109 protein-coding genes, 1 tRNA gene and 5 pseudogenes (2 of these 115 only partly in view) are annotated in these 115,343 nt (G+C 27.9%); 75 read left to right on the forward strand and 40 right to left on the reverse strand.

All coding sequences use genetic code 11. The annotated features are described in order from the left end of the window. The 7 genes from ACD570_RS03035 to ACD570_RS03065 form a co-directional block, all read left to right on the forward strand. Positions 1-393 carry the final stretch of a M99 family carboxypeptidase catalytic domain-containing protein gene (locus tag ACD570_RS03035; protein WP_239819953.1) on the forward strand. 996 nt of this gene lie to the left of the window's left edge, so 393 of the gene's 1,389 nt are visible here — the last part of the coding sequence; the start codon falls outside the window, past its left edge; it ends in the stop codon at positions 391-393. Further along, positions 390-1,397 (forward strand): tRNA (adenosine(37)-N6)-threonylcarbamoyltransferase complex transferase subunit TsaD, encoded by a 1,008-nt coding sequence (gene tsaD, locus ACD570_RS03040; RefSeq protein ID WP_200280635.1) that lies wholly within the window; start codon positions 390-392, stop codon positions 1,395-1,397. The genes ACD570_RS03035 and tsaD overlap by 4 nt, the downstream gene beginning before the upstream one ends. Positions 1,398-1,400: 3 nt before the next feature. Then, complete coding sequence (locus ACD570_RS03045; RefSeq protein ID WP_239819951.1) at positions 1,401-1,916, forward strand: prepilin-type N-terminal cleavage/methylation domain-containing protein; 516 nt, start codon at positions 1,401-1,403, stop codon at positions 1,914-1,916. Further along, on the forward strand, positions 1,906-3,159 hold the full coding sequence (locus ACD570_RS03050; protein WP_417904377.1) for a DUF2920 family protein: 1,254 nt from the start codon (positions 1,906-1,908) through the stop codon (positions 3,157-3,159). The genes ACD570_RS03045 and ACD570_RS03050 overlap by 11 nt, the downstream gene beginning before the upstream one ends. Then, the gene (locus tag ACD570_RS03055) at positions 3,156-4,976 is read left to right on the forward strand and encodes a motility associated factor glycosyltransferase family protein (RefSeq protein WP_417904378.1); all 1,821 of its coding nucleotides are present in this window, start codon (positions 3,156-3,158) and stop codon (positions 4,974-4,976) included. The genes ACD570_RS03050 and ACD570_RS03055 overlap by 4 nt, the downstream gene beginning before the upstream one ends. Before the next feature lie 106 nt (positions 4,977-5,082). Further along, entirely contained in the window at positions 5,083-6,819 is a 1,737-nt protein-coding gene (locus tag ACD570_RS03060) for a flagellin A (protein WP_417904379.1), read from the forward strand. A 128-nt stretch (positions 6,820-6,947) separates the two neighbouring features. After that, a complete protein-coding gene (locus tag ACD570_RS03065) occupies positions 6,948-8,684 on the forward strand; it encodes a flagellin A (RefSeq protein WP_417904380.1) in 1,737 nt (578 codons plus the stop codon). 21 nt (positions 8,685-8,705) lie between these two features. Here ACD570_RS03065 and ACD570_RS03070 read toward each other — a convergent pair whose 3' ends face one another. From ACD570_RS03070 to pseI, 5 genes are read right to left on the reverse strand one after another with little or no spacing between them, the layout of a single operon-like run. Continuing rightward, positions 8,706-10,607 (reverse strand): motility associated factor glycosyltransferase family protein, encoded by a 1,902-nt coding sequence (locus tag ACD570_RS03070; protein WP_337207801.1) that lies wholly within the window; start codon positions 10,605-10,607, stop codon positions 8,706-8,708. Continuing rightward, positions 10,597-12,558, reverse strand: coding sequence for a motility associated factor glycosyltransferase family protein (locus tag ACD570_RS03075; protein ID WP_417904381.1), 1,962 nt, complete (start codon positions 12,556-12,558; stop codon positions 10,597-10,599). The genes ACD570_RS03070 and ACD570_RS03075 overlap by 11 nt, the downstream gene beginning before the upstream one ends. Before the next feature lie 12 nt (positions 12,559-12,570). Further along, positions 12,571-14,436 carry a motility associated factor glycosyltransferase family protein gene (locus ACD570_RS03080; protein ID WP_417904382.1) on the reverse strand — a complete coding sequence of 622 codons (1,866 nt, stop codon included), beginning with the start codon at positions 14,434-14,436 and terminating at the stop codon, positions 12,571-12,573. Beyond that, positions 14,429-16,393, reverse strand: coding sequence for a motility associated factor glycosyltransferase family protein (locus tag ACD570_RS03085; protein ID WP_417904383.1), 1,965 nt, complete (start codon positions 16,391-16,393; stop codon positions 14,429-14,431). The genes ACD570_RS03080 and ACD570_RS03085 overlap by 8 nt, the downstream gene beginning before the upstream one ends. A 14-nt stretch (positions 16,394-16,407) precedes the next feature. Beyond that, entirely contained in the window at positions 16,408-17,439 is a 1,032-nt protein-coding gene (gene pseI, locus ACD570_RS03090; RefSeq protein WP_417904384.1) for a pseudaminic acid synthase, read from the reverse strand. 147 nt (positions 17,440-17,586) lie between these two features. On the opposite strand from pseI, the gene ACD570_RS03095 reads away from it, so the two are divergent. Genes ACD570_RS03095 through ACD570_RS03105 form a run of 3 tightly spaced genes read left to right on the forward strand, consistent with a single transcriptional unit; the run spans position 17,587 to position 20,070 of the window. After that, entirely contained in the window at positions 17,587-18,723 is a 1,137-nt protein-coding gene (locus ACD570_RS03095) for an N-acetyl sugar amidotransferase (protein WP_337218569.1), read from the forward strand. Continuing rightward, on the forward strand, positions 18,720-19,322 hold the full coding sequence (hisH, locus tag ACD570_RS03100; RefSeq protein WP_337197565.1) for an imidazole glycerol phosphate synthase subunit HisH: 603 nt from the start codon (positions 18,720-18,722) through the stop codon (positions 19,320-19,322). Before ACD570_RS03095 ends, hisH begins: the two co-directional genes overlap by 4 nt. Before the next feature lies 1 nt (position 19,323). Continuing rightward, a complete protein-coding gene (locus tag ACD570_RS03105) occupies positions 19,324-20,070 on the forward strand; it encodes a HisA/HisF-related TIM barrel protein (protein WP_417904385.1) in 747 nt (248 codons plus the stop codon). Here the strand turns inward: ACD570_RS03105 and pseH are convergent. Genes pseH through pseF form a run of 6 tightly spaced genes read right to left on the reverse strand, consistent with a single transcriptional unit; the run spans position 20,067 to position 24,091 of the window. Next, a complete protein-coding gene (gene pseH, locus ACD570_RS03110; protein WP_417904386.1) occupies positions 20,067-20,522 on the reverse strand; it encodes a UDP-4-amino-4,6-dideoxy-N-acetyl-beta-L-altrosamine N-acetyltransferase in 456 nt (151 codons plus the stop codon). The genes ACD570_RS03105 and pseH overlap by 4 nt on opposite strands. Continuing rightward, positions 20,519-21,343: a UDP-2,4-diacetamido-2,4,6-trideoxy-beta-L-altropyranose hydrolase gene (gene pseG, locus ACD570_RS03115; protein WP_417904387.1), complete on the reverse strand. Its 825-nt coding sequence runs from the start codon at positions 21,341-21,343 to the stop codon at positions 20,519-20,521. The genes pseH and pseG overlap by 4 nt, the downstream gene beginning before the upstream one ends. Continuing rightward, on the reverse strand, positions 21,327-22,034 hold the full coding sequence (locus tag ACD570_RS03120) for a WbqC family protein (RefSeq protein ID WP_417904388.1): 708 nt from the start codon (positions 22,032-22,034) through the stop codon (positions 21,327-21,329). The genes pseG and ACD570_RS03120 overlap by 17 nt, the downstream gene beginning before the upstream one ends. Then, on the reverse strand, positions 22,031-22,702 hold the full coding sequence (locus tag ACD570_RS03125) for a methyltransferase domain-containing protein (RefSeq protein WP_337197555.1): 672 nt from the start codon (positions 22,700-22,702) through the stop codon (positions 22,031-22,033). The genes ACD570_RS03120 and ACD570_RS03125 overlap by 4 nt, the downstream gene beginning before the upstream one ends. A 10-nt stretch (positions 22,703-22,712) precedes the next feature. Further along, positions 22,713-23,396 carry a class I SAM-dependent methyltransferase gene (locus ACD570_RS03130; protein ID WP_417904389.1) on the reverse strand — a complete coding sequence of 228 codons (684 nt, stop codon included), beginning with the start codon at positions 23,394-23,396 and terminating at the stop codon, positions 22,713-22,715. Then, on the reverse strand, positions 23,387-24,091 hold the full coding sequence (gene pseF, locus ACD570_RS03135; RefSeq protein ID WP_417904390.1) for a pseudaminic acid cytidylyltransferase: 705 nt from the start codon (positions 24,089-24,091) through the stop codon (positions 23,387-23,389). The genes ACD570_RS03130 and pseF overlap by 10 nt, the downstream gene beginning before the upstream one ends. A 131-nt stretch (positions 24,092-24,222) precedes the next feature. On the opposite strand from pseF, the pseudogene ACD570_RS03140 reads away from it, so the two are divergent. After that, a pseudogene (locus ACD570_RS03140) lies at positions 24,223-25,386 on the forward strand (DUF2920 family protein); the annotation flags it as partial. Positions 25,387-25,435: 49 nt separating this feature from the next. After that, positions 25,436-26,479, forward strand: coding sequence for an acyl carrier protein (locus tag ACD570_RS03145; RefSeq protein WP_417904391.1), 1,044 nt, complete (start codon positions 25,436-25,438; stop codon positions 26,477-26,479). A 19-nt stretch (positions 26,480-26,498) separates the two neighbouring features. On the opposite strand, the gene ACD570_RS03150 is transcribed toward ACD570_RS03145, so the two are convergent. From ACD570_RS03150 to ACD570_RS03180, 7 genes and pseudogenes are all read right to left on the reverse strand, one after another. After that, positions 26,499-26,726 carry an acyl carrier protein gene (locus tag ACD570_RS03150; RefSeq protein WP_337197453.1) on the reverse strand — a complete coding sequence of 76 codons (228 nt, stop codon included), beginning with the start codon at positions 26,724-26,726 and terminating at the stop codon, positions 26,499-26,501. After that, positions 26,713-27,456: a formyltransferase family protein gene (locus tag ACD570_RS03155; protein ID WP_417904392.1), complete on the reverse strand. Its 744-nt coding sequence runs from the start codon at positions 27,454-27,456 to the stop codon at positions 26,713-26,715. The genes ACD570_RS03150 and ACD570_RS03155 overlap by 14 nt, the downstream gene beginning before the upstream one ends. Further along, a pseudogene (locus ACD570_RS03160) lies at positions 27,446-28,954 on the reverse strand (AMP-binding protein). The gene ACD570_RS03155 and the pseudogene ACD570_RS03160 overlap by 11 nt, the downstream one beginning before the upstream one ends. A gap of 9 nt (positions 28,955-28,963) precedes the next feature. After that, a pseudogene (locus ACD570_RS03165) lies at positions 28,964-29,756 on the reverse strand (AAC(3) family N-acetyltransferase). Between the two features lie 69 nt (positions 29,757-29,825). After that, the gene (locus ACD570_RS03170; protein WP_417904393.1) at positions 29,826-31,397 is read right to left on the reverse strand and encodes an HAD-IIIC family phosphatase; all 1,572 of its coding nucleotides are present in this window, start codon (positions 31,395-31,397) and stop codon (positions 29,826-29,828) included. Then, positions 31,394-32,749 (reverse strand): MaoC/PaaZ C-terminal domain-containing protein, encoded by a 1,356-nt coding sequence (locus ACD570_RS03175; RefSeq protein WP_374263238.1) that lies wholly within the window; start codon positions 32,747-32,749, stop codon positions 31,394-31,396. The genes ACD570_RS03170 and ACD570_RS03175 overlap by 4 nt, the downstream gene beginning before the upstream one ends. Then, positions 32,746-32,967, reverse strand: a complete 222-nt coding sequence (locus ACD570_RS03180) for an acyl carrier protein (protein WP_337196439.1) — start codon at positions 32,965-32,967, stop codon at positions 32,746-32,748. Before ACD570_RS03180 ends, ACD570_RS03175 begins: the two co-directional genes overlap by 4 nt. Positions 32,968-33,127: 160 nt before the next feature. Here ACD570_RS03180 and ACD570_RS03185 point away from each other — a divergent pair, with 160 nt between their 5' ends. The 7 genes from ACD570_RS03185 to ACD570_RS03215 are packed head-to-tail and all read left to right on the forward strand — an operon-like array spanning position 33,128 to position 37,419. Continuing rightward, complete coding sequence (locus ACD570_RS03185; RefSeq protein ID WP_374263242.1) at positions 33,128-33,352, forward strand: acyl carrier protein; 225 nt, start codon at positions 33,128-33,130, stop codon at positions 33,350-33,352. After that, positions 33,349-34,392 carry a ketoacyl-ACP synthase III gene (locus tag ACD570_RS03190; protein ID WP_417904394.1) on the forward strand — a complete coding sequence of 348 codons (1,044 nt, stop codon included), beginning with the start codon at positions 33,349-33,351 and terminating at the stop codon, positions 34,390-34,392. The genes ACD570_RS03185 and ACD570_RS03190 overlap by 4 nt, the downstream gene beginning before the upstream one ends. A gap of 2 nt (positions 34,393-34,394) precedes the next feature. Beyond that, on the forward strand, positions 34,395-34,619 hold the full coding sequence (locus tag ACD570_RS03195) for an acyl carrier protein (protein ID WP_337196436.1): 225 nt from the start codon (positions 34,395-34,397) through the stop codon (positions 34,617-34,619). Positions 34,620-34,629: 10 nt separating this feature from the next. Further along, complete coding sequence (locus ACD570_RS03200) at positions 34,630-35,241, forward strand: hypothetical protein (RefSeq protein WP_417904395.1); 612 nt, start codon at positions 34,630-34,632, stop codon at positions 35,239-35,241. Further along, on the forward strand, positions 35,202-35,591 hold the full coding sequence (locus ACD570_RS03205) for a 3-oxoacyl-[acyl-carrier-protein] synthase III C-terminal domain-containing protein (RefSeq protein ID WP_417904396.1): 390 nt from the start codon (positions 35,202-35,204) through the stop codon (positions 35,589-35,591). The genes ACD570_RS03200 and ACD570_RS03205 overlap by 40 nt, the downstream gene beginning before the upstream one ends. A gap of 20 nt (positions 35,592-35,611) precedes the next feature. Then, the gene (locus ACD570_RS03210; RefSeq protein WP_337196434.1) at positions 35,612-36,670 is read left to right on the forward strand and encodes an aromatic ring-hydroxylating oxygenase subunit alpha; all 1,059 of its coding nucleotides are present in this window, start codon (positions 35,612-35,614) and stop codon (positions 36,668-36,670) included. Further along, positions 36,667-37,419, forward strand: coding sequence for an SDR family NAD(P)-dependent oxidoreductase (locus ACD570_RS03215; RefSeq protein WP_337196433.1), 753 nt, complete (start codon positions 36,667-36,669; stop codon positions 37,417-37,419). Before ACD570_RS03210 ends, ACD570_RS03215 begins: the two co-directional genes overlap by 4 nt. Here ACD570_RS03215 and ACD570_RS03220 read toward each other — a convergent pair. From ACD570_RS03220 to dcd, 5 genes are all read right to left on the reverse strand, one after another. Next, complete coding sequence (locus ACD570_RS03220; RefSeq protein WP_417904397.1) at positions 37,416-38,195, reverse strand: AAC(3) family N-acetyltransferase; 780 nt, start codon at positions 38,193-38,195, stop codon at positions 37,416-37,418. The two genes, ACD570_RS03215 and ACD570_RS03220, sit on opposite strands and share 4 nt — an antisense overlap. Before the next feature lie 25 nt (positions 38,196-38,220). Continuing rightward, positions 38,221-39,534, reverse strand: coding sequence for a DUF4910 domain-containing protein (locus ACD570_RS03225; RefSeq protein ID WP_337198626.1), 1,314 nt, complete (start codon positions 39,532-39,534; stop codon positions 38,221-38,223). Continuing rightward, the gene (pseC, locus tag ACD570_RS03230) at positions 39,527-40,657 is read right to left on the reverse strand and encodes a UDP-4-amino-4,6-dideoxy-N-acetyl-beta-L-altrosamine transaminase (protein ID WP_417904398.1); all 1,131 of its coding nucleotides are present in this window, start codon (positions 40,655-40,657) and stop codon (positions 39,527-39,529) included. The genes ACD570_RS03225 and pseC overlap by 8 nt, the downstream gene beginning before the upstream one ends. Next, the gene (gene pseB / locus ACD570_RS03235; protein WP_200281778.1) at positions 40,657-41,661 is read right to left on the reverse strand and encodes a UDP-N-acetylglucosamine 4,6-dehydratase (inverting); all 1,005 of its coding nucleotides are present in this window, start codon (positions 41,659-41,661) and stop codon (positions 40,657-40,659) included. The genes pseC and pseB overlap by 1 nt, the downstream gene beginning before the upstream one ends. Before the next feature lie 76 nt (positions 41,662-41,737). Continuing rightward, positions 41,738-42,298, reverse strand: coding sequence for a dCTP deaminase (gene dcd / locus ACD570_RS03240; RefSeq protein WP_200281780.1), 561 nt, complete (start codon positions 42,296-42,298; stop codon positions 41,738-41,740). A 142-nt stretch (positions 42,299-42,440) separates the two neighbouring features. Between dcd and accB the strand changes: the two genes are divergently transcribed. Both accB and ACD570_RS03250 read left to right on the forward strand, forming a co-directional pair. Further along, positions 42,441-42,893: an acetyl-CoA carboxylase biotin carboxyl carrier protein gene (gene accB, locus ACD570_RS03245; protein ID WP_200281782.1), complete on the forward strand. Its 453-nt coding sequence runs from the start codon at positions 42,441-42,443 to the stop codon at positions 42,891-42,893. Between the two features lie 2 nt (positions 42,894-42,895). Next, complete coding sequence (locus tag ACD570_RS03250) at positions 42,896-44,227, forward strand: acetyl-CoA carboxylase biotin carboxylase subunit (protein WP_200281784.1); 1,332 nt, start codon at positions 42,896-42,898, stop codon at positions 44,225-44,227. Positions 44,228-44,255: 28 nt separating this feature from the next. On the opposite strand, the gene ACD570_RS03255 is transcribed toward ACD570_RS03250, so the two are convergent. Continuing rightward, positions 44,256-45,071, reverse strand: coding sequence for a hypothetical protein (locus ACD570_RS03255; RefSeq protein WP_337202771.1), 816 nt, complete (start codon positions 45,069-45,071; stop codon positions 44,256-44,258). Positions 45,072-45,135: 64 nt separating this feature from the next. On the opposite strand from ACD570_RS03255, the gene gltX reads away from it, so the two are divergent. Genes gltX through ACD570_RS03275 form a run of 4 tightly spaced genes read left to right on the forward strand, consistent with a single transcriptional unit; the run spans position 45,136 to position 49,059 of the window. Continuing rightward, complete coding sequence (gene gltX / locus ACD570_RS03260) at positions 45,136-46,527, forward strand: glutamate--tRNA ligase (protein WP_337207191.1); 1,392 nt, start codon at positions 45,136-45,138, stop codon at positions 46,525-46,527. Beyond that, positions 46,524-47,759, forward strand: coding sequence for a malic enzyme-like NAD(P)-binding protein (locus ACD570_RS03265; RefSeq protein WP_337207193.1), 1,236 nt, complete (start codon positions 46,524-46,526; stop codon positions 47,757-47,759). The genes gltX and ACD570_RS03265 overlap by 4 nt, the downstream gene beginning before the upstream one ends. Then, positions 47,756-48,385 carry a uracil phosphoribosyltransferase gene (upp, locus tag ACD570_RS03270; protein ID WP_239819926.1) on the forward strand — a complete coding sequence of 210 codons (630 nt, stop codon included), beginning with the start codon at positions 47,756-47,758 and terminating at the stop codon, positions 48,383-48,385. Before ACD570_RS03265 ends, upp begins: the two co-directional genes overlap by 4 nt. Positions 48,386-48,387: 2 nt before the next feature. Continuing rightward, positions 48,388-49,059 (forward strand): MqnA/MqnD/SBP family protein, encoded by a 672-nt coding sequence (locus ACD570_RS03275; RefSeq protein ID WP_337199919.1) that lies wholly within the window; start codon positions 48,388-48,390, stop codon positions 49,057-49,059. Here the strand turns inward: ACD570_RS03275 and ACD570_RS03280 are convergent. Together ACD570_RS03280 and ACD570_RS03285 are read right to left on the reverse strand one after the other, a co-directional pair. Further along, positions 49,056-49,706 (reverse strand): potassium channel family protein, encoded by a 651-nt coding sequence (locus tag ACD570_RS03280; protein WP_200281792.1) that lies wholly within the window; start codon positions 49,704-49,706, stop codon positions 49,056-49,058. The genes ACD570_RS03275 and ACD570_RS03280 overlap by 4 nt on opposite strands. Before the next feature lie 11 nt (positions 49,707-49,717). Continuing rightward, positions 49,718-51,061 carry a TrkH family potassium uptake protein gene (locus ACD570_RS03285; protein WP_337196424.1) on the reverse strand — a complete coding sequence of 448 codons (1,344 nt, stop codon included), beginning with the start codon at positions 51,059-51,061 and terminating at the stop codon, positions 49,718-49,720. A gap of 160 nt (positions 51,062-51,221) precedes the next feature. Between ACD570_RS03285 and ACD570_RS03290 the strand changes: the two genes are divergently transcribed. The 8 genes and pseudogenes from ACD570_RS03290 (at position 51,222) to mnmH (ending at position 56,037) form a co-directional block, all read left to right on the forward strand. After that, positions 51,222-51,297, forward strand: a tRNA-Phe gene (locus tag ACD570_RS03290). Positions 51,298-51,388: 91 nt separating this feature from the next. After that, on the forward strand, positions 51,389-51,532 hold the full coding sequence (locus ACD570_RS03295; protein WP_200281797.1) for a hypothetical protein: 144 nt from the start codon (positions 51,389-51,391) through the stop codon (positions 51,530-51,532). A 2-nt stretch (positions 51,533-51,534) separates the two neighbouring features. Next, positions 51,535-52,239: a tRNA1(Val) (adenine(37)-N6)-methyltransferase gene (locus tag ACD570_RS03300; RefSeq protein ID WP_337199097.1), complete on the forward strand. Its 705-nt coding sequence runs from the start codon at positions 51,535-51,537 to the stop codon at positions 52,237-52,239. Then, entirely contained in the window at positions 52,229-52,603 is a 375-nt protein-coding gene (locus ACD570_RS03305; protein WP_200281801.1) for a YkgJ family cysteine cluster protein, read from the forward strand. The genes ACD570_RS03300 and ACD570_RS03305 overlap by 11 nt, the downstream gene beginning before the upstream one ends. Further along, on the forward strand, positions 52,576-53,853 hold the full coding sequence (locus tag ACD570_RS03310) for a tetratricopeptide repeat protein (protein ID WP_417904399.1): 1,278 nt from the start codon (positions 52,576-52,578) through the stop codon (positions 53,851-53,853). Before ACD570_RS03305 ends, ACD570_RS03310 begins: the two co-directional genes overlap by 28 nt. Next, positions 53,838-54,547, forward strand: a pseudogene (locus tag ACD570_RS03315) (indole-3-glycerol phosphate synthase TrpC). The gene ACD570_RS03310 and the pseudogene ACD570_RS03315 overlap by 16 nt, the downstream one beginning before the upstream one ends. A gap of 10 nt (positions 54,548-54,557) precedes the next feature. Further along, positions 54,558-55,043 carry an HIT family protein gene (locus tag ACD570_RS03320; protein WP_337207199.1) on the forward strand — a complete coding sequence of 162 codons (486 nt, stop codon included), beginning with the start codon at positions 54,558-54,560 and terminating at the stop codon, positions 55,041-55,043. Then, on the forward strand, positions 55,033-56,037 hold the full coding sequence (gene mnmH / locus ACD570_RS03325; protein ID WP_200281809.1) for a tRNA 2-selenouridine(34) synthase MnmH: 1,005 nt from the start codon (positions 55,033-55,035) through the stop codon (positions 56,035-56,037). Before ACD570_RS03320 ends, mnmH begins: the two co-directional genes overlap by 11 nt. Here the strand turns inward: mnmH and hemH are convergent. The 3 genes from hemH to ACD570_RS03340 are packed head-to-tail and all read right to left on the reverse strand — an operon-like array spanning position 56,027 to position 58,867. Beyond that, positions 56,027-56,932, reverse strand: a complete 906-nt coding sequence (gene hemH / locus ACD570_RS03330) for a ferrochelatase (protein WP_374263267.1) — start codon at positions 56,930-56,932, stop codon at positions 56,027-56,029. The genes mnmH and hemH overlap by 11 nt on opposite strands. Continuing rightward, the gene (locus ACD570_RS03335; RefSeq protein ID WP_337207109.1) at positions 56,929-57,789 is read right to left on the reverse strand and encodes a Gfo/Idh/MocA family oxidoreductase; all 861 of its coding nucleotides are present in this window, start codon (positions 57,787-57,789) and stop codon (positions 56,929-56,931) included. Before ACD570_RS03335 ends, hemH begins: the two co-directional genes overlap by 4 nt. Before the next feature lie 4 nt (positions 57,790-57,793). Next, positions 57,794-58,867 carry a DegT/DnrJ/EryC1/StrS aminotransferase family protein gene (locus ACD570_RS03340; RefSeq protein ID WP_337196418.1) on the reverse strand — a complete coding sequence of 358 codons (1,074 nt, stop codon included), beginning with the start codon at positions 58,865-58,867 and terminating at the stop codon, positions 57,794-57,796. 114 nt (positions 58,868-58,981) lie between these two features. Between ACD570_RS03340 and alaS the strand changes: the two genes are divergently transcribed. Genes alaS through ACD570_RS03355 form a run of 3 tightly spaced genes read left to right on the forward strand, consistent with a single transcriptional unit; the run spans position 58,982 to position 63,980 of the window. Next, the gene (gene alaS, locus ACD570_RS03345) at positions 58,982-61,516 is read left to right on the forward strand and encodes an alanine--tRNA ligase (protein WP_337196417.1); all 2,535 of its coding nucleotides are present in this window, start codon (positions 58,982-58,984) and stop codon (positions 61,514-61,516) included. Continuing rightward, a complete protein-coding gene (gene maf, locus ACD570_RS03350; RefSeq protein ID WP_239819917.1) occupies positions 61,510-62,061 on the forward strand; it encodes a septum formation inhibitor Maf in 552 nt (183 codons plus the stop codon). Before alaS ends, maf begins: the two co-directional genes overlap by 7 nt. Further along, positions 62,058-63,980 carry a penicillin-binding protein 1A gene (locus tag ACD570_RS03355; protein WP_337196416.1) on the forward strand — a complete coding sequence of 641 codons (1,923 nt, stop codon included), beginning with the start codon at positions 62,058-62,060 and terminating at the stop codon, positions 63,978-63,980. The genes maf and ACD570_RS03355 overlap by 4 nt, the downstream gene beginning before the upstream one ends. Positions 63,981-63,998: 18 nt before the next feature. On the opposite strand, the gene ACD570_RS03360 is transcribed toward ACD570_RS03355, so the two are convergent. From ACD570_RS03360 to ACD570_RS03375, 4 genes are all read right to left on the reverse strand, one after another. Beyond that, positions 63,999-66,548: a DEAD/DEAH box helicase family protein gene (locus ACD570_RS03360; RefSeq protein ID WP_417904400.1), complete on the reverse strand. Its 2,550-nt coding sequence runs from the start codon at positions 66,546-66,548 to the stop codon at positions 63,999-64,001. Further along, positions 66,541-68,430 carry a site-specific DNA-methyltransferase gene (locus ACD570_RS03365; protein WP_417904401.1) on the reverse strand — a complete coding sequence of 630 codons (1,890 nt, stop codon included), beginning with the start codon at positions 68,428-68,430 and terminating at the stop codon, positions 66,541-66,543. Before ACD570_RS03365 ends, ACD570_RS03360 begins: the two co-directional genes overlap by 8 nt. 117 nt (positions 68,431-68,547) lie before the next feature. Continuing rightward, entirely contained in the window at positions 68,548-71,127 is a 2,580-nt protein-coding gene (locus ACD570_RS03370) for an ATP-dependent Clp protease ATP-binding subunit (RefSeq protein ID WP_200281835.1), read from the reverse strand. Positions 71,128-71,252: 125 nt separating this feature from the next. Beyond that, the gene (locus ACD570_RS03375; RefSeq protein ID WP_200281844.1) at positions 71,253-71,540 is read right to left on the reverse strand and encodes a metal-sensing transcriptional repressor; all 288 of its coding nucleotides are present in this window, start codon (positions 71,538-71,540) and stop codon (positions 71,253-71,255) included. 220 nt (positions 71,541-71,760) lie between these two features. Here ACD570_RS03375 and ACD570_RS03380 point away from each other — a divergent pair, with 220 nt between their 5' ends. From ACD570_RS03380 to ACD570_RS03425, 10 genes are all read left to right on the forward strand, one after another. Beyond that, positions 71,761-73,017: a S41 family peptidase gene (locus ACD570_RS03380; protein ID WP_415858885.1), complete on the forward strand. Its 1,257-nt coding sequence runs from the start codon at positions 71,761-71,763 to the stop codon at positions 73,015-73,017. Further along, positions 73,014-73,724 (forward strand): phosphoribosylaminoimidazolesuccinocarboxamide synthase, encoded by a 711-nt coding sequence (purC, locus tag ACD570_RS03385; RefSeq protein ID WP_417904402.1) that lies wholly within the window; start codon positions 73,014-73,016, stop codon positions 73,722-73,724. The genes ACD570_RS03380 and purC overlap by 4 nt, the downstream gene beginning before the upstream one ends. Positions 73,725-73,733: 9 nt before the next feature. After that, entirely contained in the window at positions 73,734-73,982 is a 249-nt protein-coding gene (gene purS, locus ACD570_RS03390; RefSeq protein WP_200281852.1) for a phosphoribosylformylglycinamidine synthase subunit PurS, read from the forward strand. Continuing rightward, positions 73,979-74,623, forward strand: coding sequence for a phosphoribosylformylglycinamidine synthase I (gene purQ, locus ACD570_RS03395; RefSeq protein WP_417904403.1), 645 nt, complete (start codon positions 73,979-73,981; stop codon positions 74,621-74,623). The genes purS and purQ overlap by 4 nt, the downstream gene beginning before the upstream one ends. After that, a complete protein-coding gene (locus ACD570_RS03400) occupies positions 74,620-75,816 on the forward strand; it encodes a hypothetical protein (RefSeq protein ID WP_417904404.1) in 1,197 nt (398 codons plus the stop codon). The genes purQ and ACD570_RS03400 overlap by 4 nt, the downstream gene beginning before the upstream one ends. Beyond that, the gene (locus ACD570_RS03405; protein ID WP_417904405.1) at positions 75,794-76,495 is read left to right on the forward strand and encodes a lysophospholipid acyltransferase family protein; all 702 of its coding nucleotides are present in this window, start codon (positions 75,794-75,796) and stop codon (positions 76,493-76,495) included. Before ACD570_RS03400 ends, ACD570_RS03405 begins: the two co-directional genes overlap by 23 nt. Next, on the forward strand, positions 76,483-76,851 hold the full coding sequence (gene crcB, locus ACD570_RS03410; protein WP_337196414.1) for a fluoride efflux transporter CrcB: 369 nt from the start codon (positions 76,483-76,485) through the stop codon (positions 76,849-76,851). Before ACD570_RS03405 ends, crcB begins: the two co-directional genes overlap by 13 nt. Before the next feature lie 62 nt (positions 76,852-76,913). After that, complete coding sequence (gene htpG / locus ACD570_RS03415; protein ID WP_200281860.1) at positions 76,914-78,743, forward strand: molecular chaperone HtpG; 1,830 nt, start codon at positions 76,914-76,916, stop codon at positions 78,741-78,743. Then, positions 78,740-79,048, forward strand: coding sequence for a rhodanese-like domain-containing protein (locus ACD570_RS03420; RefSeq protein ID WP_200281862.1), 309 nt, complete (start codon positions 78,740-78,742; stop codon positions 79,046-79,048). The genes htpG and ACD570_RS03420 overlap by 4 nt, the downstream gene beginning before the upstream one ends. An 8-nt stretch (positions 79,049-79,056) precedes the next feature. Further along, entirely contained in the window at positions 79,057-79,485 is a 429-nt protein-coding gene (locus ACD570_RS03425; RefSeq protein ID WP_200281865.1) for a hypothetical protein, read from the forward strand. Here ACD570_RS03425 and ACD570_RS03430 read toward each other — a convergent pair. The 5 genes from ACD570_RS03430 to mltG all read right to left on the reverse strand — a co-directional run bounded on the left by ACD570_RS03430 (position 79,482) and on the right by mltG (position 83,598). Next, positions 79,482-81,287, reverse strand: coding sequence for a peptidoglycan D,D-transpeptidase FtsI family protein (locus ACD570_RS03430; RefSeq protein ID WP_200281867.1), 1,806 nt, complete (start codon positions 81,285-81,287; stop codon positions 79,482-79,484). The genes ACD570_RS03425 and ACD570_RS03430 overlap by 4 nt on opposite strands. 6 nt (positions 81,288-81,293) lie before the next feature. Then, positions 81,294-81,593, reverse strand: a complete 300-nt coding sequence (gene fliE / locus ACD570_RS03435; protein ID WP_200281870.1) for a flagellar hook-basal body complex protein FliE — start codon at positions 81,591-81,593, stop codon at positions 81,294-81,296. A 6-nt stretch (positions 81,594-81,599) separates the two neighbouring features. Next, entirely contained in the window at positions 81,600-82,094 is a 495-nt protein-coding gene (gene flgC / locus ACD570_RS03440; RefSeq protein WP_137623555.1) for a flagellar basal body rod protein FlgC, read from the reverse strand. A gap of 9 nt (positions 82,095-82,103) precedes the next feature. Continuing rightward, positions 82,104-82,535, reverse strand: a complete 432-nt coding sequence (flgB, locus tag ACD570_RS03445) for a flagellar basal body rod protein FlgB (protein WP_200281873.1) — start codon at positions 82,533-82,535, stop codon at positions 82,104-82,106. A 64-nt stretch (positions 82,536-82,599) separates the two neighbouring features. Beyond that, positions 82,600-83,598: an endolytic transglycosylase MltG gene (gene mltG, locus ACD570_RS03450; protein WP_374260414.1), complete on the reverse strand. Its 999-nt coding sequence runs from the start codon at positions 83,596-83,598 to the stop codon at positions 82,600-82,602. Here mltG and ACD570_RS03455 point away from each other — a divergent pair. The 22 genes from ACD570_RS03455 (at position 83,513) to ACD570_RS03560 (ending at position 105,193) form a co-directional block, all read left to right on the forward strand. Then, positions 83,513-86,059, forward strand: a complete 2,547-nt coding sequence (locus tag ACD570_RS03455; protein WP_417904406.1) for an AsmA-like C-terminal domain-containing protein — start codon at positions 83,513-83,515, stop codon at positions 86,057-86,059. The two genes, mltG and ACD570_RS03455, sit on opposite strands and share 86 nt — an antisense overlap. A 678-nt stretch (positions 86,060-86,737) precedes the next feature. Further along, positions 86,738-87,049, forward strand: a complete 312-nt coding sequence (locus ACD570_RS03460) for a 4Fe-4S binding protein (RefSeq protein ID WP_200280883.1) — start codon at positions 86,738-86,740, stop codon at positions 87,047-87,049. 10 nt (positions 87,050-87,059) lie between these two features. After that, the gene (locus tag ACD570_RS03465) at positions 87,060-88,184 is read left to right on the forward strand and encodes a 2-oxoglutarate synthase subunit alpha (RefSeq protein WP_337210476.1); all 1,125 of its coding nucleotides are present in this window, start codon (positions 87,060-87,062) and stop codon (positions 88,182-88,184) included. Between the two features lies 1 nt (position 88,185). After that, positions 88,186-89,031, forward strand: coding sequence for a 2-oxoglutarate ferredoxin oxidoreductase subunit beta (locus ACD570_RS03470; protein ID WP_200280890.1), 846 nt, complete (start codon positions 88,186-88,188; stop codon positions 89,029-89,031). Next, the gene (locus ACD570_RS03475) at positions 89,028-89,582 is read left to right on the forward strand and encodes a 2-oxoacid:acceptor oxidoreductase family protein (RefSeq protein WP_200280893.1); all 555 of its coding nucleotides are present in this window, start codon (positions 89,028-89,030) and stop codon (positions 89,580-89,582) included. Before ACD570_RS03470 ends, ACD570_RS03475 begins: the two co-directional genes overlap by 4 nt. A 112-nt stretch (positions 89,583-89,694) precedes the next feature. Then, positions 89,695-89,958, forward strand: coding sequence for a DUF2018 family protein (locus tag ACD570_RS03480; protein WP_417904407.1), 264 nt, complete (start codon positions 89,695-89,697; stop codon positions 89,956-89,958). Next, complete coding sequence (locus ACD570_RS03485) at positions 89,958-90,488, forward strand: exporting protein (RefSeq protein ID WP_337210477.1); 531 nt, start codon at positions 89,958-89,960, stop codon at positions 90,486-90,488. The genes ACD570_RS03480 and ACD570_RS03485 overlap by 1 nt, the downstream gene beginning before the upstream one ends. Before the next feature lie 18 nt (positions 90,489-90,506). After that, the gene (locus tag ACD570_RS03490; protein WP_417904408.1) at positions 90,507-91,400 is read left to right on the forward strand and encodes a polyprenyl synthetase family protein; all 894 of its coding nucleotides are present in this window, start codon (positions 90,507-90,509) and stop codon (positions 91,398-91,400) included. Continuing rightward, a complete protein-coding gene (gene hemA / locus ACD570_RS03495) occupies positions 91,400-92,695 on the forward strand; it encodes a glutamyl-tRNA reductase (protein ID WP_337202787.1) in 1,296 nt (431 codons plus the stop codon). Before ACD570_RS03490 ends, hemA begins: the two co-directional genes overlap by 1 nt. Beyond that, entirely contained in the window at positions 92,682-94,391 is a 1,710-nt protein-coding gene (locus tag ACD570_RS03500; RefSeq protein ID WP_417904409.1) for a proline--tRNA ligase, read from the forward strand. Before hemA ends, ACD570_RS03500 begins: the two co-directional genes overlap by 14 nt. Further along, entirely contained in the window at positions 94,388-94,771 is a 384-nt protein-coding gene (locus ACD570_RS03505) for an integral memnbrane protein (protein ID WP_200280911.1), read from the forward strand. The genes ACD570_RS03500 and ACD570_RS03505 overlap by 4 nt, the downstream gene beginning before the upstream one ends. Continuing rightward, complete coding sequence (hemC, locus tag ACD570_RS03510) at positions 94,768-95,694, forward strand: hydroxymethylbilane synthase (protein ID WP_200280914.1); 927 nt, start codon at positions 94,768-94,770, stop codon at positions 95,692-95,694. The genes ACD570_RS03505 and hemC overlap by 4 nt, the downstream gene beginning before the upstream one ends. Next, the gene (locus ACD570_RS03515; protein ID WP_337210480.1) at positions 95,691-97,496 is read left to right on the forward strand and encodes a menaquinone biosynthesis decarboxylase; all 1,806 of its coding nucleotides are present in this window, start codon (positions 95,691-95,693) and stop codon (positions 97,494-97,496) included. Before hemC ends, ACD570_RS03515 begins: the two co-directional genes overlap by 4 nt. Positions 97,497-97,647: 151 nt before the next feature. Next, on the forward strand, positions 97,648-98,010 hold the full coding sequence (locus tag ACD570_RS03520) for a FlaG family protein (RefSeq protein WP_417904410.1): 363 nt from the start codon (positions 97,648-97,650) through the stop codon (positions 98,008-98,010). 2 nt (positions 98,011-98,012) lie between these two features. Beyond that, on the forward strand, positions 98,013-99,980 hold the full coding sequence (gene fliD, locus ACD570_RS03525; RefSeq protein WP_337210482.1) for a flagellar filament capping protein FliD: 1,968 nt from the start codon (positions 98,013-98,015) through the stop codon (positions 99,978-99,980). Positions 99,981-99,991: 11 nt separating this feature from the next. After that, positions 99,992-100,375, forward strand: coding sequence for a flagellar export chaperone FliS (fliS, locus tag ACD570_RS03530; RefSeq protein WP_200280926.1), 384 nt, complete (start codon positions 99,992-99,994; stop codon positions 100,373-100,375). Next, on the forward strand, positions 100,359-100,634 hold the full coding sequence (locus ACD570_RS03535) for a hypothetical protein (RefSeq protein ID WP_337199117.1): 276 nt from the start codon (positions 100,359-100,361) through the stop codon (positions 100,632-100,634). The genes fliS and ACD570_RS03535 overlap by 17 nt, the downstream gene beginning before the upstream one ends. A gap of 89 nt (positions 100,635-100,723) precedes the next feature. Beyond that, positions 100,724-101,404 carry a F0F1 ATP synthase subunit A gene (locus ACD570_RS03540; RefSeq protein ID WP_200280932.1) on the forward strand — a complete coding sequence of 227 codons (681 nt, stop codon included), beginning with the start codon at positions 100,724-100,726 and terminating at the stop codon, positions 101,402-101,404. Next, a complete protein-coding gene (locus ACD570_RS03545; protein ID WP_200280936.1) occupies positions 101,401-101,598 on the forward strand; it encodes a hypothetical protein in 198 nt (65 codons plus the stop codon). Before ACD570_RS03540 ends, ACD570_RS03545 begins: the two co-directional genes overlap by 4 nt. Before the next feature lie 102 nt (positions 101,599-101,700). Continuing rightward, positions 101,701-103,119 (forward strand): Asp-tRNA(Asn)/Glu-tRNA(Gln) amidotransferase subunit GatB, encoded by a 1,419-nt coding sequence (gene gatB, locus ACD570_RS03550; RefSeq protein ID WP_417904411.1) that lies wholly within the window; start codon positions 101,701-101,703, stop codon positions 103,117-103,119. Then, positions 103,119-104,015, forward strand: coding sequence for an NAD(P)H-dependent glycerol-3-phosphate dehydrogenase (locus ACD570_RS03555; protein WP_200280942.1), 897 nt, complete (start codon positions 103,119-103,121; stop codon positions 104,013-104,015). Before gatB ends, ACD570_RS03555 begins: the two co-directional genes overlap by 1 nt. A gap of 8 nt (positions 104,016-104,023) precedes the next feature. After that, entirely contained in the window at positions 104,024-105,193 is a 1,170-nt protein-coding gene (locus ACD570_RS03560; RefSeq protein ID WP_417904412.1) for a metal-dependent hydrolase, read from the forward strand. A 56-nt stretch (positions 105,194-105,249) separates the two neighbouring features. Here the strand turns inward: ACD570_RS03560 and ACD570_RS03565 are convergent, their stop codons facing one another. Further along, the gene (locus tag ACD570_RS03565; RefSeq protein ID WP_337207258.1) at positions 105,250-106,776 is read right to left on the reverse strand and encodes an inorganic phosphate transporter; all 1,527 of its coding nucleotides are present in this window, start codon (positions 106,774-106,776) and stop codon (positions 105,250-105,252) included. A 151-nt stretch (positions 106,777-106,927) separates the two neighbouring features. Between ACD570_RS03565 and ACD570_RS03570 the strand changes: the two genes are divergently transcribed. Then, positions 106,928-107,707, forward strand: coding sequence for an inverse autotransporter beta domain-containing protein (locus tag ACD570_RS03570; protein WP_337196400.1), 780 nt, complete (start codon positions 106,928-106,930; stop codon positions 107,705-107,707). Here ACD570_RS03570 and ACD570_RS03575 read toward each other — a convergent pair. Next, the gene (locus ACD570_RS03575; RefSeq protein WP_417904413.1) at positions 107,704-109,080 is read right to left on the reverse strand and encodes a cation:dicarboxylate symporter family transporter; all 1,377 of its coding nucleotides are present in this window, start codon (positions 109,078-109,080) and stop codon (positions 107,704-107,706) included. The genes ACD570_RS03570 and ACD570_RS03575 overlap by 4 nt on opposite strands. A gap of 262 nt (positions 109,081-109,342) precedes the next feature. Between ACD570_RS03575 and ACD570_RS03580 the strand changes: the two genes are divergently transcribed. The 6 genes and pseudogenes from ACD570_RS03580 to petA all read left to right on the forward strand — a co-directional run. Then, positions 109,343-109,849, forward strand: coding sequence for a PAS domain-containing protein (locus tag ACD570_RS03580; protein ID WP_337204821.1), 507 nt, complete (start codon positions 109,343-109,345; stop codon positions 109,847-109,849). A gap of 121 nt (positions 109,850-109,970) precedes the next feature. Next, positions 109,971-111,347, forward strand: a complete 1,377-nt coding sequence (locus tag ACD570_RS03585) for a methyl-accepting chemotaxis protein (protein ID WP_337204820.1) — start codon at positions 109,971-109,973, stop codon at positions 111,345-111,347. Between the two features lie 10 nt (positions 111,348-111,357). Further along, complete coding sequence (locus ACD570_RS03590; protein WP_417904414.1) at positions 111,358-111,852, forward strand: PAS domain-containing protein; 495 nt, start codon at positions 111,358-111,360, stop codon at positions 111,850-111,852. Positions 111,853-111,943: 91 nt separating this feature from the next. Continuing rightward, positions 111,944-113,803: a tRNA uridine-5-carboxymethylaminomethyl(34) synthesis enzyme MnmG gene (mnmG, locus tag ACD570_RS03595; RefSeq protein WP_417904415.1), complete on the forward strand. Its 1,860-nt coding sequence runs from the start codon at positions 111,944-111,946 to the stop codon at positions 113,801-113,803. 3 nt (positions 113,804-113,806) lie between these two features. Then, positions 113,807-114,769, forward strand: a pseudogene (locus ACD570_RS03600) (ArsB/NhaD family transporter); the annotation flags it as partial. Between the two features lie 88 nt (positions 114,770-114,857). Further along, on the forward strand, positions 114,858-115,343 hold the 5' portion of the coding sequence (petA, locus tag ACD570_RS03605) for a ubiquinol-cytochrome c reductase iron-sulfur subunit (protein ID WP_200280963.1). The gene runs 18 nt beyond the window's last position; 486 of the gene's 504 nt are visible here — the first part of the coding sequence; the start codon lies at positions 114,858-114,860; the stop codon falls past the right edge of the window.

The following is a 115,343-nucleotide window of genomic DNA, read 5'->3' on the forward strand; positions in this document are numbered from 1 at the left end:
GAATTTAGTGATCCTTTTGATGAGGTAGCTATAAAAGTAGATCAAAAAGATCTTATCGTGCATTTTGGTACCAAGGTAAAGGTTAAAGAAAATTTTTTAATTCCTAGTATCAAAGGAGTACGCGTTAATATTATAGGTTTTGATCATGGTAAAGATGAGAGTAATATTTTTATACATAAAAAAGATATGCAGCAAGCTTATTCTTTGGATATGGCGGGTAAAATTTATCGTGTAGAATTTTATGAATTAAGATGGGCGAATTTACAACAACTTTTAGAAAATACCATTGATGCAAAATTGATTAAAAAAACAAAAAATTTAGATCCAAGTATCTTAAAGTCTGCAAAAACTAAAGATAAATTTATCGGCTCTATTTTAGTGGAATTTGAATGAAAAATTTAATTTTAGCGATAGAAAGTTCATGTGATGATAGTTCTATTGCTATTATTAATAAAGATAATTTAAAATGTATTTTTTATAAGAAAATATCTCAAGAGCTTGAGCATAGTGTTTATGGGGGAGTAGTTCCAGAACTTGCGGCTAGGCTTCATAGCGCAGCATTACCGAGTATTTTAGAACAATGTAAATCTTATTTTAATCAGCTTTGTGCCATAGCGGTAACAAACGAACCTGGACTAAGTGTATCTTTACTTGGAGGTATAACAATGGCAAAAACTTTAGCTTTGAGTCTAAATTTACCTCTAATTGCAATCAATCATCTTAAAGGTCATATTTATAGTCTTTTTTTGGAGGAAAAAGCTATTTTTGATATAGGAATTTTGCTTGTCAGCGGTGGGCATACTATGGTGCTTTATATCAATAATAAAAAAGAAATTCAAATTTTAGCCAATACAAGTGATGATAGCTTTGGAGAGAGTTTTGATAAAGTGGCTAAAATGATGAATTTGCCTTATCCAGGAGGGGTAATTATAGAAAATTTAGCCAAAAATGCTAAAAATAAAAATATAAAATTTAGCATTCCTCTAAAACATTCTAAAGAGTTAGTTTATAGTTTTTCAGGGCTTAAAAATGCAGTGCGTTTAGAAATTTTAAAGTATGAAAATTTGGATGAAAATATAAAAGCAGAAATTGCTTATGGGTTTGAAGAGGCTGCTTGCGAACATATCATAGATAAATTAGAGAAGATTTTTAAACAATATTCTTTTAAAGAATTTGGTATTGTTGGGGGTGCTAGTGCGAATTTAAATTTACGTTCTCGTTTGCAGAGCTTGTGTGAAAAATATCATATAAAATTAAAACTAGCTCCTTTAAATTATTGTTCTGATAATGCTTTAATGATAGCTAGAGCTGCAGTGGATGCTTATGAAAGATCTGAATTTGTGAAAATAGATCAAGAAATTCTTAGCCCTAGGAGTCAAAATTTTTTAAGGATGTAGATAATGAAAAAAGCTTTTACGATTTTAGAACTTGTTTTTGTGATTATTATTTTAGGAATTTTAGCAGCTATTGCCTTGCCTAAATTAAGCTCAAGCAAAGATGAAGCAGAAATAAGTAAATCTTTGAATAATTTAAAAACTTTGATTAATGATATCAGTATTTATGCTTTAAAAAATGATGCCTTAAGTACTATAAAATCCATGAGTAATGTTAGCGGGGTTGAAAATATTGATTTAAAAGATTTTAGCGGAATAAAAGAAGCAAATTTTCGCGTAGGTGATGATGAACAGTGTTTAAAACTTGTATTTGTTAATAAATCAGATTTTATTTTGATGGGAATTTCAAGTAATGAAACTAGCAAAAAAGTTATAGAAAATGGCTCTAGTTCTGATTTGGAAAACATTGATTTTACAAGTACCTCTAAAAGTAAAGCTTGTGTATCTTTGAGTAAAAATGAACATTTTAAAAACCTTGCCTCAAAAACTTATACTTTAATAGGGGTCAATGATGCAAATTAATAGAATTTACGAGATTGATTCTTGTGATGATGTTGAACTTGATATAAAAAGAGAATCTAAACTTGAGTTTAAACTTTGTTTTGATGATGAAAAAAAGTTAGAAGCTTTAGTTTTTATTACCCCAGGGCTAGGTGGCGATGCTGATGATAATTATCGTGAGCATTTGGCACAAACAATAGCAAGTGATTTAAATGTAGCTGTGGTTAGTGTAAATTATCATTGTATAGGAAATCGTCCTCAAACTGGATCAACTTTTTATTTAGATGAGATTGATAAACTTATTTTAGATGCTACTACTCAAGCTGCAGGCATAAAACTTCCCTATAGTGTAGATAAAATTCAAAATTATGATCAAATGAGTGAAATTTTTCATTTTATTAATCAAACTTTGATAAAAGGAAAAAAAGAGGGTAAATTTAGATTGGATTATTTTTTGAATCTTCATGTTAGTTTACAACCTGCAAAAAATGAATATCAAAATTTTGGCATTATGCAAGCCCAAGATCTTATAAATGTAGCCCTTTATTTAAAGAAAAATGCTCCTTTTGATACCATGGGGGGGGGTATTCCTGTGATTATGATCGGTAGTTCTCATGGAGGATATTTATCTCATTTGGCTGCAAAAATTGCTCCATGGCTTATAAATGGTGTGATCGATAATTCTAGTTATGCTAAATTTCTTTGGAAATTAGTTGGATTTGGAAAAGAGATTGATTTTATGCAGTATTCTGAATTTGATACATTTAAATTCTTTGATCATATATGCGTACGTTGTTCTAGTAAAACTTTTTGGACGAGCAATAGCTCTTCGCCTTATTTTTTTTCTCCAGCAAGACGCATGATTCGCAATATATTAGAACCAAGTCATCTTCAAATCCAATCAACTTATCCAAAACCTTATTATGTGAGTTATCATTCTTTTTATGATAGAAGGATAGCTCCACCAGAAGATAAAATAGAGCTTTATGGTATTTTTCAAAAATATTATTTTGATGCAAAACTTTATATGATTAAAGACCAAATTCAAATTGATGGAAAATTTATAAAAAGTTTGGATCATGGTATGGGAATGTCTATAAAAACACTTATAAAAAAAGAACTTCCTATTATGCTTGAAAAGATTAAAAATAATCCTAAAAAAGAGTATAAAGATAAAAGCATAAGTTATCCTTGTGAAGATTTACTTTATAGCTTTACTCAAAAAGAGGATAAGATATTTTTGGAGATTAAAGGAAATAAATGAATATATTAGAAAAAAATATCCAAGCTTTAGCTAGCGGAACAAATGAACCTTTAGCCTTAAAACTCAATGATTTTTTAAAAAATCAAAAATGCACCCGTTTTTCTTTAGATGAAAATTTAAATATTTTTGATTTAAAAAATCAAGTTTTTATGTATAATGATGTAAACCAAGAAATTGACTATTTTAAAAATGCAATTTTGGAAAAAACTTTAAGATATCCTTTTGTTTGTATTTATGGTATAGGAAATGCTTTATTGCTTAAAAGTTTAATTTCTTTTTATAAATATATTTTTATTTTTGAAAGCGAAATAGAGCTTTTTATTTTAGCTTTAAGCGTGATTGATCTTAGCAAAGAACTAAGTAATGGTAAAATTTATCTTGTGGATATCAATGAGGAAAAAGTAAATATGCAACTAAGCATACTTTTTGGTCAAAGGGATATGTTTGAATATTTAAGTCTTTATGAAATATTTATGAACTCTTATTATCAAAAATATTTTATAGATGAAATTTCTCAAATAAATGATAAGATCTACGAAACCATTAATTTTATTATTAGAAATTTAGATCCTAGTTCTAAAATACCTTTAATATGTTATGATAATTTTATACAAAATATCCCCTTAATGTTAAAAAGTATTCCTTTTCAAAGAATTATCCAAGAAAGAAAAAATCAATTTGAAAATTGTATAGTGGTTTGTGCTGGACCTAGTCTTGAAAAACAAATTCCACTTTTAAAAAAATACCAAGAAAATTTTGTGATTTTTTGTGCTGATGGAGCTTTTCCTTTGCTTTATAAAAATGATATAATTCCTGATTATATTTTAAATTTAGATTTAGAAGAATATCCAATTGAATTTTTCAAAGATATTGATATCAATAAATTAGAGAAAACTTTATTTATATTGGCTCAAAGCACTCATCCAAGTGTTGTTAATTTTTTAAAAAATATCAATTTTGCTATAGTTTTAAATGGAGATATAACTTATGAAAAATTAAATCTTTTTGATTTTGGTTATTTAGAAGTTGGAACACATGTGGGTCATATGTGCTATACTTTAGCTTTAGCTTTAGGATTTAAAAATATTATTATAATAGGTCAAGATTTAGCTTACAATGATAAAGGTAATTCTCATTTTAGTGATTTTATCTTAGGAAAAGATGCTGATCTTGCATTAAATATTCCCAGTTTAAAAACTTTAGCTTATGGCGGAGTTAAAGAAGTTTTTACTCATATCGGATGGGATGATTATAGAAAAAAATTAGAATTTTTATTTGCTAATAACACCCAAGCTAATTTTTGTAATGCTACTGAAGGCGGAGCTAGGATAGCCTTTACAAAAGAGCTTAGTTTTAAAGAATGTTGTTTAAAATTTGCTAATCAAAAGAAAAAAATATTAGAAATTCCAAAAAAATTAACTTCAAATAGAAGTGACAAATTTTTGAAAAAAGTTATAGAAATTTTAAAAAAAGATTTGCATATTATTAATCAAACTTTAGAAGATGCTAAGATTTTATATAATGCTTTGGAAAAAATTTTATTAAATGAAGATAAATTGCCTTTGAATTTTTTATCAAATATTTATAAAAATATAGAAAATTTTAATTTTGTTTTAGAAAAAAATGAAATTTTTAAAGAGGGAATTTTTAGAGGAATTTTTTTTAAAAGAGGTTTTGAATTAAGTCAAATTATTACTTTAAAAATTCAAGAAGAAGAAAAATATTTGCTATTAATGATCAAAGTTTATAAAAATTGGCTTATTTTGTTAATTGAAAAATTAATTACAATAAAAGGAAGTTTGGAAAAAATCATTTAATTTTATATCAAAATTTTAAAAAATAGTATAAAGTTTTTTTTTGCATAAACGATATAGCATTTAACAAGTTCATGGATGAGCTTGAATTTATTTAAAAGGATTTAAAATGGGATTTCGTATAAATACAAACGTAGCAGCACTTAATGCTAAAGCAAACTCTGATCTTAACGCTAAAAGTTTAGATCAATCATTGGCAAGACTTAGTTCAGGTCTTAGAATCAACTCAGCAGCAGATGATGCTTCAGGGATGGCGATCGCAGATTCACTTCGCTCTCAAGCTAATACTTTAGGTCAAGCTATATCTAATGGTAATGATGCTTTAGGTATCTTACAAACTGCAGATAAAGCGATGGATGAGCAGCTTAAAATTTTAGATACTATTAAAACTAAAGCAACTCAAGCAGCTCAAGATGGTCAAAGTGCTAAAACAAGAACTATGCTTCAAGCAGATATTAACCGCTTGATGGAAGAACTTGATAATATCGCTAATACTACTTCATTTAATGGTAAACAACTTTTAAGTGGTAGCTTTACCAATCAAGAATTTCAAATTGGTTCAAGCTCAAATCAAACTGTAAAAGCTAGTATAGGAGCAACTCAGTCTTCAAAAATCGGTGTAACTAGATTTGAAACTGGTTCTCAAAGTGTAAGTTCTGGTGTAGTTGGACTTACTATAAAAAATTACAATGGTATTGAAGATTTTAAATTTCAAGATGTTGTGATTTCAACTTCAGTAGGAACTGGTCTTGGGGCTTTGGCTGAAGAGATCAATAAAAGCGCTGATAAAACAGGTGTTAGAGCAAGTTTTGATGTGAAAACTACAGGAGCTTTTGCTATCAAAGCGGGTGAAACTGGAACTGATTTTACTATTAATGGTGTTAATATTGGTAAAGTAACTTATCAAGATGGAGATAAAAATGGTTCTTTAGTTTCTGCTATCAATGCAGTTAAAGATACTACCGGAGTTCAAGCTTCTCAAGATGAAAATGGACGTTTAGTATTAACTTCTGCTGATGGTAGAGGTATAAAAATTGAAGGAAGTATTGGTCAAGGTTCTGGTATATTAAATAGTCAAAAAGAAAATTATGGAAGATTATCTTTAGTTAAAAACGATGGTAGAGATATCGCTATCGATGGAACTAATCTTAGTGCTATAGGTATGGGAAAAACTGATATCATTTCTCAAACTTCAGTATCTTTAAGAGAATCTAAAGGACAAATCGATGCTAATACGGCTGATGCTATGGGATTTAACTCTTATGCTGGTGGTGGAAAACAAATCATCGTTGGTTATAGTTCGTTAAGTTCTTTCATGAGTTCAGAAGGTTCTGGTTTTTCAGCTGGTTCAGGTTTTTCTGAAGGTAGTGGAAAAAATATGTCGGTAGGTTTAGAATCCGGCGTTGTCGTTGTTTCTGCTATGTCTACAGCTTCTAATGTTTATTTAGTATCTAAAGGTTCAGGTTTTTCTGAAGGTTCTGGAAATTCTCAGTTTGCTACTTTAAAAACTTCAGCTGGAAATAATGCAGGGGTTGCAAGTGAAACTTCGGGCGTAACCACACTTAAAGGTGCTATGGCTGTGATGGATATCGCTGAAACTGCGATTAACAATCTTGATCAAATCAGAGCCGACATAGGTTCAGTTCAAAATCAAATCACATCAACAATCAACAACATCACAGTAACCCAAGTTAATGTAAAATCAGCCGAATCTCAAATCAGAGATGTGGATTTTGCAAGTGAAAGTGCAAACTACTCTAAAGCAAATATCCTAGCTCAAAGTGGATCTTATGCTATGGCCCAAGCCAATGCAAGCCAACAAAATGTATTAAGACTGCTTCAATAGAAATCCGATCTAAGCCTAAAATTAGGCTTAGATTTTTTAAAATAAAATACTTCATTTTTCTCACAAATAAAAAATTGGAACACTTATTGCTTATATCCTTTTGATGCAATATTTTGAAAGGATTTAAAATGGGTTTTAGAATAAACACCAATATAGGTGCGTTGAATGCACATGCGAATTCGGTGGTTAATGCTAATGAACTTGATAAGTCTTTAAGTAGACTTAGTTCCGGTCTTAGGATTAACTCAGCAGCAGATGATGCTTCAGGGATGGCTATTGCAGATTCTTTGCGTTCACAAGCGGCAACTTTAGGCCAAGCGATCAACAATGGTAATGATGCTATAGGTATATTACAAACTGCAGATAAAGCGATGGATGAGCAGCTTAAAATTTTAGATACTATTAAAACTAAAGCAACTCAAGCAGCTCAAGATGGTCAAAGCTTAAAAACAAGAACTATGCTTCAAGCAGATATTAACCGCTTGATGGAAGAACTTGATAATATCGCTAATACTACAGCTTTTAATGGCAAACAACTTTTAAGTGGAAATTTTACCAATCAAGAATTTCAAATTGGCTCCCAATCAAATCAAACTATAAAAGCTAGTATTGGTCCTACTCAGTCTTCAAAGATCGGTGTAACTAGATTTGAAACTGGTTCTCAAAGTGTAAGTTCTGGTGTTGTAAGTATGGTTATAAAAAATTATAATGGAGTAGAAGACTTTAAATTTCAAAGTGTGGTGATTTCAACTTCAGTAGGAACTGGTCTTGGGGCTTTGGCTGAAGAGATCAATAGAAGTTCTGATAAAACAGGAGTTAGAGCAACTTTTGATGTAAAAACTATAGGGTCTTATGAAATAAAAGCAGGTTCTACTTCAGAAGACTTTGCTATTAATGGAGTTATTATAGGCAAGATTAATTATAAAGATGGAGATGAAAATGGTCAATTAGTTTCTGCTATTAATTCAGTTAAAGATACTACAGGGGTTGAAGCTTCTAGGGATGAAAATGGTAAATTAGTTCTTACTTCAAGAGATGGTAGAGGTATAAAAATTACAGGAGATATAGGCGTTGGATCTGGAATTTTAGCTAATCAAAAAGAAAATTATGGAAGATTATCTTTAGTTAAAAACGATGGTAGAGATATCAATATAAGTGGAACTAATTTAAGTGCAGTAGGTATGGGAAAAACTGATATCATTTCTCAAACTTCAGTATCTTTAAGAGAATCTAAAGGACAAATCGATGCTAATACGGCTGATGCTATGGGATTTAACTCTTATGCTGGTGGTGGAAAACAAATCATCGTTGGTTATAGTTCGTTAAGTTCTTTCATGAGTTCAGAAGGTTCTGGTTTTTCAGCTGGTTCAGGTTTTTCTGAAGGTAGTGGAAAAAATATGTCGGTAGGTTTAGAATCCGGCGTTGTCGTTGTTTCTGCTATGTCTACAGCTTCTAATGTTTATTTAGTATCTAAAGGTTCAGGTTTTTCTGAAGGTTCTGGAAATTCTCAGTTTGCTACTTTAAAAACTTCAGATGCAAATGCTGCTGGAGTGACTTATAAAAATGCTGGTGTAACGACACTTAAAGGTGCTATGGCTGTGATGGATATAGTAGAGACTGCTACGACAAATCTTGATCAAATCAGAGCTGATATAGGTTCAGTTCAAAATCAACTTCAAGTTACGATCAACAACATCACAGTAACCCAAGTTAATGTAAAAGCAGCCGAATCAACCATCAGAGATGTAGATTTTGCAGCTGAAAGTGCAAATTTTTCAAAGTATAATATCCTAGCTCAAAGTGGATCTTACGCGATGAGTCAGGCTAATGCAGTTCAACAAAATGTCTTAAAACTTTTACAATAAATGAGGATTTTTTATCCTCATTTATAAGAGTTTTCTTTTTTCAAGTTCATCTTGTAAAGGTATGATAGCTTTTTTTAAGATGATATTTTGAGTATCTACAAGTTCAAAAATGCTTTCGATTAAAGATTCATGAGCATAAAGCCAAGCAAAAAGTTTATTTTGTCTTTCACTTTCGTTTTGAAAACTTTGAAAATACAAAGGAACCAATAAACTTTCTTCGTGATATAGTGTTGGTCCTAAAATTTCAAGTAAAAAACCATAACGCTTAGAATCTAAACGAGTTTTAAATTTATCTAAATTTTTATTGATTTGTTCTAGAGTAAGTTTAGTTTTTCCTCTTTTTAACGATGCCAATTGATTTTTAACTTTTTTACATTCTTTTAAAAAAGTTTGAGTTAAGCTCATTTGCTTTTTGATCTTTTTATAAGCATCTAACATTAACTCATCTCTTTGATTTTTTAAAAGTTTAGGAATTTTAGCAAAAGGCTTTTTTAGATCTTTTTTAAGCAAGGTTTTGCAAAGCTCTTTAAAAGATTTTTCTATGGCTCCTTCTATCCTAGCTCCACCTTCGGTGGCATTGTAAGTTTTTATTTTTTTTTGATTATTTGTAGCTATAAAATTTTCAAATATTTCTCTAAATATGGTCCAAACTTCAGAACTTTGGACTATCCCTTCTCCTCCATAAGCTATAGCAGTGTATTTATCAAAATCTCTTTCATGATGCCCTTCGTGAAAATCTTTATATAAAAAGCCTTTAGAGTGCGAACTTCCATCTTTTGCGTAAGCAAGATCCTGTCCTATGAGAATAATATTTTTAAAATTTAAATTTATGGCTAATTCATAATTCATATGAGCTACGCTCATTCCACAGCTCATATATCCAAATTCATCCAGCTCTATCGAAGTGGCAAAAGATAAAGGTCTGGTAACTAGGATATATTTTCTTTTATTTTTTTCAAGATAAGCAATGGTATTTTTATGAACCAAAGAAGTTACAACAAAAGTAATATCTTGATCAAATTCTTTAAAGTCGTTATTAAAACATTCTGCTGTATAGTGATCTCTTTCCATCATGCAAACATAATCAGGCTTTATATCATGCTTTGCCAATATAGCATAAGCACTATCAGCACAAAAAATAGTAGCTTTACTAGCGTATTTTTTAAGCAAAGGAAGTTGTTTTTCAAGACTAGGGCCTGTAGAAACTATGATGGCCACATTTTCATCTTTGGTATTTTTTCTTTTTTGAAGCAAGGTTTTATAACTTGGATGATTGATCATTTTAGGGATATTTCTTACAAATTGTTCTATGCCTTGCATTGCATCTTTTGGATCATTTCCTCTTCTAAGACTGATATTTCTAATAGCTTTAGAATTTAAAGTATTCACTTTTAACATATCTTCTTCATAATTTTTATAAAAATTAGAATGTAAATGTAAATTGTAAATTCTAAAAAATTTATTAATTGAACTTAAAGAAAAAATGGTATCAGCTTTAGTATAAGTCATTTCTATAGTATGGATTAAGATTAATTTCCCTTTTCTTAATTCCTCACTAAAATCAATCAAATTAAGAGTTATAAAAATAATTTCTATTTCTTTTTCAAAAACAATAATTCTTTTATGATTTTCATTTTGAAGTAAGGCTTTATATAAAATTCCATTTCCTAAACCGTAAAAAAATAAAGCAGGATATCTTTGATATTCTTTAAAAAATTCAATTTTTTCTTCTAATTCTTTTAAAGGATTTTTATAAATTGTTTTTAAATTTCTTTTTTGGATGATATTAATATCTAGTTTATCTTTGCCAAGTGAATAAGAAAAATATCTTAATTCTTTTATTTTTTTTAATTCTTCTTTGATTTCATTATATTCATCGCCATTCATGGCTTTTAAATTTTTATCAAAAATTTCATTTTGCATTGTTTATCTTCCTCATATATTTTTCTAAATTTCTTTTTTTGAGTTCATTTTCTAAAGGAGTAATATTTTCTATTAAAGCTTTTTCTTGTGCTTTAATATGTTCATAAACCATATTAAAAAATTCTATATGTTCTTTAACCCATAATAAAGATTTATTATAAGAATCTTCTGGAGTTTTTGGATTTAAAACATAAATTCTTGCTAAATTAAGTTCAAATTGAGTTAAAAGAGGACCTAAGATTTCATAAAGATCTAGCATATTTTTTCCATCTTCAAGTTTAGTTTTGATTTTATCAATTTCTTGTATGAGATAATCAAGTATTTCTTTGCCTTCATTTAAATTTGAAATCAAATTAAGATTGGAAAAACTTTCTAAGATATGATTATAAGCTTTTAAAAGTTCTTGTGAAAAATCTTGACAGTGTTTTATACTTTTATAAATTTTATAATAGCTTTTTAATAATAATTCATCTTGCTTATCTTTGCTTAAAGCTTCTACTTTAGGAAAAGGTTTTTTTAGATCTTCTTTAAGTAAAGTTTCACAAACTTCCTTTAAAGGTTTTTCTATAGTTCCTTCTATCCTAGCTCCACCTTCGGTGCAGTTATAGGTGGTGCAAAGTTCTAGTTGATTTGCTTCATGAATTCTTTTTTCTAAAAATGACCTAAATAAATTCCAAATAAATGAACTTTCTACAAAACCTTTTCCTCCATAAGCTAAGGCTCTAAAATTTCCAAAATCTCTTTGATAATGCCCCTCATGCTTGTCAAGATTTTGATAGTCTTTTGTATGAGAAAAACCATCTTCGCCATAAGCTAAATCCTGCCCTATAAAAATGATATTTTTATGTCTTAAAAATACAGCTAAACCATAAGCTACATTGGCTACGCTATGTCCTTCAGATAGTTCTCCATATTTAAAAATTTTTAAATATTTTGCAATTTCAGAACCTCTGTAAGCCAACATAAAATTTCTATTGTTACGTTTTAAATTTTTTATGGTTTGTGGATGAGTTAAATGAGTTGTGATAAAAATTATATCTTTATCAAATTCTTTAAAATCATTATTAAAAAATTCAGAGGTTAATAAAATTCTTTCCAAAGATAAAACATAATCAGGCTTAATATCATGCTTTGCTAAGATAGGATAAGAAGAATCAGCAGATATAATAGTTGCTTTATTAGCATATTGTTTAAGAGTATTTAATTGCTTAGTAAGACTAGGTCCAGTAGAAACAATAATAGCTGTATCACTAAGACTTTCTCTTTGTTTGAGTAAATTTTGATAAGGAGGATGAGTTAGCATGGTTGGAAGATTATAAATAAGTTGTTGTATGCCTTGTAAAATATCTTTAGAATTATTTCCTTTTAAAAGTATAGCATTTTTAAATTTATCTATAAGATTATTATTTAAATTTAAAATATCTTCTTGATCTTTTTCATAATAATCACTACTAAGTTCTAAAAAATAAGTTCTAGAAAATTCAAAAAAAGGACTAGTTGAGCACAAATCATAATAATCTTGAAATTCTAAAGAATTAACATCAAGAATTAAAAGTCTATTTTCTTTTAATTCTTGTGAAAAATCTAAAAGGTGAAACATAATTTTAATGATTTCTAATTCTTTTTCAAAAATAACTAAATGTTTATGATATTTATTTTTTAAAAGTGCTTTAAATAAAATTCCATTTCCAAAACCATAAAAATAAAGTACAGGATATAAAAGATATTTTTCATTATAGGTTTTTAACATAATATCAAGCTCTTTTATCACATCTTGATAAAGAAAAGTATGATTTTTAGTATCTTTTAGATTGATATCTAAGCTATCTTTGCCCAAAATAAGCTCATAATGAGTGATTGATAATTCTTTTAATTTTTCTTTTAAGGTAGGATTATTTAGTGAATTTAGATTTTTATTAAAAAGTATGGTTTGATTTTTATTGAAATTCATAAGCCTCCTTTTTTATTTTACTAAAATATCGTCATTTTTAAATTTTTCTAAAGCTTCTTTGATGATTTTATTTTGAGTATTTAGATATTCTAAACTTTGTAGCCACCACGCTTTTTGATTGATTAAAAATTCTTTAATTTTTTCATTTTGATTGATTTCATTTAAAACTTCATAGCGTAAAATTTCGCATTCATTGTGATAATATATAGCTTGAGTAAGCTCATTAAATAGTTTTAGTTTTTTAAATTCGCTAAAAAATTTTAAAAGATTTTTTTTGATTTTTTCCAAGGTTGATAAATTAAGTTCCAATTTATTGAGTTCAAAATCAAGTTTTTTAAGCTCATTGTTACATTTTTTTATAAATTCTTCACTTTGTTTAACATTTTTAATAAGAAGCTTTTGGGTTTGTAAAAATTTATTTTTAATTTCATTTTTTTCTAAAATTTTAGGCAGATCAAAAGGTTTTTTTAGATCTTCTTTAAATAAAGTTTCACAAACTTCCTTTAAAGGTTTTTCTATAGTTCCTTCTATCCTAGCTCCACCCTCAGTGCAATTATAAGTATTGATTTGTAATTTTTCTTTTGCCCAGAAAATATCTTTTTCAAAAGCCTGACGAAATAAATTCCAAGTAAGCTGAGTTCTTACTTGCGTTTCTCCTCCATAAGCTACAGTATAAATTTCTCCACGTACTTTTTCTCCTTCATTTCCAAAAATATGTTCTTTAGGATGCGAACTTCCATCTTTGGCATAGGCAAGATCTTGACCTATTAAAATGATATTTTCATGTCTTAAACTTGCAGCTAATTCATAAGCCATATTTGCAACACTTGCTCCAACCCCAATATAACCAAATTCTTTAAGATTTAAAGATACTGCAAAATGCAAAGGACGATGTACTAGCATATATTTTCTAGAGTTCTTTTCAAGAAAATCAATAACTTCTTGATGTACCACAGAGCTTATGATAAATAAAATTCCTTGATCAAATTCTTTAAAATCATTATCAAAGCATTTAGATACTATATCATCTCTTTCTAGCATACAAACATAATCAGGCTTAATATCATATTTTGCAAGTATAGGATAAGCACTATCAGCACAAAAAATAGTAGCTTTACTAGAGTATTTTTTAAGCAAGGGTAGTTGTTTGATAAGACTAGGGCCTGTTGAAACGATGATAGCGTTTTTTATTTTTTGTTTTCTTTCTTTTAAAAAATTTTGAAAAACTCCATGGTTTAAAAGTTTGGGAAGATTATTGATCATATGTTTTATACCTATGATAGAATCATGCGGATCATTGCCTTTAGCTAAGACTATAAAACGGATATTTTCTATTAGTTTTTGATTGAGTTCTTGAATTTGGTCGGCATAAAATTTAAGATAAAAATCACTATGGATGAAAAGATTAAAAATTTTAACACTTTTTTGAATATTTTCATACATAAAAAGAGCCATAAGCTGCGCAGTGGTAATGCTTGGAGTATGAAAAAGTATAAGTTTTTCGCTTTTTAACTCTTTGGTAAAATCAATAAAATAAAAAGCTAGGGCTAAAATTTCAAGTTCATCTTCAAAAACAATAATATGTTTATGATTTTTATTTTCGCATAAAATTTTATATAGTTCTCCATTTCCAAAACCATAAAAAAATAAAACAGGATATTTAGAATATTGAGTTTTGTAAAAATCTAAATTTTTTACAAGATCTTTTTTGGGATTTTCATAAATTTTTTCTTCAGAGTTAGCGATAAAATTAATCCCTTGTTCGTTTTTTTCTAGTCGAAAATTTTCTAATTTTTGCAAAGATCTTAATTTGTATGCAAGAATTTGATCTACTTCAAAAAGTGCTTGAGTATTTTTTAAAAAAAGTTCTTTATCCATGATGTAATTCTATCTTCCTCATATATTTTTCTAAATTTCTTTTTTTGAGTTCATTTTCTAAAGGAGTAATATTTTCTATTAAAGCTTTTTCTTGTGCTTTAATATGTTCATAAACCATATTAAAAAATTCTATATGTTCTTTAACCCATAATAAAGATTTATTATAAGAATCTTCTGGAGTTTTTGGATTTAAAACATAAATTCTTGCTAAATTAAGTTCAAATTGAGTTAAAAGAGGACCTAAGATTTCATAAAGATCTAGCATATTTTTTCCATCTTCAAGTTTAGTTTTGATTTTATCAATTTCTTGTATGAGATAATCAAGTATTTCTTTGCCTTCATTTAAATTTGAAATCAAATTAAGATTGGAAAAACTTTCTAAGATATGATTATAAGCTTTTAAAAGTTCTTGTGAAAAATCTTGACAGTGTTTTATACTTTTATAAATTTTATAATAGCTTTTTAATAATAATTCATCTTGCTTATCTTTGCTTAAAGCTTCTACTTTAGGAAAAGGTTTTTTTAGATCTTCTTTAAGTAAAGTTTCACAAACTTCCTTTAAAGGTTTTTCTATAGTTCCTTCTATCCTAGCTCCACCTTCGGTGCAGTTATAGGTGGTGCAAAGTTTAAATTTGTTTACTTGATATATGTGTTTTTCTAAAGTAGAACGAAATAGGTTCCATGTTTCTGTAGTATAAACTTTATGTTTTCCACCATAAGCTAAAGTTTTTAAATTATAAATAATTTTATTTTTATCTAAATCATCGAATTTTCCAAAAACATGGTCATTTGGATGAGAGCTTCCATCCTCAGCATAAGCTAAATCCTGCCCTATAAAAATGATATTTTTATGTCTTAAAAATACAGCTAAACCATAAGCTATGTTAGCTACACTATGTCCCGCTCTTAAACCTTCAAATAAATTACAATTTATAAATTGCACAAATCCTATTCCTCTATGAGCCAACATAAAATTTCTATTGTTATGTTTTAAATTTTTTATAGTTTGTGGATGAGTTAAATGAGTTGTGATAAAAATTATATCTTTATCAAATTCTTTAAAATCATTATTAAAAAATTCAGAAGTATCCTTAACTCTTTCCAAAGATAAAACATAATCAGGCTTAATATCATGCTTTGCTAAGATAGGATAAGAAGAATCAGCAGATATAATAGTTGCTTTATTAGCATATTGTTTAAGAGTATTTAATTGCTTAGTAAGACTAGGTCCAGTAGAAACAATAATAGCTGTATCACTAAGACTTTCTCTTTGTTTGAGTAAATTTTGATAAGGAGGATGAGTTAGCATGGTTGGAAGATTATAAATGAGTTGTTCTATGCCTTGTAATGCGTCAGTAGGATAATTTCCATTTGCAAGTATCGCAGTTTTAAATTCATTAATTAGTCTATTATTTAAATTTAAAATATCTTCTTGATCTTTTTCATAATAATCACTACTAAGTTCTAAAAAATAAGTTCTAGAAAATTCAAAAAAAGGACTAGTTGAGCACAAATCATAATAATCTTGAAATTCTAAAGAATTAACATCAAGAATTAAAAGTCTATTTTCTTTTAATTCTTGTGAAAAATCTAAAAGGTGAAACATAATTTTAATGATTTCTAATTCTTTTTCAAAAATAACTAAATGTTTATGATATTTATTTTTTAAAAGCGCTTTAAATAAAATTCCATTTCCAAAACCATAAAAATAAAGTACAGGATATAAAAGATATTTTTCATTATAGGTTTTTAGCATGGTGTCTAATTCTTGCAAAACGTTTTTATACAAGTACCCCCCCCCTAAAATATCTTTTAGATTGATATCTAAACTATCTTTGCCTAAAATAAGCTCATAATGAGTGATTGATAATTCTTTTAGTTTTTCTTTTAAGGTGGGATTATTTAGCGAATCTAGATTTTTATTAAAAAGTATGGTTTGATTTTTATTGAAATTCATTTATTTTCCTATTTTTATTTAAAATACTCTTTTTTTAAAGCTTCGCCAAATTCGATATCTTTTGTAGCTTTTTTGCCTAAAATTTCTTTATAAAATTTTGGATGAAGCCCAAAAGAAGGGCGCACGGATTTTACATTTTCTTCGCTGAAAATTTCACCTTTTTTGATATCTTTGCTTGCGTATAAACTTCTTGCAAAAGTGCGATTTTTTAAAGTTTTTTCATTAAGTTCTAAGGAGCCATCTCCCAAAGCGCTTTCTGCTTCTCTTACAGCTTGAACCATAGCTTTAAATTCATTAAAGTCAAGACTAAATTGAGAATCTTCACTTTTTAAATTTTTATCAAGCATAAAATGCTTTTCGATCACTCTAGCTCCAAGTGTCACAGCCATAACCGGAGCTAAATGTCCAAAACTATGATCGCTTAATCCCACTTCAACGCGAAATTTTTCTTTTAAACTTAAAATAGCTTTTAAATTCATATCGCTAATTTTTGCAGGATAGGCAGAGGTGCATTTTAAAAATATCAATTGTGAATTTTGTTCTTCTTTAAAAATTTCACAAATTCTAAAAAGCTCTTCTTCGCTTGCAATACCTGTAGAGACAATAGTAGTTTTGTTTTCTTTGGCTATATAGCGGATGAATTCTTCATCGTTAGCTTCAAAAGAAGCGATTTTATACGCTATAGGATTAAATTTTTTCAAAAAATTAACATCTTTTTTAGAAAAAGGACTTGAAAAACAAAGTATATTTTCATCTTTAGCGGTTTTAAAAATTTGTTCATGCCATTCATAAGGTGTTTTTGCACTTTCATAAAGTTCATAAAGTTTGCGTTTATCCCAAAGTCCACCTTTGATGATAAAATCCTCTTTGTTGCTATTAAGAGTGAGGCTATCGGGTGTATAAGTTTGAATTTTTATCGCATCAGCACCTGCTTCTTTAGCGGCTTTAATGCTTTTTAGTGCAAGTTCTAAACTTCCGGCATGATTAGCACTTAATTCTGCTATGATAAATACTTTTTGATCTGTGTTAAAATTTCCTATTTGCATTAAATCCTCGTTATAATTATATTTTTTATATTATATTATATAAATACAATATATTTTTTTAATTACATTAAAATCATCAAAATACTATTTAAAAAAATAGCATTTTGACGATTTTTTATTTTATTGAATTAAAAACTAAGGAAAATGATGAAATTTTGTAAAAAATGTGTGATGCCAGATACTAAACCTGATTTACATTTTGACGAAGAAGGAATTTGTGATGCTTGTCGTTCTCAAGAAAGCAAAAATCAAGAAATTAATTGGCAAGAAAGAGAAAAAGAATTTTTAGAACTCATTAAAAAATATAAAAAACATCCTATTTATGATTGTGTTATAGGAGTTAGTGGAGGTAAAGATTCTACTTTTCAAGTGATTAAGATGTTAGAACTCGGACTTAATCCTTTATGTGTTTGTTTTGAACCTAGTATTCCTACCAAAATAGGGAGAAAAAATTTAAAAAATCTTAATAATTTAGGAGTTGATCTTATCCATATCAAGAGAAATCCAAAAATTTATAAAAAACTTGCAAGAGAAGCTTTTATAAGAACGGGGGATAACGAATGGCAAAATCATCTTGGAATTTTTACTTCGGTGCCACGTATTGCTGTTAATTTTAATATACCTTTAATTATATGGGGTGAGAGTCCACAAATTGAATATGGTGGTCCTGCGAGTTCTAAAGATAAAAATACTTTAGGAAGAGAGTGGCTTGAGGAATTTGGAGGACTTTTGGGCAATCGTGCTTCTGATATGTTAGGGATTGGAAATATAAATGAAAAAGATTTATATCTTTATACTTATCCAAGCGACGAAGAGCTTAAAAGAGTAGGTGTTACGGGATTGTTTTTAGGATATTATTTTAAATGGGATTATAAAAATAACCTTGAAATTTCTCAAAAAAATGGTTTTAAAACAAGTATTAAGCCTGTTGAAACTACTTATGAAAATTTTGAAAATTTGGATTGTTATTCTAATCATGTGCATGATTATTTAAAATACTGTAAATATGGTTTTGGAAGAGCAACTGATAATGCATGTTTAGATATTCGTTTAGGTTATATTACCAGAGAAGAGGGAGTAAGACTTGTGCAAAAATACGATGGAAAGCCTCCCAAAAAAGCTATTAAAAAATATTTAGAATTTAGTGGTTTTAGCGAAAAAGAATTTCAAAAAATCGTTGATTCTTTTACCAATAAAAAGATTTTTAAACGCGATGAAAAAGGCGAATTTTTAAAAGATTGTGATGGTTCCTTGATTAGAAAAGAAGAGTATATTTTAAAATGATAGGTGTAATTGATTATGGAGCTGGAAATTTAAATTCTGTTTTAAAAGCTCTTGAAAAAATAGGTATTGAAAATTTTTTAATACGTAAAAAAGAAGATTTTTCTAAGGCTAAAAAACTTATATTGCCAGGGGTTGGATCTTTTAAAGATGCAATGACATATTTAAAGAAGATAGATTTTATAGAGCCTTTAAAAGAAGAAGTTTTACAGATAAAAAAGCCCATTTTAGGAATTTGTTTAGGTATGCAACTTTTTTTAGAAAAAGGTTATGAAGGTGGAATTTGTAATGGACTTGGTTTTTTAGAGGGAGAGGTAGTTGAATTTGAAAGAACTAATTTAAAAATTCCTCATATGGGATGGAATGATTTAGAAATTTTAAAACAAGAGCCTTTATATAAAGATATTTCTTTATTAAATGATTTTTATTTTGTGCATTCTTTCTATGTAAAATGCGATGAAAAATTTATCAGTGCAAAGGCTCATTATGGTCATAAATTTACAGCTAGTATCCAAAAAGATAATATTTTTGGTGTTCAATTTCACCCTGAAAAAAGTCAAATTTTAGGCCTTAAACTTTTAGAAAATTTCTCAAGGCTTTAAAATGTTAAAAACTAGAATTATACCTTGTGTTTTACTTAAAAATGCACAATTGGTCAAAAGTATAGAATTTAAAGATTTTCGCACCATCGGTCATCTTACTTCAACGGTAAGAATTTATAATGCGCGCAATGTTGATGAACTTATTATTTTAGACATTGATGCTTCTAAAAATAAACAAATTGATTTTGAAAGTATAGAAGATCTTGCTAAAGAATGTTTTATGCCTTTAACAATAGGAGGTGGTATTAAAACTCTTGATGATATACAAAAAATTTTAAATCTTGGGGCAGATAAAATTGCTATTAATTCTAAAGCTTTAGAGGATTCTGAATTTATTGTTAAGGCGGCAAATCGTTTTGGGGCACAGTGTGTAGTTTGTTCTATCGATGTTAAAAGAAAGGAAGATCGCTTTTGTGTTTATAATAAAGGAGAATTATTGGATATCAATCCTTTGGAGCTTGCTTTAAAGTATGAAAGTTTAGGCGCTGGTGAAATTTTACTTACTTCTGTGGATTTTGAGGGAAGGGCGCAAGGGTATGATTTGGAGCTTTTAAGCTTATTTAAAAATAAACTTAAAATTCCTCTTATTATTAATGGAGGATTAGGAAAGCCAAGTGATGCTATCAAAGCTTTAAATATGGGTGCTGATGCCTTAGCTGGAGCCTATATATTTCATTTTTCCCAATACACTCCAAAGGACATTAAAGAAGAATTAACTAAGGAAGGTTTTGCTATAAGATTGTGCTAAAAATCATTTTTTAAATTTATACAAAAATAATTTTTATCTTCTTTTTTTATAGTAAAATCATTTTTGAAATAAAGTTTTAAAGCTTTTTCATTGTCTTTTAAGACATGTGCTTTTAAAATTTTTATCTTTAAAATTTCAAAAGCGTATTTTTTGACTTCATTCATTAAAATTTGTCCCACTCCTCTTAAGTCTGGTTTGGCATAAAGTCCAAAATAACAACTTTCTTTTGTGATATTAACAAAATCAATCACACCTATAGCTTCATTATCCTTAAATACTAAAAAATATTTTTTAGTTTCATCTTGTTTTAAATTATCAATAAAATATTCATGTTCTTTAATGCTAAAGTTTTTAGTGTGCATAAATTTATTAACTTTTTTATTATTTCTCCATTGCCAAACCAATATAACTTCTTGCTCATTAAGTTCAGTAAAATTTTTTAATTTGATCAAAGTCTATACTCCACTTCATAACCTTTTTTTGCAAGCCAATCAGCGATTGGTCTTTGATTTTCTATATAGCAAATTGCTTTAAATTTAGCTTTTAAAAGCAATGCTTCATTAACTAAAGAACTTGCACTAATAATAAGTTTTTCGCTTTCATTCATAAGTCTAGCAATATTATCATAATCGATAAAAAGCTTGATATTTGGATTTTCCTTGACTAAATTTTTAAGTTTTTTAAGATTTTTATTTGAAGAACTTGTAGCGATAGCTATTTTTTTATTGCTTGAAAGTTCATTTGCAATACTTAAAGAAATATTTTTAATATCTGTTCCACCCATGCAAATAAAAAAATCCCATATTTTATCTCTTTTTTCTTTAGCTTCAATATAAAATTCATCTCTAATTAAAGCATAGGAAAATCCACATCTAAGTTCGCATTTAAAAGGAACTAAACCTTCATAATCACTAGCTTTTGCAAAGGCATTGACATTAAGTAAAATATCACAATGATGAGGATTTATAGTATCATCAAAGCTTAAAATTTTAATTCCCGTTTCAAGTTTGATCAATTTTTCATCATCAGCTTTAATTTCATAATGATCAATTACAAGTAAATCAAATTTATATTCTTTTATAAGATGGATAAGTTCATAAATACTAGCACTTTGTAATTCAAAAACAGGATAAGGAATTTCATCGATCAAAGAACCCTCTAAGGGTAAACAAGCAAAGCTTACATCTTCGTATTGTTTTGCTAAGACAAGATCTCGTTTAATATGCCCAAATCCTATTTGAGTCGAACTGTCGCTTCTAAATAAAACTTTCATTTTCTTTAATCATTTCTTTAAATTTTAACAAAAGATTTCTTTCATTAAAAACAAAATCTAAACTTCCTAAATAAGGAATAAAATTATCTCCTTGTTGAAAATAAGTTGGATGTATAAAATTAAAGTATTTTATATTTATATTTTCATTCTTAAATAATTCACTAGAATTTTCAAGATAATTTTTAGATCCTTCTGGCGATAAATAATCATCCGCTTTTAAACTTTTGCAAATATTAAGAATTAATTTTTCTTTTTTTTCTAAAGCAATACTCATAGAAGAAGATCTATAAGTAGGGGTTTTTATATCTAAGTCTTTACAAATTTTTAAAATTAAATTAATATTAAAATCTACTAATTTTTTTTCTTGATAAAGATTTTGTTCTAAAAAAAAATAATATTTTTCAAAATTTACACTTTTAGAATATCCATGATAAATAGTTTTTAAAAATTTTTCCTTCCATTTTTTTTCATTATTTAAAAATATATCTATTAAAGAAGTTTTTTGAGGCGCTTTTTTTGTTATTAAATTTAGCATAAAAATTTGATTTTGAAGTTTTATTTTATTTCTATTTTGCCAAGATCTTCTTTCAAATTGAACATTATCTAAAAATACAAAAGCATCTACTTTTTCTATCATATAAATATAGCCTAGCCAAGGATTGAAGGTTGGCTGCATGATAGCTATCTTCACTTGATTTTTCCATAGATAACTATATCACTATCAAGTATATTGATATCATTTTTCATTATATTATTAGCCTCATAATTTAAAACTTTAAAGTCATATAAATTTAAATACTCTCTAAGATATTCCACAAGTTCGTATTCTTGATATAAGGTATTAATACAGCCTAATTCTCCGGTTGTATCATCATCAGTGATTTTAAATGTATTATGGGCTATTTTTTCTCCAAAACCGTATCTGAAATCTTTAATACTTCTTGTTCTTAAAAAGAATAAAGCATTATCTTTATATGCTTGATATTTTTTACAGTCTTTTAAAAGATTTAAAAAATCTTCTCTTATTAGATAATTTACAATATTAGGTATTAAAAGAATATCTGCTTGAATATTGGGTTTTTTTTGACAAAAATTCAAAATATTTTCTTCAAAAAATTGAAATTGTTTGGCTTGAATAACATTCTCAAAATTATAGTAAGCATTTTTAATATTATCGCGGTTAAAATCTACTCCAATACACTCATAGTCATAGTTCGCAAATAAGGAAAGATTATTGCCGTTTGAGCAGCCAAATTCTAAAACTTTTTTATGCGAATTTTGATGTAAATTGTTTTTAAAAAAAAACTGAATAATAGCTAAATCTGGAAATTTTAAGCCTTTTAAATCTTTAATATACATATTTATTTTCCTAACAAATTTTTCCATAAATTATAATATCACTATCTTTAATACAAACTTGATTTTTCATATTGATATTTTCACTACTTATAACTTCAAAATCATATAAATTTAAATATTTTTTTAAATATTCTATCAATTCATATTCTTGATAACAAGTGCAAAGACAATTTTTTTCTCCACTAAATTCATCTTTATCTAAGATAAAACTACCATTTTCTAGAGTATATCCTAATTTATAGCGATGATCTCTAATGCTTCTTGCTCTCAAAAAGAAAAAAGAAAAATCCCCCCCCCCTCCATATTTATAAAGATGATTATTTCTACTATTTTTAAGTAAATTTTTAAATTCCTCTCTAGTGATAAAATTAATTACATTAGGTATTAAAAAAACGTTAGCACAAATATTTTTAAAATTTTTAGCAAAATTTAACATATTGTCATTAAAAAGTTGAAATTTTTTATATTTTAAAACATGGTTAAAATTATATTGTGCATTTTTATGATGAAGCTCACTAAGCTCTACCCCAATACACTCATAGCCATAGTTCGCAAACAAGGAAAGATTATTTCCATTGTGTGAAGCAAATTCTAAAACTTTGCAATCTTTTAAATCATTTAATTTATTTTTAAAAAACCATCTCACAAGTTCCATATCAGGATATTTAAATCCTTTTATTTCTTTTATAAACATTTTTTCTCCCTGTAATTTATTTCATAAAGTATCTTTGCAAATTCTAAATCTTGAGGTGTATCGATATCACAAACTAAATTTCTTGGGAGTAAAAATACACTTGAGTAAGGTCTAAACATAAAATCATTTTCAAGCCAAGCTTTGCTGGTGCCAAAATAAAAAGCCCCAGCATCATGATAAGCTTTAGTTAGATCTTGGGAGCGGCTTTGGTAATGCTTTTCATCAAACATATAAACTTGTCTTTTTTTATCCAAATAAAAAGCCCTTTGAATGGGATAATCAAATTCACAAGCACTAAATAGGAATTGGCTTTTATTTTGTATAAAATTTTCAAAGGCTTGTTTTAAAATATCAGTGCTAATGAGCGGAGCTGTGGCATAAAGACAACAAACATGATTATAATTTTGTCCTTGTTTTTGTAAAATTTGTATCGCATCTTGTATTACAGCGGTACTTGAAGCATAATCATCGCTTAGATGAGTAGATCTTTTAAAAGGAATTTTAGCGCCAAATTTTAAAGCAACTTCGATGATTTCTTCATCATCGCTTGAAACTATAACTTCATCAAAAATTTGAGAATTTAAAGCATTTTCTATACTATAAGAAATTAAAGGTTTTCCTAAAAAATCTACAATATTTTTTCTAGGAATTCTTTTTGAACCACCACGCGCAGGTATGATGCAAAGATTTTTCATGTTTTCTACTTTTTATATTTTTTGTTTTATTTTACCAAATTTTAAGTATAATCATCTTTAAAATATTAAAAGGTTATCAATGCTTATTAATAAAACTTATGAAATTTCTTCTTGTGATGATGTAGAACTTAATATTAAAAGAACTTCAAAACTAGAATATCGTATGACTTATGATGATGAAAAACAAATGAAAGCTATAGTTTTTGTAATCGGTGGATATGGAGCTAATGCTAATATTTCTTTTTTAGATTTTGATAGAGAATATATTGCTAAAAAATTTGATGTAGTTGTAGTAAATGTTTTTTATCATTGTTTTTGCCAAAGAAGATCAAATGAGGAAAAGTACAGCGCTACAACAATGTTTATAGAGGATGATTTGCAAAATTTAAAAAAAGCTTTAGAAGCTATTGGTATAAATGCATATGATTTAAATATTCACAATGCAGATAACTATTATCAAATTTTAAATCAAACAATATCAAATTTTAAATCAAATCATCAAATCCCTCAAGATTATAAAGCTTGTTTTACTTCAACTTTTATCCCACCCAATGATGAATATCAAAACTATGGCATTATGGCTGCTATTGATCATATCAATGCTTTAAAAGATATTGTTAAAAATTATCCACAATTTGAAAATTTACCAAAGATCTACGGGGGGGGGGTCATATGGTGGATACTTATCTTTACTTATAGCAAAAATTGCTCCTTGGTATGTGGATGGAGTGATTGATAATTCGGGTGGAGCTTTACCTGTAATTGAAGGATTAATAGGCAAGGAATTGTTAAGATTTGATTATACTTTTAATGATCCAAATACAATTATAGGATGTAATATCAAAACCTATTGGACAAGAAAAGATCCTAATTCTCCTTATTATTTTAAAGATGAAAATTATATAATGAGAGCGATTTTAAATTCTTCTCATCTTATCCTTGGGGCTAATGTTAATCCAAATATTATTTATGTTTCTTACCATAGCATCAAAGATCTTGCGACTCCCGCTAAAGACAAAATAGAACTTTATAAATGTTTTAAACAACTTAATCTTGATGCAACTTTGCATTTAATCCAAGATGAAAAAGATATCGATGGTAAAATGATTAAAAGCTTAGAACATGGTATGAGAATGACAGATAAAGCTTTGTTTAGGAAAGAACTTCCTTTAATGCTTGAAAAATTAAAAGATAAAAAATCTCCCATGAGAGAAAATTCTATTTCTTATCCTTGTAAAAATAGAGTTTTCAAATTTAGAGATGAAGGTGATAAATTTAAACTTGAGATTGTTTAAATTATAAAAAATTTGGTAAAATTTTATAATTAAATTCAAAAGGAAGATAATGACAGCATATCTACATATAGGTACTACAAATACAGGAAATCAAGAAAAACAAGGTTTTTTGATGCAAAATGAAGAAAAACTTTTAGAAAAAGGTTATATTTATCCAAAAAGTCTTAGGGTGGCAAATAGGCACTGGGCTTTAGTAGATATAGTTTTGGAATTGGTTAAAAAGAAAAAATTAAGCCGAAATATTTTAGAAGATTTAAGCAATGAAAGATTATTAAGAACTATAGAGAATTTTAAAATTGAAAGTGCATTACATAAGGATAAGAAATTTATTTTTTCAGCTGAAGGCATAGTTTGGGATTTTTCTACTAAAAGACATGTTGAAATTTTAGAAAGAGTTATGAGAGAGTTGGGATTTAAAAAGATTTATATAATTGTATATTTTAGAGATATTTTAGGATATTTAAATTCGCATTGCTCTCAAGATCATAAAAATAATATGGGGTATTATTCTGCTGATTTTGCACCTTATAATCATCCTAGAAAGTATATTTTTGATTATGAATGGATTTGTAAAACTCATTCAGAAGTTTTTGGAGGAGAAAATTTAATTGTAAGACTTTTGAGAGAAGATTATGTTGGAGGAACTTTACTTAAAGATTTTGTTTATCATTTGGGGCTCGAATGGGATGAGAGTTTTATTTTAAAACAGACCAAAAATGAAAGTTTTAATCTTTTAGGAATGGAGCTTATGTCTAGACTTAATAAAAAAGATTTACAACAAGATAATTTAAATTCTTTACTTTTTATGGCAAGAAGAAAATTTGAAGGTACGCAAGAAAAAAGATTGAAATTTGCGGTTCAAAAAGATATAGCTAAAGCTTATGTAGATTATTTTACCCCTTCTCTTGAATGGGTAAGACAAAAGTATTTTCCACACAAAAAGTCTCTTTTCGCTCCTATAAATTGGGATGAGTATAAAGAAAACTATACTTTAAAAGATGTTAAAAAAGAAGACTGGGATAATATTGTCGATTTTATAGCTCAAATTATCATCTCTAAAAACAAAATCATTCAATCTTTAAAAGAATATTAAGATAAGTTTTTGACTTATCTTAATCTTTCATAGCAAGTTCTAGCATTTTTTGAATATTTTCAAAGCTTTCAAAATTTTCAGGAGTTATAAATTCAGCTTTTAAAGGTTTTTTGTAATATTTTTCTATTTCAGCTACTAAAGCCATGATATCAATACTATCAATAATATCTTCACTAACCAAATTTTGCATACTTTCATCAATATCGGTTCTTTCTATATTGATAAAAAATTGTTTAACAATTTGCATTTTCATCCTTTGTAATTTTTAAAATCGTATTATTGCTTAAATTCAAAATCAAGTCAAATTTATTGATTTGGTAAAATAAAATTTCTAAATTATTATCAAAAATTTTAATTTTAGGTTTTGCAAGTCCACTTAAAGCACCACAGTCCATAGCCCTTAAAAAACGACTAATCTTTTCTTTACTCCAAGAAAGATTTAAAAAACCATTATTTGGTAATTCGGATTTTTTATGATACCCCCCCCCCTCATCATTTTGTTGAAATTTTAATTTATTGTTTTGCAAATTTCTCAAGGTCTCTATAAAAGAATCAATTGCAAGCTTATGTTGAATTTGTAAAAGTTTAAAGGCTGTAAAATCATGTTCTATTTTTATTGTTTTTTGGGTTAATATAGCCCCTGTGTCAATATTTTCATCTATTAAATGCCAAGAAATTCCACTTTCTTTATCATCTTCCCAAATGCTCCAAAGATGAGCATTACATCCTTTGTGTTTTGGTAATAGTGCATTGTGATAATTAATAATTGTATTATTTAATACGCATTGTTTTTTAAAAATATAAAAATTATTAGCACTAATAATAAGGCAATTTTTTAGTTGGTTAAAAAAAATATCTAAATTAAGTTGAGCATCGGAGATAAAAATAACTTTTTGATTAAAAAAATCTTCAGCTATTTTTTGACACATTTTTAAAACTTTTCCTGTACCTAAAATATAAATATCTTCAAATTTCACTCAAATAACCCCTATCAATCTTACCATTTTGATTAAGTTTAAAACTATCTATTCTTTTAAAATGTTTAGGTATCATATAAAGAGGTAATTTATCTTTTAAAAACATTCTAAAATCAATTTCTTCTTTACTCTCATAAAAACAAATAATCTCTTCTTTAAAAACACAAGTAGAGTTTCTTACTTTATCATGGGAATTAATAATATTTTCTATTTCTCCTAGTTCAATTCTATGACCCATGTATTTAATCTGATTATCAGCTCTTCCATAGCATAACAATTCTTCAAATTCATTATAAGCAACAATATCTCCTGTCTTATAGAGTAAATCTAAATAATTATCATGTAAAGGATTTTGTATAAAAGCTTTATTTGTTTTTTCTTTATCATTGTAATATCCTAAGGATAAAGAAGTTCCTCTTATATATAATTCTCCTTTTTTACCTATTTCTTTAGTACTTATATAATTCATATTTTCATCAAAGACTAGAAGTTCTGTATTTTTACAAGCTTTACCAATTGGTAAGAGTTCATCATCTTTAAAAGGGCGATTGATGATGTAGTAGGTGCAAACATCAGTGATTTCAGTAGGACCATAAAGATTAGCAAATAAACTTTGAGGTAAATGTTTTCTCCAGATATTAAGTTGCTTATTGGGCATGATTTCACCACACAAAAGAGTATTTTTTTGAGATGTTTAGAAGAAAAATTATCTAAAGCTTCTGTATTTGCAAAATAAATCAATACTGAAGGCACCAAAATATCGTACTTACTTTTTCTTGTTCTAAGCATTGTAATACTTTAGCAGGAAAAGCAAAAATATGATTAGGGATGATATGTAAAGTTGCACCTACTTTTACACTTGAAAAAATATCTAAAACACTATTATCAAAATAAAATGGAGCTTGATTGGCTAAAATTTCATTCTCATCAAAATCAAAAGTTTCACACACCCAAAACGTATAATCAATCACACTCTTATGAGCTATACTTACTCCTTTAGGAATTCCTGTACTCCCACTTGTAAAAAGTACATAAAGTAAATTAGTATCAATGTGTGTTTCTTTGGCTTTAGTGATTAAATTTTCATCTGTATTAAAACTTTTAAAATCTTGTGTATATAAAGTAGGTAAATTTAAATCTAATTTAAATCTTTAGAAGTGATTAGAAGTTTTGGTTTTAAAACTTCTATAACTTTTTCTATTCTTTCTTTAGGACTTTTTTCATCTAAGAGTGTATAAAAGTTTCCACTTAAAGCTACACCAAAAAAAGAAATCAAACAATCAATTCCTTTGGGTAAGATAATAAGAATGGCTTTTTGTAAAGGTAAAGTATCATTATTTAATTTTCTTAGAATTTCACTGGCAACTTTTCTAGAATAAAGATCAAATTCTTTATAAGTGATTTCTTTTCTTTCTTTAGCAAAAGGTTCAACAAAGGCTATTTTTTCACTAAAATTTTCAACGCTTTTTTCTAGAAAGTTGTAGATGTGGGTGAGCATGATTTTCCTTTAATTTTTTAAATCAGTTAATAAACAATAAGCATTTTTTTCTAAAGCTTTTAAAGTTGCACTTAAATATCTATTTGCATTTATATTTACAATGCTTGAATTGGCAAAATTTTCTATTTTAAAATTATTATCTTGTTGTAGAATTTGAATTTGTTTATAAACATCTAAATCTGAATCCATATTTAAATCTCTTACATAATAATTAATTTTTTTATTTTTATTTATACCATTTTCAAGAACTATTTTACCTTGAAATTCTTTAAAATATCTATAAGGTACTTGCGCTTTTTCTTCGATAAAATGTGTAAAAGTGTATCCATTGATCTTAGATCCAAAAAGAATGATTTTCCCATTTGTTTTAGAAAGCATATCATAAACGCAATTTTGACCAAAACAACTTTTTGTATCTTTTAGAAAAAGTTCTTGATTTTTTCCTTTGATGGCAAAAGAAAAAATAGGATCATTTGTTCTTTTTACCCCCCCCCCATAATCTAAAAAATTCATTTAAAATTCCAACTTTGCATTTAGAATGAAATTTATCATAAATTTGATTTTTACAAAAACTATAAGTAAAAGTAGGCATAATTAAAGTACCATTTTTACCTATGACTTCTAAAAATGCTTCAATATAGATACTAAGATGATCTTTTTTAGGTATTAAAGGAATACCAAAATTAAAAAGTTCTGTATGAATGCAGATGATATCACCTTTTTGAATTCCTAATTTTTCTAAGGTTAGAATTAAATCTTTTTTTGTGTAATTTATATTATTTGCTCTTAAAAATTCTATAATTTATCCTTATGTGTATTTATCAATATTGTAATTATAAACTAAAAATATTAAATATCTTACACAGGATTATTAATTTTCAGAAATTGTTAAACCTAAAAAATCGAGTTCCCTAAAGTTTATCAAAGCATAATGTTCTTCTATGCAATGAGATATTTTTTCCAAAAAATTTAAAAAAGGAGTATTTCGATCACCTTTTTTATAATAAAGAGTGACCGGGATATTTTTTGAGATATTAAAGAAATTTATAGCCATCTCAAAAGCTTTAAAAAACATTCTTTCTTCAAGTTTGCGCCCTAAAGCTCTGCAAGATATACAAAGATCGTCTATAAATATTTTATCTTGTTTTAAAGAAAAAAGAAAAATAGCTATAATACCACTATCGCTTAGTTTATCACTCATACTTATATTTATGATGAGTGAATTTTTCATATAATTTTTAACTTCTTCTAAGTTTAAACGTGTGTAATTTGCTATAAATTGGTTTGTTTTGCCTAGTAATTCGCTAATGCGAATAATATTTTGTGCATCATTTTTATTAAATTTCAAACATATTTTAAGATTTTTGAAATATTCTTCATCGCTTAGTTTTTTAAGTTCCTCTCTTAAGGCATTAGCTGCTATATCTTTGGCTCGGATTTTATCTTCTTGGGTATTTTGAAATTTAAGAAGATTGGGATAAAGTTTTATTTTAAGAAGTATATTTTCATCAGCTAAAAGTGTTTTTACCCCTATATGTTTAACATTTTCAAGTTCAGCAATATTGTCATCAATAAAAAGCATAGCATCAACACCTATGTTAAATTTTTTTGCTATTTTTAAAATATTTTCGCTTTTACTCTCCCAATTAATCATTTTTAAGTCAAAATCATCCCATTTTAAGATAAAATCTTTTCTTGTTTCAAAAAGTTTTTTAGCATCATTTTCTTCGTTTTTGGAAGCTAACGCAAGTAAAAATCCTTGTTTTTTGAAAGTTTTTATTTTTTCTTGTAAGGCTTGATGTAAAGAATTTAGCTTGAGGTTATCTATACCATCTTCACCTAAAATACCCTCGTATAAAGTATTATCAAGATCTAAAATAATGGCTTTTAAGGCAGGCTTTAACAAAGCAGGAATAATGCTAAGTCCTAAAATTTGGGCTAAATAAATTAAAGCTTTATTGTTTAGCTTTGTGCCACTTAATTCTTCTTTTTCAAGATCTATAATATCTTCTAGATTAAAATAATCTTTTAAGAGTTTTTCTGCGTTAAAAATTTGACAATTTGAAAATTCAAAATCGATACTTTTTCCTAGAAAAATACATAAAATAGGATTACAAGATATATTTTTTAATTCTAAGATTTTTTCTTTAAAAAATTCTTCTACATTGGTATTATAACGATTTAAATCAACCCATAGAATTTCTAAATCGGCCTTTTGGGAAATCCCCCCCCCCGTAAAATTAAAACTATCATCATAAGCACTGAAATTAAATTTTGCTTTTAGGTTTGAAAAGTGCAAAAAAGGAGTAATAAGGCTTGATATACCTTCAAAAGCGTGATTTCTATGTATATTTATAATAATTTCTTGACTCTTATTGAAATTTAATTCTTTGCCATATTTTATAAGTTCATTACGTTTCAAATTTTGCGAGAATAGATTCATTTTATATCCTTTTTTAGTAACATTGATGTTATAAGTTCATCAGTTTCTTTTAGATCTTGGGGTATTAAGCTTAAAGTTTGATTTGTTTTAGCTCTTGGAAATCTTGGCATATTAATTTCTATATTTTTTTGTTTTTTAAGATATTGCATATAAATTTCCATAGCTGCTTTAGCAATACTATATTCTTTCATATCTAAAGGTAAATCTTCAACAAAAGAAGAAGAAGAAGAAGTGATACTGCAAGGCTGAGTGAAATTTAAAATTTGGTCAAGACCAAAAATATAATAATCTAAAAATTGAATCAATATATCACGATTTAAATGATTATTTTGAACTGAAATTTTTGGTGTTGCAAAATAATAAATATGAGTAGGATTAAATTTTTTAATTTTCTCTATAGAAATTTTACTAGGCTTTAAAGTATCATATTTTATAAAGCTACAATTTGGAATATTTTCTTGTATTTTTTTGCTATGATAAGTGGCTAAAATTTTAGCTCCTCCTAATGCTAAAATTTTGGTGCAAGTATTACCAAGTCCTTTGCTAGCTCCTATGATCAATGCTTTTTGATCTTTAAAATTTTGATTCTTTAAAATATCTTGATACTTTAAAGAAAGTTGTTCAAAATTTAAATTTTCTACGAGTTTTGGACGAATAAAGGCTTTGATACTTCCTTTACAAGGGCTTAAAATATTGATTAAAAAACAGTCAATTGAGTGATGTTTTTCATAATTATAGCTCAATGTTTGCTCTTCATTTGCCTTTGAAAAATCCAAATTTAAATTAGAATATATACTATGAAGTCCTGGGATTTTCATACCAACTATACGAGTGCTAGCAAGTAAAACAACTATATTTTGAGTATGAAGATATAAAGAGCATAAAGGAAAAATTTTTTTAAAAATTTTTAAATCATATACGAGTTTTTCTTTTAGATTTTCTCCTTTTTGACTAGGATTTAAAATTGCATCGTATTTTGAAAATGATAAATTTTCGTAAGAAATTTGGTTTTCATCATTTAAAAATTTAAATTCAATTTTAGTTAAAATTTTATCTTCGCTAATGATTTCATATTTGATAAAATTTTTATCTGAAATTTTTCTAATTTTAAATTTTGAATTTTTAAAAAGTGGATTTATAAAGCTAGCTTTTAGGTTTTGAATTTTAATAACTTTTTTTATTTTTTTATTTTTTAAAAAATGTTCTAGTAATAAAAAAACTTGATAAATTCCATAAACTATTTGACCACCAAAATAGCTATTTTTTCCAAATTCTTCATTAAGATGGATAGGATTAAAATCTCCACTAAGTTTTGAAAAAATTTCTAAATTGCTTTGAGAGATTTGAGTCATTTTATTAGCTTTTGTATTTCATCTAAAAGAATTTTTTGTGAATTGAGTTTAGTAAGCTTTTCTTTATCAAATTTGATATTAAATTCTTCTTCTAAGCTCATTATAATATCAATATGAGCTAAAGAATTCCAAGCAGGGCAATTTTGCATATTTATATCAGTGGTTGCATCGACTTTGGTTTCTAAAATATTTTCTAAAATTTCATAAAATTTTTGCATTTATATTTCCTTTAATACAAATTTATTTTGAATGTTTAATAAATTTATTATAACAAAAAAAGTAGAATTTGTTACGATAAAATAATTTTATATATTAAAATTAAATATTTATTTATAAATGACGATTTTGTTTATTGTTAATATATTATTTGGAGATTTTATGGATAAGAATGAATTTTTAAAAGCTATTGCTGAAATTTTGATGACAAATGAGAGCAATCTAAAGGAGGAAACAGAGCTTAATTCTTTTCCGGATTTTGATAGTATAGCAGCTTTGGAAATTTCTATGTTTTTTGAAAAGAGATTAAATATAGAAGTTTTTCCTATGGAAATTAAAAAAAAGAAAACAATAAAAGATTTACTAGAGTTAGGAAAATTTATATGAAACTAAAAAATAAAAAAATTTCTTATGTATGCGGAATTTTTCCTTCTAAAAAAGTTCAAAATTTAGATAATGCTTATTTTGATGAAAAAACTAAGAATAAGATTATTCGTCTTTCAGGAATTAAAGAGCGTTATGTTTTAGATAAAGAAAATAATGAAACTATGATGAGTCTTTATAAAAAAGCAGGTTTACAAACTATTGAAACTTTGGGATGGAAAAAAGATGAAATTAAAGGAGTGATTGTAGTTTCTCAAAATCATGAATATAGATTTCCTTCCACAGCTGTTTTACTGCAAGATGAATTGGGTTTAAGTAAAGATTGTTTTGCTTATGATGTAGTAATGGGATGTTCAGGTTATGTTTATGGACTTTTTACAGCTATGAGTCATTTGAGTGAAACTTGTGATAAAATTTTACTTTTTGTTGGAGATCCTATTAATGATTTTGTTTATCCTAAAAATAGATCTATAGCTTTTTTATTTAGTGATGCAGCAAGTTGTACAGCTTTAGAATATGCTCAAGGTTTTGAGGCGGATTTTATATTTGAAACAGATGGATCTGGAAGAAATGCTATTATTGTTCCGCATGGTGGAAGCGCTCATCCTATATGTGAGGAATCATTTAAAGAATATCAAGATGAGGATGGTAATACCAATATCAAATCTTGTATGGAAATGGAAGGTTTAGAGGTTTTTAATTTTACTTATAGAAATGTTCCTAGTGTTATTTTAAAGCTTTTAAAAATACAAAATTTAGAAATTGAAAATATCAGTAGTTTTTTTCTTCACCAAGCAAATCATTATGCTTTAGAACAAATAAAAGATAAGTTAAATATTAAGGATGAATCGTTTCCAATGAATATTAAAACTTATGGAAATACTTCATGTACTTCTATAGCAATTTTGCTTGCTGAAGAAAAATTATATCAAAAATCTAACGTTATTATGGCTGGTTTTGGCGTGGGTTTATCCATAGGAGTTGTTTTTTTTAATAAACTTGATTTTAAAAGTGAATTAATTTTTAATAAAGGAGGAAATTAATAATGAATAAGCAAGAAATGTTTAGTGCTTTAGAAGAAATTTTGATGCTAGATGAAGGAGTATTAAAAGAAGATAGTGTTTTAGCTGATTTTGAAGATTGGGATAGCTTAGCTTTTTTAAGCTTAATGACTCTTTTTGATACAAAATTGCAAATGAATATCACTTCAGATCAAATTGCTAATTTAAAAACTGTATCAGATGTTTTAAAATTAGCTAAAATTAATTGAGAGTCTAGGTATGCAAAAATTTCAACGAGGAAAAATAGTACATATTTGCTCTGTTGTTCCAAGTAAGAAAATTTTAAATTCGCAAATAGATAATTTTGATGAAAAAGATAAAAAAAAGATTATCAAGCAAACTGGTGTTGAGCAAAGATATGTTTTAGATAAAGAAAAAGAAAAAATTAGTGATTTATATTTAAAAGCAGCTGATGAAACTTTAAAAATTCTCGCTTGGGATAAAGATAGTATCGATGCTATTATAGTTGTTTCACAAAGTAATGAATTTCGTTTTCCAGCTATGGCTTGTTATTTGCAAGGAATACTAAACTTAAGAAAAGATAACTTTTTGGCTTTTGATGTAAATTTAGGTTGTAGTGGTTATGTTTATGGACTTAATATTGCTTATAATTATATTGCCAATGGTTTAAATCGAATTTTGCTTTTTGCTGGCGATATAACTAATGAAGTTGTAAATTGCAATGCGAGAGATACAGCCTTTCTTTTTGGTGATGGTGTAAGCTGTACTGCTATTGAAAATAAAGCTTGTAAAAGTTATTTTTCTTTTAAAACTTTGGGCGAAGGATATGATTGTATTATAGCTCCTTATGGGGGGGGTATATGCAAATGAAAGGTGTAGAAGTTTTTGACTTTACTCTTAAACATTTGCCTTTGGAATTTGAAAAGATACTTAAATTTTCTTGTTTGAAAAAAGAACAGCTTTCTAGATTATATTTTCATCAAGCTAATTCTTTTTTGCTTTCTTATTTGGAAGAAAAATTAGATGTTAAGGGAAAACTTTTAAATAATATGAAAAATTTTGGAAATACAAGTTCAAATTCAATTCCACTATTGATTAGTGATACTAAAGATAAAGATTATGAAAATGTTATGTTTATGGGTTTTGGAGTCGGTTTTTCTGTAGCAACTTGTATTTTAGAATTTCTAGATTGTTCTTGCAGTTTGATCTATAAAGATTAAGTACATTTTAAAGGATAAAGATGAAACAAGTAAATGATTATATAAGTTTTAAAACTGAAAAGTTAGAATGTGAAAATTTATATAAAAAATTTTGGATTTTTGGTTGCCATAAGGAAGAAATTAAAAATAATAAAGATTATATTATTTTAAAAATTTATGATTTTGAAGTTGTAATTTATAATGATAATGGCAATATTGTCGCTTTTTATAATCTTTGTCCTCATCGTGGTGCCAAGCTTTTAAATTTTGGAAATAATGAAAGTATTTTTAAATCTAATGGAGAAATAAAATGTTTTTATCATCATTGGACTTACAAAAATCAAAAACTTTCTATTCCAATGAAAACTGAGTTTGAGCAAAATGAAAAATTTGATCTTTTTAAACTTAAGCTTGATTTTTGTGGAGATTTTATCTTTTTTTCCCACAATCCAAAATATAATTTAAAAGATCAACTTAAAGGTTTTTATGAAGAATTAGAACAAATCAGTAAAAGCATCGACCGTTTTAATGGTCTTAATGCTCCAATTAATTATCATTCTAATTGGAAAATTGGTATAGAAAATAGTTTAGAAATTTATCATGTCGGTTGTGTGCATCCTAAATCTTTAGGAATTTTAGATTTAGAAGATAGTCCAAAATTTATAGGGTTTAATTCTAAAACTTGTGGAAAAATTGAAAATGAAAAAATTTATTCTAAATTAAAAAGAAATCAGGCTATTTTTTTAAAAGATAATTATTTTGAAGATAAATATTTCTCTTATCATCTGTTTCCATTTACTATCATTAGTTCTACTTTTGGTTATGCGTATTCTATACAAAATTATTTTCCTCACACTTTTAATAAAACGCATTTTATTTCAAGAAATTATATTGCAAAAGCAAAGCATGATGTAGAACTTTTTGCTAATGAAGTCATATCAATGAATAAAGCAATTTTTAATGAGGATGCTCAAGCGACTAATTTGGTACAAGGAAGTTTATTTTTGGATGATTTAAAATTTCACTATGCTAGAAATTTAGAAAAAAGAATTTTATATTTTCATGAGCAATATGAAAAAGCAATGAAAGGAAAAGAATGAAAGAAGATTTTTTTCATTTAAAAGATAAAGTTTGTTTAATTACTGGTGCAAGTAGTGGTTTAGGCAAACAAACATGTAAAATTTTAGATTCTATTGGGGCTAAAGTTATAGCTATAGCAAGACGCGAGGAAAATTTAAAGCAATTGCAAAAAGAATGTAAAAATTTAGAGTATAAAATTTATGATTTTTATTTTCAAAGTGGAATTAAAAATTTAATAGATGATATTGTGAAAGAATATGGAAAAATCAATGCTATGGCTTATTTTTCTGGAATTTCTTGCGTTAAGCCACTAAGAATGGTTGATTTAGAAGAAGCAAAAAAAGTTTTTGATGTAAATTTTTTTAGTTGTTTAGAATTATTAAAATGTCTTTATGATAAAAGAAAATCTGAAAATTTAAGTGCTGTTTTGATTAGCTCTGCTTCTTTGAAAATGAGTATATCTTCAATGAGTGTTTATGATGCATCAAAAGGAGCTCTTGATACTTTAAGTGTTAGTTTAGTAAAAGATTTTGCAAAATTTGGTTTTAGAATCAATAGCATTTTACCTGCTCATATTGATACAGAAATGACTCATAAAGCTTCCAATACTCGAAGTGATAATTATAATTTAGAACTTGAAAAATTATATCCTTTAGGTGTTGGAAAAGATGAAGATATTGCAAATTTATGCGTTTTTTTGCTTAGTCCTTTAAGTGCTTGGATGAGTGGACAAAGTATTGTTATGGATGGAGGTAGGGCTTTATATTAATTAGCCCTAAAAACATGACCATTTTCTTTATATGCCTTTATTAAATCATTATAAAATGCTTGTGCATCAATCAGATTTAAAAAAGTTCCACCAAATCCTATTTTGTTAAAATAGGATTTGTTTTCTAAAAATTTTATGATTTTTTCATCTGTTTCGTAAGCATCATGTTCTCTTACATAATATTGAATACTTTTATGATAACTTTGCCCTTTTTCATCAATAATTAAACCTTTAAATTCTTTAAAATATCTATAATCAACTCCAACTTTTTCCATAGGATAATGTGCAAAAGTAAAGCAGTCTTTATTTCCAAAATTTAAAATTTTACCTTTATTTTTTACAAGAATAGCATAAAGGCAATTATCATCAAAACAAGATTTTTGATCATCTTGGTTTAAAAATAATTTTTCTTTGGCACCTTTAATAGCAAAAGAAAAAATAGGATCATCAGTTCTTTTGACTCCATTTTGTTTTCTAAAAAATTCCCCTAAAGCACCTACTGTACATTTTGAATTTAATTTATCGTAAACTTCATTATTGCAAAAACTATAGGTAAAAGTAGGCATGATTAAAGTTCCATTTTGCCCTATGGTTTCAAATAAGCATTCTATAAGAGCATTTAAAAAATCTTTAATAGGTAAAAGTGATATCCCAAAGCTATAAATTTCGTTATGAACGCAAATAATATCACCTTTTTTTATGCCTAAATCGCATAAAGCTTTAATGAGATCATTTTGAGTATATTTTTTATCTTGATATTTGAACAAATCTTTCATAAGAGCTCCTAAATATTAAAATAAATTATTGAATTTTTAAGAGTTTAAATTCTAATATTTTTTTTAATAAATCTTGAAATTCATAAGCTTGCATATTTAAAATTTCAGCTATGTCGATGATGTCATTTTTCCCATCACAATAGGCTAGAAAATTACAAGCTAAGGGTATATCATTAGCCGTGCTAAGTGTATGATAAAGCCCTCTTTTTCCAAGATTTGGTTCGCAAAAAATAGTATTTTCATAAATTTCATTAATTTCCAAATTTAAAATTATTTCTTGCATGGCTTTGAGTCCACCCATTAAACCTTTAGGGCTAATGAAACTTAAATCATCTTTAGAAGTGTGATATTCACTATAGTCTCCATGTTTAGTTCGACATATTGATACAATGCCTAAGTTTACAAGCGGAGCATTGTATTGTCTCTCATCAGATCCACGATATAAAAAACTATATTCTTTAAAATTTTCCTTATTTTTAAGTGTATGCAAAGCTACTTTATCGCTTAGTGAGTTTTCTTTAGGTGTGTGTATAAGTGAGTAAGCATTATCATCGCCTAAACATGTAAGCGCAAAACCCGCTTTAAGGTATTTTTGCAAGTGTTTTAAATGTTTGCTAAGATAGACTATAGAGCCTATCGTTTCGGGGACAATAACAAAACGATAATTGTATTTTCTCTCTTTTAAATTTAAAAGCCATTTAGCAAGATAAATGGCTACTATTGGTCCACTTAATTCATTATTTGCCATTGATGGATGACAAAGATAAGTAGAGATTAAAATTTCTTCCTTGGAATTTTTTGTACTAGGTATAATAAAATCTGCGTAATTTAAAACCCCATTTTCATCATGCTTAGCATCGATAAAAACGCGGTATTTTCCTTGTTTTAATTTTTTTCTTTCATTGTGTGTGATACAAAATCCCCAACGCTTTTTATAATAACTTGTTGCATAAGGAATAGCATCAGGTTCTTCTTCAAGGGAATAAAGATGATTTTGCAATTCATCAAGTTCTATTTCTTTATCGATACCTTCGCTGTAGTTTAAAACATGCAAATTATGTTTTTTAAAATCACAAATTTTTTCTCCATTTGGAGTGATAATAAAAGCATCTTTTATATACCATTCAGGCGGAACTATCCAGTCAAAAACTTTAGTTCCACTTTTAATAGAGTGAATTTGTAAATTACCCCCCCCCAGAGCATTATCTAAAATATATAAACTATCCCTAAAGCCTTGTCCTGTTATACTTCTACAGATTGGAAAAAGTTCTTTAGCAAGCTCATACATTGCCTTTCCAGTATTTTCAAAACTAAGACTTCTAAAATCAAGACTATCCACAATATCCCTTTTTAATTTTTTCAAGTATATCAAATAGAGTATCTTTTACAAATTTAGCATCTTGCAAATTCATTTCTTGATGACAGGGGATGCTAAGCTCTGCTTTGTAAAAATTATCTGCATTTTCAAGTCTTATTTGCCCTAAAAGTTTTTTATAAAAGCTAAATTCATATGTTGGCTTGTAATGTACCTGTACGCCAATACCTTTATCCAATAAAGCTTGAAAAATATCTTCTTTTTGGCAATAAAATTCAGGAAAAAGCAAGATAGGATATAAATGCCTAGAGCTTTTTTTATAATTTTTAATTTTAATAGTGGAAAAATAAGGATTTTTTTCAAATTCTTTATCGTAAAATTGGGCAATTTCTTCTCGTTTTTCCAAATTTCTATCTAATTTTTTAAGCTGATTAATCCCTAAAGCACAAGCAACATCACTTAAGCGATAATTATAGCCAAGTTCAAGCATATCGCTATCCCAAAGTCTTTTTTTTGATATCCCATGACTTCTTAAAAGTTTAATTTTTTTTATAAGTTCCTCATTATTACTAATGACTGCACCGCCTTCAAAGGTGGTAATAGGTTTTACTGGATGAAAAGAAAAAATGCTTAAATCTGCTTTTTTTCCCACTTTTTCATTTTTATAATAAGCCCCTAAAGCATGACTTGCATCATCGATTAAAGGGATATTGTAGTCTTTGCAAAGTTTGTAAATTTCATCCATTTCTACACTATTACCTGCATAATCAACAACACAAATTGCCCCTATATCTTCACTTTTTGCCTTTAACCTTTGTTCTATTTTTTTTTCATCGATATTGCCATCACTTTTAATATCAATAAATTCAACTCTTGCACCAGCCATTAAAGCCGCATTAGCTGTTGCTGCGAAAGTAAGAGGCGTGGTGAGTATAGTTTTATTTTTGACATTTAAAGCACTATAGGCTAAATGTAAAGCTGAGGTAGCTGAATTTAAAACACAAGCATATTTTACATCTATATATTCACACAAAGCTTGTTCAAAATCTTCAACTTTTTTTCCACCGGTTAAAATTTCCCCCTTTAAAGCATCGACAACAGCTTCAATATCACTCTGATCGATATTTTGATGAGAATAAGTAAGCATTATTCAAATTCCGTATGATCGATAATATCTAAAAGATCTTTTTCGCTCACCCATTCTTGATTGTTGTCTGAGCTATAAGAAAAACCATCTTTAACTTTTTGTCCCTTTTCGCCTTTAGCATTGATGCTAAAATCGCTCTTTATATTTGTAAATTGGATACTTGGGCTAATTACATAATAAGTGTTAAATTCATAAGTTAAATGACTATCATCACTTGAAATCATTGTTTCATGTAACTTTTCCCCTGGTCTAATACCAATGATTTTTGTTTTTAAATTTGGTGCTAAGGCATGAGCCAAATCTGTAATTTTCATCGATGGAATTTTTGGAACAAAAACTTCTCCTCCATGCATGATTTCAAAATTATTTAAAACAAATTTAACCCCATCTTCAAGGCTAATCCAAAATCTTGTCATTCTTTCATCTGTAATAGGAAGCTCTTTAGCACCTTCTTTAATCAGTTTTTTAAAAAATGGGACAACAGAACCTCTTGAACCCACTACATTTCCATATCTAGCGACACTAAATTTTGTATTTTTATTTCCAGCGATATTGTTAGCTGCAACAAAAAGTTTATCGCTTGCAAGTTTAGTTGCGCCATATAAATTGACCGGATTACACGCTTTATCTGTGGAAAGTGCAATACATTTTTCAACATTATTTTCTAAACAAGCATCGATCACATTTTGGGCACCATTAATATTTGTTTTTATACACTCCATAGGATTATATTCAGCCACAGGAACATGCTTCATAGCCGCTGCATGAATAACATAATCAACATCATTCATAGCATAATTTAATCTTTCTTTATCCCTTACATCTCCTATAAAATATCGCATACAAGGGTGATTAAAAGAAATTGCCATTTCAAATTGTTTTAATTCATCCCTTGAAAAAATAATGATTTTATTTGGCTTGTAATTTTGGAGTAAAATTTTAGTATAAGTCTTTCCAAAGCTTCCTGTTCCACCTGTTATAAGAATATTTTTACCATTAAACATTTATCCTCCTTTATAAATATTTTATTTTCAATGATATTTTTTTAAGAATTTTAAGCAATAAATGTTCCATAAAAATTTATTTTAAAATTCTAGGCAAAGTTATGCCTGTTTGAGCTTGATATTTGCCTTGTTTATCGCGATAAGTAGTATCACATCTTTCATCGCCTTGCAAAAATAAAACTTGAGCTATACCTTCATTAGCATAAATTTTAGCAGGTAAAGGGGTAGTGTTTGAAATTTCTATAGTGATGTGCCCCTCAAATCCAGGCTCAAATGGAGTTACATTGACTATAATTCCACATCTTGCATAGGTGCTTTTACCAAGACAAATGGCTAAAACATCATCAGGCATTCTAAAATATTCTATCGTTCTTGCGAGTGCAAAAGAATTTGCAGGAACGATACATTCATCGCCTATAAAGTCAACTACATTTTGTTCTAAAAAATTTTTAGGATCAACTACCGTAGAATTAACATTGGTAAAAATTTTAAATTCACGCCCTACACGTATATCATATCCATAACTTGAAAGTCCGTAGCTTACAACTCCCTTACCTATATTTGCTTCACAAAACGGTTCAATCATTTTGTGCTTAAGTGCCATTTTTCTGATCCAATTATCCGCTTTTAAACCCATATTTAACCTTAAATTAAATTCTTTACAATAAGAGATTATAGCTTATTTTTTTATATTTTTAGGAATTTTTTGTTTTTTTAAAGTTAAATTTTAAGTTTTTCAATATAATACTAGATTAAGTTCTTAAAATCAGGAGAAATTAATGACAAAAGAAGAGATTAAAGAATTAGTCAATTTATTTGCAGAAGCTAATATTAGTAAAATTAAGATTAAAGAACAAGATGGTTTTGAAATTGAACTTGAAAGGGATATGTGCTGTGATATTCCAGCTCCGGTTTGTCCTACAACACCGGCACCACAACCTATTAATGTTAATGTTGTAAATGAAACACATTCTAATCATACAAAATCTAATAATCCAACTATTAACAGCCCTATGGTAGGTACATTTTATCAAGCTCCAAGCCCAGGTGCTGCTCCATTTGTAAAGGTAGGTAGCACTGTAAAAAAAGGAGATGCAATTGCTATTATAGAAGCTATGAAGATTATGAATGAAATTGAAGCTGAATTTGATTGTAAAATTGTAGAAATTTTAGTTGCTGATGGACAGCCTGTAGAATTTGGTATGCCTTTATTTACAGTGGAGAAATTATAATTATGGAAATTAAAAGCGTTTTAATAGCCAATAGAGGAGAGATAGCTTTAAGAGCTTTAAGAACCATTAAAGAAATGGGCAAAAAAGCGATTTGTGTGTATTCTGAAGCAGATAAGGATGCTTTGTATTTAAAATATGCTGATGCGAGTATTTGTATAGGAAAAGCAAGAAGTTCTGAAAGCTATTTAAATATTCCAGCTATTATTACTGCGGCTGAAATTGCTGAAGCAGATGCTATTTTTCCAGGTTATGGTTTTTTAAGTGAAAATCAAAACTTTGTTGAAATTTGTACTAAACACAATATTAAATTTATAGGTCCTTCTGTAGAAGCTATGAATTTAATGAGCGATAAAAGTAAAGCAAAACAAGTAATGCAAAGAGCTGGTGTACCGGTAATTCCAGGAAGCGATGGGGCTTTAGCAGGTGCTGAAGCAGCTAAAAAACTTGCTAAAGAAATTGGTTATCCTGTAATTTTAAAAGCAGCAGCTGGCGGTGGTGGTCGCGGAATGAGAGTTGTTGAAAATGAAAAGGATCTTGAAAAAGCTTATTGGTCTGCTGAAAGCGAAGCAATGACAGCTTTTGGAGATGGCACTATGTATATGGAAAAATATATACAAAATCCACGTCATATAGAAGTACAAGTGATTGGGGATAGTTTTGGAAATGTGATTCATATAGGTGAAAGAGATTGCTCTATGCAAAGACGTCATCAAAAATTAATCGAAGAATCTCCAGCGATTTTACTAGATGAGAAAACACGTACAAGACTTCATGAAACTGCAGTTAAAGCGGCTAAGGCTATCGGTTATGAAGGTGCTGGAACTTTTGAGTTTTTAGTAGATAAAAATTTAGATTTTTATTTTATAGAAATGAATACACGCTTGCAAGTTGAACATTGTGTGAGTGAAATGGTTAGTGGTATTGATATTATTGAGCAAATGATTAAAGTTGCAGAAGGCCAAGCTTTACCTTCTCAAGAAGATATTTTGTTAAAAGGTCATTCCATAGAATGTAGAATCACAGCTGAAGATTCTCAAACCTTTTTACCTTGTCCAGGTAAGATTACAAAATATATTGCTCCAGCCGGTCGTAATGTTAGAATGGAAAGTCATTGTTATCAGGATTATTCTGTACCACCTTATTATGATTCTATGATAGGAAAACTTGTGGTTTGGGCAGAAGATCGTAATAAAGCTATTTCTAAGATGAAAGTAGCTTTAAATGAACTTATTGTCGGAGGCATTAAGACAACTAAAGATTTTCATCTTGCTATGATGGATAATGAAGATTTTATTAAAAACAATTACGATACAAATTATCTTTCTAGACATTAATCAAATTTAGGTTTTATCCTAAATTTGATTATCTTAAATATTCTATATTTATTTTTGAACGCAATTTATCAAAATAATCTTGGATATAATTTTGTCTTTGTTCGCTAACATAAGCGTTTAAAACATCATTTTTAATTTGTTCAAAATCTGGAGTTTGTATACCACCTTTATTTTCTACTTTATAAATTTGATACCCATTTTTAGAATTTAAAATTGGAGAAAAGTCACCTATAGAAACTTGAGATAAAAGGCTTAAAAGTCTAGGATCTGCATTTTCTGGAGTAAGAATAGCATTTTCAGCTTTAAGCATAGTTTTTTTATTGATTTTTAAAGATTCTAAAAAATTTATATTTTGAGAAGTATAAATTTTTACAGCAATTTCTGTAAAAATACTAAATTTATCTTGATGCTGTTCAAAAAATTTTTTAGCACCTATATCGCTATAATCTATTTTAGCTGTATTAGCTATTTGATCATATAATTTTCTTTTTTCTAAATCTTTTTTAAAATTTTCTCTAAATTGTTCATAAGTTTGCCCTTTAGTTTTTAGATCAGCTTTAAGCATATCAAGTGTAATATTATTTTGAGAGAGCATTTTATCAATAGCATTATCAAGCTCTAATTCGCTTGTAAAAATTCCAAATTTTTTCATTTGAGATTTTTCCATTTTTTCATTGATTAAAACTTGTAAAGCTTCATTTTTAGAAAGGTGTAGCTTTTCCATTTTTTCATTAATATCGTAAGTTGTAATAGGTTCTTTATCGACAACTATAGCAATAGCATCGATCGTATTCGCACTTGTTAAATTTGCAAAAAAACAAAAACTTAATAAAATTTTTTTCATTTCAAACCTTTATTTAAGTGTAAATATCGCATTATATCAATAAAAATTTAAGAAAAGGCAAAAAATGGAAGAAAAACTTGTAACTCGTTTTGCACCAAGTCCTACAGGATATCTTCATATAGGAGGATTAAGAACGGCACTTTATAGTTATTTATATGCTAGAAAAAATAAAGGTAAATTTTTACTCCGTATTGAAGATACTGATCTTAAAAGAAATTCTAAAGAAGCAACTAAAGCTATTATAGAAGCTTTTAATTGGTGTGGACTTGACTATGATGGAGAAGTAACTTACCAATCTGAACGTTTTGAAATTTATAAGAAATATATTCAAAAGCTCTTAGATGAAGGCAAGGCTTATTATTGTTATATGAGTAAAGAAGAATTAGAAGAATTGCGTGCCAAACAAGAAGCCGCCAAAGAGCGTCCAAAATATGATGGGAGATATAGAGAATTTAAAGGCATACCACCTCAAGATATAAAGCCTGTTGTCCGTATTAAGGCACCTCAAAGTGGAGAAATTTTTTTTATGGATGGTGTAAAAGGTGAGGTTAAATTTAAAGTTGAAGATATTTTAGATGATTTTATTATTGCAAGAAGCGATGGAACACCTACTTATAATTTTACAGTTGTAATTGATGATGCTTTAATGAGTGTTAGCGATGTTATCCGTGGAGATGATCATCTTTCTAATACCCCAAAACAAATCATTCTTTATGAAGCTTTAGGTTTTAAAATTCCAAAATTTTATCACGTAGCTATGATTCATGGAGAAGATGGAAAAAAACTTTCAAAACGTCACGGAGCTACTGATGTTATGGAATATAAAGCTATGGGAATTTTGCCTCAAGCCTTACTTAATTTTCTTGTACGTTTAGGTTGGAGTCATGGAGATGATGAAATTTTTTCACTTGAAGATTTAAAAAAACTTTTTGATCCAAATCATATTAATAAAAGTGCATCTTGTTATAATTTTAAAAAGTTAGAATGGCTTAATGCACATTATATTAAAACTTTACCTTTTGAAGAGATAAATCATCAACTTAAAGAACTTGGATTTGATTTATTAGTTTATGAAAAAGCAGAATTTTTGCTTGATTTATTAAGAGAGCGTGCTAAAACTTTACTTGAAATCATTAATGGAGCTAAAAGTATTATAGAATCGCCTAAAAGTTATGATGAACAAGCTGTTAATAAATTTGTGAATGAAAAAAATCTTTCTTTATTAAAAAAATATGCAAATGAATTAGGCAATCAAAGCTTTGCAAGTGATTTTGAAAGTTTTACTAATGAATTCTTACAAAAAAATGATGTAAAATTAAAAGAACTTGCTCAGCCTATACGTATTGCTTTAACTGGTACGGCTGTAAGCCCTAGTATTTTTGAGGTTTTAGAGTTTTTAGGAGTTGAGGAGTGCAAAAAAAGAATGGAAATTTTTTTAAAAAGGATGATAAAATGAATTTAAGAGAAGAAGCCTTAAGATATCATTTGGGTGGTAAAGTTAGTATCACCCCTTTAAAACCAATGGATACAAGTCATGATTTATCTCTAGCTTATAGCCCAGGTGTAGCTGAGCCTTGTTTGGAAATTGCTAAAGATAAAGAATTAGCATATCTTTATACAAATAAAGCAAATTTAGTAGCTATTGTGAGTGATGGTTCTGCTGTTTTAGGACTTGGAAATATTGGAGCACAAGCTTCTAAGCCAGTTATGGAAGGTAAGGCTTGCTTGTTTAAAAAATTTGCTAATGTTAATGCTTATGATATAGAGATTAATGCTCATAGTGTTGATGAAATTGTTACATTTTGTAAAGCTTTGGCTCCAACAGTTGGTGGAATTAACTTAGAAGATATTGCAGCGCCAAAATGTTTTGAAATTGAAGCAGCTTTGCAAGATCTTGGAATTCCTGTTATGCATGATGATCAGCATGGAACAGCGATTATATCCACTGCAGGGCTTATGAATGCGATGGAAATTAGTGGAAAAAAATTTAAAGATATTAAAGTAGTTGTTAGTGGAGCAGGAGCTGCTGGAATTGCTAGTGCTAAAATGTATAGAAATTTAGGAGTTGAGCATATTGTTTTAGTGGATAGTAAGGGAGTAGTTAGTAAAGATAGAAATGATTTAACTCCACAAAAATTTGAGTTTGCTCTAGATTCTAAAGAAAAAACATTAAAAGATGCTTTAAAGGGGGCGGATGTATTTTTAGGACTTAGTGCTCCAAAAATTCTTGATGATGAGATGATTTTATCTATGGCTAAAGATCCTGTTATTTTTGCCTTAGCAAATCCTATTCCAGAAGTTATGCCAGAAGATGTTTCAAGGCTTAGAAAAGATGCAATTGTAGGTACTGGAAGAAGTGACTATCCTAATCAAATCAATAATGTTTTAGGTTTCCCTTTTATCTTTAGAGGCGCTTTAGATGTAAGAGCAACTAAAATCACTGAAAATATGAAAATAGCTGCAGCAAGGGCTTTGGCTGATTTGGCAAAATTGCCCGTAAGTGATGCAGTTAAAAAAGCTTATGAAATTGACTTTTTAGAATTTGGCAGAGATTATGTTATTCCAAAACCTTTTGATGAAAGAGTAAGAGCAGCAGTAAGTACCGCAGTAGCAGCAGCAGCTGTTAAAGATGGGGTAGCTTTGATTAAAGAATTTGATGAGAAAGCTTATTTTGAAAGCTTAAAATGAATAAAGTTTTTTGTGCAAATCATCCTTTAATACAACATAAACTAGGTCTTTTACGTGATCAATTTACAAAACCTTTTCAATTTAGAATGTTAATTGATGAAATTTCAACTTTTTTACTTTTTGAAGCAACTAAAGATTTGAATTTGAAAGAAGTTCAAATTCAAACTCCTGTTTCAAAAGCCAAAGTAAAAAAGCTGAATGAAAAAATTATGATCTGTCCTATTTTAAGAGCCGCATTAGGTATGCTTGATAGTGTTTTTAGATTAATTCCTGATGCCAGTGTGGGTTTTTTAGGCTTTTCAAGAAACGAAGAAACGCTTAAAGCGGATTTTTATTTTGAAAAAATTCCACAAGATGCAGCTAAACGCGTAGCTATTGTTATAGATCCTATGTTTGCTACCGGAGGAACGGCGATAGAGGCTTGTAATTTTTTGAAATCAAAAGGTATGAAAAAAATTAAATTTATTTCAATACTTGCTACACCACAAGGGATTGAAAATTTTAGAAAAGTACATCAAGATATTGAAATTTATACAGCTGCTATTGATGAAGAGTTAAATGAAAAAGGTTATATAGTTCCAGGACTTGGAGACGCAGGAGATAGAGTTTTTAATACTCTAGATTGATCATGATTTTTGGTAAATTTGATTATATTAATTTGTTACCTTTAAGTACTTATCTTAAAAAATATCCTTTACCTAATGGCTTTAAAGCAACACTTTTTTATAAAAAAGGCGAACCAAGTCATTTTAATAAAGAATTATTTTATCGTAGAGTTGATGGCGCTATGACTTCGAGTATTGAAAGTGTTAGAAAAAAATATAAAAATTTGGATGTTGGAATTTGTGCTAATAAAAAAGTTTTAAGTGTCTTGGTTGAAAAAAATTCATCTAAAGCCAAAGATCCTAGCTCAGCTACATCAAATGCTTTATCTCAAGTTTTAGGTTTAAAAGGTAAGGTTATTATAGGTGATAAAGCTTTAAAACTTTATATAAAAGATCCTAATGCCTATATAGATTTGTGTAATTTGTGGTATAAAAAAACTAATTTGCCTTTTGTTTTTGCGCGTTTCTCATGCATACAAAAAAAGATTTATTTTTCTAAAATTTTAAAAAAATTTGCTAGAGAAAGAATTAAAATCCCACAATACATACTTCAAAAATACGCTCAAAAAAAAGAAATATCAGCTAAAGATATTAAATATTATTTAAGCGAGATTATTTATTATAATATAACTCATAAGGAAAAAAAAGCTTTAAAGCGTTTTACTGATGCGGTTAAATTTAAAAAAGAAATTTAATATTCAAAATTTCTTAATTCTTTAACCGTTCCTAATAATATAATCACATCTCCGCTATAAGCTACCGTTGTTTCAAAATCAGGCAATATTTCCCAGTCATTATTTAGTTTTTTATAGGCAATTACCCTCATATTTTGTGCGATATGTTTGAGCGAATTTCCAGCTAATTTTTCATCTACATTGATTTTAATCGCTCGAATAGTATTTGCTGATAAATCAAATACTTCAAATTCACTTTCTCTAACAAGAAATTCTTTAACTAATCTTTTCGCACTTTCTTTTTCAGGATAAATGACTTTTGTAGCACCTAATTTAGATAGAATTTGTCCATGAATATTTGAGGTAGCCTTTGCAATGATATTATTAACTCCTATATCTTTAAGAGCCATTAAGGTGAGAATTGATTTTTCTACATTGTCTCCAATGCTTACAATCACCACCTCAACATCATGAAATCCAGCTTCTTTTAAAGCTGTTACATTTGTAGAATCAAGTATATAAGCATAACTTGCTGGATTAGATATATTTTTTAAAGCTTCTTCATCTTTATCAGCAACAATTACTGTATTTCCTGCAGAGATTAATTCTTCTGCAACAACTGATCCAAATTTCCCAAGACCAATAATTCCATAACTATTATTTTTCATAATTTTGCCTTTTATAGATTGATTTTTCCTTCAGGAAATCTAATATGTATTGCTTTATCTTGCTTAAAGACAGAGAGTAAAAATGCAAAAACTCCAATCCTTCCGCTAAGCATCATAATAATGATAATAATTTTGCTTGGATTGGTAAATGAAGCACAAAGAGAAAGTGTTTCCCCATTGCCAACTGAAATTCCAACGGTTGCAAATGCCGAAGAGGTTTCAAATAATAAAGGAAGAAAATTAAAATGAGATTCTAATAAAGAAAGCAAAATAACAGCAACTATAATATAAACTGCCGATCCTATTGCTATAACAAAAGCTCTTGATATAGTCTCTTGAGAAATTTCGTGTCCAAATATTCTTACCCTGCCATCTCTAATACTCCAATACGCATAGAGTAAAAGTGTGATAACTGTAGTAATTTTCATTCCTCCAGCCGTTCCTCCAGGTGCTCCTCCTATAACCATAAATAAAGATCCAAAAAACAAACTAGCATCATTTAAATGATTAATGTTTAAGGTGTTAAAACCTGCTGTACGGTAATTGATTGCAGTAAAGTATGAACTTAAAATTTTATCAAATAAAGAAAAATTTCCCATTGTTTTAGGGTTGGAGTATTCCAAAGCAAGAATAATCACAGTTGAAGAAAGAATTAGAATAATAGTTGATAAAACAACAACTTTTGTATGCAAGCTAAGATTAGACAAACGTTTTTTTTGAAAAAAATAAAGTTCCACTAAAACAAAATATCCAAGACCACCAATGATAATAAGAGTGGTAATGATTAAATTAATCGCAATATCATTTTTATAAGTAGAAATTCCATGTTCAAAAATACTAAAACCAGCATTATTAAAAGCACTAATGGAATGGAAAATTCCAAACCAAAGAGCTTTTTTAAAATCCATATCAAGAGCAAATCGCATGGTTAAAAGTAAAGCACCTGCTAATTCTATAATAAAAATAAAAAGTAAAACTTTTTTAAAAAATTTAAAAAGTCCATCCATGCTCGGATAAAATAGAGATTCTTTTAGTAAATTTCTACCACTAAACCCCACTTTTTTTCGTATGAGTAAATATACAAAAAAGCCTATACTCATATATCCTAAACCGCCAATTTGAATTAGTATTAGTAAAATAATTTGTCCAAGAAATGTAAAATCTACAGCAGTATTTTTTACAACCAATCCAGTCATACTGATCGCTGATGTACTTGTAAAAAAGGCGTCAAGAAAGGTAATAGGAGTCGTATGAGCCCAATTTGAATGCAAAAAGACAGCTCCGATTAAAGCAATAATGATGTAACCAACTAATAAAATTTTAAAAGTCCGTCTATCTAGTCCAAATTGTTTCAAAAAAACCCTCATTTTAAAATTTTAAAGCAGGAATTTTATCTGATAAAAACTTTAAGGCAAATAAATTTTTAATTCTATATTTAAACTTAAATTAAAGAAAAAAAGATAAAATTACATTTTTTAAAACTTCAGCTTTAAAAAAGCGAAAAATGTTTTTACTGGTTGGATAGCTCAGTCGGTAGAGCAGCAGACTGAAAATCTGCGTGTCGGCAGTTCGATTCTGCCTCTAACCACCATTCTTTTTTTATAAATCTTTCTTTAATTTTTAGCATAAATTTTAAATTTCTAGTGTATGATTTTAGGAAAATAAAATTACAAGGTTTATTAATGAGATTATTGTTTCTTATTTTCTTTTTAAATTTAAATCTTCTAGCAGAAAATTTTTTAGATTTTGCTAAGAATAATATTAAAAAAGAACAAAATATAAGTCAAGAAAATTCTACAAAACGTATTAAAATTCCTACTCATTAAAAATGAAGCAAGAAAGTATTTTATTAGCACAATTAAAAGAAGGTTATCGCTATAATAGCGATTCTTTGATTTTAGCTGATTTTATTTTAGAATGTGGGATAAAAAATGAATTATTAGATGTTGGTTCTGGATGTGGGATTTTAGGTATTTTACTTAAAAAATTTAATGAAAAAATCAAACTATCAATGATTGATATCCAAGAAAAAAATATACAACTCATCAAACAAAACTTAAAATCCAATCATGTAGAAGCTGAGGTCTTTTGCGATGATTTTTTAAAATTTAGTACTCAAAAAAAATTTGATTTTATAATATCTAACCCTCCTTTTTATAGACAAGAAGCTTACAAGAGTCAAAATTTACATAAAACTATCAGTAAATTTCAATCCTATTTGCCTTTAGATGAATTTATTTTTAAGGCAAATTCTATGCTTAAGCCAAGGGGTATTCTGTATTTTTGTTATGAAGTTTTAGCGCTTGATAAAATTTGCTTAGCTTTAGAAAAGAAAAAGCTAAAAATGACTAAAATTTGTTTTGTGCATACTGACAAAAATGACAAAGCAAGACTTGTTTTAATCGAGGCTAGAAAAAGCGTAAAGTCTTTTTGTGAAGTATTGCCTCCGTTTTTTGTATACGAAAATGGAAATTTAAGTCAAAAAATGCAAGTAATTCACTCTAGATTTATATTGGAAAGTTATGATTTTTAAAAAAGATTTTTCTTATTGTTTTGATGAAAATGCATGTCAAAAATGTGGCGGAAAGTGTTGTATAGGAGATAGTGGTAATATTTTTGCAAGCAAAGAAGAGCTTAAAAAATTAAGAGAATATTTAGGTTTAAATGAAGAAGAATTTGCTTTAAAGTATCTTAGAAAAGTTGGTTTTAAAATGAGTTTTAAAGAGATTGAATTTGAAGGTGGCTTTGCGTGTATTTTTTTTGATCCAATAAATAGGAATTGTTCAATTTATGACTATCGTCCGATGCAATGTCGCACTTTTCCTTTTTGGGAATATTTTAAAACACATAAAGAGGAATTAAAAAAAGAATGTATAGGAATTACTTATTTATCTTAATTATTATTTTATTTAGCGCCTGTGCTAACTCTAAAACCGTTGTTGTTTATCCTGATTATAACAAATTTAAAAGTAATGAATTTGACTTGAGAGTGATGAAAGCTTACAATTATGAATATTTCCATCAAAATAAAGAAGCTAGAGATGAGTTTTTAAAGCTTTTTAAAGATTATAATAATACGCATTTTTTAGAAAATGCTTTTTTAATCACTTTGGTAAATGATCTTGATCAAAAAAAAGAGATTAATGAAATAGCTAAGCCTTATTTAAATCAAAATGATAATCTTAAGCGTCTTAGCGCTCTTTACGAACTTAACTCGCACGAGCTTAAAAATGCTAAAAAGTTAGTTAAAGAGCTTTTAAAAAAAGCAGAACATGATCCAAGAAATTTAGAATTATATGGTGATATTTTGGTTAAACAAAATGATCTTAAAAATGCTGCAAAATATTATCATATGGCTTATGATTATGCTTTAAATGAAGAAGTTTTATTGAAGCTTGTAAGCGTTTATGCAATTTTAAATAATACAGCTAGTATTAAAGATTTGCTAGAAAATTCAAGAAAAGTGAATGGATGTACTTTAAAAACTTGTATTTTACTTGCAAAAATTTACAATGATGAAAAAGATTTTAAAGCTTTAGTTGAGGTTTATCTTCAACTTTATGAAATTACTAAAAGTAAAAATTTTATTTTATCTGCAGTTGAATTACTTAATTCTGAAAATAAAATTAAACAAGCTTTAAATATAGCTTTAGAATATAATTTAGATGATGATATTAAATTATATTTATATCAAAAATTAAAATATTATAATCAAGCTAAAGATTTAAGTATGCAAATTTATCAACGTACTCGTAATAAAGAATATCTTTTGCGTGCTGCAGTTTTTGAATTTGAAGATGCAAATTTAAAGAAAAAAATTACTCCTAAAACTATACAAGCTGTAAGAGAAAAATTTGAAAAAGCAATTGATGAAAATTCAAATGATTTATATTTAAATTATTATGGATATTTATTGATTGATTATAATTTAGATGTGAAAAAAGGGATTAAATTTGTTGAACTTGCTTTAAAAAAAGATCCTCAGAATTTGTATTATTTGGATTCTTTAGCTTGGGGATATTATAAGCTTGGAGATTGTTCTAAAGCATGGGAAATTTTGCAAAAAACTTTTAAAAATAAAGATTTTTCAAATTCTAAAGAAAGTAAAGCTCATATAAAGGCAATAAAAAAATGTTTAAAGCTGTAAAATCAGATGAAATTTATAAAAAAATTCAAAAAGAACTTGAAGAGAGAAAAAAAAGTTACCTTATGATATGTTAGGTCGATCTTTAGCTTCAAATCCATTTTTTCCAAAAGATGTACATAAAGCTTTAAAAAGAATAAATTACGAGATTAAATTAATCCCTCAAATCAAAGAGGATTTAAATCAAAATTTATCCTTAGCTTTAGAGAGTGAAAAAAAAGGAGCTGTTGCTCTTTCTATATCTACGTGGCCGTATTTTAATGGCGTGCTTGAAAATTTAAGCATGATACGTCGCTATACTCAAATTCCTTTATTAAGAGAAGATTTTATCATCGATGAATATCAAATTTTAGAAACTTTAGTTTATGGTGGAGATTTTATTTTATTGATCGCTAAAATGCTAAGCACTAAAGAACTTAAAAAATTGGTTGAATTTGCAAGACATTTAGGGCTTGAAGCTTTGGTTGAAATTTGTGATAAAGAAGATCTAAGCAAGGCTATTTTAGCTGGAGCTGATCTTATAAGTATTTGTAATGTTGATAAAAATTTCACTAATTATACGCAATTATGTGAAAAACTTATAGGACAAATTCCAAATTCTAAAATTATTATTGCTAGTGTAAATGATGGAGAGAATTTACAGTATTTACAAAAATTAGGGATAGATGCTTTTTTAGTAAATTATACAAATCATTAAAGGAAAATTAATGCAATATCTATACGCACCTTGGAGAAGTGAATATTTCGAGAAAGAAAAGAGTCAGTGTCCTTTTTGCGATTGTGTCAATAAAATAGATAGCGATGAAAAGTTAGGTGTTATTTTTAGAGCTAAGTATTGTTTTGCCGTAATGAATCGTTATCCTTATTCTGCTGGACATTTTATGATTATACCTTATTTACATGAAGAGCATATAGAAAATTTAGATGATAAGATATGGCAAGAAATGAGTTATTGGGTGCGAGAAGGTGTTAAAATCTTAAAAAACGAACTTCATGCAAGTGGTGTTAATATTGGGATGAATTTAAGTAAAGATGCAGGAGCAGGTATTGCAATGCATTGCCATTATCATTTAGTGCCTCGTTGGTTTGGAGATACTAATTTTATTACAACTATAGGGGAAACTAGAGTTTGTGGTACGGATTTAAAAGATGTGTATTATAAACTAGTCAATGCTTTTAACAATGTTAAGTGAATTAGAGTTTGAAAATTTTAATCAAGAAAAGTTTGATTTTTTAATCGATACAAGAAGTCCAAAAGAGTTTAGCCACTCTCATCTTCAAGGAGCTTTAAATTTTTACGCTTTAAATGATGATGAGCATAAAAAAATAGGGACACTTTATAAGCAAAATCAAGCTTTAGCCAAAGCAAAAGGTGCAAGTTATATTTGTGCTAATATGGCTTACCACATTCCTATTATCACCCAAAAATTTCGCATAGGATCTAAAGTTGGAATTTATTGCGCTAGGGGCGGATTACGTTCTAAATCTATAGCTGTCATTTTAAGCGAATTAGGTTATAGGGTGGTGCGTTTAAGAGGAGGTTTTAAATCTTACAGAGCTTTTGTGCTGAATTTTTTTAATCAAGTTTTAAAATTAAAATTATTTTCGCTTTGCGGAAATACAGGAAGTGGAAAAAGCGAGCTTTTAGAATCTCTCCCTCATGCTATTCATTTAGAAAAAATGGCAAATCATTTAGGTTCTTCTTTTGGAAATATTTTAGGCAAACAACCTACTCAAAAAGCTTTTGAATCTTTACTTTTTGATGAGCTTAATAGAATTAGAGATTTTATTTTTATCGAAAGTGAGAGTCGAAAAATTGGGGAAATAATCTTACCTTTAAAGCTTTATGAGAGTATGCAACATGCTTTTAAAATTTATTGTTTTTGTTCTTTGGAAAATCGTATTAAAAGAATTGAAAAGTTCTATAAAAATAAAATGACTCCTTTAAAATTTAAAGAATGTGTTCAAAAGATATCTCCTTATATTAGTGTTAATTTTAAACAAGATTTATTGCAAAATTATGAAAAACAAGAGTGGAAGAAGCTTATAGAAATGCTTTTAAAATATTATGATAAAACTTATAAACAACCAGAAAAAATAGACTTTAAACTTGATACTAATGATATTTCAAAAGCCAAAGAGGAGCTTTTGGCTTTTTTAAAAGCCAAACATAAGATTAATTTTTAAGAGATTTTAAAATAAAATCAATAAATTCATCACTATGATTTGGGCAAGAAATCAATGCATAATCTTGCGAAGCTAAATCTCTATATTCTATACCTAATTCAAATATAGTTTCAGAGCAATCAATACAAAAAGATATAGGATAAATTAAAGCTTTATTTTTAAGTTTTGATAAAATATCACTTGTACTAGGTTCTAGCCATTTTATAGGTCCTAATTTAGATTGATAAGATAGAATGATTTCTTCAAAATGATTTTTAAGCTTTTCTTTTAAAATTTGAACATGTTCGTTGATATGTTTTTCATATAAATCTCCTTTTTTTATAAGAGAAACCGGCAAAGAATGAGCTGAAAAAATAAGAGTTTTAGCATTAAAATGATTTTTTTTATCTAAGATATGAGAAATAATCATTTGATTGTAAATTGTATTTTTGTAAAAAATATCCATTATTTTAATTTTACTTGTGATATTTAATTTTTCAATTTCTCTTTGTAAAACATCAAGTGAAGAAGTTACTGTGGTGCAAGAGTGGTGAGGATAAAGCGGATAAAGAATAATTTCATCTTTTGAATTTAAAGAATATTTTTTTAAAACTTTATTAGCATAAGGAGGAACATATAAATTTATAAAATCAAATTTAAATTCTTTTTGTAAAGAATTTAATTGATGACACAATTTATATGTGATTTCATTTAAAGGAGATTTTCCACCCATTTTAATGTAGTTTTGTTGCATAGCTTTAGTACGTGATAATGTTATCATCCAAGCTACAAATTGTCTTAAAAATCTATTTTTAATTCCTAAAATGTAAGGATCATTAAACATATTTTTTAGAAAAGTTTTACAATCTTTTAAATTAGTGGCTCCACCCATATTTAGAAATAAAACTAATTTCACTTTTCTTCCTCTAAAATTTTTTGCACTTCATAAGCATCATCAATATTTGCTAAGAAATGTTCTTTATCATTAATTAAATTTAGTAAAGCTTGATGTTCACTAAATAAAGGAGAATTTTTCTCTACTGGAATTTCTTTGCCATCTTTAAATAATTTAAAATCAATTAAATTAGCTTCAAAAAAATGTTTTTCTGTTATAAGATGAATTTTTCTAAGCTTTGAAGAACAATTCCAACTTTGATGTAAAGAAGCTATAACTTCTTCAAGCTCACAAGCTAGAATACTTTCGCTTTCTCTATTTGCATCTTGAATAAAACGTTTTATAATTTTTGTTTTTGTAATATTTTTTTGGCTTAAAAAGCGAATTAAATCAAGATCATGCACAGCTAAATCATGTAAAATTCCAACATCGTTAATTCTTTGCGGATAGGGTGAAAATCTTTGTATATTTATACTAATAATTTTTTCATCCTTTAAATTTTGTTTTAAGGCTAAAACAGCAGGATTGAAACGTTCGCAAAATCCCACAGCTATTTTTTTATTTTGCGCTATTTGCTTTAATTCTTCAATTTGTGCTAAGTCTAAGGCTAAAGGTTTTTCGATGAGCAAGGCTTTTGCGGAATTTAAAACTTTTTTTGCAATATCTAAATGTGAATTTGTTGGGGTTGCAATGATAATAATATCATTATTTTGTTTTACAAATTCATCTAAGTTGTTGAAAAAAATATTATCAAATTGGCTTAAGTTTGAATTTTGATAAAGATCAAATAGAGCATTGATTTTAAAATGAGAATTTTTATTAAGCTCATTAAGATGATTTTGACCCATTTTTCCAAGGCCTATTATTCCAATTTTCATTTATTTAATCCTTAAAAAGATCAATAACTTGCTCTTGTTCTCTTTCTTCTAAAAAAGCCGAAAAAGGTAAAGATAGGATATGCTCACTTGCATAGCTAGAATTTTTAATTTCTAAATGATTTGCCTCTTTAAAACAAGGTTGCTTATGAAGAGGGGTTGGATAATGAATCGCATAAGGTATATTAGCTTTTTCAAATTTTTGCAAAATGCGTGCTCTATTTTCTACTAAAATACTATATTGCGCATAAACACTTTTGGCATCATTGTTGATTTTTGGAATCACGCAGTTTTTTAAATTTTCATTATAGATTTTAGCTAAAATCTGTCTTTTTTCAATTTCTTGCTCAAGAAATTTTAATTTTACATTTAAAATAGCCGCTTGAAGGGTATCAAGACGCGCGTTTATACCTATAAATTCATGTTTATAACGCTCTGTTTGTCCGTGATTAAGTAAAATTCTTATTTTTTGTGCTAAAGCATCATCGTGGCAAAAAATAGCCCCTCCATCTCCATAAGCACCTAAAGGTTTAGATGGAAAAAAACTAGTGCAAGAAATAGGTGCAATTGAACAAGATTTTTCCCTTTTAAAACTTGCTCCAAAACTTTGTGCTCCATCTTCAATAAGAGTGATATTTTTATTTTTTAGCATTTCATTTAATTTTTTTAAATCACTCATTTGTCCAAACATACTCACAGCAATAACCGCTTTTGTTTTAGATGTGATGGCTTGCTCTACTGCTTTAAAATCAAGATTATAATTATTAAGATTAATATCTACAAAAATAGGTTTTGCGCCTACTAATGCCACAGCCTCAGCCGTTGCAATAAAGGTAAAATCAGGAACGATCACTTCATCACCTTCTTTAATATCTAAAGCTCTTAAGGCTAAATATAAAGCACTAGTTCCACTTGAACATCCTATAGCATGTTTAATGCCTACAAAATGGGCTAAATTCTTTTCAAATTCATTTAGTTTTAAACCTCCTATAAAAGAAGAATTTTGCAAAACATTTTGAATTTCAGCGTCAATTTCATCTTTATAGGCTAAATATTGTGCATTAAGATTAATAAAATTCATATATACCTTTTGTATTTTAAAGAGTTTTTAAAACATTTATTGTAGTTTAGTTTTACTTAATTTAAAGTAATTTTGGTATTATATGATTTTATAAAATTCTTTTAGGAAGTCTTTATGGATATTAGAAAAGCTTATTTAGATTTTTTTGCTTCCAAAGGACATGAGATTACTCCTTCAAGTCCTTTGGTTCCAGATGATGCAACTTTACTTTTTACTAATGCAGGTATGGTACCTTTTAAAAGTATTTTTACCGGAGAAATTCCGCGTCCTAATCCTCCAAGAAAAACAAGTTGCCAAACTTGCATTAGAGCAGGTGGAAAACATAATGATTTGGATAATGTAGGCTATACAGCGCGCCATCATACTTTTTTTGAAATGCTTGGAAATTTTAGTTTTGGAGATTATTTTAAAGAACAAGCAATTTCTTATGCTTGGGAATTCGTAACTGAAATTTTAAAACTTCCTAAAGATAAACTTTATGTAACTGTTCATCAAGATGATAATGAAGCCTTTGAAATTTGGCAAAAATATATAGAAAAAGAACGAATTTATAAATTTGGAGATAAAGATAATTTTTGGCAAATGGGAGATACAGGCCCTTGTGGTCCTTGTAGTGAAATTTTTTATGATCAAGGTGCTGAATATTTTAATAGTGATGAAGATTATATGGGTGGAGATGGAGATAGATTTTTAGAAATTTGGAATCTTGTTTTTATGCAGTATGAAAGAAGCGCTGATGGAACTTTAAGTCCTTTGCCAAAGCCAAGTATAGATACTGGAATGGGTCTTGAAAGGGTTATGGCTATCAAAGAAGGAAAATTTAGTAATTTTGATAGTTCTTTATTTATGCCAATTATTGATGAAATTTCCAAACTTTGCAACACAAAATATATATATGAGAGTGGCGCAAGTTTTAGAGTAATTGCTGATCATATACGTTCTAGTGTATTTTTGCTTGCACAGGGAACGACTTTTGATAAAGAAGGAAGAGGTTATGTTTTGCGACGAATTTTGCGTCGTGCTTTAAGACATGGCTATTTATTAGGATTTAAAAAACCTTTTATGTATAAATTAGTCGATATAGTTTGTCATTTAATGGGAAATCATTATACTTATTTAAATGAAAAAAAAGAATTCATTAAAGAACAAATTCGACTTGAAGAGGAAAGATTTTTAAGTACTATAGAAAATGGAATTGAAATTTTTAATGAAGAACTTAAAAATACTCAAGAAATTTTTAGTGGCGAGGTTGCTTTTAAGCTTTATGATACTTATGGTTTTCCACTTGATCTTACTCAAGATATGCTTAGAGAAAAAAATCTTAAAGTAGATGAAGAAAAATTCGAAGCTTTAATGCAAGAGCAAAAAGAACGTGCTAAAGCTTCTTGGAAGGGTAGTGGTAGTAAAAACGCGAGTGGTGATTTTAAAATTTTACTTGAAAAATTTGGAGAAAATGAATTTATTGGTTATGAAAATATAGAATGTGAAACCAAAATTCTTGCACTCTTGGATGAAGATTTTAAAGAAATTTCATCTCTTAAGGGTAAAGGTTGGGTAATGCTTGAAAAAACTCCTTTTTATGCAACGAGTGGAGGGCAAAGTGCTGATATAGGATTTTTAGATGATTGTGAAGTTTTAGATACTCAAAAATTCTTTGGACTTAATCTTAGTTTTGTAAATACCACTAAAGAATTAAAAATCAATGATATGGTAAAAGCAAAAATTGATTTTGAAAAAAGAGAGCAAATTGCACGTCATCACTCGGCAACTCATCTTTTACATCATGCTTTAAGAGAAATTTTAGGTAACCATGTTTCTCAAGCAGGTTCTTTAGTGGAATTTAATAAATTAAGATTTGATTTTACTCACCCTAAGGCTTTAAGCAAAGAAGAATTAGAATGCATTGAAAGAAAAGTCAATGAAATGATTATACTTTCAAGCGATGCTATACTTGAGATTATGTCTTTAGAGCAAGCAAAAAAAAGTGGTGCTATAGCTTTATTTAATGAAAAATATCAAGATAAAGTTCGCGTATTGACATTAGGGGAGAGTAAAGAGCTTTGCGGTGGAACCCACGTTTTAAATACGGCACAAATTGGCAGTTTTTATATTGTTAAGGAAAGCGGTGTAAGTGCAGGTATAAGACGTATAGAAGCAGTTGTATCTAAAGCAGCTTTAAAATTTGTAAAAAATCAACTCGATGAAATTAATAAAATCAAAGAAGAATTGAAAAATAATGATATTTTAAATGGGATAAAAAAACTTAAAAATGAAATTATTGCCCTAAAAGAAGAGTTAAAAAATTCAAACAAAATAGAGCTGAAATCAAAAAATATCAATGGAATACAAATTTGTGTTGAAAGTATACAAAATGGTGATATTAAAGTTATGATTGATGATTTTAAAAATAAATTTAGCAAAGCTGTAATTTTACTTGCTCAAGTAAAAGAGGATAAAATTCTTCTAGCTGCTGGAGTAAAAGACGCTCCTTTAAAAGCTGGAGTTTTGGTTAAAGAAGCGGCACAAATTTTAGGCGGCAATGGCGGTGGAAGAGATGATTTTGCTACAGCAGGAGGTAAAGATATTGCTAAACTTGAAGAAGCTTTAAAGCAAAGTTTAGAACATATAGAAAAAGCAATTCAATGCTAATTCTTGCTTCAAGCTCTTCTTCAAGAGCAAAATTACTCCGAGAAGAAAATATCGAATTTAAGCAAATTGCTTTTGATTATGATGAAAATTTAAATAAAAATATTCCAGCAAATTTATATGTTCAAAATGTTGTCCTTGAAAAAGAAAAACAATTTCTTGCCATTTTTGAAAAAGATTTTTTAAATGAAACTATACTTTTTGCCGATAGCATTGTTTGTATAGGAAATAAAATTTTAACCAAGGCAAACGATAAAAATGAAGCTTATGAGATGCTTGCTTTACAAGATGGTAAAAGTGCAAGTATTTTGAGTGCCTTTTTATTGGTTAGTGCTCAAAAAAGAGTTTTTTCTCTTTCTAAGACAACGCTTTATTTTAAAAAATTTGATAAAAATGCTTTAAGCGATTATGTTGAAAATGGTCTTTATCAAGGTAAAGCAGGTTGTATTATGCATGAAGGTTTTCATGGGAAATTTATATTAAAACAAATAGGAAAATCAAGTACAGCTTTGGGGCTTGATACTCAAACTTTAAAGGCTTATTTATGAAAATTTTAAGATATATTTTTTCATTTTTTGGTTTATTAATGATTGCAGGTGTTATTTACGTTGGGTATCTTTTTACTAGCGTAGATACTCAAGATTATACCTTTAAAGAGTACAAACCACCCCTTACAACACAAATTTTTGATCGAAATGGAAAATTAGTAGCCAATATTTTTGAACAACACCGCTTTTATGCAAAGTATGATGAGTTGCCTCCGCGTCTTATTGAGGCTTTGGTGGCAATTGAAGATACAAGTTTTTTTGAGCACAATGGTGTTAATATTGATGCTATTTTTAGAGCAGGATTAAAGGTAATAAAAAATGCTGGAAAGCCTGTAGAAGGTGCTTCTACTCTTACTCAACAACTTATAAAAAACACAGAATTAACTCCAGAAAAAACCATTACAAGAAAAATTAGAGAAGCTTTACTTGCTTATAAAATTGAAACTTTACTTACAAAAGAGCAAATTTTAGAAAGATATTTAAATTTTATCTTTTTTGGACATGGATATTATGGTGTAAAAACTGCTGCACAAGGTTATTTTCATAAAAATTTAAGCGAATTAAGTCTTAAAGAAATTGCAATGTTAGTAGGTATCCCTAAGGCACCAAGTAGTTATGATCCAACCAAACATTTAGATCTTTCTATTTCACGTGCAAATAATGTTTTAACGAGAATGTATAGTTTGGGCTGGATTTCTAAAAGCGATTATGATAGTGCTATAAAAGAAGTACCTAAAATTTATAATGATACTTTAACTCAAAATGCTGCTCCTTATGTTGTTGATGAAGTAATGAAACAACTTAGTTCTAGTATTAAGGATTTAAGAACAGGTGGCTATAAGATCACTTTAAATATTGATTTAGACGTTCAAGAAATGGCAAAAAACGCTTTAAAATTTGGCTATGATGAAATTGTTAAACGCGATAAGGATGCAAATTTAAGCACCTTAAATGGTGCTATGGTTGTTGTCAATCATCAAAGTGGTGATGTTTTGGCACTTGTTGGCGGAGTGGATTATGAAAAAAGCAATTATAATCGTGCTACTCAAAGCATGCGCCAGCCAGGTAGTTCCTTTAAACCTTTTGTGTATCAAGTAGCAATTAATCTAGGTTATTCTCCCATGAGTGAAATTGCTGATATTTCTAGAATTTTTTCAGGTGGTGATAAGATTTGGAAACCTAAAAATGATGGAGGAAGATTTTTGGGTTTGATTACTCTTAAAGAGGCTTTAACGCGATCGAGAAATCTTGCTACGATTAATCTCGCACTTGATATTGGGCTTGATGTTCTTTATTCTAAATTAATGGAATTTGGTTTTAAAGATATTCCACCTAACTTATCTATAGTCTTAGGAAGTTTTGGAATTTCTCCTTTGGAATATTCTAAATTTTATACTATGTTTGGAAATTATGGAGTAATAAAAGAACCTCAAATTATCAGACAAGTTCAAGATAAAGATGGTAAGGTGATTATAAAATTTGAGTCTAGTGAACACAGAGTGAGTAACCCAGAGCAAAGCTTTTTGGTGCTTGATATGATGAAAAATGTTGTAGAAAATGGAACAGGTCGTAATGCTAAGATTAAAGGTATAGATATAGCTGGAAAAACTGGAACGACAAATAAAAATATTGATGCTTGGTTTTGTGGAATAACTCCAGAAATTGAAGCATTGATTTGGTATGGAAATGACAATAATAAACCAATGCGTTATACAGAAAGCGGAGCTAGAACTGCAGCACCGGTATTTAAGGACTTTTTAACTCAATATATAGAGAAATTTCCAAATACGACAAGAAAATTTAGTATTCCAAACGGAGTTTATCAAGGAACTTACAAAGGTAAAAGTGCTTACTATACAGATAAATCACCTTTGCCAAGAAATAGTATAAATTTAAATGAAAATGAGATTTTGTTTTAGAAAATAAGAATTAATACCTTATGAATTTTTATCTTTGTGTAAAAATTCATCAAAACTATTAATAAATTTATCATTCATTTTAAATTCTTTGTTTATAAAAAATGGTAAAGACTGAAGGGTTAATTTTTTATAATCTTTAGTGGATATTATTTTTCCTTTTAAAGTTTCTAAAAATTCTTCTTTCCAAATATCTTTTGCACCAGCTAAATGCCCTCCTTTTGCCTCTATAAAACATTGTATACTTAAAAAATTATCATCATCTTTACTTTTCTTGCCAAAGAAAATAAAGTCAGGTTCAAACCCCATTGCGTAAGTAGCTTTATCTTTTCTATTATCATAAATTTTAAATTCTTCAAAGCCTTCATTTCTTATAATAAACCATTTAGAAAACACTTTATTTATCTCATCTTTTTTCTTTTCTATAAAATTTAGAAATTCTTTTTCTAAATTACTATCAAAACAAAAAGTTTTATGATAAAGCCATTCGAAATTCATTTCTTCAAATTTATCATTATTTTTAAATACTGCTTTACTACCTATATTAAATTTATGTGTTTGAAACTCACTCACTTCGTATTCTTGTTTTATACTTTGTTTTAATGATTTGAAATTTTCTAAAACATATTTAGCTATTTCAAGATTATTTTCTTGATTAAATTTTTGTTTTTTTGAAAAACACACATATATATCTTTTAAACAATTTTCTATAAAATCTTTTTTACTTTCAAAATTAAAATTTTCATTTATATTTTTAAAATCAAGCCCTAATATATTCATTGCTTTTAAAAAATATTTATTATCTATATTATCTAGTTTTGAAAGTTTTTGAAAATCATACTCTTCTTTTATTTCTTCAAATTTTTCTTCACTTTCTTTTATAGAATTTGAAAAATAAGGAATTTGCAAACCTTTTATTTTTTGTTCCATCTCCATTCTTGTAATACTAAAATTTTTTAGATCACGCTTTTTGATTCTTTTATTATTAGCATAATAAATTTCGTTATTTTCAACAATTTCTTTTATTTTTTCATTTACTATCAAATCCACACGCTTTTTTTCTTCTTCAAACAACAATCCTTCTTTATTCATACTTTCGTTAAGATTTTTAATAAATTCTACATCATTTCTAGTGTGATAACTTAATCTTTCTAATGCATTTAATTCATTATCTAAGTCATTGTCAAATTTTCTTCTAAATTTAAACTCATCATCAAAACAAAGCAAATCACTTTTAAAAGGATAATACCTAGCACCTCTTCCTATAAGTTGTGCTTCTTTAGTGGTTATAGCCTTGCTTGTTTTTTTATTTCCAAGCCTAACTATATCAAAAAGGTTTAAAACATCCCATCCTTCATTCAGCTTATCTACGCAAAAAATAACTCTTATTTGATTATTTTTATCTTCTAAATTATTAAGTAAAATTTGATCTTTTTCGAGCTCTTTATCATCATTTGTATTTAGCATATAAAGTGTTTTAAAATTATTTTTTAAAAAATTTACAATAATATTTACATAAGAATCTTTATATTCTTTTTTAAAAAATTCTAAACTTTTATTTAAAAGTTCACTTTCCTTGTTTATATTTTTATAAAAATTTTCTATTTGTAAGTTTTCTAAATTATCTATAAATTCTATAAATTTTTCTTGATTTTGCATAGATTCTTTTATAGATTCGCTTTTAAATAAAATAACAGGTTTTAAAACTATATTATATTTTTGAGCTAACAACTCTCTATAAAGACTACAAAGCACAGCTCCTAAAAATCTATATTCTAACTCATCATTGTCATATTTAACTAAAAATATGCGTTTAGAGTATTTATCTTTGCAAAATTCTTTTAAGGTATATTCATAAATAATTTTATCTTGATATTTTTCTAATACATTAAATTCTTGCGGAATAGTAGCACTAAATTCAAACAATAAATTTTCGTTATTGCTTTCATAAGCTCTTTTTATAATAGCTTCCCAGCCTTCTTTAAGTTCATTTTCATTTTTATTTTTAGTATCACTATTTAGATGATGAGCTTCATCGGCTAAAAACACAAGCTTTTTATTTTTTAAATCTTCAAAACTTAAAGAATTTTCCCTTTCATTTTTAAAAAGAGAAAATAAAGCTTGTATGGTAGTAAAATATATATTTATACAATTATCTTTGCTTTCAAAAAGATTATTAATGATATTAATTTCTATATTTTTAGAATCTATATTTATATTTTCTTTAAAAAGATATTTATTTGAATATTTTTTGGCAAAATTTGCTTTAGTTTTTTCTAAAATAGAAGTAGAATTTACAAAAAATATAAAATCTTTATAACCTTTTTTATAGCAATCTAGCATTAAAGCCGCCATTATAAGAGTTTTTCCACTTCCTGTTGCCATATTAAACATTAAATGTCTTTGTTTTATGCTATCAAAATTTGCATAATAATACTTTAGAGCTTTTTCTTGATAAATTCTTAATTCTTTTGATAAATTATCTTTTACATAAAAAGGAATTTCTATTTGTTCTATACCTCTTTTTCCAAATTCTTCCTGTAAAAGCTCGTGTAGTTTCTTACTAAACATTTTCATCACCATAAAATATTTCATTAAGTTTTATTGTTTCTTTAGATATATCATAGTCTTTATCTTTTATATCACCATATAAAACATAGTCCATATTAGAATCTAATGCTAAATTTAAAATCTGCTTTTTATCTTCCAAGCTTAATTCTTTAAAATCTTTATCTTTTAAAATATCTTGTATATCTACTCTATAATCCAAAAAAGCTTTAGTTTTTAATTCATCATAAAATTTTTCTAATTCATTGTTGTTTTTAGCATTGTTTATTTTTTCTTTATAAATTGCATTTAAAGGCATAAGCTCAGCATAAACAAAACTTCCACCACTTTGCCATTGCACTGCTTTGCTAATACCACCTTGATCACCTTCTATGACTTTTTTAAGTCTTTCTTTTGTGATAGTTTCTATATAATCCATTTGTTCTATGCCTATCCATTTGCGTTTCATTTTATGAGCAACAGCTAAAGTAGTGCCACTTCCTGCAAAAAAATCCATTACTATGTCGTTTTCATTTGTAGAAATTTCAATTATTCTTTGAAGTAAGGCTTCAGGTTTTGGATATGAAAATAAACCTTTCTTTTTAAATATATTATTTATTTCAATAGTAGCTTTTGAATTAAGCAATGTATCCCACCAAGTTTTTTCAGAGCTATATTCAAAAATATCATTATCATTCTTATAAATTTTTCTAAATATTTTATCTTTCTTTAATACTAATAAATTTTTATCACATTCAAATTTGTCTCTACTCCATAACCAACGTCCATCTTCACCAGCTATTTTTCTAGGTAAAATTTCTTTATATTTTTCATTGTATTTAGTAAGCGAAAATTCACAAGTTTCCATATTATAATAAATAGGGTAATATAAATTTGGTCTTGCTTTTCTAGTTCCAGCTTCTCCTGAATTTTGAAATTCTTTTAAAGTATATTCACCATTACAATCAGTATATTCAAATATTTTTTCCTTAATAATTTTTTTATTCAGCTTAAGTATTTGTTTTTGCTTTGAAAAAATTAAAATATAATCATGTAAATTTTGAAGAGTATTATCAGCTAATGTTCTTATATGTTTTGTACTTAATCTTACTATAGTTCCTACAAAATTCTCCCTTCCAAAAATCTCATCCATAAGCACTTTTAAATAAGCTTGCTCATTATCATCACATTGCACAAAAATCGCACCATCATCTCTTAAAAATTCCCTAGCAATTTCAAGGCGATTTTTCATAAAAGTAAGCCAAGTAGAATGATTAAATTTATCATTATAATTAAAACTATCATTGCCTGTATTATAAGGTGGATCAATGTAGATTAATTTTACTTTATTTGCATAAAGCTTTTTTAAAGAATGTAATGCTAATAAATTATTGCCTTTTATAAGTAAATTTGGATTATCTTTTAAATATTCTTGTAGATTTTTACTTTCGCCTATTAATTCAAAATTTTGCAAGGCTTTTTGGGCAAATAAAACATCTATTTCATCACGAGCTAATATTTCATTAAAAAATATTTCTTGTGTTTTTTGATCATCTTTGCTTTGTCCGCCTTTTATAACACCGTCTTTAAAAGCAAAATTTAATATTACTTCATTATTTGTTTTTAATAAAGATTTTGTTTTATTTGCAAGTCCTATTTTATTAGCATAGCTTGTAAAACTACCGCTTAAATTCTTAAGATCTAAAAATGTTAAAAATTCATTCATTTTAAAAATTAAAGCTTTTTTATTAAAAATAAAAAATCTATTTTTAAATTCTTCTTTATATTTACTCTCTTCTAAAAGATAATTAAATAATTTTTCATCATAATTTTGTGCTAAATTTCTAACTTGTCCTAAAGTTTCAAAATACTCTTCTAAATCTTGCAATAATTTATTTTTTGGCATTTTTATTCCTAAGTAATTTTTTATAATTAATTATATATCAATGGTGCTTAGAAATTATATAAAAATATTGAGATAATGAATATTATAAATAAATTTTGAAAGTAGAAATTTCTACTTTCAATTTTGTATTTTTTTGATTACGATTTCATCATTTTCAGCATCGATTAAAATGTTATCATTTTCGTTAAGTTCATCAGCTAAGATCATATCGCTTAATTTATCCTCTATCATATCATAAATAGCTCTTTTTAATGGTCTAGCTCCAAAATCAGGATCAAAGCCATTTTTTGCGATCAAAAGCGCTCCATTTTCGCTTAAATTTGCTTTTATTCCTTTACTTGACAAACTATTTTGCAAATCTTTAAATAAAAGTTTAACTATTTCATAAGCCTCATCTTGTCCTAAAGGATTAAAGGTGATGATATCATCTAAACGATTTAAAAATTCAGGTTTAAAGAAATTTTTTAATTCGCTTTTAATTGCATTTTCTTTTTCTTCACCATTTAGTGACATTATTGCATTTGAAGCAATATTAGAAGTTAAAATAATAATAGTATTTTTAAAATCTACTGTCACTCCCTTACTATCTGTTGCTCTTCCATCGTCTAAAATTCCTAAAAGTATATTGAAAACATCTTTATGAGCTTTTTCAACTTCGTCAAATAAAAGAACGCTATAAGGTTTTCTGCGCACCGCTTCGGTTAGCTCCCCACCTTCTTCATGTCCTATATACCCTGGAGGCGCTCCTAAAAGTCTTGAAACGCTATGTTTTTCCATGAATTCGCTCATGTCAAAGCGTATCATAGCTTTTTCATCATCAAATAAAAATTTTGCCAAGGCTTTAGCTGATTGAGTTTTTCCTACTCCAGTTGGACCTAAAAATAAAAAACTTCCTATAGGTTTATTATCTGCATTAAGTCCTGCTTTATTGCGTTTAATGGCTCTTGCTAGAGCATTTAAAGCTTTATCTTGCCCTATAACACTTTCTTTTAAGTGCTTTTCCACTTCTAAGAATTTTTGTTTTTCAGAAGTAAGCATTTTTTGCACACTAATACCCGTCCATTTGCTTAAAATTCCAGCGACTAAATCTTCATCTACTTGATTTTTAAGCAAAACACCATTTTCGCTCATCTTTTTCCATTTTTCTTCTAAATTTTGCACCTCTTTTTCAAGGCTTGGAATTTTTCCATATTCCAATTCAGCAGCTTTTTGAAATTCTCCTTTATTTTTAGCTAAATTAGCTTCATTTTTTAAAAGATCAATTTCTTTTTTCTTGGCACTGATTTCATTAAAAACGCCCTTTTCATTTTCAAATTGTGAATTTAAAGCATTTTGTTTTTCTTTTAAATTTGCTAATTCTTTAATAATTTCTTCTATTCTTTTTTCATTTTTTTTATCATCTTCCATTTTTAAAGCTTCATTTTCAACTTCTAAGGTTTCAATATCTTTTCTTACTTTTCTTAAAGAACTAGGTTCACTTTCAATTTGCATTTTAAGTTCAGCAGCAGCTTCATCGATTAAATCAATAGCTTTATCAGGTAAAAAACGATCTGCTATATAACGTTTTGAAAGCTTAGCAGCTGCTACTAAGGCGCTATCATTTATCGTTACATTATGATGAATTTCTAATTTTTCTTTAATGCCTCTTAACATGGCTAGAGCTTCATTGATGCTAGGTTCAGGAACATTGACAGGTTGAAAACGACGTTGTAAGGCAGCGTCTTTTTCAAAATATTTACGATATTCTTTTAAAGTGGTAGCACCTATGGTATGAAGTTCACCTCTAGCTAAAGCAGGTTTTAAGATATTAGCAGCATCCATACTTCCTTCACTTGCTCCAGCTCCTACTATAGTGTGAATTTCATCTATAAATAAAATGATATTTTTATTTTTAATCACTTCATTGACTACTGCTTTTAAACGATCTTCAAATTCACCACGGTATTTTGCTCCTGCTATTAAAGCACTCATATCAAGTGCAATAACTTTTTTATTTTGCAAAGAAGTTGGCACATCTTTTTTAATTATTCTTTGTGCTAAAGCTTCAACAATTGCAGTTTTTCCAACTCCAGGTTCTCCTAGTAAAATAGGATTATTTTTAGTTTTACGAATTAGAATTTGCATTAGTCTTTCTATTTCTTCTTCTCTTCCGATAACTGGATCTAATTCTCCTTGGATTGCTTTTTGAGTAAGATCAATACCAAATTTATTTAAACTATCTAAAGTTTCATCACTTGTTTTGCTATCAACCTTTCTTCCTGCTCTTAATTTTTGTAATTCTTTTTGAAATTCTTTACGATCGAGAAATTTGGATAAAATTTCTTTAATTGGATCTTTTTCGCTTTCACTAATCAGCCAAGTATCTACAGATAAATAGCTATCCCCATTCGCACTCATTAAGCCTTTGGCTATTTCTAAAGAATTAATAAATTCGTTTGAAAATCTGATGGTTTCTTTGCTTACATTTGAACTTGTTGGTAATTTGGATATTTTACTTTTAATTTCAAGTTCTAAGGCTTCTTTTGAAATATTTAACTTATTAAGTATTTGATTAAGTAAACTTGAGCTATCAACACACAAAGCCCAAAAAAGATGCAAAGGAACAATTTCATTATTTTTAGAATATATTGCTAAAGATGCTGCACTTTCAACATTTGAAAGCATAGAGTCTGTTAAGTAATCTTGTATATTTGCCATATTCATTCCTTTTTTATTAATTTATATGGATTATATTATATAACTTTAGTCATATAATGTCAAGTTATTTTATATTATTTTATAAATATATCTAAGTTTATTTTTGTAAATATATGATCAAAAGTTTATTTTACAAACATATCAATAGCTTTATTAAGATCTTCTATGCTTTGTTTATTTTCTTTAGAACATGTATGATGGATACAATGAGCTAGATGTTCTTTTAAAACAGCTTTTGCGGTATTGTTAACAGCTGCTTTAATAGCGGCAAGTTGTATTAAAATTTTACTACAATCCTCATCTCTTTTTACCATGTTTTTAACTGCTTCTAAATGTCCAATTGTGCGACTAAGTCTATTGCTGATTGCTTTAATATGTTTTTGAGAATGTTGATGTTTTTTTGTATTTTGCATTTATTTTCCTAAAAATCCTTTGATTTTTTAAAGTAAAAAATTAGAATCATTCTAACATAAAAAATAAAAGAAAATGCAATATAAATTTTATTATGCTTAATTTACAATTTCTTAAGCATTTTTTATTAAAATTTAGAAAAAAATCTTAATGGAGTTACACTTGAAAATAAAACGATCTTTAGCCGCTTTGGTAGGTTTTATAAGCTCTTTGGCTTTTTGTATTTTTTTTGTTGGAAATTTACACGCTAAAAATGATGATAATAAAAAAATAGAACAACGTTTACAAGCTTTAGATAAGCTTACAAAAACTTTAGCTATAGTTGAACAATATTATGTTGATGATGAAAATATAAGCGATTTAGTAGACAAGTCTTTATCTGGATTATTGAGCAATCTTGATGCACATTCTTCTTTCATGAATGAGAAAGATTTTAATGATATGAAAATCCAAACTAATGGTGAATTTGGTGGACTTGGAATTACAGTAGGCATGAAAGATGGTGCTTTAACTGTTGTTTCTCCTATGGAAGGAACTCCTGCAGATAAGGCGGGAATAAAATCAGGAGATATAATCTTAAAAATAAATAATGAAGCAACCTTGGGTATGAATTTAAATGATGCCGTAGAAAAAATGCGTGGTAAGCCAAAAACTGAAATTACTTTAACTATTTTTAGAAAAGGTTCTACTAAACCTTTTGATGTGACTCTTATGAGAGATATTATAAAAGTTGAAAGTGTTTATGCAAAATTGATACAAAAAGAAAATATTTTGTATTTAAGAGTAACTAATTTTGATAAAAATGTAGTTGATTTAGCAAGCAAGGAACTTAAAAAATATCCTAATGTTAAAGGAGTTATTTTAGATCTTAGAAATAATCCAGGCGGACTTTTAAGTCAAGCTATAGGGCTTGTTAATTTATTTGTCGATAAGGGTGTGATTGTTTCTCAAAAAGGACGTATAGCCAGCGAAAATCAAGAATATAAAGCAGAGGCAAAAAATAAAATTTCCAATGCTCCCTTGGTAGTGCTTGTTAATGGTGGTAGCGCAAGTGCAAGTGAGATTGTTAGCGGGGCTTTGCAAGATTTAAAAAGAGCCGTAATTGTTGGTGAAAATACTTTTGGAAAAGGTAGCGTTCAGCAAATAATTCCTATTAATAAAACTGAAGCATTAAGATTGACTATAGCAAGATATTATTTACCAAGTGGTCGTACCATTCAAGCCATAGGGGTAAAACCAGATATTGAAGTTTTTCCTGGAAAGGTGAGTGCTCAAGAGGAAGGGTTTAATTTAAAAGAAAGCGAATTAAAACAGCATTTAGAGAATGAACTTCAAAAAACTAATGATAAAAAAGAAGAGAAAAAAGAAGAGAAAAATGATAAAAATATCATTACATTAAAACAAATTTATGAAGATGCGCAATTAAAATCTGCCATTGATGCGGTGAAAATTTTAAATATTAAGGAGGATGCATTATGACAAAAAAAGATTTAATGTATGAAGGAAAAGGTAAAAAACTTTTTAAAACAGATGATGAAAATTTATTAATCAGTGAATTTAAGGATGATTTAACAGCTTTTAATGCTGAAAAAAAGGGAAATGAAAGCGGTAAAGGGGCTTTAAATTGTAAAATTAGTACAGAAATTTTTCATTTGCTTGAAAAAAATGGTATTAAAACCCATTTAGTTGATCGTATTAGCGATACTGAACAACTAGTAAAAAAATGTAAAATTATTCCTATAGAAGTAATAGTACGTAATGTTGCCACAGGCTCTATTGTAAAAAGATTAGGTTTAGAAGATGGCAAAGTTTTACCTTTTGCTTTGGTTGAATTTTGCTTAAAAGATGATGCTTTAGGAGATCCTTTTATCAATGATGATCATTGTTTAATTTTAAATTTGGTTCAAGATGAAACCCAAATTCAAGAGATTAAGAATATTGCCAAAAAGATCAATTCTATTTTAACTCCATTTTTTGATTCTAAAAATTTAAGACTTATTGATTTTAAAATAGAATTAGGCTTAGCTAAAGATAATGAACTTGTTTTAGCCGATGAAATAAGTCCAGATAGTTGTAGATTTTGGGATAAATTTAGTAATGAAAAACTAGATAAAGATAGATTTCGTCAAGATTTAGGCAATGTAAAAGTAGCTTATGAAGAAGTTTTAAAAAGAATTTTAAATTAAGGCATATTGATGAAAATAGTAATAAATATTTTTTTAAAAAATGGAGTTTTAGATCCTCAAGGTAAAGCTATTGAAAAAGCTTTACATTCTTTAAATTTTAATGAAGTTAAAGAAGTAAGAATGGCTAAACAACTCATACTTGATTTAGATGAAAAAGATGAAATAAGGGCTAAAGAGCGTATTGCTAAAATGTGCGAAGAGCTATTGGTTAATAATGTGATTGAAGATTATGAACTGAGCATAAGCGAGAAATTATGAAAGTAGCAATCATTCGATTTCCTGGAACAAATTGCGAATTTGATACAGAATATGCATTTAATAAACTTGGCGCTAAAACTGAAATTATTTGGCATGAGCAAAAAGAATTTAAAGCTGATTTAGTTGTTTTGCCTGGAGGATTTTCTTATGGAGATTATCTAAGATGTGCCGCAATTGCTAAGCTTGCTCCTGCAATGCAAGGTGTTTTTGAGCATGCTAAAAAAGGGGGCTATATTTTAGGAATTTGCAATGGATTTCAAATTCTTTTAGAAAGTGGTCTTTTAAAAGGTGCAATGAAACATAATGAAAAATTAAGCTTTATTTCAAAAAATCAAGATTTAAAAGTAGTTTCAAATCAAAATGTTTTTTTAAGAAATTTTCAAAAAGGTGATATTGTAAATTTACCTATTGCACATGGGGAAGGAAATTACTATGCAAAAGAGAATATTTTAAAAGAATTAGAAGATAAAGATTTAATCACGTTAAAATATCAACAAAATCCTAATGGCTCTCTTTGTGATATTGCTGGAATTTGTGATGAAAATAAAAAGATTTTTGGTCTTATGCCACATCCTGAAAGAGCTTGCGATAGTGTTTTGGGTAATGAAGTGGGCTTAAAAATGTTTGAAGGTTTTATGTGAAAATATTATTTTTTATATTTTTAATTTCTTGTAGCCTTTTTGCTCAAAAAGAAATTTCTGTTTTTGATATCCAAAAAGTACAAAAAGAGCTAGAAAAGTTACCTAAAGAAGATCAAAAAATTTACCAAAATATTGCTCCAAGCGATGAAAATAATGATATAGATACGAGCAATATTGAAGATCCTTTTATCCCTCGAAGTTCTTTGGTACTTACTAATGATGAGTATCCACATAAGGTTTATGTTGGAGAGGTTTTTCCAATTACTATTCATGCAAAAACAACTGAAAATACCAATTTTGATTTTAAAATTAATTTAAAAAAAAATGATGATTTGCTTTTTTTAAATCCTGGTGCGAAATGGGAAAATATACGAGGTGAATATATAACAACTTTATGGTTTGAGGCTAAAACCTCTAATGCTTCTTTAGAACAAATTTCGATTCAATTACTCAGGAATGGAGAAGTTTTTCAGCAATCTACTTTAAATTTAAATCCAATTAGATATGAAATTACGCCAAGTGATAATCATTTTTCACACTTGGTAGCAAGTTCTTTAGAAGTTAAAAAGATAAAAACTAAAAATTTTGATAATAGTAATATTATTGTTATGCTTGAATTAAATGCTACAAATACAAATCTTAAGAGCTTTTATATCAATGGTGTTAAAAAACAAGGAGTAGAAAACTTAAAAGGTGATTTTAATGCTTCTACTGGTTTTTATTATGCTTTATTTCCATCATCTAAAACTCATTTTGATTTTTCTTATTTTAATAAAAATACTAAGAGTCTTGAAAATATGAGTTTTAGACTTGTTATCAGCGATGATGAAATCAGCACTCAAAGTGATTTAAATCCCACTAATAAAGATTTTAATATTTATAAGCAATATGTGCTTTGGTTTTTTACATTTGTTTTTGCACTTGTATTTGTATGGAGAAAAAATTACATTATTTTGGCTTTAGCAATAGCGTGTTTTATACTGAGTTTTTTTATAGATACAAGTATAAAAAATGGTATTTTAAAATCAGGTTCAAGGGTAAGAATTTTGCCAACAGAGCCTTCAACTTTTTTCTATACAGCTCATTCTAAAGAAAAAGTTAAAATTTTGGGAAAAAGATTAAACTATATTAAAGTAGTTCTTGAAAATGGAAAAATAGGATGGGTACTTCGTGAAGATTTGCAAAAAAATTAAAGCTTTATATTTTTGGTTTTTTTTTATTTTTAGTATTTTAATTGTGGTGTGTTGTTTTTGTTTTGTAAAATCTCAAAATATCTTATGGAAAATTCGTAGAATTTGGGCTAAATTTCAAAAATTTACTATTTTTTATAAAACAGAGCTTGTTGGTAAGTTTAATCCTAATGCAAATATGATTTTAATGAATCATCAAAGCGCTTTAGATATTATTGCTTTAGAAGGATTGTATCCTAAAAATTTATGTTGGGTTGCAAAAAAAGAATTAGGCGAAATTCCACTTTTTAAAATTACTATAAAAAAACCAAAATTACTTTGTATTGATAGAAAAAATCCAAGAGATTTGGTGCGTGTATTAAAAGAGGCTAAAGAAAGATTAAATGAAAATAGAGTTTTAGCAATTTTTCCTGAAGGAACACGTTCAAAAACAGAAAAAATGCTTAAGTTTCAAAGTGGAGCTAAAGTTTTAACTGAAAAATTAAATTTAAAAGTTCAACCTATTTTAATTGTGGATTCTGCTAAAATTTTAGATACGAAAAGTTTTAATGTAAATGGTGGAATTTTAAAGATTATTTGTATGGATTTGATAGATACGAGTGATGAAAGATGGCTTGAGAATACTAGAAAAAAAATGCAAGAAGTATTAGAACAAGAAAGAATGAAACAATGTTCAATATAATTTTAATTGTAGGATTAGGTGGCTTTTTGGGTTCTATATTTAGAATGTTAAGTATTAATTTTATTAATAAATTTTTTCCATATTCTATTGGTTTTGGTACTCTTTTTGTAAATATTTTAGGTTCGTTTGCTATAGGAATTTGTTTTTCTTATGCTCAAAATAAAGGCTTATCGCCATTGCTTAAAAATTTTATCAATACAGGATTTCTAGGAGCTTTTACAACTTTTTCTACTTTTTCTTACGAAAATTTAACACTTTTGCAAAGTGGAAGTTATTTTCATCTCTTTCTTAATATTATTTTTAATGTGATTTTATGTTTATTAGCCGTTTGGCTTGGTTTTGTAATTTTTAAATAAATTTTTTAGAATTATGTATTTTTTGCTAAAATAACGTATTTGAAAAATACAAAGGAGAAAAAATGCAATTTCAAACTGAAGTTAATCAACTTTTACAATTGATGATTCATTCTTTATATTCAAATAAGGAAATTTTTTTAAGAGAACTTATCTCTAATGCTAGCGATGCTTTAGATAAATTGAATTTTTTAAGTGTTAGCGATGATTCTTATAAAAGCTTAAAATTTGATCCTAAAATAGAAATTACAATAGATAAGGATAAAAAAACTTTAACCATCAGTGATAATGGTATAGGTATGAATAAAGAAGATTTGATTAATAATCTAGGCACCATTGCAAAAAGTGGTACAAAAAGTTTTTTAGAGAATTTAAGTGGTGATGCTAAAAAAGATTCCCAGCTTATAGGACAATTTGGTGTTGGATTTTATTCTGCTTTTATGGTCGCAAATAAAATCGAAGTTTTAAGCAAAAAAGCTTTAGATGATAAAGCTTATCTTTGGACTTCTGATGCAAATGGTTATGAAATTGAAGATGCTCAAAAAGAAGAGCAAGGAACTAAAATCACACTTTATTTAAAAGATGATGAATTTGCTAATTCTTATAAAATTGAAAGTATTATAGAAAAATATTCAAATCATATACAATTTCCAATCTTTATGGAAAAAGAAGAATATATTCCTGCTAAAGAAGGCGAAGCAGAAGGAAAAACTGAAGTAAAAATTTCTCAAATTAATAAAGCTAATGCTCTTTGGAGAATGCAAAAAACAAGCCTTAAAACCGAAGATTATGAAAAATTTTATGAACAAAATTTTCATGATTCTAATAAGCCTATATTGTATCTTCATACTAAAAGTGAAGGAAAATTAGAATATAGTTCTTTATTTTTTATTCCAAAAAATGCTCCTTTTGATCTTTTTAGAGTGGATTATCAAAGCGGACTTAAACTTTATGTAAAACGTGTTTTTATCAGCGATGATGACAAAGAGCTTTTGCCAACTTATTTACGTTTTGTTAGAGGGATTATTGATGTTGAAGATTTACCATTAAATGTAAGTCGTGAAATTTTACAAGAAAATCAAATCTTAAAAGCGGTAAAAGAAGCAAGTGTTAAAAAAATACTTAGCGAGCTTGAAAAATTAAAAAATAAAGACAAAGACAAATATTTAGATTTTTTTAAAACTTTTGGAAAAGTTTTAAAAGAAGGACTTTATGGTTTTGGAACAGAAAAGGAAAATTTATTAAAACTCATGTTTTATAAAAGCACCAAAGGTGAAAATTTACGTTCTTTAGAAGAATATAAAAATGATTTACAAAAAGATCAAAAAGAAATTTTTTATATCACAGGAAATAATGAAAGCTTACTTAGAAATTCACCTTTATTGGAAGAATATAAGCAAAAAAATATAGAAGTACTTCTAATGGATGATGAGATTGATTCTTTGGTTACTCCTATGTTTGGAGAATATGAGGGATTGAAATTCGTAGCTATTAATCAAGTTGAAGATAAAAATGAATTAAGCGATGAAGAAAAAAAAGAATATGCTCCACTTGTAGCTAAATTTAAAGAACTTTTAAAAGATGAGGTTGAAGATGTAAGACTAACTAGTCGTTTAAAAGATAGTCCAAGTTGTATCGTTTTTGATAAAAATAAACCTGATTTTGCTATGCAGCAGCTTTTAAAGCAAATGGGACAGGAGCAAAATATAAAACCTATCTTAGAAATCAATCCAAAACATGCAATTTTTTCGGGACTTAAAAATAATGAAACATTTTATAGTGATATTGCAATTTTGGTATTAAATATGGCTAAACTTAGTGAAGGTATGGGAATTGAAAATGCTTCTGAATTTAATACAAGTTTGGCCAAAATCATTACAAAGGCTTTTTCATGATAGAAAATATTTCAGCTAATGTTTGGACAAAACAAGACTTAAGCGAATATCAAATTTTTGATGTTCGCACTCCTTTAGAATGGGAAGAAGGTGTATTGCCTAATGCTGAATGTATTTCATTTTATGACCATAAGGGATTTTTAAATGAAAATTTCTTGCAAGAATTTCAAGCTAAAAAAAAGTCCGATAAAAAAATAGCTTTTATTTGTCGTAGTGGTCATAGAAGTATGTTAGCTGCGCAGTATGTAAAAGATAAACTTGGCTTAGATAGTGTGAATTTAGATGGTGGAATGTTAGCGCTTTAAGGAAATTAATGTTAGAAATATATTTATTAATAGCTGCTTTATCATTTTTGTTTCTTTATTTTGCTGTAAAAAAAATAGTTTTAAATGTTGATAATAAGATATTATTAGAACCGATAAAAATGGATATTTATCCAGAATTTTGTGAAGTGATTAATGATAAAATTAGAGCCTTTAAAGAACACAATTTAAAAAATCAAAATAATAGAGAACAATTTTTAGAAAAACTTAGCGATCTAAGTAGAGAACTTACTTTTATTCAAACAATGAATTTGAGTAATAAGAATAATAATATTTGGGAAAATGAGCTTTTTGAATTTTTAAAGAAATTAGAAAATATTTTGATTCATTTTTTGGAAAATGGAGAAGAAGAAGCAGAAAATTTAAGAGAATCTTTAATGCAGGAATTTCAGAGACTAAAATCTGAGCAAAATGATTAGTTTTTACTTGTTTGATTATTATCAGACACGGGTTTTAAAAAATCTTCATTGATTAAAATATTAACTACATCTTTAAACATTGGCAAAGCACTTTGGGCAGCATAATAGCTATAAGGTTTGGTAGGATTTCTTACCAAAACTCCCACAGTATAAGCGTGTGTAGCATCATTAGCAAATCCAAAAAAAGAAGCATTATAGCGGTTTGAGGTATATCCTTGTCTTTCAGCAATTCTAGCTGTTCCTGTTTTACCTCCTAAGGTAACTCCTTTTGTAAAAGCCTTTCTTCCAGTTCCTTTTTCAATAACATCAATTAATATTCTTTGCATGAGTTGGGCCGATTGTGGATTTAAAATGGCTTCTTTTTTTATATCATTATCTAGGCTAACAAAATGCCCATCTTGATAATATTTTTCAGCTAAACGTGGAGTAACATAAATTCCATTATTATTAAAAACATTATAGGCGGCTAATAATTGCATAAAAGTAGTTTTAAGTCCATATCCATAACTTAATACAGATTTTTCTATTTCTCTTAGATGCTTAGGGTTAGGAATTTCTCCTTTTTGTTCATAAGGAAGATCAATGCCGCTTTTATCTCCAAAATTAAAAGTTCTTAAACCTGTGATAATTTCCAAATTGCTGAGTCTTTGTGCAATTTGAATCATTCCTATATTTGAAGAATATCTTATAACTTCTTCAGCAGTCATTTTATCCATTCTGTGATCGTCTCTGATAGTAAATCGTCCTAATTTATAAGATCCACCATAAGTATCAATAATTTCATCAAGGGTTATTTTACCAAGTCTTAGCGCAGTTATAAAAATAAAGGGTTTAATTACAGAACCTGCTTCATAGCCGTATTCAATCGCACTAGCATTTAATACTGATAAATCCTTGCTACGATTTTCAGGATCATAGCGTCTTGAGCTTGCTAGAGCTAAAATTTTCCCAGTTTTACTATCCATAACACCTACAATAATTTCGTTAGCTTTTAAATCTTCATTGCGTTCATCAATGGCTTTTTCAATACTTTTTTGAAGCTTTAAAGAAACATTGAGATATAGATCGCAACCATTAATTTTTTTTTGTTGTAATGATTTTAAATTTAAAATAATATTTCCACCGATATCTTTTAATCCTTGAATTTTTTCATTTTGTAAAGGACTTAAGCATTGATCATAATATTTTTCCAAACCTTTAACACCAATATTTTTTAAAATTCCACTTTCTGGATCTAGTACAACTTTTGTATAACCTATAGCAGGAGTAAGTGCATCATGCGACATATAAATTCTGTCTTCTTCATGTTCAATAATATTTAAACCTCTGGTTTCAACTTTGCCAGAATTATTGGTAAATGCTTTAAAAAATCCTTGTATATATAATTTTTTTGCAAGATCTTTAAGATAATTAGCTTGTTTGGAATCTAAATTTTGAGAAAGAATGAAATTATAAGAGCGTCTTTTTTGATTTTGTATTCTTTTTTTAATATCTGAGATTTCTTTATCGCTAAATCCACTATAAATTTGAAAAAGTTTTAAAAAAAGATCAAACTTATCCTTATCAATACTTCTTAAATCAATCTCAGCACGATAAATTTGTTTTGAAGTTGTAATTGTAAAATTATCTTTTGTAATAATATTACCACGCAAAGCTAAAGAATATTGATCTTTTTCAGTATTTGGAATATGACGTTTGGAAGTAAGTATAAAGGTTGAGCTTAAAAAAATAATCATAAACAAAAGCGCCATGCAATAAGCAAAAGCTACTTTTGAAACACGATTTTTTTTATTTTCTTGCATAGAAATTTAAATTTGAGTTCTTGTAATTTCTTTGTAAGCACTGATAGCTTTATTTCTAACCTCTAGCATAAATTTCATACTGCTTTCAGCTTTGGTAATAGCAATAGCAGCTTGATGTAAATCTTTAACTTGCCCTGTGGCAATATCTGTCATAGCAGCTTCACCAGTTTTTTGGGCTTTATTTAAATCATCAATTTCATTTTTAAGCATTTTAGCAAATTCGTCACCAATATTATTTTGCTGTATATTTTGGTTTGAATTTGTTTTTGAAATATTATTTAATCTTAAATCATTAATGTTATTCATTCTCTATTATCCTCTTAATAAATCAATTGCACTTTGTGCAATAGTTTTTGCACTTGTAAAAGCACTGACGTTAGCTTGATAAGCTCTTGTTGCTTCAATCAAATCAGCCATTTCAATTACAGGATTAATATTAGGATAAGCCACATAACCTTCAGCATTTGCATCAGGATTACTTGGATCATATTTCATTCTAAAATCTTTATCATCTCTTACAACTTTATCCACAACTACACTTTGAATAGCCGGTTTAGCTTCTTCTGGAGAATCTGGATCGTTTAAAGGATTTTCATATTTTAAAAAATTATTATCCTTGCTGATTTGTTCATTCAAAAGTTTATCAAAATCTGTTGCCTTAAAGATCACTTCGCGTCTTCTATAAGGTCCGCCTTCTGCTGTTCTAGTTGTATTTGCATTAGCTATATTGGAGCTAATAACATTCATTCTAAAACGTTGAGCACTTAAACCATATCCGCTAATATCAAAATCACTTAAGTATGCCATAATTTACCTTTAACTTAATTTAGAACTTGCATCAAGTATGGAGCTAAATATACTACTTTGTTTTCTTAAAACCCCATCAAGAGCTGTAATCATAACTGTATTTTTGCTCATTTCTGTAGTTTCAACATCTAAATCTACTGTATTGCCATCATTTCTTGCTAAATGACCATCTCTTAAATAAATGGTTGATTTATTAGGATCTGGAAATTTCCAAGGTTCTTGATGACCTTTTTCTGTTACAGCTAATTTTAATTCTTTATCATCATTTTTTTTAAAAATTTCATTAGCACGATGCACTAAAGCAGTTTCAAATTCTATATCTCTTGATTTATAAAAAGGAGTATCGACATTTGCAAGATTAGCATTAATCAATTGATTTCTAAGATTTCTACCTGCTAAAGCACTAGTAACAAGTTCTTTTGATTTGAATGGGTCGATCATTTTTTATCCTTTTTATTATTTTAAAACTTTATAAGCAAATATTGTTCCAACTTTAAATTTTTATCTATTTTTTTTGCGAGTTAATAGCTTTGTTATGATCATTTAAATTGCTTGTAAAAATATGAACTCCAGTTTTTTTATCGCGTACAAAATATAAATAATCCGTTTTTGCTGGAAAAATAGCTGCACGAATTGCAGCCAAAGAAACATTACAAACTGCTTCTTTTGGTAAACCTTCAAATTTATATGTATTATAAAATGTTTTATCTTGTCGGATTCTTTGAGGTGTAATTTTTTCATGAGAATAAATACCATAGTTTAAAGTTCCATCCATTTGTAACTTCATACCTTTTTTAAGGCGATTGTAAATTACGCTTGCAACTATAGGCATTTCTGATTCATTGGCAGCTTCTTTTTGAATCACTGAGGCTACTATAATATATTGATGCCATTTTTTACGATTATATTCTCCAAAAATTTTTTTAGAAGTGATTTGATTTGATTTCTCAGAAATAGCAAGTAAATTTTGTATTAATAAGCTTTCTGAAATTCCTTTTGGAATTTCATAGGTTTCTGGTAAAAAAACTCCTTCAGGATAGGGAGATTGTTTTTGAAATTCAGATAAAAGTGTTTCTTTATTGAGGTCTAATTTTTTGGAGACTTGATCTAAAAAAATAATACTTGTTTCCCCAGGAATTAATGTAATTGTTTCAAGTGCAGCTTTAGCTACGGTTAATTTGTATAAAAAATCTATTCTATTTAATTTTTGCATTCCCAGATCAATCCATCCAGATTGCGGATGCCCTAAAAAAAATAAAATATATTTATCAATAGTGCTCATTTCATATTTTTTTTCTTTAAGATATGATATAATCTGAGCAATAGAGCCTTTTGGTATAAAAATGACAGAATCGCTTTTTAAGGGTTGAATTAAATAATAACAAATTCCCATAATAAATATCAATAAGAAGTTACGTATGAAAAAGAAAATATTATATATATTAGTAATATTATTTGTGTTGTTTTCGGTTATGTTTTTAGTATTAAAAAATGGAATATTCATTTCTAGCATCCAATTTGATTTTTTAAAAATTCAGCAATTATATATTAAATTAGATAAAAAACTTATTTTTCGAGCAAAAAATATTGCTTTAAATTTTAATGATACTTCAGAAAATAATTCTAATTTTGATTCTAAAACTTTATTAAAAATGATGAAAAATTTAAAATATTTATATAATTTTGTTGAAGAAGTAAATATTGGAAATTTATATTTTAAAAATCAAAAATTAAAAATTTTATTTAAAGACGGTGATTATTTTATAGACAGTAATGATCTTTTTTTAAAAGCTTCCTTTACTGTAAACAATGGTAATTTATCAGGAACAATTAATTCTTTAAAGCTAAAAAAATACGATTTAAATTTAAACGGTTTTTTTGAAATAAAAACAAAAAGTAATTTTTATAATTTAAATTTAAATGCAAATAGTGATAATTTAACTTTTAAAAGTATAATAAGTTATAAAGATAATAAATTACTTTATCAAATTAGTGATCTTAATGCAACAAATATACAAAATATAGCAACTATAATCAGAAGGGATTTTGTTTTAAATGAAGCCTTAGATCAGTGGATATTTAAAAATGTTGTTGGAGAATTTTATCATTTAGATTTTTTGCAAGGTTTTATAGATTTTAAACAAAATAATTATTATTTTGATAATATAAGTGCTTCAGGATATATTGATAAAGTCAGAGTTCGTTTAGAAAATAATATGGATGCTATTGAAATTCCAAGAGTTGATTTAAATTTAAGTCAGCAAAAGTTGGATTTGCAATTTAATAAGGCTTCTTATGATGGAGCAGATTTAAGTCAAAGTAAAGTTTATTTATATGATATTTTCAACGAAGAAAAAGCTGGAATTTATTTGCGAATAAAATCAGATAATTTGAAATTAGATGAAAAGCTTGAAAAAGCTTTGAAAAATTATCATCTTAACTTGCCTTTTTATCAAAAAAGCGGAACCGTTAAGGCAGATTTGGAACTTAAAATTGATTTTCACGAGAAAGGGCAATTTCTTCATAATGGAATATTTTATTTAAATAGTGCTAATATATCTTTGGCTGATATGAATATTTCCAAGGGATTGATTAAATTAACTCAAGATGATTTAAGTATAGAAAATGCTGATATAGAAAATCGATATTTAAAAGCTAATATAAATGCTAAAATTAATTTAAAGGAAAAACAAGGAATTTTTAATATCCAACTTTATAAATTGCATTTCGATGATGATTTATTGGATATTGAAAATCAAAATATTACTCTTAATTTAGATTTAAATCAAGATTTATTAACTATACCAGAATGGAATTTAATAGCTAATTTTAAAAATGGATTAGAATTTAATTTAAATAATCCTAATATTTTATTTTCTTATTCTAAAATTCTTAAAGATTTTGGTTTTAATGGAGCTGAAAGTGTTTATTTTAAAAGTTTAGATTTTAAAGATTTTGATTTGCAAGCACAAGATGTTAGTTTTAACCATAATTTATTTATCAACAACCAAACACCTTACAATAAAGATAGTTTTAGTATTGTAAGAAAAAATGATATTATATATATTAATACACAAAGTGATCTTATAAGTGCTACAATATCTTCACTTAAAAAAGAAATACAGGTAAAAAATTTAACTTATATTTATAAAAAACAAAAAAATTCTCCAAATAGTTTTGATATCAGTACCAATAAACAAAATATTATTTTTGGCGGAGCCAATTGTGCTTTGATATTGGCTGATATGAATAAAACTTTAGCTTTTGATAAATTGGAGATAAATTTAGATAAGAATATCTTAAATGTTCAAGGTTCAAGAGGAAATACAAATTTAAATTTTTACTATAGCCCAGATGATTTAAAATTTTTTGTTAAAAATATAAATGATCAATACTTAAATGAATTTTTACAAAAGCAAGCTGTGCAAGATGGAATTTTTAATCTAAGTATTGTTGGAAGTGGTCTTGAGTATTTTGATGGAGAATTTGATTTTAAAAATACTTTTGTAAAAGATTTAAAAGGTGTTAATCAATTGATTTCATTTATAGATACAGTTCCTAGTTTATTGATGTTTAAAACTCCAACTTTTAATCAAAAAGGTTTAAAATTTCAAAATGGAAAAGTTATTTTTAATCGAAAAAAAGATTTATTAAGCTTTAGTGCTATTAATTTAAATGGAGATAGTGTTGATATTTATGGATTGGGCAGTGCTAATTTGCGTCTTGATACTATAGATTTAAATTTAGAGTTAAAAACTTTAAAATCAGCCTCTGAAACCATTTCAAAAGTCCCAATTTTAAATTATGTCATTTTGGGGAAAAATCAAGAAATAAGTACAAATATCAAAGTAGATGGAAAAATCGATAATCCGAATTTTCATACTCAAATTTTAACTGATACTTTAAAAACTCCGTTTAACTTGATTAAAAATATCATACAATTGCCTAAAAATTTATTTGATTGAGAGAGTTTATTTTAACTTAAAATAAACTCTCTTGCCATTCTATGCATTTTTATAAATATTTCATTTAAGATTATTGAGTTTATTAAGCAAACTAAAATAAAAGCTATATGTTACAAAATTACTCAAAAAATAAAAATTAATTAAAAATATATACAATACAAAATTAGTAATGAAGATAAAAATAAAATTATCATATGTAATTATATAAATTAGCTTATACTTTTAGCCAAGAATAAAAGAGTTGAAGCCATTCTAAAGTATGGTCGTTTGTTGGTATGCTTATTTAATTAAGAGGGATAAAATAAAAAAGAATTATTAAAATAATTCTTTTTCTAGTAAGAATGCTATTATCGTAGAATTTATTTAGATAATGCATAATTTAAATACAAGAATAAAAATAGGTGAGTAATTAAATTTAAAAGAAAAAATTAATGTTTGAGTTTGAGCTTAAATTTGAAATTAATAAAATCTTTGAATGATTGTAGAATTCGATCTTAGATAGCGTATTTGAAATTATAAATATTAATTAGATGTTTGGAAAAAATAAAAACTAGAATTATTTTTGATTTAATATTGTTTATAGGGAAAAAATTAAAAATGATTTTAGAAATTTCTTAGTTGAGTTTGAATTATTTTAGATATAATAAATCAAGAATTAAAAAAATAAGGAAAGAAATAATGAGTTTAAAAGCTCCAAAAGATACTCCAGTATGGGTAGATGAGCATCGATGTAAAGCTTGTAATATTTGTGTAAGTTATTGTCCAGCAGGTGTTTTAGCTATGCGTGATGATGTGCATGCTGTTTTAGGACAAATGATAGAGGTGGTTCATCCAGAATCTTGCATAGGTTGTACTGAATGTGAAACGCATTGTCCTGATTTTGCTATTATGGTGGCTAAAAGAGATGAATTTAAATTTGCCAAACTTACACCAGAAGCTAAAGATAGAGCTTTGGCTGTTAGAAATAATCAATATAAAAAATTAGCTTAGGAAAAAAACAATGAGAGAAGTTATAGCAACAGGTAATGTTTTAATTGCACAGGCTGCCATCGATTGTGGTTGTAAATTTTTTGGAGGATATCCTATTACACCAAGTAGTGAAATTGCTCATGAATTAAGTCATTTGCTTCCAGCTAATGATGGAACTTTTATACAAATGGAAGATGAAATTTCAGGGATAAGTGTTGCTATTGGCGCAGCAATGAGTGGAGTAAAGGCTATGACAGCAAGTAGTGGTCCAGGAATTTCTTTAAAAGCAGAGCAAATTGGACTCGCATTTATAGCTGAAATTCCATTAGTCATAGTTAATGTTATGCGTGGAGGTCCTTCAACAGGTTTACCAACTCGTGTAGCACAAGGGGATTTATTTCAGGCAAAAGCTCCAACTCATGGAGATTTTGCGAGTATAGCTATTGCACCCGCTTCGCTTAAAGAAGCTTATTTGGAAACTATTAGAGCTTTTAATTTAGCTGAAAAATATATGACACCAGTATTTTTGCTTATGGATGAAACTGTAGGTCATATGAATGGTAAAGCGGTACTGCCTGATTTAAAAGATATTAAAATTTATAATCGAAAAAAATTTGAAGGCGATAAAAAAGATTATAAGCCTTATGCAGCTGGCGAAAATGAAGCTGCAACTCTTAATCCTTTTTTTACAGGTTATCGCTATCATGTAACGGGACTTCATCATGGTGATATTGGTTTTCCAACAGAAGATGGTGCTATAGTGAAAAAAAATATAGAAAGACTTATAGGTAAAATTAATAATAATCGTGAAGATATTTGTACTTATGAAGAATACATGCTTGATGATGCTGAATTTTTAATTATAGCTTATGGAAGCGTAAGTCGATCGGTAAAAGAAGCTATTCAAAGACTTAGAGAAGATGGAATTAAAGTAGGTCTTTTCCGTCCTATTACTCTTTATCCTGTAGCGGAGAAAAAAATAGCTAAAGTAGTGAGTCAATTTGAAAAAGTTATGGTAACAGAATTAAATATGGGTCAATATCTTGAAGAGATTGAAAGGGTGAGTTCACGTCGTGATTTTATTAGCTTGCATCGTGCAAATGGTCGTCCTATCACCCCTAGTGAAATTATTGCTAAAGTGAAGGAGAATATATAAAATGGCATTTAATTATGATGAATATTTAAGAACCGATAAGCTTCCAACTCAATGGTGCTGGGGCTGTGGAGATGGTGTTGTTTTAAAATGTATTATTCGTGCGATTGAAAAACTTGGTTGGAATATGGATGATGTATGTCTTGTTTCAGGAATTGGTTGTAGCGGTAGAATGAGTTCTTATGTTAATTGTAATACTGTGCATACTACACATGGTAGAGCTATTGCTTATGCAACAGGAATAAAATTAGCAAATCCAACGAAACATGTAATTGTGGTTAGCGGGGATGGCGATACTTTAGCAATTGGTGGAAATCATACTATACATGGCTGTCGTAGGAATATAGATCTAACTCATATAGTAATTAATAATTTTATTTATGGTCTTACAAATTCACAAACTTCTCCAACAACTCCTAAAGGTTTTTATACTGTAACAGCACAATTTGGAAATATTGATCCAAATTTTGATGCTTGCGAGTTAACGAAAGCTGCAGGAGCTTCTTTTGTTGCAAGAGGAAATGTGATAGAGGCAAATAAGCTTGAAAATTTAATTTATAAAGCTTTATCACACAAAGGTTATAGCTTTGTGGATGTTTTTTCAAATTGTCATATCAATCTAGGAAGAAAAAATAAAATGGGAGAAGCAACTGCAATGCTTGATTGGATTAAAAGTCGTGTTGTAGAAAAAGCTAAATTTGAAAGTATGGATTTTGAAGAAAGAAAAGATAAATTTCCAACTGGAATTTTATATGAAGATAATTCTCAGCCAGAATATTGTCAAGCCTATGAAGAAGTGCGTCGTGCAGCTAAGGAAAAAAGAATGGTTGATTTGGGAGCTTTAAAATGAAATATCAATTAAGATTCGGTGGAGAAGGTGGACAAGGAGTCATCACCGCAGGAGAGATTTTAGCTGAAGCTGCAATCAAAGAAGGACGTCAAGCTTTTAAAGCATCTACTTACACTTCTCAAGTAAGAGGCGGACCTACAAAAGTAGATATTATTATAGATGATAAAGAAATTCTTTTTCCTTATGCTGTGGAGGGAGAGGTTGATTTTATGCTTTCAACTGCTGATAAAGGATATAAGGGCTTTCGTGGAGGTGTAAAAGAAGGTGGAATTATTGTTGTAGAACCTAATTTAGTGCATCCTGAAAATGAAGATTATAAAAGATGGCAAATTTTTGAAATTCCAATTATTACTATAGCTAAGGATGAGGTAGGTAATGTTGCAACTCAATCTGTTGTGGCTTTGGCTATTGCCGCTTATATGAGTAAATGCATTGACTTAGATGTTTTAAAAGAAACAATGCTTCATATGGTTCCGCCAAAAACTCGTGATGCAAATTCTAAAGCTTTTGATTTAGGACTTAAATACGCTAAAGAGAGCAAATCTATTTAACAATGATTTTTTGGGGATTGCCCCAAATTTAATAACTTAAAGATTTTATAATTTAGCTACTTTTAACGATTAAAATTTTATAATCAAAAACTTACTATTTTCAAGGAAAATAATGGATATCTTTGATGAAATGTTTAATAAAACTCCTAAAGAAAAATTTTTAGAAATTATACAAAATGGTAATTTAGGAGCCTTAGAAAAAGTATTTGAGATTTTTTTTGCCGAATATATAAGCATGATTGAACTTTTAGAAAAACAGGGTTTAAATGAAATAGATGTTAAAAATTTTATACTTGAAAATGGAGATTTAATTGAGCAAAGATTAAATGATATTTATATAGATTTGGGAGCCAAAATTTTAGGACATGAGGGCTAATGCAAAAATCATTGAAATTATTTTTTATTTTATTGCTTGTTTTAGTATTTAAAAATCATTTAAATGCAGCTCCTGTCTTTGAATATACTTATAAGTTTGTTCTTAAAAAAGATCAAAGAGCAAGTATTCAAATTAAAGAAATCGGTTATGAAGATAAGGTTCAAAATTTTGATTTTTATTGGACTTTGTTTGATAATACAAATATTATTGTTCAATCTAAATTTCGCAAATATCCAAGACAATTTGTGATGAGTTTAAGAAGAAATTTGGATTGGGTTACGCAAACTTTGATTCCTGATTATACAAATCCACATATAGATAGAGCAAGGCTTATTTTAGAATTTAGTGGCTATAATAAAGGTTTAGCAACTTTTACAGTTTATATTGAAGATAAGGAGTCTCGTGTGATGGTGGAATTTTTAGATCCAAGAAAAACACCGCTTTCAAATCCACCGCAAAATGATCAAGTTGTCCCTATGATTAATTTTAATCAACCACAAGTTAAACCATTGACAAGCTGGGATAAATAGTAAAACAAGGAATTGAATGTGCAGGCAATAGACGATTTAATACAAAAATTTTTAAAAGAGCTAAATTACGCACCCATATTAGAAATGCTTTTGCATGTTAAATCAGGGAAGAAATTGCGTTCTAAATTGCTTTTAGCTATTTCAGGAGAAAGCAAAGAAGCTTTAATAATCTGTGCAGTTATTGAGCTTATACATTTGGCTAGTTTATTACATGATGATATTATTGATGAGAGTAAGTTAAGAAGAGGGGTAAAATCTATAAATTCAGAATTTGGGACAAAAAATGCTTTAATGCTAGGAGATATTTTATATTCTAAGGCTTTTTATGAGTTAAGCCAAATAAATACTCAATTTGCAAGCATAATTTCTGATGCAGTTGTAAAGCTTTCTATAGGTGAGCTTATGGATGTTAATTTAAGTCAAGATTTTAATACCGATAAAGATAAATATCTAACCATGATCTATAATAAAACAGCAATTTTAATTGAAGCAAGTGCAAAATGTGGAGCTATTTTGGCTGGCTTAGATGAAAAATCTTTTGGAGAATATGGAAAAAATTTAGGACTTGCTTTTCAAATGGTCGATGATATTTTAGATATTAAAGGTGATGAAAAAACATTAGGTAAGCCTTCTATGGCAGATTTTAAAGAAGGGAAGGTTACTTTGCCTTATATATATCTTTTTGAAAGTTTAGATCAAAAAGGAAAAAATCAATTAAAAACAATGTTTCAAAAAGATTTAAACGAACAAGAAAAAATATGGATAAATACTCAATTTAAAGAAAAATCTATTTTGGAAAAATCTATCTTAGAAGCTAAAGAATATGCTAAAAAGGCAATTGATGCTATAGAGGAATATTCTAATCAAAAATTAAAAGATATTGTAAAAGTAATGATAGATAGGAATTTTTAATGTATTATTGCGTTTCTTTTACTCATAAAAATACCGATCTTGCCTTAAGAGAAAAGTTAAGTTTTACAGATGAAGCAAAAAAGTATGAATTTTTACGTATTATAAATACACATGAAAGCATTGAGGAAAGCTTGATAATTAGTACCTGTAATCGTGTAGAGATTATTGCTTTTGTTAAAAATGCTTGTTCAGAATATATTATTAAAACCTTAGCTTTATTGTGTGATGTTGACCAGGATGAATTATTTAAAAAAGCTGATATATTTGAGGATAGTGGAGCGATACACCATCTTTTTTCAGTAGCAAGTTCTTTAGATAGTCTTGTTGTTGGTGAAACTCAAATTGCAGGACAGATTAAAGATGCTTTTTCGTTTGCCTTAAAGAATGAATTTTGCAAAACTCATATTTCAAGAGCTTTGCATTGTGCTTTTAAATGTGCTGCCAAAGTTCGTACAGAAACTCAAATTTCCAAAAATCCCATTTCAGTTGCTAGTGTTGCTGTGGCCAGAGCAAAAGAACTTTTGGATTTAACTCAAAAAAAAGCTGTGATTATAGGAGCTGGAGAGATGGCTGAACTTGCAGCCAAGCATTTAATTGCTAGCGGAGCTAAGATTATTATTTTAAATCGTGATATACAAAAGGCTAAATTACTTTGTGAAAAGTTAGATGGCCTACATCAATACGATAGTTTAGAAAATTTAAAACAGTACTTAAATCAATACGAACTCTTTTTTTCAGCTACTAATGCAACTCATGCCATTATTACTAATGCTTTAATTGAAGAAGTCTCCCATAAAAGATATTTTTTTGATATTGCTGTTCCACGTGATATTGATATTAAAGAAAATGATAAAATTTTTGTTTTCGCAGTGGACGATCTTCAAGCTGTTGTTCAAAAAAATTTAGCTTTAAGAGAAAATGAAGCACGTATGGCTTATGGAATCATAGGACAAGAAACATCAGATTTTTTTAGATATTTAAATGATTTAGCTTTAAATCCAATTATTAAAGCTATACGTCTTAAGGCTAAAGAATGTGCAAATGAACAACTTGATATTGCTGTAAAAAAAGGCTATTTAAAGCATTCTGATAAAAACGAAGCACGAAAACTAATTCATCAAACTTTTAAAGCTTTTTTGCACAATCCAACTATAAATTTAAAACATCTTCAAGGAAAAATTCAAAGCGATACAGTTATTAATGCTATGAGATATGTTTTTGATTTGAAAAATAATCTTGAGGGCTTAAATCAATACAAATGTGATTTTAACATGGAGAATAATGATGAAATTTAGTCAATTATATGCACCAAGTACAAGGGAAACTCCTAAAGATGCAAGTTTACCAAGCCATATTTTCTTAGTTCGTTCTGGTTTTGTAGAGCAAATTGGTAGTGGACTTTATAACTTTTTGCCTTTAGGAAAAAGAGTTTTAGATAAAATTCGTACTATAGTTAAAGAAGAGATGGATAAAGCTGGTGCGCAAGAAGTGAATCTTAGTTTTGTTACTCCGGCTAGTTTATGGCAAGAAAGTGGACGTTATAATATTTTTGGAAAAGAACTTTTGCGTTTTAAAGATAGAAAAGAAAATGATTTTGTTTTAGGGCCAACCCATGAAGAAGCTATGCTTTCTTTGGTTAAAAATAAAATTACAAGTTATAAACAACTTCCTTTACATTTATATCAAATTGGTTGGAAATTTAGAGATGAAGCACGTCCACGTTTTGGGCTTTTAAGATGTAGAGAATTTTTAATGAAGGATAGTTATAGTTTTCATCAAAATGAAGAAGATTTGGCACGAGAATTCAACCTTATGTATGAGACTTATTCTAATATTTTAAAAAGAATGGGACTTGATTTTAGAGCCGTTGAGGCTGATAGTGGAGCAATTGGCGGCAGCGGATCTAAAGAATTTATGGTTTTAGCAAAAAATGGAGAAGACGATATCTTACTTTGTGAAAATTGTGATTATGCGGCAAATATTGAAGCAGCAAAAAGAGCTAAAAAAACTTGCGATAAAGATCGTCCAGAAGCTAGCTATGCAAGCAAATTTCATACACCTAGTGTTAAAAGTATTAAAGAATTGGCTGATTTTTTCAAGATTGATGAATTTTATACTATTAAAGCAGTAGTAAAAAAAGCTATTTATGAACATGAAAGTAAATTGGTTGTATTTTTTATACGTGGATGTGATGATTTACAAGAAGTCAAAGCGCAAAATGCTTGTAAAGCTTTAGAACTTATTGATGTAGATGAAAGCGAATTGCTTAATGCTGGATTAGTCCCTGGTTTTATTGGATTTGTAGGACTTAAAAATATAGATTTTTATCTTGATCAAGAGCTTGAAAATGAAAAACAAATGATTATTGGAGCCAATGAGAAAGATTATCATTTAATAGGAATTGATGTTGTAAATTTAAACAAAGATCGTTTTAAAGATTTGGTGGAAGTTAAAGAAAATGATTGTTGTTTAAAATGCGGTGGTAAATTAAAAAAAAGCAAAGGTATAGAGGTAGGACATATTTTTAAACTTGGACAAAAATATTCTAAGGCTATGAATGCACATTTTTTAGATGAAAATGGAAAAGCTCAGGCATTTTATATGGGTTGTTATGGAATTGGAGTTTCTCGCTTAGTAGCTGTTGCTATTGAAGCTAGTCATGATGAAAAAGGTTGCATTTGGAGTCAAACTTTGGCTCCTTTTGTTATCGATATCATTATATCTAATATAAAAGATGAGCAAGCTTGTCAATTTGCATATCAAATTTATCAGCAACTGCAAAATTTAGGAATCGAAGTTTTGCTTGATGATAGAAATGAACGTTTTGGTGTAAAAATGAATGATTTTGAATTAATGGGTTTTCCTTATGCTTTAGTGATTGGAAAAGGGTTGCAAAACAATGAAATAGAACTTATACAAAGAGAAAATTTAAGTAAAGAAATTATTAAAATAGAGAATATTATAGAGATTATTAAGAAGAGAATATCATGAGTTATAAACTTAAGTTAAGTCCTTTATTTGTTATAGAATTTATTTTTAGTCTATTATTTATTATATTTTTTGGTTTTGGAAATTTTTTAATTTTTATTTTGGCAAGTATGATATTTGGTGTTGTACTTTTGGGAATTTTTTGGAAAAATATGCTTGAATTTCAAATTTTAGGTTTTAAAAATATGCTGACGCAATTTTCTTTTGTTATTGCTGGATTTTTACTTGTTTTTCCAGGAGTTTTAACAAGTTTTATTGGATTTTTAATTTTTTTATTCGGCATTTTTTTAAAAATAGCCACTAAAACAAAATATACTCATAGACAAAATCGAAATTCTAGTGAAGAAATCATTGATGTTGAAATTATAGAGGATGAAAAATGAATCAGTTAATTATAGCCACAAGAAAAAGCGCTTTAGCCCTTTGGCAAAGTGAACACATTGCACAGATTTTAAAAAATAAACATAATATAGATGTTATATTAGAAGGATTTAAAACAAAAGGAGATATTTTACTTGATTCTCCCTTGGCCAAGATCGGTGGCAAAGGGCTTTTTACTAAAGAGCTTGAAGAAAGTATGCTTAGAAATGAAGCGCATTTAGCAGTACATAGTTTAAAAGATGTTCCAAGTTTTTTTCCAAAGGGCTTAGTTTTAGCAGCAGTGAGCAAAAGAGAAAAAAGTAATGATACGATGTTGAGTCAAAAATATGAAAATTTCCTTTCTTTACCTAAAGGTGCAAAAATAGGCACAACAAGCCTTAGACGAAAAATGCAACTTTTATTGTTAAGACCTGATTTGGAAATTATTTCTTTACGTGGAAATGTAAACTCTCGCATAGAGAAATTAAAAAAAGGTGATTTTGATGCTATTATCCTTGCTTTGGCGGGTATTAAGCGTTTAGGATTAGATAAAGAAGTTAATTTTATTTATGAATTTAGTAAAGATGAACTCATTCCTGCGGCTTCTCAAGGTGCTTTAGGTATTGAGAGTGTTGAAGATGTAAAAATTTTAAATTTGTTAAAATGCCTAAATGATGAAAACACCGTAATAGAAACAACTATAGAAAGAGAATTTATTGCTACTTTAGAGGGTGGATGTCAAGTTCCTATAGGAATCAATGCAGAACTTAATGAAGATATGATTTGTATCCGTGCCATACTTGGTTTACCTGATGGGAGTGAAATTTTAAAAGATAAAAGAATAATTAAAAAAAATGAATTTAAAGGATTTGGTGAAATTTTGGCTAAAGAATTTATAAACAAAGGTGCTAAAGAGTTATTAAAAAAAGCAGAGGGTATGATATGAAAAATTTTATCCAAGTCTTAAAGGAAAATAATCTATTAAAGATTATTGAAGAGCCTGTGGATGTAGATCTTGAAATAGCACATTTAGCTTATATAGAGGCAAAAAAAGAAGAGAATGGCAAAGCTTTACTTTTTAAAAACCCTATTGATAAAAAATTAGAAAAAAAATATAAATTTCCAGTTTTAATGAATACTTTTTGCAATAAAAAAGCTTTAAATTTAGCTTTTGGAAGAGATTTTAATGAGGTAGCTAACGAAATTTCACATTTAACCAAACTTCATATTCCTACTAATTTTAGAGCTAAAATTGATTTTTTTATGAATTTATTGAGTTTAAAAAATGTTCCACCTAAAAGATTGGGCATCAATAAAGCACTTTATAATTATGAAATTTTAAATTCCCTTAAAGAGCTCCCTATACTTAAAACTTGGGAAGATGATGCTGGTAAATTTATAACAATGGGGCAAGTTTATACTCATAATTTAGATAAAACTCAAAATAATCTTGGAATGTATCGTTTGCAAGTTAGCGGAGAAAATGAACTTTTAATGCACTGGCAAATCCATAAAGATGGGGCAAATTTTTATCATGAGTATAAAAAAGCAGGTTTTAAAAAAATGCCTGTTAGTATAGCTATTGGCGGAGATCCACTTTATATTTGGTGTTCTCAAGCTCCATTACCAAAAGGAATTTTTGAACTTTTGCTTTATGGTTTTATTAAAAAAACTCCTGCTAAATTAACACCTTGTGAAAATGGAGTCTTTGTCCCTTTTGATAGTGATATTGTTATAGAAGGTTATGTGGACTTAGAAGAATTTAAAATAGAAGGACCTTTTGGAGATCATACGGGTTTTTATACTCCAGCAGAGCTTTTTCCTGTTATGAAAGTTGAAAAAATTTATGCTAAAAAAGATGCTATTTATCAAGCAACTGTTGTAGGAAAGCCTCCTTTGGAAGATAGAATTATGGGGCTTGGAACTGAGCGTATTTTCTTGCCTCTTTTGCAAACTTCCGTTCCTGATTTGATTGATTATAAAATGCCAGAAAATGGAGTTTTTCATAATCTAATTTTAGCTAAAATTGATACAAAATATCCCGCACATGCACAACAAATTATGCATGCTTTTTGGGGAGTAGGGCAAATGAGTTTTGTTAAACATGCGATTTTTGTTGATAAAGATGCACCTAAGTTGGATGATTATGATGCATTAATTCCTTATATTCTTAATCGTTTTTGTGTACAAAAATTACTTATAAGTGAAGGAATTTGTGATCAACTTGATCATGCTTCTCCTAATTCTTGTTTTGGTGGCAAAGCAGGGCTTGATGCTTGTGATAAAAATGAGATAGAAGAGCTTGAAATTTTAGAAGATGAAAAATTATTTGAGCTTTTCAATTCTGAAGTAAAACTTGTTTCTTTAAAGCAATTTTATAAAGAATGTAAAAGTCCTATAGTCTGTATTTTGCTTGATAAAAAAGAAAAAAATTCTCAAGTTTTTAAAAGATTATTGAAATTTAAAAAATATTTTAGAATTTTAGTTTTTTTAGATACAAACAATAAATTAGAAAATCCATATATGCTTGTTTGGCGTGTTGTAAATAATATTGATGCAAAAAGAGATTTATTTATACAAGAAGATAGATTGGCTATTGATGCAAGTGCTAAAGATGAAACTGAGGATTATACAAGAGCTTGGCCTAAGCAAACCGATTGTAACGAAAATGTTATAAAAGATCTAATTTTGCGTAATATTTTAGACAATGATCCTGAATTATTTAAAAAATTTGAAATTATGGGTTAGATAAAAATAATTTTTATTTTGGAACGCTTTTTGCTTATATCAAAATATATAAAAATTTTAAAATTTTTATTAAAAAAGTATTCATAAAATTATTTTTTTGCCGATGTAGAGTTTAACTAGCAATAGAGGAAATTTTAAAAAGGATTTTAAAATGGAAATTTCGAAGGCAAATGAAAAAATGGATATGGTTTTGACTAATATGAGTCAAAGAGCAGATAAGGTGCAAAAAGCTAGTTCAGATATTCACGCTGAAAAACAAAGCCAAGGAGGCGATGATAATCAGCAAAATTTGGATGCTAAATTAGCAGATATTACGAAAAAATTAAACGAACAAATGGATTCTTTAGATACGAATGTTCGTTTTGGATATAGCGATAAAACAGGTTCAATGTACATTAGCGTAACTGAAAAAAGCACAGGAAGAGAGATTCGTAAAATTCCTAGTGAAGAGGCTATGAGATTGGCAGAATATTTTAAAGATGCAATTGGTATGATTTTTGATAAGGAGAGTTAAAAATGGCATTTGGTAGTTTATCAAGTTTGGGTTTTGGATCTGGAGTTTTAACTCAAGATACTTTAGATAAATTAAAGCAAGCAGAAGAAAAAGCTAGAGTAGATCCTTATACAAAAAAAATAGAAGAAAATTCAACTAAACAAAAAGATTTAACTGAAATAAAAACAAAATTGCTTACATTTCAAACAGCAGTTTCTTCTTTAGCAGATGCAACAGCTTTTGCAAAAAGAAAAGTAAGTGCTAGTGTTACCACTAATCCTCCAGCAAGCCTAACAGCTAGCAGTGGTGTATCTTTACAAAGTATGAAGATCAATGTAACTCAACTTGCTCAAAAAGATGTTTATCAGAGCAAAGGTTTAGCAAATGACAGTGGTTTTATAAATTCTCAATTAGAAACACCAACAAATTTAACCTTTTTTTCTAATGGTAAAGAATACACTGTAACGGTTGATAAAAATACAACTTTTAGAGATTTGGCTGATAAAATTAATGATGCTACAGGTGGTGAGATCGTTGCAAAGATTGTAAATACAGGTGAAAAAGATGCTCCTTATCGCTTAACTTTAACCAGTAAAGAAACTGGTGAGGATAGTGCTATAAGTTTTTATCCTGGAGGAAAAAATGCTGAGGGAAAATATGAATTTGATGAAAATGCAAAGGGTATTTTTGAAAGTCTTGGTTGGCAACTTAATGAACAATCAACAGATATAGGAAGTTTTGATCCATCTAAGGATAAAAAAGGTTTGGGAATTATTGATGATAAAGATAATCCTTTACATATTCAAAAAGCACAAAATGCTGAATTTACACTTGATGGAATTAAAATGATACGCCAAAGCAATACCGTGACAGATCTTGGCGTTGGACTTACTTTAACTTTAAATAAAACTGGAGAAATTGATTTTGATGTTCAGCAAGATAATGAAGCTGTAACCAAGGCTATGCAAGAATTAGTAGATGCTTATAATGATTTAGTAACTAATCTTAATGCTGCTACTGATTATAATTCTGAAACAGGAACCAAAGGAACCTTACAAGGTGTAACTGAGGTAAATTCTATACGTTCAAGTATCATTTCAGCTTTGTTTGATTCTCAATCAGTTAGCGGAACTGTAATCGATGATAATGGTAATAAAGTTAATACTACGGTTATGCTTTCTATGCAAGATTTTGGTTTAACTTTAAATGATGCCGGGACTTTAAGTTTTGATTCTTCTAAATTTGAAAGCAAGGTAAAAGAAAATCCTGATTTTGCGGAAAGTTTTTTTTCAGGTATTACTCAATATGAAGATATTAATTATACAGGCGATTTAATTAAAACAGGTAGCCTAGATAAATATCTAACCAAAGAGGAAGGAGTAACTAGAGAAACCGAGGAAAATAAAGGTCTTACTTTTGAAAAAGGTAAATTTACTATAGTTTTTGGTGGTCAAACTTATGACGTATCAAAAACAACTGATGGAAGCAATTTTGTCCTTACAGGAAAAACCGAAGAAGAAATGCTCCAAAATTTAGCCAGTCATATCAATAGTCTCGGTATAGATGGTTTAAAGGTAAAAGTAGAAAGTTATGATAAAAACGGAGAAAAAGGTTTTAAACTTAAATTTAGTGGTGATGGAAGTTCTGATTTTTCAATTAAAGGAGATGCAGAATTTCTTAAACAATTTGGTTTAAGTGAAACCACTATAGCTGCAAAACCTATAGAAGGTAAAGGTATCTTTGCTCAACTTAAATCAACACTTCAAGGGATGACAGGAACAAATGGTTCATTGACTAAATATGATGAGAGTTTAACTAATGATACTAAATCTTTAAATGAATCAAAAAAATCAGCTCAAGATATGATCGATGCAAGATATGATACAATGGCAAATCAGTGGTTACAATATGAAAGTATTTTAAATAAACTTAATCAGCAGTTGACCACAGTTACAAATATGATTAATGCTGCAAATAATTCAAATAATTAAGGAAAATATCGATGCAAAATAGTTTGGCTTATAATGCTTATTCCCAAAATCAAGTAGGGATAGAATCTTCTCAAAAATTGATCGAAATGCTCTATGAGGGCATTTTGCGTTTTTGTGCTAGGGCTAAAGTAGCTATTAGAAATGAAGATATAGAGCAAAGAGTTTATTTTGTTAAAAGAACTACAGCTATTTTTATAGAATTAATCAATACTTTAGATTATGAAAAAGGTGGAGAAGTGGCACATTATTTAAGTGGCCTTTATACTAGAGAAATTCAACTTCTATCTTTGGCAAATTTAGAAAATAATGAAGCAAGAATTGATGAGGTTATTAATGTAACTAAGGGTTTATTGGAAGCTTGGAGAGATGTGCATAATAATGAAGAAATGGCTTGATGATTTTAAACTCGCTTTAATACAAGAAAATATAGAAAATTTAGATAGTCTTTTGGATGATTTAAATCTAAAAGACTTTGCGGTCAATATAGCCCAAGAATCTAAAAATGATGACGAGCTTAGAAAAAATATAAATCTTACCTTAAATCAAATTCAGGCTCTATTGCAAGAAGCTATAAATTTAATTGTAATAAAAAAAGACAACAAAGCTCATGATATTCAAAAATTTCAGAAAGCTTTAAAATATTTTAAAGCTTAATTTTGATGATTAAATAAAAAAATTATTTTCATTAAATTATAAGCAAGGCAGTGCTAGAATAAGCTTTTATAAAAAATTCTGAGGAAATTATGAAAGATTTATTTTTATTCAGTTCTTTATTTGATTCAAGTCATACTTTTTCTTATTTTTTTCATTTGGGCTTAGTAGCTTTTATCGCGGTAATTATTGCTTATAAAGCTACAAGTTCTATGCAATTTATACCTCGTGGTTTGCAAAATTTAGGCGAAGCTTTTTTAGAGGGTGTTCTTTCCATGGGGCGTGATACCTTAGGAGATGAAAAAAATGCTAGAAAATATCTTCCTTTGGTAGCTACTTTAGGTATTATTATATTTTTTAGCAATGTTATAGGTATTATTCCCGGTTTTCACTCTCCAACAGCAAGTTTAAATTTAACTTTATCTTTGGCAATTATTGTCTTTGTTTATTATCATTTTGAAGGAATAAGAACCCAAGGCGTGGTGAGATATTTTTCTCATTTTATGGGACCTATTAAATTTTTAGCACCTTTAATGTTTCCAATTGAAATTGTTTCTCATTTTTCTCGCGTTATTTCTTTATCGTTTCGTCTTTTTGGCAATATTAAAGGAGATGATTTATTTTTAATGGTTATTTTAGCTCTTGTCCCTTATGTAGCGCCACTTCCTGCTTACGTACTTTTAACTTTTATGGCTTTTTTGCAAGCTTTTATTTTTATGATTTTAACTTATGTATATCTAGCAGGTGCTGTTAAGATAGAGGAAGGTCATTGATTTATATTTTGGAATTTTTCAAAGGTGCATCTTTGGCTTTAATGCTTTTTGGTGCACTTTTGATGTTTTTTAAATTTAATTCTTATATATATTTGTGTTTAGGATTGACTCCAGGTTTTCTTTTAACTTTAATTTTTATTTTACTGATAGAAAACTATCAACTTAAAAATAAGTTAAATAATATTTCTCATTAATTTTTTTAATAATTAATAATTACTTTTTATTTTTTAAAGTCATTTTGAAAGAAAATAATGTTAAAATAATGCTAAAGACAATTTAAGTATCGAGGAAATTTAATGTTTGAAGTAGTTATAGGACTTGAAGTTCATACTCAACTTAATACTAAGACAAAAATTTTTTGTTCTTGTGCAACTTCTTTTGGAGAAACTCCTAACACCAATGTTTGTCCTACTTGTTTAGCTTTGCCAGGTGCTTTACCTGTTTTAAATGAAGAAGCAGTTAAAAAAGCGATTTTTTTCGGAAAAGCTGTAAATGCTACTATTAATAAAAAGAGTGTTTTTAATCGTAAAAATTATTTTTATCCGGATTTACCTAAGGCTTATCAAATCTCTCAATTTGATATTCCTATAGTTGAAAACGGGGAACTTTTCATCAATATAAATGGCGAAAATAAACGTATAGGTATTACTAGGGCACATTTAGAAGAAGATGCAGGAAAAAATATCCATGAAAGTAATTTTTCTAAAGTAGATTTAAACCGCGCTGGAACTCCTTTGCTTGAAATTGTAAGCGAACCTAAGTTAAGAAGTAGCGATGAAGCAGTTGCTTATCTTAAAAAACTTCATTCTATTATACGTTTTTTAGATATTTCAGATGCAAATATGCAAGAAGGAAGTTTTAGATGTGATGCAAATGTAAGTATTCGCCCTAAAGGAGATACTAAACTTTATACAAGAGTTGAAATTAAAAATCTTAATTCTTTTCGTTTTATACAAAAGGCAATTGACTATGAAGTAAAGCGTCAAAGTGAAGCTTGGGAAGATGGAACTTATGAAAAAGAAGTTGTGCAAGAAACAAGACTTTTTGATACAAATAGTTTAACTACTCGTTCAATGAGAGGAAAAGAAGAAGCTGCTGAATATCGTTATTTTCCTGATCCTGATCTTTTACCAGTTTTGCTTAAAGATGAATTTTTGGAACTTGAAATTCCTGAATTGCCCGATGATAAGAAAAAACGTTATATTCAAGAATTAGGCATCAAGGAAAGTGATGCAGAAGTGCTTATTAGTTCGCTTGAAATGAGTCGCTTTTTTGAAAATTTAATTGCTCAAAAATTAAATCCTAAATTTTGTGTTAATTGGCTAAATACAGAATTAATGGGGCTTTTAAAAGGAGAATTAACTATAGAAAATTCTCCAGTAGATGCACAAAAACTTGGAGTATTAATAAAACGTATAGAAGAAGGTGTTATTAGCGCTAAAGCAGGCAAAGAAGTTTTAGCTTATGTATTTGAAAATACTCAAATAAATATTGATGAAGCTATTGATAAATTGGGCTTAAAGCAGGTAAGCGATGATTCGGCAATTGAAGCAGTGATTGAGAAAATTTTAAAAGAAAATGATGATAAAGTTACAGAATATAAAAGTGGTAAAGATAAGCTTTTTGGATTTTTTGTAGGTCAAGTAATGAAAGAAGGTAAAGGAGCTTTTAATCCTTCAAAAGTAAATGAAATTTTAAAATCAAAGTTAGATTAATGAGCAAAATTGCAGTTATTGGAGCGGGAAAATGGGGCAGTGCTTTATATCATGCTTTTAATGTAAAAAATACTTGTTTAATTACTTCTCGCTCTGAACGCAATTTAATGCATTTTGTTGATTTGGATACTGCTTTAAAATGTGATTATCTTGTCTTTGCTTTAAGTTCTCAAGGAATTCATAAGTGGCTTAAAGAGCATTTTAAAAATCAAGGTCAAAAAATTTTAATTGCCTCCAAAGGCATAGAAACTTCAACTTGTAAATTTTTAGATGAAATTTTTTTAGAATTTGTAAATCATGATCAAGTATGTGTTTTAAGCGGTCCTTCTTTTGCAGCAGAAGTTGAGAAAAAATTACCTTGTGCTTTGGTTGTTAGTGGTTTTAATCTTGAAATTTGTGAAGAATTTACAACTTTTTTTCCTGATTTTATAAAAACATATATAGGTGATGATGTAAGAGGTTCAGAAATTTGTGGAGCTTATAAAAATGTTTTGGCTATTGCTAGCGGAGTAAGCGATGGTTTAAATTTGGGTCATAATGCAAGAGCATCTCTTATTTCAAGAGGACTTATAGAAATGCACCGCTTTGGAAATTTTTTTGGAGCTAAAGAAGAAACTTTTTTAGGACTTAGTGGAGCGGGAGATTTATTTTTAACTGCTTCGAGTCAGCTTTCTAGAAATTATCGTGTAGGTTTAGCACTTGCTAAAAATCAAAAATTAGATGATATTTTAAAAGATCTAGGAGAAGTTGCAGAAGGAGTTAAAACAGCTTATGCTATAGAAAAAATAGCCTTAAAAAATCAAATTTATACACCTATAGTGCGCGAAGTTGTGCAAATTTTACAAGGTAAAGATGTAAAAAAAGCAGTGCAAGAATTATTAAAAGCTAAAAAATAGGAGTTAAAATGCTTATTAAAAATGCTAGAATTTATGGTCAAGATTTACAAGATATTTTAATTCAAAATGGAAAAATAGTAAAAATAGATACTCATTTAGAAGATGATGAGATTTTAGATGCTAAAGGAATGACTTTATTGCCTTCTTTTGTCGATTTAGGTGTTAGTTTAAAAGATGATAAGTTTTCTTTGGATCATTTATCATCTTTGGAACAAGAATGCATAGATAATGGTTTTAGCGCTGTTGTTTTGCGTGATTGTATGGATTTTGATGAAGAAACTTTTTCTCTTTTTTTACAAAATTTAAATTCTAGAAAAATAAATTTTTTTTCAAGTGTACGCGTTTTAAATTCTCAAGGAAAAATTAAAAATTTAGCTACACTTTTAAATAAAGGGGCTCATACTTTAGAACTTAAAAGTTCTAGTAATGCAAATATTTTACGTGTAGCTATGCAATATGCTTTAATGAAAGATAGTTTCGTTTTTGTTCACTGTAATGATAGTGATTTTGACGATAGAGGAATGATGAATGATTGTGAAACTAGCTTTAATTTAGGTCTTATTGGAATGAGTTCGGTTGCTGAAACAAGCGAAGTTGCAAAAATGAAGGAAATTGCTAAATTTTATGGGGTTAAGATTGTTTTTGATTTATTGAGTCTTAAAAGATCTATTGAAATTTTAGATAAAAACGATCTTAAATTAGTTAGCGTTCATCATTTGATTAAAGATGATAGCGCTTGTGAAAATTTTAATACAGCAGCTAAATTAAATCCTCCTTTAAGAAGCATTCATGATAAGGAATCTTTGAGAAATTTTTTAAAAGAAGGAAAAATTCAATTTTTAACTTCTATGCACAGTCCTAAATCTTCTTTTTTAAAAGAATTAGTTTTTGATGAAGCGGCTTTTGGGATCGATGGAATATGTGATTTTGCAAGCCTTTGTTATACTTTTTTCATTAAAAATGGTTTTTTAACTTGGAAAGAACTTTGCAATTTTACTAGTAAAAATCCTAATGAATTTTTAGGTTTAAATGCTGGAGTTATAGAAATAGGAAAAGATGCTAATTTAATATTTATTGATGAACAAGAAGAAATTTCTACTCCAAAAAGTTCCCTTTATAAAAAGGACAAATTATTTGGAAAAGTTAAAATGCATATGATTAAAGGTAGAATACTTTAATAAAATATTAGTTTTAAATTTTAATTAATAAATTATTTTTTTATTTTAGCAATTTATTAAATTGCTAAAATAAATTTAAATCCTAAGAATATAATTGCCGCCATAATTCCTGCAGCAGGTAAGGTGATGATCCATGCTAAGCCTATTGGTTTCATTAAATTCCAATTTGCATTTTTATTATATACACCAATGCCTAAAATTGCGCCAATTAAAATATGAGTAGAGCTTACAGGAATTCCAAATTGAGTAGCTAAAAGTATAACGATACTAGCTCCAAGTTCTGCACTAAAACCGGTTGTTGGTTTAATAGTAGCTAATTTTGATCCTACTGTAGCGATTACTTCTTTTCCTAAAAACCAAAGTCCAGCAACTAAGGCAACTCCAAACATTGCCATTGCAGCGAAAGGTACGGGTGATTTGGCATTAATGGTTGCATTTTTAAGAACATCCAAAATAGCTGCAAAAGGTCCGATAGCATTAGCTATATCATTGGCTCCATGAGAAAAAGCAAAACTTGAGGCAGTAAAAATTTGAAACCATGAAAAAAGTCTATCAGTTGTTTTATTTAACTCATTTTTTTTGACAATTTTTACAATAGCAAATGTTATAACATAGCTAATTATTCCCAAAATCCCTATAATCCAAAAATTTTGTAAAATATCTAAAGTGCTTACATTATTTAAGCCTTTAAATAAAAACATTGCTGAAATGATCGCTGCGCTAATGCATGCAACTATAGGCATATGAGTTTTTAAGATAGAATATATATCTATATTTTTTTCTCTTTCTTTAAATTCTTTAATTTTATTTTTATAAAAATTATTTTCTTGTTCTTCATCATCTAAAGCAATTGCTGAGAGTTCTTTGATTTGTTCTTCAGTTGATTTATTTTTAAGACTTAAAAAATAATTTTCTTTGAATTTCTTTTTTTCTTTTTTGATATTTTTTAAATCTTCGCTTAATTTTTCGGAAGGTTTAAGTATTTTTTTATCAATATAAACATAGATTAAATAAGCAACCAATCCTCCGAGTAAAGGAGAGGCAACCCAAGATATAACAATTTTTATAATTTCGCTCCATTTAACCATAGAAAGAGTTTGAGAGCCATCAAATTTTAAAAGTCCCATCATAATACTTGCACCAACAATTCCACCTACTATACTATGTGTAGTTGATACTGGCAGACCTTTTTTAGTAGCTATAAAGATCCAAAGTCCAGAGCTAAGAAGGGCAGCTAGCATAATGGAAACAAAAAGCATAGGATTAAATTCTTTGGGAAAAATTACAATTCCACTACGTATAGTTTGAGTAACTTCAGCACCTGCAAAAATAGCCCCGCTTAATTCAAAAACTGCAGCAATAAGAAGAGCTTGCTTGATAGTCACTGTTTTAGCTCCAACGCTTGTCCCAAAAGAGTTGGCAACATCATTGCCGCCAATATTAAAAGCCATAAATATACCAAAAATTGAGGCAAGTATAAAAAGTATTAATTGGTGTTGAGATATATAATTAAATCCCCAAATAATAAAAGCTGCAACGCTTATGATAAATATAACAAAAGCTATAATATTATCTTTTTGCATAAAAACCCTTTTTTAATTTTTTAAGTTTACGTTTTAATTATATCTTTATAATCCTGAAATTGAAATATTTTGTTTTTAGGTTGATATGATATTTATTTTATTTTTTTATAATACTTAATTTAGATTGTAATTATAGGGAAAGCTAATTTTAATGAAAAATATTTTTTATGTATTTCTCTTATTTTCTTTACTCAATGCAAATGAAACAAATTGTTCATGGCATAAATTTGATTTTCAATCAATTAAAAAAGCTCCTAAAATAGAAGAAACAAATATAGATTTTCAAAATGCTTTAAATAGTCTATTATCTAGTACTTTAGAAAATAAAAATGGCATAGATACAACAGATGGTGTTTTAGATTTTCAAAATGAAAATATTCGTGTTAAAAATTTGAGTTCAATTTATGAAGGGGAAAATGATTCTTTATTATTTCAAAAAGAACTTTTTATTGCTCAAGATGGATATAATTATTCTAGCGGTTTAATCAATCGCTATAAAAAAGATAATTTTTTATTTGGTTTTAATGGATTTGTAGATAAACAAGAAGAGCAAAAAGATGCTAAAAGTTTTGGGACAGAATTTGGTTATGGCGATTTTATTAAAGCTTATAGTAATTATTATATTTTAAATGATATAGATAAAAGCTTTCAATTGGGGATTAGTTTTATTGATTCTGCTTACAATAAATTCACATTTGATGTGATTAAGGATGAAGAAAAAACTAACTATCAATTAATCTATTCTCCTTATAGTGCATTAAATTTAAATTTATCTCGTCGTATTTTTAATACTAATTCAAATGAAAATGATATTGCGGTTCAAATTGGATTTAATTTTAGTTTTGATAAAAGTTTTTTAAAACAACTTCATAAACAAGATAATATTTTCCAAGAAATCAATCGCTATGATTTCTTGGAGAGAATTTATTAATTCATCCCTGCATTATGAAATTTTTCTGGATTATCCATAGCATAACGGAATTTTTCCCAATCAATTTGTTTATCCCAAATAGAAACAATTAAAGCTGCAACACTATTTCCGCAAAGATTTCCTACGGCCCTCATTTCTGACATAAATTTATCAACACCTAAAAGTATTCCTATAGCTGCAACTGGTAGAACTTCTGCTAAAGTAGCATTTGCTTCTGAAATTTCCATATTTCCTAAAGCAACTAGAGTGCTACCTAAAACTATAAATCCTGATCCTGTAACTCCTACAGCACCTTTTGAGGCTATCATAAGAACAATTAAAATACTAATTTCATGTGCTAAACTTAGATTGACATTAAAAGCTTGTGCTAAAAAAATCAAACTCATAGCTAAATATATATTGGTGCAATCAAGATTAAAACTATAGCCTGTTGGTAAAACAAGTCCAACAGTGGCTTTAGAAAGACCAGCTTTTTCTAATTTTCTCATCAAAGGGGCAAGTGCTGATTCGCTTGAACTTGTCGCAAAGACGATTAAAACTTCACGAGCTATAAACCTCATAAATTTAAATATATTTACCTTAGCAAAATAGCAAATAATTCCTAAAATACCAAATATAAATACTAGGCAAGAAATTAACATAACTAAGAGCAAATAAGCAAGATTAATCAAAGAGCCAATGCCATATTGTGCAATTAAAACAGCCATAGCTGAAAAAGCAGCAATAGGACTAAAATACATTATAATTTGTAAAATTTTAAAAACAAAATTTTGAAGAACTTCTAATACTCTTTGAATAGCTTGTTTATCTTCTGTTCTCATTAAAGAAATAATTAAAGCTGTAACGATAGCAATAACTAAAACTTGTATAGTTTTTCCTTCTGTAAAAGGAGTAATAATATCAGTTGGCATAGCATCTTTTAAAATATGCATGATTTCTGAGCTAGCACTAATTTCTGTTGTTTGCGAAATATATTTTTGCACACTTTTAGAATCTAATTGATCAGGGCTGAGATTCATCCCATGTCCTGGTTGCATTATATTAGCCATGAAAATACCTATAGCTAAAGCTAAGGTGCTTACAACTTCAAAATATATTACAGCTTTAGCTCCTATACTTCCAACCTTTTTTAAACTTTCAAGACTAATAATCCCTAAAACTAAAGTTACAAATATAATAGGTCCAATTAAAACTTTTAAAGATTTGATAAAATATTCTACACCTGGCTTACTTGCAATAGCCCATTCTTTATCAATATATCCAAGTGCAACACCAGCAATTATTCCTATAATCACCCAAAAACCTAAACTTTTTAAGATTCTTTTATATAATGGAGGTTTTATCTCTGCAAAAGTTTGACTTAAAGTTTCCAAAACAACTCCTTAATTTTATTTCAACTGGTAACATCTTAACAAACAAAGAATAAAATAGAAATTAAATATTTTAATACTTAATTTCAATAAAAAATCATTTGAGTTGCAATGTTACATAATTTCTTATTTTATAATAAATTAAATATAATTATGTTAATATTAACTTTTCATAAAATTAAATTATTATAAAAATACTTTAGAGCTAGTTAAATCTAAATGTTATTTTTAAAGTATCAAATTTTAGAAAGAGTTTGTTAGGATCATGGAAGAGATAATAGTAGATAATAATGCTTTAATTACTTCAAAAACAGATCTTAGAGGGAATATTATTTATGCAAATAATGATTTTGCTAAATATGCAGGATATACAATTGATGAGTTATTAAATCAACCTCATAATATTATACGACATGAAGATATGCCAAGAACAGTATTTAAATGTTTATGGGATTATATACAAAGAGGGGATGAAATTTTTGCCTTTGTTAAAAATAAAGCTAAAGATGGAAGATATTATTGGGTTTTTACTAATGTAACTCCTTCTTGTGGTATACATGGTAATATTATTAATTATTATTCGGTTCGTAGGGCTCCAAATCGTAAAGTTTTACCCATGATAGAAGAAATCTATAAAATTTTAAGAGAAAAAGAACAAAAAAGTGGAATTCAAGCAGGAGTTAAAGCTTTAATAGACATAATTAATTCTTATAAAATAAGCTATAATGAGCTTATTTTTAATTTACAGCATGAAGATTTAAAGACAAATTAATATTAATAATTGTAAAATTACGCCCAATCTTTGTAACTTATCTTACAAGGGTTAATTCTATCTTTTTTTGATTTAAAATCGCAAAATTAAATATTATTGTAAGAAAGGAAGATTTAATTTAATGAAAAATGGATTATTTTTGGCTATTTTTCTAGGTATTTTGAGTATCTTTGGAACGATTTTTGTTCATGCTTATGTTGGAGCAGTGATTGTATTACTTGCTATTGTGCTTATGATTTTTCTTTTTATATATTATAAAGATGAACAAATAATGATAGATAAGCTATATGATCTTTGCAAGGAATTAAGAGAAGGAAATTTTGAAAATAGAGTCGTTTATACAAAAACCAAAAGTAAAAAAATTGCAGAAATTTCAGATAATCTTAATAATACTTTAGATAATCTTGAAGCTTATTTAAGAGAGGTTAATACTTCGATAGCTTGTTCTCAAAAAGGAGAATTTTATCGCAAAGCTTTGCCTGAAGGTCTTAAAGGTATTTTTGCTCATAATATTGAATTTATTAATAAAGCTTTAGCTAATGTAGAAAATACTTCGAAATCTGTATTTAAAAATGCATTATCAAGAACATTAATGGATCTTAGTCTTGGAAATCAAAATAGAGATATGTCACAAATTTCAATCTCTTTAAATAAAGATATTGATGTTATGAAAAATGTTCATGATATGGTTGATTCAATCACTCATACTGCAACGGAAAATGGCAGTGAAGTTGATTCTTTACAAAGCGCTATGACTTCTTTAATGGAAGTGGTTAATTCAAGCAAAGAAACAGTTCAAACTTTTGTTGCTAATTCTCAAAATATTACTTCCGTAGTTGAAGTTATTAGAGATATTGCTGATCAAACAAATTTACTTGCGCTTAATGCTGCCATAGAAGCTGCACGTGCAGGAGAGCATGGTAGAGGATTTGCAGTAGTTGCTGATGAAGTAAGAAAACTAGCTGAAAGAACTCAAAGATCTACGAGTGAAATTTCTATAGCAATTCAAACTATGCAACAAGATTTTATCAATATTCAAAATGGTAGCGAGCAAGTTTTTGATATTGTAAGTCAATCAGAAGAAAGAATTCAAAAGTTTTCTCAAGCTTTTAGAGGTTTAGAAGAAAATAGCTCTACTCTAGGTAAAGATTTTTCAGAGTTGGCTAATAGAATGGCATTATCAGTTATAAAACTTGATCATATTTTATATAAATCAAATATATATTTAAATCTTAATGGAGCTCAAGATTTTGATCTATCTAGTGTAGATCCAATTTCAAATTTGTGCTTGGATGATAGAATAAAAAATATTATTAATTATTTTGTATCTGATGAAGAATTAAATTCTGCAAAACAATTAATTAAAAATAATGCTAAAAAAGCAATAGAAGAATCAAAAACAAGTTATATTGATCAAAAAGTATATGATGCTATTGTTAATGATATAAAAGTTTTAGAACATAGAAGTACTGAAATTCTAAATAAATTAAAGATTTAAGGAAGTTTAAATGTCAAAAGAAATTTTTTTGCAAAAAGAAAGTTTGATAACTTCAAAAACAGATTTAAAAGGCTTAATAGTTTATGCAAATGATGATTTTTTAAAATATGCTAATTATACTATGAAAGAGGTATTATATCAACCTCATAATATAGTAAGACATCAAGATATGCCAAAAACTGTTTTCAAATTTTTGTGGGATTATACGAAAGAAGGTAAAGAAATTTTTGCTTATGTAAAAAATAGAACTAAAAATAATGATTATTATTGGGTCTTTGCTAATGTAACACCTTCTTTAGATACTAGGAATAATATTATTGGATATTATTCAGTCAGACGTATGCCAAATCGTAAAGCATTGGAGACTATAGAAGATCTTTATAATAATTTGTTAAGAGTTGAAAAACAAAGCATCCATAAAGGTGTAGAAATGTTGAAAGATTTCTGCAAAAGTATGGGCAAAAGCTATAATGAATTGATATTCTCTCTTCAAGAGAGTAAATAAATTTTTATAGACTTAAAACAATCTTTGTTTTAAGTCTTGATGTTATATAATCTCTACTCGTTAAAAAACTTCATTGATTTTAGGAAAAAATATGTTCGATATTATTGTCATAGGTGGTGGACATGCCGGTATCGAGGCAAGTGCTGTCGCTGCTAAAATGGGCAAAAAAACCTTACTTTTAACAACTCTTATAGAACAAATTGGTGCAGCAAGCTGTAATCCTGCTATTGGAGGACTTGCTAAAGGACATCTGGTTAAAGAACTTGATGCCATGGGTGGCTTAATGGGTGAAATTACAGATATTGCAGGTATACAATTTCGTATTTTAAATGAAAGTAAGGGTGTAGCAGTAAGAGGAAGTAGAGCACAAATTGATATGGATAAATATCGTATTGTTGCACGTAATAAACTTTTAAAGCTTGAAAATGTAGAAATTTCACAAGAACAAGTTTGTGAGCTGATATTTGAAAAAGATAGAGTTATTGGAGTAAAAACTAATTTAAATAATGAATATAAAGCTCAAAAAATTATCCTAACAACAGGAACTTTTTTAAATGGACTTATTCATATAGGAGAAAATAAACTGGAAGCAGGAAGAGTTGGGGAGCTTTCTTCTATAAAATTAGGAAAAAATTTATCTTATAGCGGTTTAAAAATAGGGCGTTTAAAAACCGGAACTTGTCCTAGAGTGGATGCAAAAACTATTGATTTTAATGTTCTTGAAATTCAATATGGAGATAAAAATCCTAAGGCTTTTAGTTTTAAAACCAGAGACTTTAATCCAATTCAATTGCCATGTTATATAGCAAGGACAAATTTAAAAACTCATGAAATTATTAAAAATAATTTTTATCGCGCCCCACTTTTTACAGGGCAAATTGAGGGAATTGGTCCAAGGTATTGTCCTTCAATAGAAGATAAAATTAATCGTTTTACAGATAAAGAAAGTCATCATCTTTTTATAGAACCTCAAACAATTGATGCTACTGAATATTATATTAACGGATTTTCTACCTCTTTGCCTTATGAAGTTCAACAAGAAATGCTTTTTTCGATAAAAGGATTTGAAAAAGCTAAAATTACACGTTTTGGTTATGCAATTGAGTATGATTATATCGATCCAACGGAACTCTATCATACTTTAGAAACCAAAAAGATTAAAAATCTTTATTGTGCTGGACAAATTAACGGAACAACCGGCTACGAAGAAGCTGCAGCACAAGGCTTTATGGCTGGAGTGAATGCAGTATTGGCTATTGATGAAAAAGAACCATTTATTTTAAGACGAGATGAAGCTTATATAGGAGTTTTAATTGATGATTTGGTGATAAAAGGGACAAAAGAACCTTATAGAATGTTTACCTCAAGAGCTGAATTTAGACTACTTTTAAGAGAAGAAAATGCTATCATTAGACTTGGAAAATATGGTAAAGAATTTGGACTTTTAAAAGATGAAGATTATAAATTTATTGAAAATATTAAACAAAATTTAGATAAAGGATTAAATTTTCTTTTAGAAAAAGAATTGACTCCTAATAATCAAAATAATGAATTTTTAATTTCTTTAGGAGAAGAAAAGATCAGTTCTATTGTTAATTTACAAAAAATAGTTGCACGGTCTAGTTTTAATATAGAAAAATTAAAGAAACTAGATCCTATTTTTGAAGCCATGGATGAATATTCTTTAGGAGAAATCTTAAATGAAGCTAAATATTATCATTATATTATCATGCAAAAAGCACAAGTTGAAAAAATGAAAAATTTAATCGATATGCGTATACCTAAAGATTTTAATTTTAGAGATGTGAGCGGTTTGAGTAACGAAGTAATTGAAAAACTTGAGCTCAATAAGCCTTTAACTTTATTTGCTGCTAGTCAGATTAGTGGTATTACGCCAGCAGCTTTGGATATTTTACAAATTTATATAAAAATTCAAAAGAAACAAAATTAATGTTTCTTGCTTATTTTTGTATTTTTTCTCACTGCTTTTTTAGGAAATGATGGTGCTATTTTGATTATCACTCCTATTGTTATTGCGATTTTTAGCACTTTTAAGAATTTAAATGAAAGTATGATTGTAAATACTTTTTTATTAAGTGTTTCTTTTTTGTGTGATGCTAGCTCTAATACTTTGGTTATTTCTAATTTAACTAATTTAACTACAGCTAATTATTTTAATCTTGATTTTTTAGAATTTACAAAAAGTATGTTTTTGCCAAGTCTATTTGTTTTATTATCAACACTTTTTGTTGTTTGTTTTATTTTTTTAAGATCTTTGCCACGCGATCTTGAAATAAAAATATCTCAAGAAGTAAAAATTTCTACTCCTTTTTTTCTTTTTTGTATTTGTTATTTGATTTTATTTGTGTTTAGTTTTTTCATTGCTCAAATATATCACTGGGATAAAAGTTTGATTGCTTTATGTGAGTCTTTATTTCTTTGGTTTATAGCTTATAAGATTAAAAAAAGAGAAGCATTGAGTGTAGTTAAACATGCACCTTGGGGTATTTTTATTTTTAGTTTTGGACTTTATGTAGTTGTCTTTGCTTTGCATAAATGTGGAGTGGGTGAAATTTTATCTAATTTATATCAAAATTTTGAACACAATAGAATTAATTCTATTATGGGAACAGGCCTTGTTTCAGCTTTATTATCTTCTATTTTTAATAATTTACCCATGACTTTAATTGGAGATTTAGCATTAAAAGATTTTTCAAAAGATATGATATATGCACATCTTTTAGGGGTTAATATCGGCTCAAAGCTTACTCCTATAGGTTCTTTGGCAACTTTATTTTGGTTAGAGCTTATAGCAAAAAGAGGTATTAGAATTTCTTTTCTTCAATATTGCAAATTTAGCTTTTTTATTACATTAATTGTTCTTTTTTTCTCTTTTTTAGGACTTATTTTAAAATAAGTAAACAAGAGATTAATAAGCAAAGAAAAAATTTATTTTATTTTAGATAAACTAATGGTTTGTTTAAATAAAAATGAAAGGACGAGTTATGGCTACATCTGAAAGCAGAAGAAGCTTTATGGGAGTTGCATTTGGAACAGTAGCTGCTGTAGGTGGTGTTTTTTCGCTTGTTGCGATGAAAAAAACTTGGGATCCACTTCCAAGTGTTAAAGCTGCAGGTTTTACTACAGTAGATTTATCTGGAATGCAAGCTGGAGAGCTTAGAACGATAGAATGGAGAAAAAAACCTATTTTTATTTTAAAAAAAGATGCTAGTATGGCAAAAGATCCAAAACGCGATGTTGTAGTTGATAATGCAGCATATACTGTTGTTATAGGATTATGTACGCATTTGGGCTGTATTCCTGCGTATCATCCAAGTGAGCAAATTTTTAAATGTGCTTGCCATGGTGGGGAATTTGATACGAGTGGAAAAAATATTTTTGGGCCTCCTCCAAGACCTCTTGATATCCCTCCTTTTAAAATTGAAGGCACTAAACTTGTTTTAGGTGAAGAGGGACCAGAATATAAAAAA

This window comes from Campylobacter sp. LH-2024 (assembly GCF_048270605.1).
GTDB classification, from domain to species: Bacteria; Campylobacterota; Campylobacteria; order Campylobacterales; family Campylobacteraceae; genus Campylobacter_D; species Campylobacter_D molothri.

Bases quoted from the DNA above. Each gene is read 5' to 3' on its own strand.
- tsaD (WP_200280635.1), top strand. From the start codon at position 390: ATGAAAAATTTAATTTTAGCGATAGAAAGTTCATGTGATGATAGTTCT.
- ACD570_RS03045 (WP_239819951.1), top strand. From the start codon at position 1,401: ATGAAAAAAGCTTTTACGATTTTAGAACTTGTTTTTGTGATTATTATT.
- ACD570_RS03050 (WP_417904377.1), top strand. From the start codon at position 1,906: ATGCAAATTAATAGAATTTACGAGATTGATTCTTGTGATGATGTTGAA.
- ACD570_RS03055 (WP_417904378.1), top strand. From the start codon at position 3,156: ATGAATATATTAGAAAAAAATATCCAAGCTTTAGCTAGCGGAACAAAT.
- ACD570_RS03060 (WP_417904379.1), top strand. From the start codon at position 5,083: ATGGGATTTCGTATAAATACAAACGTAGCAGCACTTAATGCTAAAGCA.
- ACD570_RS03065 (WP_417904380.1), top strand. From the start codon at position 6,948: ATGGGTTTTAGAATAAACACCAATATAGGTGCGTTGAATGCACATGCG.
- ACD570_RS03070 (WP_337207801.1), bottom strand. From the start codon at position 10,607: ATGCAAAATGAAATTTTTGATAAAAATTTAAAAGCCATGAATGGCGAT.
- ACD570_RS03075 (WP_417904381.1), bottom strand. From the start codon at position 12,558: ATGAATTTCAATAAAAATCAAACCATACTTTTTAATAAAAATCTAAAT.
- ACD570_RS03080 (WP_417904382.1), bottom strand. From the start codon at position 14,436: ATGGATAAAGAACTTTTTTTAAAAAATACTCAAGCACTTTTTGAAGTA.
- ACD570_RS03085 (WP_417904383.1), bottom strand. From the start codon at position 16,393: ATGAATTTCAATAAAAATCAAACCATACTTTTTAATAAAAATCTAGAT.
- pseI (WP_417904384.1), bottom strand. From the start codon at position 17,439: ATGCAAATAGGAAATTTTAACACAGATCAAAAAGTATTTATCATAGCA.
- ACD570_RS03095 (WP_337218569.1), top strand. From the start codon at position 17,587: ATGAAATTTTGTAAAAAATGTGTGATGCCAGATACTAAACCTGATTTA.
- hisH (WP_337197565.1), top strand. From the start codon at position 18,720: ATGATAGGTGTAATTGATTATGGAGCTGGAAATTTAAATTCTGTTTTA.
- ACD570_RS03105 (WP_417904385.1), top strand. From the start codon at position 19,324: ATGTTAAAAACTAGAATTATACCTTGTGTTTTACTTAAAAATGCACAA.
- pseG (WP_417904387.1), bottom strand. From the start codon at position 21,343: ATGAAAGTTTTATTTAGAAGCGACAGTTCGACTCAAATAGGATTTGGG.
- ACD570_RS03125 (WP_337197555.1), bottom strand. From the start codon at position 22,702: ATGTATATTAAAGATTTAAAAGGCTTAAAATTTCCAGATTTAGCTATT.
- ACD570_RS03130 (WP_417904389.1), bottom strand. From the start codon at position 23,396: ATGTTTATAAAAGAAATAAAAGGATTTAAATATCCTGATATGGAACTT.
- pseF (WP_417904390.1), bottom strand. From the start codon at position 24,091: ATGAAAAATCTTTGCATCATACCTGCGCGTGGTGGTTCAAAAAGAATT.
- ACD570_RS03145 (WP_417904391.1), top strand. From the start codon at position 25,436: ATGACAGCATATCTACATATAGGTACTACAAATACAGGAAATCAAGAA.
- ACD570_RS03150 (WP_337197453.1), bottom strand. From the start codon at position 26,726: ATGCAAATTGTTAAACAATTTTTTATCAATATAGAAAGAACCGATATT.
- ACD570_RS03170 (WP_417904393.1), bottom strand. From the start codon at position 31,397: ATGAATCTATTCTCGCAAAATTTGAAACGTAATGAACTTATAAAATAT.
- ACD570_RS03175 (WP_374263238.1), bottom strand. From the start codon at position 32,749: ATGACTCAAATCTCTCAAAGCAATTTAGAAATTTTTTCAAAACTTAGT.
- ACD570_RS03180 (WP_337196439.1), bottom strand. From the start codon at position 32,967: ATGCAAAAATTTTATGAAATTTTAGAAAATATTTTAGAAACCAAAGTC.
- ACD570_RS03185 (WP_374263242.1), top strand. From the start codon at position 33,128: ATGGATAAGAATGAATTTTTAAAAGCTATTGCTGAAATTTTGATGACA.
- ACD570_RS03190 (WP_417904394.1), top strand. From the start codon at position 33,349: ATGAAACTAAAAAATAAAAAAATTTCTTATGTATGCGGAATTTTTCCT.
- ACD570_RS03195 (WP_337196436.1), top strand. From the start codon at position 34,395: ATGAATAAGCAAGAAATGTTTAGTGCTTTAGAAGAAATTTTGATGCTA.
- ACD570_RS03200 (WP_417904395.1), top strand. From the start codon at position 34,630: ATGCAAAAATTTCAACGAGGAAAAATAGTACATATTTGCTCTGTTGTT.
- ACD570_RS03210 (WP_337196434.1), top strand. From the start codon at position 35,612: ATGAAACAAGTAAATGATTATATAAGTTTTAAAACTGAAAAGTTAGAA.
- ACD570_RS03215 (WP_337196433.1), top strand. From the start codon at position 36,667: ATGAAAGAAGATTTTTTTCATTTAAAAGATAAAGTTTGTTTAATTACT.
- ACD570_RS03220 (WP_417904397.1), bottom strand. From the start codon at position 38,195: ATGAAAGATTTGTTCAAATATCAAGATAAAAAATATACTCAAAATGAT.
- pseC (WP_417904398.1), bottom strand. From the start codon at position 40,657: ATGCTTACTTATTCTCATCAAAATATCGATCAGAGTGATATTGAAGCT.
- pseB (WP_200281778.1), bottom strand. From the start codon at position 41,661: ATGTTTAATGGTAAAAATATTCTTATAACAGGTGGAACAGGAAGCTTT.
- dcd (WP_200281780.1), bottom strand. From the start codon at position 42,298: ATGGGTTTAAAAGCGGATAATTGGATCAGAAAAATGGCACTTAAGCAC.
- accB (WP_200281782.1), top strand. From the start codon at position 42,441: ATGACAAAAGAAGAGATTAAAGAATTAGTCAATTTATTTGCAGAAGCT.
- ACD570_RS03250 (WP_200281784.1), top strand. From the start codon at position 42,896: ATGGAAATTAAAAGCGTTTTAATAGCCAATAGAGGAGAGATAGCTTTA.
- ACD570_RS03255 (WP_337202771.1), bottom strand. From the start codon at position 45,071: ATGAAAAAAATTTTATTAAGTTTTTGTTTTTTTGCAAATTTAACAAGT.
- gltX (WP_337207191.1), top strand. From the start codon at position 45,136: ATGGAAGAAAAACTTGTAACTCGTTTTGCACCAAGTCCTACAGGATAT.
- ACD570_RS03265 (WP_337207193.1), top strand. From the start codon at position 46,524: ATGAATTTAAGAGAAGAAGCCTTAAGATATCATTTGGGTGGTAAAGTT.
- upp (WP_239819926.1), top strand. From the start codon at position 47,756: ATGAATAAAGTTTTTTGTGCAAATCATCCTTTAATACAACATAAACTA.
- ACD570_RS03275 (WP_337199919.1), top strand. From the start codon at position 48,388: ATGATTTTTGGTAAATTTGATTATATTAATTTGTTACCTTTAAGTACT.
- ACD570_RS03280 (WP_200281792.1), bottom strand. From the start codon at position 49,706: ATGAAAAATAATAGTTATGGAATTATTGGTCTTGGGAAATTTGGATCA.
- ACD570_RS03295 (WP_200281797.1), top strand. From the start codon at position 51,389: ATGAGATTATTGTTTCTTATTTTCTTTTTAAATTTAAATCTTCTAGCA.
- ACD570_RS03300 (WP_337199097.1), top strand. From the start codon at position 51,535: ATGAAGCAAGAAAGTATTTTATTAGCACAATTAAAAGAAGGTTATCGC.
- ACD570_RS03305 (WP_200281801.1), top strand. From the start codon at position 52,229: ATGATTTTTAAAAAAGATTTTTCTTATTGTTTTGATGAAAATGCATGT.
- ACD570_RS03310 (WP_417904399.1), top strand. From the start codon at position 52,576: ATGTATAGGAATTACTTATTTATCTTAATTATTATTTTATTTAGCGCC.
- ACD570_RS03320 (WP_337207199.1), top strand. From the start codon at position 54,558: ATGCAATATCTATACGCACCTTGGAGAAGTGAATATTTCGAGAAAGAA.
- mnmH (WP_200281809.1), top strand. From the start codon at position 55,033: ATGTTAAGTGAATTAGAGTTTGAAAATTTTAATCAAGAAAAGTTTGAT.
- ACD570_RS03335 (WP_337207109.1), bottom strand. From the start codon at position 57,789: ATGAAAATTGGAATAATAGGCCTTGGAAAAATGGGTCAAAATCATCTT.
- ACD570_RS03340 (WP_337196418.1), bottom strand. From the start codon at position 58,867: ATGAATTTTATTAATCTTAATGCACAATATTTAGCCTATAAAGATGAA.
- alaS (WP_337196417.1), top strand. From the start codon at position 58,982: ATGGATATTAGAAAAGCTTATTTAGATTTTTTTGCTTCCAAAGGACAT.
- maf (WP_239819917.1), top strand. From the start codon at position 61,510: ATGCTAATTCTTGCTTCAAGCTCTTCTTCAAGAGCAAAATTACTCCGA.
- ACD570_RS03355 (WP_337196416.1), top strand. From the start codon at position 62,058: ATGAAAATTTTAAGATATATTTTTTCATTTTTTGGTTTATTAATGATT.
- ACD570_RS03360 (WP_417904400.1), bottom strand. From the start codon at position 66,548: ATGTTTAGTAAGAAACTACACGAGCTTTTACAGGAAGAATTTGGAAAA.
- ACD570_RS03365 (WP_417904401.1), bottom strand. From the start codon at position 68,430: ATGCCAAAAAATAAATTATTGCAAGATTTAGAAGAGTATTTTGAAACT.
- ACD570_RS03370 (WP_200281835.1), bottom strand. From the start codon at position 71,127: ATGGCAAATATACAAGATTACTTAACAGACTCTATGCTTTCAAATGTT.
- ACD570_RS03375 (WP_200281844.1), bottom strand. From the start codon at position 71,540: ATGCAAAATACAAAAAAACATCAACATTCTCAAAAACATATTAAAGCA.
- purC (WP_417904402.1), top strand. From the start codon at position 73,014: ATGACAAAAAAAGATTTAATGTATGAAGGAAAAGGTAAAAAACTTTTT.
- purS (WP_200281852.1), top strand. From the start codon at position 73,734: ATGAAAATAGTAATAAATATTTTTTTAAAAAATGGAGTTTTAGATCCT.
- purQ (WP_417904403.1), top strand. From the start codon at position 73,979: ATGAAAGTAGCAATCATTCGATTTCCTGGAACAAATTGCGAATTTGAT.
- crcB (WP_337196414.1), top strand. From the start codon at position 76,483: ATGTTCAATATAATTTTAATTGTAGGATTAGGTGGCTTTTTGGGTTCT.
- htpG (WP_200281860.1), top strand. From the start codon at position 76,914: ATGCAATTTCAAACTGAAGTTAATCAACTTTTACAATTGATGATTCAT.
- ACD570_RS03420 (WP_200281862.1), top strand. From the start codon at position 78,740: ATGATAGAAAATATTTCAGCTAATGTTTGGACAAAACAAGACTTAAGC.
- ACD570_RS03425 (WP_200281865.1), top strand. From the start codon at position 79,057: ATGTTAGAAATATATTTATTAATAGCTGCTTTATCATTTTTGTTTCTT.
- ACD570_RS03430 (WP_200281867.1), bottom strand. From the start codon at position 81,287: ATGCAAGAAAATAAAAAAAATCGTGTTTCAAAAGTAGCTTTTGCTTAT.
- fliE (WP_200281870.1), bottom strand. From the start codon at position 81,593: ATGAATAACATTAATGATTTAAGATTAAATAATATTTCAAAAACAAAT.
- flgC (WP_137623555.1), bottom strand. From the start codon at position 82,094: ATGGCATACTTAAGTGATTTTGATATTAGCGGATATGGTTTAAGTGCT.
- flgB (WP_200281873.1), bottom strand. From the start codon at position 82,535: ATGATCGACCCATTCAAATCAAAAGAACTTGTTACTAGTGCTTTAGCA.
- ACD570_RS03455 (WP_417904406.1), top strand. From the start codon at position 83,513: ATGAAAAAGAAAATATTATATATATTAGTAATATTATTTGTGTTGTTT.
- mltG (WP_374260414.1), bottom strand. From the start codon at position 83,598: ATGAATATTCCATTTTTTAATACTAAAAACATAACCGAAAACAACACA.
- ACD570_RS03460 (WP_200280883.1), top strand. From the start codon at position 86,738: ATGAGTTTAAAAGCTCCAAAAGATACTCCAGTATGGGTAGATGAGCAT.
- ACD570_RS03465 (WP_337210476.1), top strand. From the start codon at position 87,060: ATGAGAGAAGTTATAGCAACAGGTAATGTTTTAATTGCACAGGCTGCC.
- ACD570_RS03470 (WP_200280890.1), top strand. From the start codon at position 88,186: ATGGCATTTAATTATGATGAATATTTAAGAACCGATAAGCTTCCAACT.
- ACD570_RS03475 (WP_200280893.1), top strand. From the start codon at position 89,028: ATGAAATATCAATTAAGATTCGGTGGAGAAGGTGGACAAGGAGTCATC.
- ACD570_RS03480 (WP_417904407.1), top strand. From the start codon at position 89,695: ATGGATATCTTTGATGAAATGTTTAATAAAACTCCTAAAGAAAAATTT.
- ACD570_RS03485 (WP_337210477.1), top strand. From the start codon at position 89,958: ATGCAAAAATCATTGAAATTATTTTTTATTTTATTGCTTGTTTTAGTA.
- hemA (WP_337202787.1), top strand. From the start codon at position 91,400: ATGTATTATTGCGTTTCTTTTACTCATAAAAATACCGATCTTGCCTTA.
- ACD570_RS03500 (WP_417904409.1), top strand. From the start codon at position 92,682: ATGATGAAATTTAGTCAATTATATGCACCAAGTACAAGGGAAACTCCT.
- ACD570_RS03505 (WP_200280911.1), top strand. From the start codon at position 94,388: ATGAGTTATAAACTTAAGTTAAGTCCTTTATTTGTTATAGAATTTATT.
- hemC (WP_200280914.1), top strand. From the start codon at position 94,768: ATGAATCAGTTAATTATAGCCACAAGAAAAAGCGCTTTAGCCCTTTGG.
- ACD570_RS03515 (WP_337210480.1), top strand. From the start codon at position 95,691: ATGAAAAATTTTATCCAAGTCTTAAAGGAAAATAATCTATTAAAGATT.
- ACD570_RS03520 (WP_417904410.1), top strand. From the start codon at position 97,648: ATGGAAATTTCGAAGGCAAATGAAAAAATGGATATGGTTTTGACTAAT.
- fliD (WP_337210482.1), top strand. From the start codon at position 98,013: ATGGCATTTGGTAGTTTATCAAGTTTGGGTTTTGGATCTGGAGTTTTA.
- fliS (WP_200280926.1), top strand. From the start codon at position 99,992: ATGCAAAATAGTTTGGCTTATAATGCTTATTCCCAAAATCAAGTAGGG.
- ACD570_RS03535 (WP_337199117.1), top strand. From the start codon at position 100,359: ATGAAGAAATGGCTTGATGATTTTAAACTCGCTTTAATACAAGAAAAT.
- ACD570_RS03540 (WP_200280932.1), top strand. From the start codon at position 100,724: ATGAAAGATTTATTTTTATTCAGTTCTTTATTTGATTCAAGTCATACT.
- gatB (WP_417904411.1), top strand. From the start codon at position 101,701: ATGTTTGAAGTAGTTATAGGACTTGAAGTTCATACTCAACTTAATACT.
- ACD570_RS03555 (WP_200280942.1), top strand. From the start codon at position 103,119: ATGAGCAAAATTGCAGTTATTGGAGCGGGAAAATGGGGCAGTGCTTTA.
- ACD570_RS03560 (WP_417904412.1), top strand. From the start codon at position 104,024: ATGCTTATTAAAAATGCTAGAATTTATGGTCAAGATTTACAAGATATT.
- ACD570_RS03565 (WP_337207258.1), bottom strand. From the start codon at position 106,776: ATGCAAAAAGATAATATTATAGCTTTTGTTATATTTATCATAAGCGTT.
- ACD570_RS03570 (WP_337196400.1), top strand. From the start codon at position 106,928: ATGAAAAATATTTTTTATGTATTTCTCTTATTTTCTTTACTCAATGCA.
- ACD570_RS03580 (WP_337204821.1), top strand. From the start codon at position 109,343: ATGGAAGAGATAATAGTAGATAATAATGCTTTAATTACTTCAAAAACA.
- ACD570_RS03585 (WP_337204820.1), top strand. From the start codon at position 109,971: ATGAAAAATGGATTATTTTTGGCTATTTTTCTAGGTATTTTGAGTATC.
- ACD570_RS03590 (WP_417904414.1), top strand. From the start codon at position 111,358: ATGTCAAAAGAAATTTTTTTGCAAAAAGAAAGTTTGATAACTTCAAAA.
- mnmG (WP_417904415.1), top strand. From the start codon at position 111,944: ATGTTCGATATTATTGTCATAGGTGGTGGACATGCCGGTATCGAGGCA.